Source organism: Flagellimonas algicola (assembly GCF_005937185.1).
Classification (GTDB): domain Bacteria; phylum Bacteroidota; class Bacteroidia; order Flavobacteriales; family Flavobacteriaceae; genus Flagellimonas; species Flagellimonas algicola.
Genome location: NZ_VCNI01000002.1, coordinates 1,095,755 through 1,211,097, shown reverse-complemented (window position 1 = coordinate 1,211,097; position 115,343 = coordinate 1,095,755). Strand labels below are relative to the sequence as shown.

General features: G+C 42.1%; 107 protein-coding genes (1 of these 107 cut by a window edge). 61 read left to right on the top strand and 46 right to left on the bottom strand.

Translation table 11 applies throughout. The annotated features are described in order from the left end of the window. Positions 1 to 49: 49 nt before the first annotated feature. Both FGG15_RS14315 and FGG15_RS14310 read right to left on the bottom strand, forming a co-directional pair. Positions 50 to 814: an exodeoxyribonuclease III gene (locus tag FGG15_RS14315; RefSeq protein ID WP_138837400.1), complete on the bottom strand. Its 765-nt coding sequence runs from the start codon at positions 812 to 814 to the stop codon at positions 50 to 52. Positions 815 to 884: 70 nt separating this feature from the next. After that, on the bottom strand, positions 885 to 2,843 hold the full coding sequence (locus FGG15_RS14310) for a glycoside hydrolase family 3 protein (RefSeq protein ID WP_138837398.1): 1,959 nt from the start codon (positions 2,841 to 2,843) through the stop codon (positions 885 to 887). An 86-nt stretch (positions 2,844 to 2,929) separates the two neighbouring features. Here FGG15_RS14310 and FGG15_RS14305 point away from each other — a divergent pair, with 86 nt between their 5' ends. The 9 genes from FGG15_RS14305 (at position 2,930) to FGG15_RS14270 (ending at position 9,842) form a co-directional block, all read left to right on the top strand. Then, complete coding sequence (locus FGG15_RS14305) at positions 2,930 to 3,724, top strand: NUDIX hydrolase (RefSeq protein WP_138837396.1); 795 nt, start codon at positions 2,930 to 2,932, stop codon at positions 3,722 to 3,724. A gap of 60 nt (positions 3,725 to 3,784) precedes the next feature. After that, entirely contained in the window at positions 3,785 to 4,303 is a 519-nt protein-coding gene (locus tag FGG15_RS14300; RefSeq protein WP_138837394.1) for a DUF3575 domain-containing protein, read from the top strand. A 29-nt stretch (positions 4,304 to 4,332) separates the two neighbouring features. After that, positions 4,333 to 4,884, top strand: a complete 552-nt coding sequence (locus FGG15_RS14295; RefSeq protein WP_138837392.1) for a cysteine hydrolase family protein — start codon at positions 4,333 to 4,335, stop codon at positions 4,882 to 4,884. Between the two features lie 40 nt (positions 4,885 to 4,924). After that, positions 4,925 to 6,031: a Gfo/Idh/MocA family protein gene (locus tag FGG15_RS14290; protein WP_138837390.1), complete on the top strand. Its 1,107-nt coding sequence runs from the start codon at positions 4,925 to 4,927 to the stop codon at positions 6,029 to 6,031. Between the two features lie 33 nt (positions 6,032 to 6,064). After that, positions 6,065 to 8,128, top strand: a complete 2,064-nt coding sequence (locus FGG15_RS14285) for a TonB-dependent receptor family protein (RefSeq protein WP_138837388.1) — start codon at positions 6,065 to 6,067, stop codon at positions 8,126 to 8,128. A gap of 29 nt (positions 8,129 to 8,157) precedes the next feature. Further along, the gene (locus FGG15_RS14280; RefSeq protein ID WP_138837386.1) at positions 8,158 to 8,676 is read left to right on the top strand and encodes a Crp/Fnr family transcriptional regulator; all 519 of its coding nucleotides are present in this window, start codon (positions 8,158 to 8,160) and stop codon (positions 8,674 to 8,676) included. 51 nt (positions 8,677 to 8,727) lie between these two features. Continuing rightward, the gene (locus tag FGG15_RS14275; RefSeq protein WP_138837384.1) at positions 8,728 to 9,138 is read left to right on the top strand and encodes a hypothetical protein; all 411 of its coding nucleotides are present in this window, start codon (positions 8,728 to 8,730) and stop codon (positions 9,136 to 9,138) included. A gap of 69 nt (positions 9,139 to 9,207) precedes the next feature. Further along, a complete protein-coding gene (locus FGG15_RS20390) occupies positions 9,208 to 9,342 on the top strand; it encodes a hypothetical protein (protein WP_262710842.1) in 135 nt (44 codons plus the stop codon). Between the two features lie 80 nt (positions 9,343 to 9,422). Then, positions 9,423 to 9,842: a lipocalin-like domain-containing protein gene (locus FGG15_RS14270; RefSeq protein ID WP_138837382.1), complete on the top strand. Its 420-nt coding sequence runs from the start codon at positions 9,423 to 9,425 to the stop codon at positions 9,840 to 9,842. A 71-nt stretch (positions 9,843 to 9,913) separates the two neighbouring features. Here the strand turns inward: FGG15_RS14270 and FGG15_RS14265 are convergent, their stop codons facing one another. Then, positions 9,914 to 10,660: an NIPSNAP family protein gene (locus FGG15_RS14265; protein ID WP_138837380.1), complete on the bottom strand. Its 747-nt coding sequence runs from the start codon at positions 10,658 to 10,660 to the stop codon at positions 9,914 to 9,916. Between the two features lie 162 nt (positions 10,661 to 10,822). Here FGG15_RS14265 and FGG15_RS14260 point away from each other — a divergent pair, with 162 nt between their 5' ends. Then, on the top strand, positions 10,823 to 12,451 hold the full coding sequence (locus FGG15_RS14260) for a sulfatase-like hydrolase/transferase (RefSeq protein ID WP_138837378.1): 1,629 nt from the start codon (positions 10,823 to 10,825) through the stop codon (positions 12,449 to 12,451). Positions 12,452 to 12,590: 139 nt separating this feature from the next. Next, the gene (locus tag FGG15_RS14255; protein ID WP_138837376.1) at positions 12,591 to 14,027 is read left to right on the top strand and encodes a serine hydrolase domain-containing protein; all 1,437 of its coding nucleotides are present in this window, start codon (positions 12,591 to 12,593) and stop codon (positions 14,025 to 14,027) included. A 54-nt stretch (positions 14,028 to 14,081) separates the two neighbouring features. Here FGG15_RS14255 and FGG15_RS14250 read toward each other — a convergent pair whose 3' ends face one another. Further along, on the bottom strand, positions 14,082 to 14,273 hold the full coding sequence (locus tag FGG15_RS14250) for a hypothetical protein (RefSeq protein WP_138837374.1): 192 nt from the start codon (positions 14,271 to 14,273) through the stop codon (positions 14,082 to 14,084). Between the two features lie 152 nt (positions 14,274 to 14,425). On the opposite strand from FGG15_RS14250, the gene dinD reads away from it, so the two are divergent. The 3 genes from dinD to FGG15_RS14235 all read left to right on the top strand — a co-directional run bounded on the left by dinD (position 14,426) and on the right by FGG15_RS14235 (position 17,582). Continuing rightward, the gene (dinD, locus tag FGG15_RS14245) at positions 14,426 to 15,265 is read left to right on the top strand and encodes a DNA damage-inducible protein D (protein WP_138837372.1); all 840 of its coding nucleotides are present in this window, start codon (positions 14,426 to 14,428) and stop codon (positions 15,263 to 15,265) included. A gap of 43 nt (positions 15,266 to 15,308) precedes the next feature. Continuing rightward, positions 15,309 to 15,833: a DUF4442 domain-containing protein gene (locus tag FGG15_RS14240; RefSeq protein WP_138837370.1), complete on the top strand. Its 525-nt coding sequence runs from the start codon at positions 15,309 to 15,311 to the stop codon at positions 15,831 to 15,833. A gap of 81 nt (positions 15,834 to 15,914) precedes the next feature. Next, complete coding sequence (locus FGG15_RS14235) at positions 15,915 to 17,582, top strand: formate--tetrahydrofolate ligase (RefSeq protein WP_138837368.1); 1,668 nt, start codon at positions 15,915 to 15,917, stop codon at positions 17,580 to 17,582. Between the two features lie 56 nt (positions 17,583 to 17,638). On the opposite strand, the gene FGG15_RS14230 is transcribed toward FGG15_RS14235, so the two are convergent. Together FGG15_RS14230 and FGG15_RS14225 are read right to left on the bottom strand one after the other, a co-directional pair. Continuing rightward, on the bottom strand, positions 17,639 to 19,180 hold the full coding sequence (locus FGG15_RS14230; RefSeq protein ID WP_138837365.1) for a glycine--tRNA ligase: 1,542 nt from the start codon (positions 19,178 to 19,180) through the stop codon (positions 17,639 to 17,641). Between the two features lie 35 nt (positions 19,181 to 19,215). Then, positions 19,216 to 20,112: a coiled-coil domain-containing protein gene (locus tag FGG15_RS14225; RefSeq protein WP_138837362.1), complete on the bottom strand. Its 897-nt coding sequence runs from the start codon at positions 20,110 to 20,112 to the stop codon at positions 19,216 to 19,218. A gap of 48 nt (positions 20,113 to 20,160) precedes the next feature. On the opposite strand from FGG15_RS14225, the gene FGG15_RS14220 reads away from it, so the two are divergent. Further along, positions 20,161 to 20,850 carry a ComF family protein gene (locus FGG15_RS14220; protein ID WP_237561826.1) on the top strand — a complete coding sequence of 230 codons (690 nt, stop codon included), beginning with the start codon at positions 20,161 to 20,163 and terminating at the stop codon, positions 20,848 to 20,850. A 70-nt stretch (positions 20,851 to 20,920) separates the two neighbouring features. Continuing rightward, positions 20,921 to 22,540 (top strand): Ig-like domain-containing protein, encoded by a 1,620-nt coding sequence (locus FGG15_RS14215; protein WP_138837358.1) that lies wholly within the window; start codon positions 20,921 to 20,923, stop codon positions 22,538 to 22,540. On the opposite strand, the gene FGG15_RS14210 is transcribed toward FGG15_RS14215, so the two are convergent. The 4 genes from FGG15_RS14210 to katG all read right to left on the bottom strand — a co-directional run bounded on the left by FGG15_RS14210 (position 22,527) and on the right by katG (position 26,727). Further along, positions 22,527 to 23,300 (bottom strand): amidohydrolase, encoded by a 774-nt coding sequence (locus FGG15_RS14210; RefSeq protein WP_138837356.1) that lies wholly within the window; start codon positions 23,298 to 23,300, stop codon positions 22,527 to 22,529. The two genes, FGG15_RS14215 and FGG15_RS14210, sit on opposite strands and share 14 nt — an antisense overlap. A 5-nt stretch (positions 23,301 to 23,305) precedes the next feature. Next, complete coding sequence (locus tag FGG15_RS14205; protein WP_138837354.1) at positions 23,306 to 23,929, bottom strand: NUDIX hydrolase; 624 nt, start codon at positions 23,927 to 23,929, stop codon at positions 23,306 to 23,308. 9 nt (positions 23,930 to 23,938) lie between these two features. After that, a complete protein-coding gene (locus tag FGG15_RS14200; protein WP_138837352.1) occupies positions 23,939 to 24,418 on the bottom strand; it encodes an ankyrin repeat domain-containing protein in 480 nt (159 codons plus the stop codon). Between the two features lie 92 nt (positions 24,419 to 24,510). Beyond that, a complete protein-coding gene (gene katG / locus FGG15_RS14195) occupies positions 24,511 to 26,727 on the bottom strand; it encodes a catalase/peroxidase HPI (protein WP_138837350.1) in 2,217 nt (738 codons plus the stop codon). A gap of 317 nt (positions 26,728 to 27,044) precedes the next feature. Here katG and FGG15_RS14190 point away from each other — a divergent pair, with 317 nt between their 5' ends. Beyond that, entirely contained in the window at positions 27,045 to 27,659 is a 615-nt protein-coding gene (locus FGG15_RS14190) for a DinB family protein (RefSeq protein WP_138837348.1), read from the top strand. 87 nt (positions 27,660 to 27,746) lie between these two features. Next, entirely contained in the window at positions 27,747 to 28,277 is a 531-nt protein-coding gene (locus FGG15_RS14185) for a lipid-binding SYLF domain-containing protein (RefSeq protein ID WP_138837346.1), read from the top strand. Here FGG15_RS14185 and FGG15_RS14180 read toward each other — a convergent pair. Then, entirely contained in the window at positions 28,274 to 29,641 is a 1,368-nt protein-coding gene (locus FGG15_RS14180; RefSeq protein ID WP_138837344.1) for a DUF5689 domain-containing protein, read from the bottom strand. The genes FGG15_RS14185 and FGG15_RS14180 overlap by 4 nt on opposite strands. 10 nt (positions 29,642 to 29,651) lie before the next feature. After that, the gene (locus FGG15_RS14175) at positions 29,652 to 32,390 is read right to left on the bottom strand and encodes a TonB-dependent receptor (protein ID WP_138837342.1); all 2,739 of its coding nucleotides are present in this window, start codon (positions 32,388 to 32,390) and stop codon (positions 29,652 to 29,654) included. A 107-nt stretch (positions 32,391 to 32,497) separates the two neighbouring features. Here FGG15_RS14175 and FGG15_RS14170 point away from each other — a divergent pair, with 107 nt between their 5' ends. Further along, the gene (locus tag FGG15_RS14170; protein WP_138837340.1) at positions 32,498 to 33,538 is read left to right on the top strand and encodes an endonuclease/exonuclease/phosphatase family protein; all 1,041 of its coding nucleotides are present in this window, start codon (positions 32,498 to 32,500) and stop codon (positions 33,536 to 33,538) included. A 21-nt stretch (positions 33,539 to 33,559) separates the two neighbouring features. Here FGG15_RS14170 and FGG15_RS14165 read toward each other — a convergent pair whose 3' ends face one another. Continuing rightward, positions 33,560 to 34,630, bottom strand: coding sequence for a hypothetical protein (locus tag FGG15_RS14165; protein ID WP_138837338.1), 1,071 nt, complete (start codon positions 34,628 to 34,630; stop codon positions 33,560 to 33,562). A 187-nt stretch (positions 34,631 to 34,817) separates the two neighbouring features. On the opposite strand from FGG15_RS14165, the gene FGG15_RS14160 reads away from it, so the two are divergent. Next, complete coding sequence (locus FGG15_RS14160) at positions 34,818 to 35,102, top strand: Mov34/MPN/PAD-1 family protein (protein WP_138837336.1); 285 nt, start codon at positions 34,818 to 34,820, stop codon at positions 35,100 to 35,102. After that, on the top strand, positions 35,048 to 35,218 hold the full coding sequence (locus FGG15_RS14155; RefSeq protein WP_138838314.1) for a JAB domain-containing protein: 171 nt from the start codon (positions 35,048 to 35,050) through the stop codon (positions 35,216 to 35,218). The genes FGG15_RS14160 and FGG15_RS14155 overlap by 55 nt, the downstream gene beginning before the upstream one ends. Positions 35,219 to 35,292: 74 nt before the next feature. Here FGG15_RS14155 and FGG15_RS14150 read toward each other — a convergent pair whose 3' ends face one another. From FGG15_RS14150 to uvrC, 8 genes are all read right to left on the bottom strand, one after another. Beyond that, entirely contained in the window at positions 35,293 to 35,730 is a 438-nt protein-coding gene (locus FGG15_RS14150) for a hypothetical protein (RefSeq protein WP_138837334.1), read from the bottom strand. Positions 35,731 to 35,816: 86 nt separating this feature from the next. Then, a complete protein-coding gene (locus FGG15_RS14145) occupies positions 35,817 to 38,516 on the bottom strand; it encodes a TonB-dependent receptor (RefSeq protein ID WP_138837332.1) in 2,700 nt (899 codons plus the stop codon). A 170-nt stretch (positions 38,517 to 38,686) separates the two neighbouring features. After that, positions 38,687 to 40,324, bottom strand: a complete 1,638-nt coding sequence (gene pgi / locus FGG15_RS14140) for a glucose-6-phosphate isomerase (protein WP_138837330.1) — start codon at positions 40,322 to 40,324, stop codon at positions 38,687 to 38,689. Between the two features lies 1 nt (position 40,325). After that, the gene (locus tag FGG15_RS14135; RefSeq protein WP_138837328.1) at positions 40,326 to 41,627 is read right to left on the bottom strand and encodes a peptidoglycan DD-metalloendopeptidase family protein; all 1,302 of its coding nucleotides are present in this window, start codon (positions 41,625 to 41,627) and stop codon (positions 40,326 to 40,328) included. Between the two features lie 2 nt (positions 41,628 to 41,629). Continuing rightward, positions 41,630 to 42,595: a tryptophan 2,3-dioxygenase family protein gene (locus FGG15_RS14130; protein ID WP_138837326.1), complete on the bottom strand. Its 966-nt coding sequence runs from the start codon at positions 42,593 to 42,595 to the stop codon at positions 41,630 to 41,632. Positions 42,596 to 42,601: 6 nt separating this feature from the next. Then, the gene (locus tag FGG15_RS14125) at positions 42,602 to 43,381 is read right to left on the bottom strand and encodes a DUF3108 domain-containing protein (RefSeq protein WP_138837324.1); all 780 of its coding nucleotides are present in this window, start codon (positions 43,379 to 43,381) and stop codon (positions 42,602 to 42,604) included. Between the two features lie 334 nt (positions 43,382 to 43,715). Beyond that, the gene (locus FGG15_RS14120) at positions 43,716 to 45,971 is read right to left on the bottom strand and encodes a patatin-like phospholipase family protein (RefSeq protein WP_138837322.1); all 2,256 of its coding nucleotides are present in this window, start codon (positions 45,969 to 45,971) and stop codon (positions 43,716 to 43,718) included. Positions 45,972 to 45,977: 6 nt separating this feature from the next. After that, positions 45,978 to 47,768, bottom strand: coding sequence for an excinuclease ABC subunit UvrC (gene uvrC, locus FGG15_RS14115; RefSeq protein WP_138838312.1), 1,791 nt, complete (start codon positions 47,766 to 47,768; stop codon positions 45,978 to 45,980). 508 nt (positions 47,769 to 48,276) lie between these two features. Here uvrC and FGG15_RS14110 point away from each other — a divergent pair. Then, positions 48,277 to 48,837, top strand: coding sequence for a 5-formyltetrahydrofolate cyclo-ligase (locus FGG15_RS14110; RefSeq protein WP_138837320.1), 561 nt, complete (start codon positions 48,277 to 48,279; stop codon positions 48,835 to 48,837). Here the strand turns inward: FGG15_RS14110 and FGG15_RS14105 are convergent. The 4 genes from FGG15_RS14105 to ileS are packed head-to-tail and all read right to left on the bottom strand — an operon-like array spanning position 48,834 to position 53,941. Further along, positions 48,834 to 49,469: a lipoprotein signal peptidase gene (locus tag FGG15_RS14105; RefSeq protein WP_138837318.1), complete on the bottom strand. Its 636-nt coding sequence runs from the start codon at positions 49,467 to 49,469 to the stop codon at positions 48,834 to 48,836. The two genes, FGG15_RS14110 and FGG15_RS14105, sit on opposite strands and share 4 nt — an antisense overlap. A 34-nt stretch (positions 49,470 to 49,503) precedes the next feature. Beyond that, a complete protein-coding gene (locus FGG15_RS14100; protein ID WP_237561825.1) occupies positions 49,504 to 50,142 on the bottom strand; it encodes a DUF4097 family beta strand repeat-containing protein in 639 nt (212 codons plus the stop codon). Positions 50,143 to 50,153: 11 nt separating this feature from the next. Then, positions 50,154 to 50,537 carry a TraR/DksA family transcriptional regulator gene (locus FGG15_RS14095; RefSeq protein ID WP_138837316.1) on the bottom strand — a complete coding sequence of 128 codons (384 nt, stop codon included), beginning with the start codon at positions 50,535 to 50,537 and terminating at the stop codon, positions 50,154 to 50,156. 2 nt (positions 50,538 to 50,539) lie between these two features. Continuing rightward, positions 50,540 to 53,941, bottom strand: a complete 3,402-nt coding sequence (gene ileS, locus FGG15_RS14090) for an isoleucine--tRNA ligase (protein WP_138837314.1) — start codon at positions 53,939 to 53,941, stop codon at positions 50,540 to 50,542. Between the two features lie 180 nt (positions 53,942 to 54,121). On the opposite strand from ileS, the gene FGG15_RS14085 reads away from it, so the two are divergent. Continuing rightward, positions 54,122 to 54,442, top strand: coding sequence for a hypothetical protein (locus FGG15_RS14085; RefSeq protein ID WP_138837312.1), 321 nt, complete (start codon positions 54,122 to 54,124; stop codon positions 54,440 to 54,442). 48 nt (positions 54,443 to 54,490) lie between these two features. Here FGG15_RS14085 and FGG15_RS14080 read toward each other — a convergent pair whose 3' ends face one another. The 4 genes from FGG15_RS14080 to FGG15_RS14065 all read right to left on the bottom strand — a co-directional run bounded on the left by FGG15_RS14080 (position 54,491) and on the right by FGG15_RS14065 (position 60,341). Next, positions 54,491 to 56,923 carry a TonB-dependent receptor gene (locus tag FGG15_RS14080; protein ID WP_237561824.1) on the bottom strand — a complete coding sequence of 811 codons (2,433 nt, stop codon included), beginning with the start codon at positions 56,921 to 56,923 and terminating at the stop codon, positions 54,491 to 54,493. Beyond that, the gene (recO, locus tag FGG15_RS14075; RefSeq protein WP_138837310.1) at positions 56,907 to 57,626 is read right to left on the bottom strand and encodes a DNA repair protein RecO; all 720 of its coding nucleotides are present in this window, start codon (positions 57,624 to 57,626) and stop codon (positions 56,907 to 56,909) included. Before recO ends, FGG15_RS14080 begins: the two co-directional genes overlap by 17 nt. An 87-nt stretch (positions 57,627 to 57,713) precedes the next feature. Beyond that, positions 57,714 to 59,057: an NADP-specific glutamate dehydrogenase gene (gene gdhA, locus FGG15_RS14070; protein WP_138837308.1), complete on the bottom strand. Its 1,344-nt coding sequence runs from the start codon at positions 59,055 to 59,057 to the stop codon at positions 57,714 to 57,716. Between the two features lie 129 nt (positions 59,058 to 59,186). Continuing rightward, on the bottom strand, positions 59,187 to 60,341 hold the full coding sequence (locus tag FGG15_RS14065) for a cystathionine gamma-synthase (RefSeq protein ID WP_138837306.1): 1,155 nt from the start codon (positions 60,339 to 60,341) through the stop codon (positions 59,187 to 59,189). Between the two features lie 84 nt (positions 60,342 to 60,425). Between FGG15_RS14065 and FGG15_RS14060 the strand changes: the two genes are divergently transcribed. Further along, positions 60,426 to 61,169, top strand: coding sequence for a DUF3298 and DUF4163 domain-containing protein (locus tag FGG15_RS14060; protein WP_138837304.1), 744 nt, complete (start codon positions 60,426 to 60,428; stop codon positions 61,167 to 61,169). A gap of 3 nt (positions 61,170 to 61,172) precedes the next feature. Here the strand turns inward: FGG15_RS14060 and FGG15_RS14055 are convergent, their stop codons facing one another. Next, complete coding sequence (locus tag FGG15_RS14055) at positions 61,173 to 61,634, bottom strand: DinB family protein (RefSeq protein ID WP_138837302.1); 462 nt, start codon at positions 61,632 to 61,634, stop codon at positions 61,173 to 61,175. A gap of 294 nt (positions 61,635 to 61,928) precedes the next feature. Here FGG15_RS14055 and FGG15_RS14050 point away from each other — a divergent pair, with 294 nt between their 5' ends. From FGG15_RS14050 to FGG15_RS14040, 3 genes are all read left to right on the top strand, one after another. Next, the gene (locus FGG15_RS14050) at positions 61,929 to 62,621 is read left to right on the top strand and encodes an aspartate/glutamate racemase family protein (RefSeq protein WP_138837300.1); all 693 of its coding nucleotides are present in this window, start codon (positions 61,929 to 61,931) and stop codon (positions 62,619 to 62,621) included. 76 nt (positions 62,622 to 62,697) lie between these two features. Further along, entirely contained in the window at positions 62,698 to 63,051 is a 354-nt protein-coding gene (locus FGG15_RS14045) for an arsenate reductase family protein (protein ID WP_138837298.1), read from the top strand. Beyond that, positions 63,048 to 63,941 (top strand): DMT family transporter, encoded by an 894-nt coding sequence (locus FGG15_RS14040; RefSeq protein WP_138837296.1) that lies wholly within the window; start codon positions 63,048 to 63,050, stop codon positions 63,939 to 63,941. Before FGG15_RS14045 ends, FGG15_RS14040 begins: the two co-directional genes overlap by 4 nt. Here FGG15_RS14040 and FGG15_RS14035 read toward each other — a convergent pair. Then, entirely contained in the window at positions 63,925 to 64,401 is a 477-nt protein-coding gene (locus tag FGG15_RS14035) for an acyl-CoA thioesterase (RefSeq protein ID WP_138837294.1), read from the bottom strand. The genes FGG15_RS14040 and FGG15_RS14035 overlap by 17 nt on opposite strands. A 114-nt stretch (positions 64,402 to 64,515) precedes the next feature. Here FGG15_RS14035 and FGG15_RS14030 point away from each other — a divergent pair, with 114 nt between their 5' ends. From FGG15_RS14030 to FGG15_RS13995, 8 genes are all read left to right on the top strand, one after another. After that, positions 64,516 to 65,493: an NAD(P)H-dependent flavin oxidoreductase gene (locus FGG15_RS14030; protein WP_138837292.1), complete on the top strand. Its 978-nt coding sequence runs from the start codon at positions 64,516 to 64,518 to the stop codon at positions 65,491 to 65,493. A gap of 53 nt (positions 65,494 to 65,546) precedes the next feature. Beyond that, a complete protein-coding gene (locus FGG15_RS14025; protein ID WP_138837290.1) occupies positions 65,547 to 66,548 on the top strand; it encodes a bestrophin family protein in 1,002 nt (333 codons plus the stop codon). Then, complete coding sequence (locus tag FGG15_RS14020; protein ID WP_138837288.1) at positions 66,548 to 67,507, top strand: YheT family hydrolase; 960 nt, start codon at positions 66,548 to 66,550, stop codon at positions 67,505 to 67,507. Before FGG15_RS14025 ends, FGG15_RS14020 begins: the two co-directional genes overlap by 1 nt. Positions 67,508 to 67,621: 114 nt before the next feature. Further along, on the top strand, positions 67,622 to 68,101 hold the full coding sequence (locus FGG15_RS14015) for a c-type cytochrome (RefSeq protein WP_138837286.1): 480 nt from the start codon (positions 67,622 to 67,624) through the stop codon (positions 68,099 to 68,101). Positions 68,102 to 68,212: 111 nt separating this feature from the next. Beyond that, positions 68,213 to 68,926: a membrane or secreted protein gene (locus tag FGG15_RS14010; RefSeq protein WP_138837284.1), complete on the top strand. Its 714-nt coding sequence runs from the start codon at positions 68,213 to 68,215 to the stop codon at positions 68,924 to 68,926. Continuing rightward, positions 68,923 to 69,330 carry a hypothetical protein gene (locus tag FGG15_RS14005; RefSeq protein ID WP_138837282.1) on the top strand — a complete coding sequence of 136 codons (408 nt, stop codon included), beginning with the start codon at positions 68,923 to 68,925 and terminating at the stop codon, positions 69,328 to 69,330. Before FGG15_RS14010 ends, FGG15_RS14005 begins: the two co-directional genes overlap by 4 nt. A 37-nt stretch (positions 69,331 to 69,367) precedes the next feature. Then, positions 69,368 to 69,856, top strand: coding sequence for a hypothetical protein (locus tag FGG15_RS14000; protein WP_138837280.1), 489 nt, complete (start codon positions 69,368 to 69,370; stop codon positions 69,854 to 69,856). A 144-nt stretch (positions 69,857 to 70,000) separates the two neighbouring features. Continuing rightward, positions 70,001 to 70,540, top strand: a complete 540-nt coding sequence (locus FGG15_RS13995) for a DinB family protein (protein ID WP_237561823.1) — start codon at positions 70,001 to 70,003, stop codon at positions 70,538 to 70,540. Here FGG15_RS13995 and FGG15_RS13990 read toward each other — a convergent pair. The 4 genes from FGG15_RS13990 to FGG15_RS13975 all read right to left on the bottom strand — a co-directional run bounded on the left by FGG15_RS13990 (position 70,537) and on the right by FGG15_RS13975 (position 75,719). Further along, a complete protein-coding gene (locus FGG15_RS13990; protein ID WP_138837276.1) occupies positions 70,537 to 72,114 on the bottom strand; it encodes a SulP family inorganic anion transporter in 1,578 nt (525 codons plus the stop codon). The two genes, FGG15_RS13995 and FGG15_RS13990, sit on opposite strands and share 4 nt — an antisense overlap. Positions 72,115 to 72,242: 128 nt before the next feature. After that, positions 72,243 to 73,037, bottom strand: coding sequence for an SDR family NAD(P)-dependent oxidoreductase (locus FGG15_RS13985; RefSeq protein WP_138837274.1), 795 nt, complete (start codon positions 73,035 to 73,037; stop codon positions 72,243 to 72,245). A gap of 2 nt (positions 73,038 to 73,039) precedes the next feature. After that, positions 73,040 to 74,719, bottom strand: a complete 1,680-nt coding sequence (locus tag FGG15_RS13980; protein ID WP_138837271.1) for a sodium:solute symporter — start codon at positions 74,717 to 74,719, stop codon at positions 73,040 to 73,042. A 28-nt stretch (positions 74,720 to 74,747) separates the two neighbouring features. Further along, positions 74,748 to 75,719: a phytanoyl-CoA dioxygenase family protein gene (locus FGG15_RS13975; protein WP_138837269.1), complete on the bottom strand. Its 972-nt coding sequence runs from the start codon at positions 75,717 to 75,719 to the stop codon at positions 74,748 to 74,750. 143 nt (positions 75,720 to 75,862) lie between these two features. Here FGG15_RS13975 and FGG15_RS13970 point away from each other — a divergent pair, with 143 nt between their 5' ends. Then, positions 75,863 to 76,726 (top strand): AraC family transcriptional regulator, encoded by an 864-nt coding sequence (locus FGG15_RS13970; RefSeq protein ID WP_138837267.1) that lies wholly within the window; start codon positions 75,863 to 75,865, stop codon positions 76,724 to 76,726. A gap of 114 nt (positions 76,727 to 76,840) precedes the next feature. Here FGG15_RS13970 and FGG15_RS13965 read toward each other — a convergent pair whose 3' ends face one another. After that, positions 76,841 to 77,764, bottom strand: coding sequence for a nicotinic acid mononucleotide adenyltransferase (locus FGG15_RS13965; RefSeq protein ID WP_138837266.1), 924 nt, complete (start codon positions 77,762 to 77,764; stop codon positions 76,841 to 76,843). Positions 77,765 to 77,886: 122 nt separating this feature from the next. Between FGG15_RS13965 and FGG15_RS13960 the strand changes: the two genes are divergently transcribed. After that, complete coding sequence (locus FGG15_RS13960; protein WP_138837264.1) at positions 77,887 to 78,888, top strand: NAD(P)H-dependent glycerol-3-phosphate dehydrogenase; 1,002 nt, start codon at positions 77,887 to 77,889, stop codon at positions 78,886 to 78,888. On the opposite strand, the gene FGG15_RS13955 is transcribed toward FGG15_RS13960, so the two are convergent. Further along, positions 78,885 to 79,637, bottom strand: coding sequence for a LytR/AlgR family response regulator transcription factor (locus FGG15_RS13955; protein WP_138837262.1), 753 nt, complete (start codon positions 79,635 to 79,637; stop codon positions 78,885 to 78,887). The two genes, FGG15_RS13960 and FGG15_RS13955, sit on opposite strands and share 4 nt — an antisense overlap. A gap of 123 nt (positions 79,638 to 79,760) precedes the next feature. Between FGG15_RS13955 and FGG15_RS13950 the strand changes: the two genes are divergently transcribed. Beyond that, the gene (locus tag FGG15_RS13950) at positions 79,761 to 81,092 is read left to right on the top strand and encodes an alpha/beta fold hydrolase (protein ID WP_138837260.1); all 1,332 of its coding nucleotides are present in this window, start codon (positions 79,761 to 79,763) and stop codon (positions 81,090 to 81,092) included. Positions 81,093 to 81,094: 2 nt separating this feature from the next. On the opposite strand, the gene FGG15_RS13945 is transcribed toward FGG15_RS13950, so the two are convergent. From FGG15_RS13945 to FGG15_RS13930, 4 genes are all read right to left on the bottom strand, one after another. Then, positions 81,095 to 82,654, bottom strand: a complete 1,560-nt coding sequence (locus FGG15_RS13945) for an alanine/glycine:cation symporter family protein (RefSeq protein ID WP_138837258.1) — start codon at positions 82,652 to 82,654, stop codon at positions 81,095 to 81,097. Between the two features lie 122 nt (positions 82,655 to 82,776). Then, positions 82,777 to 83,862: a hypothetical protein gene (locus FGG15_RS13940; protein ID WP_138837256.1), complete on the bottom strand. Its 1,086-nt coding sequence runs from the start codon at positions 83,860 to 83,862 to the stop codon at positions 82,777 to 82,779. A gap of 75 nt (positions 83,863 to 83,937) precedes the next feature. Beyond that, the gene (locus tag FGG15_RS13935; protein ID WP_138837254.1) at positions 83,938 to 85,605 is read right to left on the bottom strand and encodes a glycerol-3-phosphate dehydrogenase/oxidase; all 1,668 of its coding nucleotides are present in this window, start codon (positions 85,603 to 85,605) and stop codon (positions 83,938 to 83,940) included. A gap of 15 nt (positions 85,606 to 85,620) precedes the next feature. Continuing rightward, positions 85,621 to 85,977, bottom strand: coding sequence for a hypothetical protein (locus FGG15_RS13930; RefSeq protein WP_138837252.1), 357 nt, complete (start codon positions 85,975 to 85,977; stop codon positions 85,621 to 85,623). 64 nt (positions 85,978 to 86,041) lie between these two features. Between FGG15_RS13930 and FGG15_RS13925 the strand changes: the two genes are divergently transcribed. The 7 genes from FGG15_RS13925 (at position 86,042) to FGG15_RS13895 (ending at position 91,423) form a co-directional block, all read left to right on the top strand. Beyond that, a complete protein-coding gene (locus FGG15_RS13925; protein ID WP_138837250.1) occupies positions 86,042 to 86,584 on the top strand; it encodes a CvpA family protein in 543 nt (180 codons plus the stop codon). Between the two features lie 187 nt (positions 86,585 to 86,771). After that, the gene (locus FGG15_RS13920) at positions 86,772 to 87,290 is read left to right on the top strand and encodes a CAP domain-containing protein (protein ID WP_161991973.1); all 519 of its coding nucleotides are present in this window, start codon (positions 86,772 to 86,774) and stop codon (positions 87,288 to 87,290) included. Positions 87,291 to 87,399: 109 nt separating this feature from the next. Beyond that, positions 87,400 to 87,939, top strand: coding sequence for a 3-hydroxyanthranilate 3,4-dioxygenase (locus FGG15_RS13915; RefSeq protein WP_138837246.1), 540 nt, complete (start codon positions 87,400 to 87,402; stop codon positions 87,937 to 87,939). A gap of 2 nt (positions 87,940 to 87,941) precedes the next feature. Then, positions 87,942 to 88,313 (top strand): DUF1304 domain-containing protein, encoded by a 372-nt coding sequence (locus tag FGG15_RS13910; protein WP_138837244.1) that lies wholly within the window; start codon positions 87,942 to 87,944, stop codon positions 88,311 to 88,313. Between the two features lie 74 nt (positions 88,314 to 88,387). Continuing rightward, positions 88,388 to 89,941, top strand: a complete 1,554-nt coding sequence (gene amaB / locus FGG15_RS13905; protein WP_138837242.1) for an L-piperidine-6-carboxylate dehydrogenase — start codon at positions 88,388 to 88,390, stop codon at positions 89,939 to 89,941. Positions 89,942 to 90,294: 353 nt separating this feature from the next. After that, on the top strand, positions 90,295 to 90,846 hold the full coding sequence (locus FGG15_RS13900; protein ID WP_138837240.1) for an OmpA family protein: 552 nt from the start codon (positions 90,295 to 90,297) through the stop codon (positions 90,844 to 90,846). 10 nt (positions 90,847 to 90,856) lie between these two features. Next, positions 90,857 to 91,423, top strand: coding sequence for a hypothetical protein (locus tag FGG15_RS13895; RefSeq protein ID WP_138837238.1), 567 nt, complete (start codon positions 90,857 to 90,859; stop codon positions 91,421 to 91,423). 1 nt (position 91,424) lies between these two features. Here FGG15_RS13895 and FGG15_RS13890 read toward each other — a convergent pair whose 3' ends face one another. Continuing rightward, positions 91,425 to 92,150, bottom strand: a complete 726-nt coding sequence (locus FGG15_RS13890) for a metallophosphoesterase (protein WP_138837236.1) — start codon at positions 92,148 to 92,150, stop codon at positions 91,425 to 91,427. Positions 92,151 to 92,356: 206 nt separating this feature from the next. On the opposite strand from FGG15_RS13890, the gene FGG15_RS13885 reads away from it, so the two are divergent. From FGG15_RS13885 to FGG15_RS13870, 4 genes are all read left to right on the top strand, one after another. Next, on the top strand, positions 92,357 to 96,031 hold the full coding sequence (locus FGG15_RS13885) for a T9SS type A sorting domain-containing protein (RefSeq protein ID WP_138837234.1): 3,675 nt from the start codon (positions 92,357 to 92,359) through the stop codon (positions 96,029 to 96,031). Between the two features lie 94 nt (positions 96,032 to 96,125). Continuing rightward, on the top strand, positions 96,126 to 96,572 hold the full coding sequence (locus FGG15_RS13880; protein ID WP_138837231.1) for a hypothetical protein: 447 nt from the start codon (positions 96,126 to 96,128) through the stop codon (positions 96,570 to 96,572). Positions 96,573 to 96,616: 44 nt separating this feature from the next. Then, a complete protein-coding gene (locus FGG15_RS13875; protein ID WP_138837229.1) occupies positions 96,617 to 97,561 on the top strand; it encodes a carbohydrate kinase family protein in 945 nt (314 codons plus the stop codon). Then, complete coding sequence (locus tag FGG15_RS13870; RefSeq protein WP_138837227.1) at positions 97,561 to 99,489, top strand: alpha-amylase family protein; 1,929 nt, start codon at positions 97,561 to 97,563, stop codon at positions 99,487 to 99,489. Before FGG15_RS13875 ends, FGG15_RS13870 begins: the two co-directional genes overlap by 1 nt. Here the strand turns inward: FGG15_RS13870 and FGG15_RS13865 are convergent. Genes FGG15_RS13865 through FGG15_RS13850 form a run of 4 tightly spaced genes read right to left on the bottom strand, consistent with a single transcriptional unit; the run spans position 99,486 to position 102,740 of the window. Next, a complete protein-coding gene (locus FGG15_RS13865) occupies positions 99,486 to 100,622 on the bottom strand; it encodes an ATP-binding protein (RefSeq protein WP_138837225.1) in 1,137 nt (378 codons plus the stop codon). The genes FGG15_RS13870 and FGG15_RS13865 overlap by 4 nt on opposite strands. 45 nt (positions 100,623 to 100,667) lie before the next feature. After that, on the bottom strand, positions 100,668 to 101,048 hold the full coding sequence (locus FGG15_RS13860; RefSeq protein WP_138837223.1) for a four helix bundle protein: 381 nt from the start codon (positions 101,046 to 101,048) through the stop codon (positions 100,668 to 100,670). Positions 101,049 to 101,099: 51 nt separating this feature from the next. After that, the gene (locus tag FGG15_RS13855) at positions 101,100 to 101,858 is read right to left on the bottom strand and encodes an SDR family NAD(P)-dependent oxidoreductase (protein ID WP_138837220.1); all 759 of its coding nucleotides are present in this window, start codon (positions 101,856 to 101,858) and stop codon (positions 101,100 to 101,102) included. 9 nt (positions 101,859 to 101,867) lie between these two features. Continuing rightward, a complete protein-coding gene (locus FGG15_RS13850) occupies positions 101,868 to 102,740 on the bottom strand; it encodes an aldo/keto reductase (protein ID WP_138837219.1) in 873 nt (290 codons plus the stop codon). A gap of 157 nt (positions 102,741 to 102,897) precedes the next feature. Here FGG15_RS13850 and FGG15_RS13845 point away from each other — a divergent pair, with 157 nt between their 5' ends. The 12 genes from FGG15_RS13845 to FGG15_RS13790 form a co-directional block, all read left to right on the top strand. Then, the gene (locus FGG15_RS13845) at positions 102,898 to 103,899 is read left to right on the top strand and encodes an AAA family ATPase (RefSeq protein WP_138837217.1); all 1,002 of its coding nucleotides are present in this window, start codon (positions 102,898 to 102,900) and stop codon (positions 103,897 to 103,899) included. Positions 103,900 to 103,982: 83 nt separating this feature from the next. Beyond that, positions 103,983 to 104,849: a DUF58 domain-containing protein gene (locus tag FGG15_RS13840; RefSeq protein ID WP_138837215.1), complete on the top strand. Its 867-nt coding sequence runs from the start codon at positions 103,983 to 103,985 to the stop codon at positions 104,847 to 104,849. Between the two features lie 59 nt (positions 104,850 to 104,908). Further along, on the top strand, positions 104,909 to 106,510 hold the full coding sequence (locus tag FGG15_RS13835; RefSeq protein WP_138838306.1) for a BatD family protein: 1,602 nt from the start codon (positions 104,909 to 104,911) through the stop codon (positions 106,508 to 106,510). After that, entirely contained in the window at positions 106,511 to 107,509 is a 999-nt protein-coding gene (locus FGG15_RS13830) for a vWA domain-containing protein (protein WP_138837212.1), read from the top strand. It abuts the gene before it with no gap. A gap of 4 nt (positions 107,510 to 107,513) precedes the next feature. Next, positions 107,514 to 108,560, top strand: a complete 1,047-nt coding sequence (locus FGG15_RS13825) for a VWA domain-containing protein (protein WP_138837210.1) — start codon at positions 107,514 to 107,516, stop codon at positions 108,558 to 108,560. Next, the gene (locus tag FGG15_RS13820) at positions 108,553 to 109,431 is read left to right on the top strand and encodes a tetratricopeptide repeat protein (RefSeq protein ID WP_138838304.1); all 879 of its coding nucleotides are present in this window, start codon (positions 108,553 to 108,555) and stop codon (positions 109,429 to 109,431) included. Before FGG15_RS13825 ends, FGG15_RS13820 begins: the two co-directional genes overlap by 8 nt. Beyond that, on the top strand, positions 109,431 to 111,221 hold the full coding sequence (locus FGG15_RS13815) for a BatD family protein (RefSeq protein ID WP_138837208.1): 1,791 nt from the start codon (positions 109,431 to 109,433) through the stop codon (positions 111,219 to 111,221). Before FGG15_RS13820 ends, FGG15_RS13815 begins: the two co-directional genes overlap by 1 nt. Next, positions 111,218 to 111,979, top strand: coding sequence for an SH3 domain-containing protein (locus FGG15_RS13810; protein ID WP_138837206.1), 762 nt, complete (start codon positions 111,218 to 111,220; stop codon positions 111,977 to 111,979). Before FGG15_RS13815 ends, FGG15_RS13810 begins: the two co-directional genes overlap by 4 nt. A gap of 56 nt (positions 111,980 to 112,035) precedes the next feature. Then, positions 112,036 to 112,344, top strand: a complete 309-nt coding sequence (locus FGG15_RS13805) for a hypothetical protein (RefSeq protein WP_138837204.1) — start codon at positions 112,036 to 112,038, stop codon at positions 112,342 to 112,344. 72 nt (positions 112,345 to 112,416) lie between these two features. Then, a complete protein-coding gene (locus tag FGG15_RS13800; RefSeq protein ID WP_138837202.1) occupies positions 112,417 to 114,009 on the top strand; it encodes a SulP family inorganic anion transporter in 1,593 nt (530 codons plus the stop codon). Between the two features lie 6 nt (positions 114,010 to 114,015). Next, entirely contained in the window at positions 114,016 to 114,831 is an 816-nt protein-coding gene (locus tag FGG15_RS13795; RefSeq protein ID WP_138837201.1) for a universal stress protein, read from the top strand. A gap of 17 nt (positions 114,832 to 114,848) precedes the next feature. Further along, positions 114,849 to 115,343, top strand: the 5' portion of a protein-coding gene (locus FGG15_RS13790; RefSeq protein WP_138837199.1) for a carbonic anhydrase family protein. It continues 132 nt past the right edge of the window; 495 of the gene's 627 nt are visible here — the first part of the coding sequence; the start codon lies at positions 114,849 to 114,851; its stop codon lies off the right edge, out of view.

Sequence of the window (115,343 nt, the reverse complement as noted above, 5' to 3'; positions counted from 1 at the left end):
ACGATTGGCAAAAATAAGCAATAGGAATTTTGGCTTTTTAACCGAAATGTTATTTTTCCACTTCAAGAAGAATAGGACAATGGTCGCTATGCTTGGCGTCAGAAAGAATCACGGAACGCTTAAGCCTGTCCTTTAAGGATTCATTGACCATGCCATAATCCAATCGCCAACCTTTGTTGTTGGCCCGGGCATTAGCTCGGTAGCTCCACCACGTGTAGTTATGTGGTTCTTTATTGAAATGCCTGAAGCTATCTATAAAACCACTTTTCATAAAATCCCCAATCCATTCCCGTTCAACAGGTAAGAAACCGGAAACATTTTTATTTCTGACCGGGTCGTGGATGTCTATCGCCTCATGGCAAATATTATAATCTCCACAAACAATCAAATTGGGTCGCTCTTTTCGAAGTTGGTCCGCATATTTTTGGAAATCGGCCATATAGGTCAACTTGAACTCCAAACGGTCCATGTTGGTGCCAGATGGCAGGTACATGCTCATTACTGAAATATCACCGAAGTCTGCCCTTAAGTTCCGACCTTCAAAATCCATATAATCAATTCCGGTGCCGTACTCCACATGGTCCGGTTCTTCCTTGCAAAGCAATGCAACCCCACTGTATCCTTTTTTTTGGGCACTGAACCAGTAGTTGTGATGGTATCCAGCAGCCTCGAACAGGGAAACATCCACCTGTTCTTTCATGGCCTTGGTCTCCTGAAGGCAAATCACATCCGGATCCACCGCCTGTAACCAATCAATAAATCCTTTGTTTAAAGCGGCTCTAATACCGTTGACATTATAGGAAGCAATCTTCATGGAAAAAAATTTTCCTAAAAATAACCAATGTCATCCGTTGGAAAAAAGAATGTTTCCAATTCCTTTGGCCTTAGTAGGACAAACCGAATCCGAATGGGTACAAAGGATTTTCGGAGTCATAGGGAACATCCTCCAACTGCTTTTCAACGGCTTCTTGGGATGAAGGTAACTCAAAAGGCAATTTTGCCCTCGGATTTACCTCGCCCGAGAGGAGGCCTACCAATGCTTCATCGCTGGTGCCAAAATCAACGAGCAAAGCATTGGCTTCTGCACTGACCTCAGTTAATATTGCAGGTCGTTCAAGTGTAGCTACAACTACAGAAGGTTTATCCTGGATCAGATCCAAGATTTCTTTTTTCTCCTCCTCCGTATAATACAATCTTCCTTGATGGAAAAAAGACTCCAAGAAATAATCGGTACGCTCATCATAAGGAGTTTGAATTCGAGCTATGACCACATCCGCTTTATCAGGACTACTGACCAATTCGCCCAAACTTGCATAGGCCTCTTTATGCTCAGCACCATAAACATATAACTTCACATCTTTTTTCAAGGGTAATAGGCCTTCATTTTTGAGTAGCACAGTGGACTTTTGTTGGGCCAATTTTCCCCTTTTTCTAAAATCACTATTTCCAGCTATAATTTTAGATGCCTCCACATCCACATAAGGATTATCGAAAAGACCCAACTTGAACTTATCCCGTAAGACGCGTCGAACCGAGATATCAATACGATCTTCTGTAAGCTGACCCTCATTTACCAATTCGGTAATTACTTCAGGAATACTTTCCCCTCCTAATTGATCACAGCCGGCATCCAATACCTTCTTAACGCGCTCTTTTATGGTCAAATGTTCTACACCCCAAGCTCGGCCTTCTCCCATTTTGGTATCCGTAATAATATTCCAATCTGTGCAGACCACACCCTTGAAATTGAGGGAATCACGCAAGAGTCCGGTAATAATATCCTTATTGAACCCAAAGGCAACATCCTCACTCGTTTGACCAACAGGAATGCCATAATAAGGCATAATTTGGGCAGTATTGGCTTCAAAAGCCCCCTCGATGAAAGGTTTAACATGATAATCAAAATTATCTCCCGGATAAGCTTGCTCTTTTCCGTATGGAAAATGGGGGTCTTCGCCATCTTTCTGCGGGCCTCCTCCTGAAAAATGTTTGGTCATACAGGCCACGCTATTGGTGTCCAAAGAATCCCCTTGAAATCCTAGTACATAGGCTTTCGTCATCATTGCTGACAGGTCTGCGTCCTCTCCAAAGGTCCCGTTGGTCCTGCCCCATCTAGGTTCCGTGGCCAAATCGGCCATGGGGTGCAAGGCCAACCGAATACCCACTGCCAAATACTCTTGGCGGGCAACATCCGCAAACTCCCGGACCATGAGGGTGTCTCTAGAGGCTGCCAACCCCAAAGAACTGGGCCACTGCGAAAAAGCCGGGGTATACAACGAGGCTCCAGGATTGTTGGAAGTACCGTGACGGGGATCCGTTGCTATGGTAATGGGTATTCCCAGTCGGGTCCGCTCTGCCATTTTCTGAATGGTATTGTTGTATTCGGCCATAAGATTGGCATCCAAGGAAGTCAGAATGTTAAAGCTGTTCAATTTCTTCTTCGCAATGAGCTCAGAGTTGGAGGGAAGCACAAACGACATGATAATATTTATAGGGTCCAAGGATAAGACCGGGGTTTCTAGAGGTTTCCCACTTGGGGTGGAACCAATCATGGTCACAAACAGCGTTCCTGTCTTTTCATCCAAGGTCATTTGATCAACCAAGTCGGTTACCCGGTCTTCAATGGGAGCATTTTTGTTTTCGTAAACGTCCAGCTTACCATTTTTGTTCAGGTCCCGGTATGTTATACCATGGGCAACCAGGGTTGGAGCCTCTTCACCCAGCAAATCCATATTATCATTCGATTTTTTCTTTTTCGAAAAGTACAATACGGTCCATCCCACAACGACCAAGGCTATTATGATGAGCAATACATATTTGAGAATTTTCAGGAACTTTTTCATATCTATTATATCATTTCGACACAATATTACAATTTATTTTTAATGTATCAAACTGACACATTATATTTTTTGTATTTTTGACATCAATGGCAGATATCGAATCTCAAATCAAGATCCTAAAAGACCTTATTCCTAAATTCCTTCCCGGACATTCCGTGGATTGTGTCATCTTCGGTTATGAGGATAAGGAACTCAAAGTTCTTTTGTTGAATTGGAAGCAAATGGACATTTGGGCACTACCTGGAGGATTTATTTTCAAGGACGAAAGTATGGACGATGCTGCCCAACGTGTTTTGGAAGAACGGACAGGTCTCTCCTCCATTTTTCTAAAGCAATTTCACACCTTCGGAAAAATTCAACGATCGGATCACAGTCAGCAGGAACACCATAAAAAAATTATGGCACTGATGAAGCCTAGTAAGCAAGATCGGAAGATAGTCATCGATTGGTTTGATCACCGTTTCATCACCACTGGATATTTTGCGCTAACCGATATTAGAAAAGCTACACCAAGACCCGATTTTTTGAGTGAAAAATGCGAATGGAAGAGTGTTTCGGAACTTCCTGAGCTTATTATTGATCATGCGGAGATCATTCAACAAGCTATGCACCAGCTTAAAATCCAATTGAATTACCTTCCCATTGGTATTTCCCTGCTTCCAGAAAAGTTCACCATGATCGATTTACAAAAATTGTATGAGGCTATTTTGGGAAGACCTTTGGAACGTAGCAATTTTCAGCGCAAAATCTTAAAGCTGGGTTTCCTGGACCGTCACGAAAAGCTAATGTCAGGCGCGGCTAATAAAGCCCCCTACCTCTATTCCTTCAACTCCACCAAATATGAAGAACTTCTGGAAGAAGGCATTGGTTTCAGATATTGAACCCCTGTCTCATTTTTGGAACACTAATTGATTATTCATGATGGAATCAAATTTTTAATCATGAAAAAGCTCTTGATTTTGAGCGTTTTGCTCACCGGATTGGCAATGAACGGACAGGCGTATCCACGATATGACAACAACCACGAATTGAAGTTCAATGCCGGCCTATTTTTGGCCACCGGGTCGGTGGAAGGTTCTTATGAATATTACTTCACCGAAGACACCAGCTTTGGGGGAACCGTCTATTTTAATAATGATGCTACGGACTATAATGGTGATTTTGGCATCGGTCCCAATCTTAGGGCCTATTTTGGGTATCAACCCAGAACTGGCATCTTTGTGGAAGCTTTTGGACTCTATTACACTTGGGACGAAGAGAATCTTGAGGAAAACATACGGTTAAGAAACGACAACTTCAGTACCATTGCGCTTGGGTTGGGATTAGGTAATAAATGGGTTACTCCCAGCGATAATTTCACTTTGGAAATCTACGGCGGAGTTGGTAGAAATGTAAATCCGGAAGTATTCCAGGACACCTTTATGTTTCGAGGGGCCCTATCTGTTGGGTTTAGGTTTTAAGCCGTAATTTTAAGGCTTAATCCTATCCAATGAAAGCCTTACTTCTGATAGACATACAACAAGGTCTCCAAGAACTCGATTTTTATGGTGGGGAACGCAACAATCCCGAAGCGGAAACCAATTGCGGCAAAATTTTGGAGGCTTTTAGAGCAAAAGGGTTTCCCATTTTCCATGTACAGCATTGCTCTATCAATCCTGAATCTCCGCTGCACCCGGATAAACCCGGCAACGATTTTCATCCCTTGGTCCAACCAAGACAAGGTGAACCCATTTTCCAAAAAACGGTAAACAGTGCCTTTATTGACACGGACTTGGAGTCCAAGCTCAAAGCCCAGAACATTTCGGATTTGGTCATTGTTGGACTTACCACGGAATACTGCATATCCACCTCAACAAGAATGGCTGCCAACTTGGGATTCAACACCACCTTGATTTCCGATGCCACCGCTGCTTTCAATAAAATTGGCATTGATGGGGAAAAGTATAGTGCCGATTTGGCCCATAAAATTGCTTTGGCCAACCTCAAAGACGAGTTCGCCAGCATACAGGATACCCAAAGTTTGTTACAGGAACTTGGCTAATTCCTTCTTATTTTTATAAGATCAAAGTCCAATACAACCCATGCTCCGTACTACACTTGTTTTTATCTTTTCCATTTTATTGTCTTTTTCCTCCTCGTTTGCCCAAGAACAACCTTTAAGGGTTGGGGTAGCCGGCCTTACCCATACCCATGTGCACTGGATTTTGGGAAGGGAAGACAAAGGTGATATCCAATTGGTGGGCATGGTAGAACCCAACAAAGAATTAGCCCAGCGTTATGCCGACCAATATGGCTATTCAATGGACTTGGTTTATGATACGCTTGAGGAGATGATCAGTGCTACCCAACCAGAAGCCGTTACGGCCTTCGGAACCATTTATAGTCATTTGGAAGTAGTTCAGACCTGCGCGCCCAAAGGCATACATGTTATGGTTGAAAAACCCATGGCGGTAAGTTTGGATCATGCTAAAAAAATGGCGGCTTTGGCCCAAAAGCACAACATCCAACTGCTCACCAATTATGAAACTACTTGGTACCCTACCAACCACAAGGCCAAGGAGCTGCTGGAACAGGGAAAGGTTGGAGATTTGCGAAAAGTCATTGTTCGCGATGGCCACCGGGGACCTGCCAAATTGGGTATCAACCAAGAATTTCTGGATTGGTTGTTTGATCCCGTGGAAAATGGCGGTGGTGCCATCATGGATTTTGGTTGTTACGGGGCCAACTTAATGACTTGGCTTCGCAACGGGGAACGGCCCAATACGGTTACTGCCGTAACCCAACAACTACAGCCTGAAAACAATCCCAAAGTGGATGACGACGCCACAATCATTCTTACCTATGACGATGCCCAAGCCATTTTGGAGCCTTCCTGGAATTGGCCCATAGGGCGTAAGGATATGGAAGTTTACGGACTAACAGGAGCCATCTATGCTGACAATCGCAACACACTTCGCATCCGAATGGCGGAAGGCTATGACCGATATACTGAGGAAACCATGGTTTTGGAAGAACGTCCCGCTCCCTATAACGACCCGTTTGCATTACTTGAAGCCGTTGTGCGAAATAAAATCAAATTACCGCCCCATAATCTATATTCCATAGAAAACAACCTGGTAGTCATGGAAATCTTGGATGCGGCCCGAAAAAGTGCCAAAAAAGGAAAGACCATCACCCTAAAAAAATAAAATCATCAATCGCTACTTCAACTCAACCCATTCATGAAAAAAATTCCTTCGCTCCTCCTCGGTCTTACGGCAATTGCCGCTAGTGCTCAACAGGCCCAACAAGATTCCATTACCCAATTGGATGAAATCATATTACTGGAGGATGTGGTTCCCAAGAGAGCCGTAGGTATAACTGCATCATCCACCTTGGGGCCTTCCACTTTTGAGAAATTCAATCCTATCGATATTGCTTCCGCGATAAACCAAGTATCTGGTGTTTACATCCTATCTGGAGCATTGAATACCAATCGAATTACTATTCGTGGTGTGGGTGCTCGAACCTTATTTGGGACAGATAAGCTTCGCTTATACTTTAATGGGATTCCCGTGACCAATGGTACAGGTTCTTCTACCATTGAGGCATTCGATTTTGAGAATTTAGGTTCCATGGAGGTCATCAAAGGACCGAAAGGCACCTCCTTCGGAGCCAATATGGGTGGAGCCATTTTGTTGGATACCAGACCGGCTTTTGAAAATGAGACCCGATTGACCAATAGTTTCACCGTTGGATCGTATAGCATGGTCAAGGACAATTTAACTTTACAACACTCGGACGAAAAGTTGGACCTAAGCTTTAGTTATAATCATTTTAAAACAGATGGGTATCGGCAAAACAACAACTTTGAGCGGGATGGTTTTTTGTTGGCTTCGGAAGTAAACCTCGGCACCAAAAGTAGTCTGGGCATCTTGGTCAATTATATCAACTATTCAGCCCAGATTCCAAGTTCCATCAACCAAAGTGATTTTGATGAAGACCCTACCCGAGCTGCTGGAAACTGGTTGGCCGCACAAGGTTTTGAGGCCAACAAATATTCTTTGATAGGTCTTTCGTATACCCAAGAGTTTACCGAAAACTTTAAGAACACTACCAGCATTTTTTACACCTATTTAGATCATTACGAGCCACGACCCTTCAACATTCTGGACGAATTTACCAATGGTTTTGGATTGCGCAGCCAGTTTCAGGGAGGAAATCTCTCCACGGGTGAATATAGTTTTGGCGTTGAGCTGTACAAGGACGAATACCATTGGGGTACTTTTCAAAACTTGTTTGGGGATAACAACGGCAATGGGAGTTTGCAAGGAGCCCGTTTGAGTCGTAACAGGGAATTCCGAGATCAATTAAATCTTTTTGGCACCTTTACGCTTCCTCTGTCCAATGATCTTTATGCCCAAGCAGGCCTCAATTTGAACAGCACCCACTTCGATTTCAGAGATCTATTCAATACCGGGGACACCAACACTTCTGCCGAAAGGGATTTTGATGCCATTTTGTTGCCCAGTTTGGGTTTGAAATACCAACTAAAAAACGGTTGGTTGTATACCAATGTCAGTCGAGGGTTTTCGAACCCAAGCTTGGAAGAGACCTTAACTCCAGATGGGGTAATCAATCCTGACATTGCCCAGGAAACGGGAATGAACTATGAGGTTGGAGGCAAGCTTACTTTTTTAAAGCCTAAACTCTATTTCAATTTTGCGCTCTACCGAATGAACATAAACGATTTGTTGGTGGCCCAACGAACTGGGGAAGATCAGTTTATTGGCAGAAACGCGGGTGAAACCCGACATCAGGGTTTGGAACTTGATGCGAAGTATGTGATATCCCTTTGCAATCAATTGCAGCTTTCTCCTTATTTGAGTTATACCTTGAGCGACCATAGTTTTGTGGATTTTGTGGATGAAGACAACGACTATTCGGGAAATCCTTTGACCGGGGTGCCCAAACATCGCATAAGCTCCGGATTTGATCTTCAGCATTCCAATGGTTTGCAACTAAATTTGACCCATCAATTTGTAGATGAGATTCCATTACGGGACAACAACTCACTCAATAGCGAATCTTTCAACGTATTGCATGCAAAACTCGCATATCAGACCAGTCTGTCTAACCATGTTTCCTTGGGATTGAATGCGGGCATCAACAATCTTTTTGACACCAACTATGCCCAAAGTGTGTTGATCAATGCCTCCAGCTTCGGGGGTGCTCCGCCCCGTTATTTTTATCCGGGTAACGGCCGCAATGTATATGGAGGTGTTCGATTGGGGTATCTTTTCTAATTTTATGAACCGATAATGCCGGTTCAAAGATGACTTTAAGCGATTCCTTACATAGCACCGAATTCCTGAAAAAAGAAGCCTATTTTCTGGAGCACGGTAAATTGTGCGTGAAAATTGGCAAGATGGAAAGGGGTGTGCTACGAGGACTTGTATACGATAACGACGGTAACGAGCTTACCACTCACTTTTACCAAGAAGGTGAAATGGTGGTGGGCAGTTTTATGCCCAACACGAAAATGACCATGTCCATTCAGGCCATGGAGGACTGCCAAATATCCATTGCCAATTATGCAGAAGTGATGTCCTACGTGAATAAGGACAAGCAAATTACCGAAATCATTACTCGTGAGTTTCAGAAACTGAACCATCAGTTGCAATCTCGTTTGGTATCGCTTCTAAATTTGACCTCCCTGGAAAAATACAAACGCTTCTTAAAAGATTATCCTGGATTGCTCAATCGAATTCCACATTACTACATTGCCAACTATCTCGGCATCACCCCTACCCAATTAAGTAGGGCCAGAAAACAGTTTTCTCAACAAATGTAAATGGGAAAGAGCGGCTTTGTCCCTTGCTTTGTATTCTATTTAAAAAATGTAATGATGAATACTTGGTTATCAGACAATGCATTCGAAATAGCCTTTGAAAATTGTAAAGTACCTCCATCCCAATTCAATCACGAAGCGCATCTGAGGTTGGCATGGATCCATATTCAAAAATACGCCCTCGAAACTGCCATTGGAAATGTTTGCACTCAACTTAGAACCTATGTGGAGCATCTTGGTGCAACGGATAAATACAATACCACGCTAACCGTAGCTTCCATAAAGATGGTCAACCATTTCATGGGCAAATCCAATTCGAATAATTTTCCTGATTTTATGATAGAGTTTCCTCAGCTGAAAACCCGTTTTAAAGAATTGATCGGAGCACATTACGCTGTAGACATTTTTAACTCCGAACAAGCCAAGAAAAAGTACATGGAACCTGACCTATTACCTTTCGACTAAAAAAGGAGCTAATCCTATTTGCGCATGATGGGATATACTATATTTACCCACTGTAACCAACCTTCAACCATGAATAGAGCACTAAAATTTCTCTTCGTCCTTCTGCTTATTGCTATAGCTTCTTGTTCCAAGGAAGAAGATTGCGTGGAAACCATCTGTCCCGATGGATTTAACAATTGCATAGACCGTCCGTGCGGACTTTAAGTTGGAATAACCCCAGCTTTTAGCACAATATCAAAATTGCGTTTGCGTTTTTAAATGCATCAACCTATAATCCCAAACTTATGAAACCCATCCTAGGTGGATTGTTGGCCTTTTGCCTACTTTTTATGTCCTGTTCCACAGATGCCGAAAACCAAGAAGACCCTAATGAAAATACTTCCCTTATTGGGACCTGGTATTTTATTGCCTACATAGACGACGAGGGCCAACAAGATCCAAATGGCTGTGACAACAATGATTTTATCCGGTTTAATGAGGACGACACTTTTGATTTTGCCTATTATTATATTGAAGGTGAAGAGTGTATTACCCGCGGAGATCAGACCGGGCAGTGGTCTTATGCTTCCGATGGGATTTTGGAATTGGTCTATAATGAACAGGAAACTCGTGAAGTAGGTTATGTAATTGAAGAAAACGAACTCACCTTGACCATTGATGAAGGCTTAGGGGAGTATCAAGAAAGATATGAGAAGGAGGAGTAAACCGGCTTCGCCTTGAACGCAAAAAAGCCCCGATCTCGGGGCTTTTTATTTTTGACTACAGCTTCACTGTGTTACAATTGCGAATACGGCAGTGGCTTTAGAAATACTCGGAGGATATTGTTCATAGAATTGGCATATTCCTCTACTTTTATGATTCGTTGCCATTCGGGGTGTGCCAAAAACTTGGACCAGCCCTCAGCATGGGCTTCCTTATCCTTTAAGGCCAACATATAGGTCAAACAAGGTATTTGTCCCCCGGCCATATTTACCCCAAAAAACACCATGGGCAGACCCGCATCCGCAAAAATGGGAAACTCAGCATCATTGAACATCTTTACCTTGCGGCGCAGGTCGTCCTCATTGGCGCTGGTGTAAATCCGCAACTCAAAAAGGTTGGATTCGTCATCGGGTTTTACCAAATTGGGAAAGCCTGTGGAGGATCGAATTAAACTGGTCGAGATTCGTTTGTAGGGTACGGCATCTCCGGCTACCAAATAATCATGGGCATCTTTCTTGTATTGTTCATCTTGGACCAAGGCATCCTGACTATCCTGAAACGCCTGGATGTTGGCATAAGCAATTAGCAGATACATCTTTTTGGGCAAAGCATCCCCAGCTTCTTCAAAAGCACCAACATTGTTGATTCCTTGTCGGTTGAGGGCTGGGATGAGCGCATCTTTTAAATAGTTGTTCAGCACATCCGCAGATTTAAAAAATTCCAACTCATAGGTTCGGAATTCGTATACCTCTGCTTGGGCATTGCTAAATTGAAACTGAATCAGTAGAAAAACAAGGGAGCAAAATAATTTGGCTTTCATGATTGTTGGGTTTGATGGGTTTGAAAGTGGTATTGACCTCCAACAAGATACTAAAATGTTCTTGGCAAAGCGTTCCCATGTTGGCTTTCCACACCACAGCGCATAAAATCTTACATTGTTGCTTCTAAAAGTTATATTTGAATACATAATTCCCGTTGCATCATGATGTTAAGATTAAAAAGTTCGCTGACCCTGTTTATTTTGATCTTGATATGGGCCTGCAATACCAAACCCAAGGACAACACCGAAGTAACCACACCTCCGCCCAACATTTTGTGGTTGGTGGTAGAGGATATGGGACCTTATATCCCGCCTTTTGGAGACTCTACCGTGGTAACCCCCAACCTCAGCAAATTGGCTTCCGAAGGGATTCGCTATACCCATCTCTTTTCACCATCCGGGGTTTGTGCACCCAGCCGAGCTGCCATAGCCACAGGCATGTACCCCACAAGCATTGGGGCCAGCCATATGCGCACCCATTCCTATACCGAAGTAACTGGATTACCCCCTTACGAGACCATTCCTCCTGCGGAGGTAAAGATGTTGAGCGAACAATTGCGAAAGGTGGGCTACTTCTGTACCAACAATGCCAAAAACGATTATCAGTTTAAAGCACCCGTGACTGCATGGGATCAAAATGGCAAGGATGGCCATTGGAGAAACCGAGCTCCAGGACAGCCTTTTTATTCCATTTTTAATTTTGGGGTCACCCATGAATCTGGGCTTTTTGAACCTTACGAAAGGGAAGAAGTCATCTCCAAAGACACTCCATTTCCCATTCCACCTTATTTGCCGGACACCGAAGTGGTGCGACGCGACCTTTGGAAAATGTACAACAATATTGCCCTGATGGATCGTCAGGTTGGCGAAATTCTGACCCAACTGGAGGAAGATGGGCTTATGGACAACACAATCATCTTTTTCTATGCCGATCATGGCGGGCCATTGCCACGACAAAAGAGATTGGTGTACGATTCCGGACTGAACGTACCCATGATCGTTCGTTTCCCAGACAAAAAGAAGACCGGAACCATAGATGACCAGCTCATTAGCTTTATTGATTTTGTACCAACGGTACTCACCTTGGCAGGACAAACTCCACCCGATTATTTACAAGGCCAAACATTTTTGGGAGATAAGGATCAACGACAATACATCCACGGGGCTGCCGACCGATTTGATGGTGTAACCGATGCCATCCGGGCGGTGCGGGACAACCGCTATAAATATGTTCGAAACTATAGACCGGAACAGGGCAACTATTTGCCCAACCAATACCGCGAGCGTATCCCCACCATGCAGGAACTCTTGCGTATGCGGGACAAGGGAACACTCAACGAAGTCCAGTCTATCTGGTTTAAGGAAAGTAAGTCCAAAGAAGAGCTGTACGATTGCGTAAACGACCCACACGAAATTAACAACTTGGCAGGCCAACCCCAATATGCCGAAAAACTACAAGAGCTAAGTACAGAAATGGACCGTTGGCTCACCGAAATTGGCGACCAACCCAACCTACCAGAACGCGAACTGATTACCCAGCTCTGGCAAGGTGCAGACGAAAACCCGGTGACGCAAAAACCTGTGGTACTCCAAGTGGACAGCGAAATTACCCTAGAATGTCCCACCCTAGGGGCCAGTATTGGCTACCGAACCCTTCAAGATAGTATCCCTTCTCCTTGGCAAGTGTATAACGGCCCTTTTACTTTAAAAAATGGCGCCCAACTGGAAGTTGTGGCGCACAGGATTGGGTTTAAGGCGAGTGATGTAGTGCAGTTTCAGGTGTCTTTTTAGCTAAAGGTGCGGGCTTAAGTTTGTAAACAAATTCTGTTTACGTTTTATTACGTTTGTACGCTATATTTGGGTGTATATGGATATATTTTATAGCTAAATAAACAAGTTGTACTTAATTATTTTCAATTGACATTACATCATGGAAATCAATTCATTAAAGACAATTTTTATTTTTTCATTGATTATAGTAGCGATTGGTTGTGAGGATAAAAACAAAGCATTTAATACTAACAATATAGATGACTTAGAATACAGGCTAGACTCTGTTGCAAATAGCTTTCTCAAATCTAATAAAGTACTTGGATTTTCTATAGCAGTCCAAAAATCAAAGGAATCGATATATAAGAAAAGTTTTGGTTTTATTGATAGTTCAAAAACCAAACCTGTTACCAATGATATTGGGTTTCCAATTGCCTCGGCCACCAAGCCAATTATGGCCATAGTTGCTGTTAAAATGATGGAAGAAAATTTACTTGATCTCGATGATAAAGTCATAAAATACCTTCCCAATTTCCCTAAACGTAAATTTTCCAATCAAATTACTATAAGACATCTACTAAATCATACCTCTGGGATACCAGATTATACAACCTATATTGACAGTCTATCACTTTCTGGAAAAAACCAAATCACTCTAAACGACTATTTTGACGCAATAGAAAACCAAAATCACCTTTTTGAACCTGGATCAAAGTTTTCATATTCCAATTCTGGATTTGTAATTGTTACGGAAATAATGAAAAAAGTCTCTGGTTTAAGTTTCGCGGAACTTATAGAAAAATATATAAAAAATGACCTCTCCTTTCCAACTATCGATGCGTATTACAACGATTTGAAAAAATCAAAAACTACGCAGATATTTGAGTTATCTGAAAGTATTTACTTAAAAAGTTTTTTGAATGAGATGACCTATATTGAAGGTGACGGAGGTATAAGCTCTTCGGCTAGTGATCTTGCGAAATTTATCTATAGCGCAAATAGTGGACTTATAATTCCTAAAGAAAAGTTGAATGAAATGATTAAGCCGTCCCATCTAAGTTCAGGCATTTTCTTTGATTATGGCTTAGGATTTAGAACTGGTTATCTAGAAGGGCATAAGGTCTATGGTCATACAGGTGGCCATAAAACACGTTGGTGTGTTATGAGCCATTTTCCTGATGATGACCTTAGTATTGCGGTTGTTGTAAATACGTATTCTACACCTTCAAATGCACTTAACATATTTGGAGCCATTGCCGGTGAATGTCTTGATATAAAACTCAAAGAATTATATGACCAGAATAGACCAATAGAAAATATTGAATCTTTTATTGGTGATTATATCCGCCCAACGGATACCAAAACGAGATTTATGAAAATAGTTAAATATACTGATGACAAACATCTTTATAGGAAAAGAAGTGATAGCGATTCACGTGGAGAAAGACTTTATCATATTGAGAAAAACGCATTTGCTCCTGAATCGGCACCTATGGATCGTTTGATTTTTGAAACTGATAAAAATGGTAATGTTTTGTATTTCAAAGAATACTATAATGGCCTCTTCATTGGTATTAGAGATAAAAAACTTAATTAAGTACTACAACCTTTATAAGCCATGGTTATCGGCCACGGCTCATATACAATACCGTTAACTCAAAACCTCCCCCAACGCCCTTAGCAAATCTGCGGAACTCTGAATTTCTCTTTGGGTAAAAACCTCCTCTTCTAGATAGTGCAGCATAAAAATCACTTCGCTTAAACGCTGCGCCATCCGCTCCGGTGAGCCGTAGCCATCTTCTATTAAAGCATTCAATTGTTCAATTTGGGACTCTTTTAGCATGAGGCTAATGTACTAATGTGAGAATTAATTAATTACTACTAATTAGTAGCTTTTTGAAATTTTGTTGAAGGTTCTGACTATTGGAGACTTCTTTTGCTATCTTGTATGGGCCCGTAGCATCCCCAAATCTATGAACCTAATCAAATGGCAACATGAAAACAGAAGTAATCAAATCACTATCCAACAATTTTGAGGGTCATTCCCAAACCACGGAGAATGGCATTGAGTTTTGGTTTGCAAGGGACTTGCAGCACCTTTTGGGATACACCAAATGGGACAACTTTAACAAGGTAATCAACAAGGCAAAAACGTCCTGCGAAGCGGCAGGAAACGACATCCTAGACCATTTTGCTGACGTCGGGAAAATGGTGCAACTAGGTTCGGGCAGCGAGCGGGAAATTGATGATATTATGCTCACCCGTTATGCCTGTTACCTCATTGCCCAAAACGGGGATTCCCGTAAAGAACAAATTGCATTCGCTCAGAACTACTTTGCCATCCAGACCAGAAAACTGGAGGTCATTGAGCAGCGCATCAAGGATTGGGAGCGTTTGCAGGCTAGACAAAAGCTAAGTCTATCAGAAAAAGAACTGTCCGAGCTTATCTATGAACAAACCGGGGACAACAAAAACTTTGGCATCATCCGCAGTAAGGGAGATCAAGCGTTATTTGGGAAGAGCACGAGACAGATGAAGGACAAGCTTGGTGTTCCAAAAAACAGAGCATTGGCCGATTTCCTGCCTACAATAACCATTAAGGCCAAGGATTTTGCCACAGAAATAACAGTGTTCAACACCAAAGACAAAAACCTTGAAAGTGAAAGACAGATTTCGGCCGAGCACATTACCAACAACAGATCTGTTCGTAAAATAATGCTACAAAGAGGTATTAAACCCGAAGAACTCCCAGCAGAAGAAGATGTAAAAAAACTGGAACGCAGAGTGGGTTCGGAAACCAAAAAGTTGGACGATAATCCAGATACGTTAAAATAGTTTGGAAGAATTTTTTAGCGAGGGTTTTAAGTAACTTGCCAGCATGTCTTTGTATCAAAACTTAATGGGAGTTGGAGAGCGGTTCTTTAAAAAACACCAGCTCCTTAAACACGGCTTTAACTTCTCGCCCATGTACCGGAGTAGTACGGGCAGGATCACGCATATTTCGGAAGATCTGTTGAAGATACACATGAGGCTACGCCTCACCTACAAAAACCGCAACTACGTTAACTCCATTTTTGGGGGCAGCATGTTCTCTGCGGTAGATCCTATTCCCATGGTGCAGTTGATCAACTTGCTGGGTCCGGACTATGTGGTCTGGGACAAATCGGCCGAAATCCGTTTTAAACGTCCTGCCAAGGAACATTTGTATGCAGAATTTCAATATTCCCTTGAAGAATTGGAGGATATCAAAATTAAAGTATCCGAGCAAAATGAGCTGGAAATTGTAAAGACCACTGAGCTTACCAACAAAGACAAGACCAAGGTATTCTGCCAAGTGCACAAGACCATTTACATAGCGGACAAGACCTATTTTAAACAAAAAAGGGCCAGCAAGCGCAGCTAAAATATCCCTTGATTATAGTATCTTGTTAGGCGCAAACAGGAACGCCCTTCCGTTTGCCTGACTAATGAAAAACAGCCACCTATGACCGATTTGGAAATCGCCAAAGGCGTTACCCTACAACCTATTTCCAGCATTGCCGAAAAATTTGGAGTGAATCCAGACTCCATAGAAATGTATGGGAAATACAAGGCCAAACTTCCTTTACAAGCCATTGATAAAGAAAAAGCGGAACAGAGCAACCTCATCTTGGTCTCAGCCATTTCCCCAACTCCTGCCGGAGAAGGGAAGACCACCATGTCCATTGGCCTTACTGAAGGGCTGAATCGCTTGGGCAAAAAAACCACCGTGGTGTTGAGGGAACCTTCCCTAGGTCCTGTTTTTGGGATAAAGGGAGGTGCCACAGGCGGTGGCTATTCCCAGGTGCTGCCCATGGAGGACATCAACCTGCATTTTACAGGGGATTTTGCAGCTATTGAAAAGGCACATAACCTTTTGGCGGCTGTCATTGATAATAACATTCAGAGCAAAACAAGATCATTGCGAATAGATCCACGGACTATTGGTTGGAAACGGGTGATGGACATGAACGATCGTGCGCTACGGGATATCATTGTTGGGCTGGGAGGAACCACTTCTGGAGTACCTCGAGAAACTGGTTTTGATATCACGGCCGCGTCGGAAATTATGGCCATTCTATGTTTGGCGGAAAACCTCAGTGACCTCAAAGAGCGATTAGGGAACATTTTTGTTGGCTACACTTTTGATAAAGAGCCCATTTATGCCAAGGATTTGAAGGCCGAAGGTGCTATGACAGCCTTGCTCAAAGATGCCATTAAACCCAATCTGGTACAGACCATGGAAGGGAATCCGGCCATTATCCATGGCGGGCCGTTTGCCAATATTGCCCAGGGAACCAATTCAGTAATTGCCACGCGAATGGGCATGTCGCATTCAGAATATACCGTTACCGAAGCTGGTTTTGGTTTTGACTTGGGCGCGGAAAAGTTCTTTGACATCAAATGCCAAAGTGCAGGATTGAAACCCAAAGCTGTGGTACTTACCGCGACCATTCGAGCTTTAAAATATCATGGTGGAGCCGACTTAAAGTCCTTAACGGAGCCCAATGTGGAAGCCCTGAAAAAAGGACTTCCAAATTTGGAAAAGCATCTGGAAAACATTGCCAAGTTTAATGTGGTTCCGATGATTGCCATCAACAAATTTGTAACGGATACTGACGAAGAGATTGCTGTGATCAAAGCGTTGGCAGATTCCAAAGGAATACGGGTGGCTTTGGTCGAGGTTTGGGCCAAAGGTGGGGAAGGTGCCGAGGATTTGGCACAACATGTTATTGATGTGGTGGAATCCAAAGCATCCAACTTTAAACCCCTTTACGATTGGAATTCCCCGGTCATGGACAAAATTGAGACCATTGCCACTGAAATTTACGGAGCGGAGCATGTGGATTATACCTCCAGAGCCAAAGCGCATCTCAGGAAAATTACCAATCTGGGCTTGGATCATCTGCCCGTGTGTATTGCCAAAACACAAAAATCCTTATCCGACAATCCTAAGTTGTTGGGTAGACCGAAAGACTTTATCATCACGGTTAGGGAAATTGAAATTGCGGTTGGAGCCGGATTTTTGGTTCCCATAACCGGAGACATTATGCGTATGCCCGGATTACCTGCAACACCATCTTCTGAGGGAATTGACGTAAATGATGATGGGGAGATTACCGGTTTATTCTAATGAAAATAAAGTGTCCCTTCGAGCCTGCCTTCTCAATTTGAGATACGATTTTCAATTTAGATTTTCTGCAACCAGTAGCGCATGTCCACTTCCTTGGAGATGATCTCCTTGACTTCGGATAACTTTACCCGTTGCTGCTCCATGGTATCCCGATGTCTTATGGTCACCGTATCGTCTTCCAAAGTTTGGTGGTCTACGGTAACGCAGAAAGGAGTTCCCGCAGCATCTTGCCTTCTGTAACGACGGCCTACGGCATCCTTTTCATCATAGATCACGTTGAAATCCCACTTAAGCTCATCAATCAACTTTTGGGCGACCTCTGGCAATCCATCCCGCTTTAATAGTGGTAACACTGCAGCTTTGGTTGGAGCCAAGACTGCTGGGATTTTCAAAACAGTTCTGGTGGTGCCATTTTCAAGCTCCTCTTCTTTTAATGAATTGGAGAAAACCGCCAAGAACATACGATCTAGTCCAATGGAAGTTTCCAGAACATAGGGTACATAGCTCTTGTTTTCCTCTGGGTCGAAGTATTGTAATTTTTTACCTGAGTATTCTTCGTGCTGGCTTAAATCAAAATCGGTGCGGGAATGGATTCCTTCCAATTCCTTGAAACCAAATGGGAATTTGAATTCTATATCAGCCGCGGCATCGGCGTAGTGCGCCAACTTTTCATGATCATGGAAACGATAGTTGTCTTCTCCCATACCCAAGGATAAGTGCCACTTCAAACGTTTTTCCTTCCATTTTTCATACCACTCCTGTTGGGTTCCTGGCTTAATGAAATATTGCATTTCCATCTGTTCAAACTCTCGCATTCGGAATATAAACTGACGGGCCACAATCTCATTTCTAAACGCTTTTCCTGTTTGGGCAATCCCAAAAGGAATCTTCATCCGTCCAGTTTTTTGCACGTTAAGGAAGTTCACAAAAATACCCTGGGCGGTCTCGGGTCTTAGGTACAGATCCATAGCCGAATCTGCAGAAGCTCCCAACTTTGTTCCGAACATGAGGTTGAACTGCTTTACATCCGTCCAGTTTTTGGAACCGGACAAGGGGCAAGCAATCCCCAACTCCTCTATCAATGCTTTTACATCGGCTAAATCTTCATTTTCGAGAGATTTACCCATACGCTTTAGAATGCCGTCCGCCTTGGCCTGATAATCCAACACGCGCTGGTTGGTCTCTAAAAACTGTTTTTTGTCAAAGCTGTCCCCAAAGCGTTTGGCCGCCTTGGTTACTTCCTTATCTATTTTGGCCTCAATTTTTGCGACATGGTCTTCAATCAAAACATCGGCACGGTATCTTTTTTTGGAATCTTTGTTGTCAATCAATGGGTCATTAAAGGCATCCACATGACCAGAAGCCTTCCAGGTAGTGGGATGCATAAATATGGCAGCATCGATACCCACAATGTTATCATTGAGCTGCACCATGGCTTGCCACCAGTACTCCCTAATGTTCTTTTTTAGCTCAACCCCATTTTGTGCATAGTCGTAAACCGCACTCAGGCCATCATAAATCTCACTGGATTGGAACACATACCCATACTCCTTGGCATGGGAGATTACCTTCTTAAAAACGTCTTCTTGTTTTGCCATGCGGCAAAAATAGAACTTTACCTAAAAAACAAGGGTTATTTGAGCTGAAATTCGGCAGAGGCAAGAAGTCTTTCGTCCTCAAAAACATTAATGGTGTAAATTCCTTCGGAAAGTGAGCCTTCAGGCACGGTAATCGCATCACAAATACTGATCTCTTTTCCGGTATACGGAATCTCCACTTTTTTGCTGTAGGTGTTGCCACTCACCGAAATAGTATTGGCATTGTCCTCAATAATGGACATGTTGGGATCAAGGAATTGCAAATACAATACCCGTACGTTCCCAGTTTCATTGGGATCTGCAGTTACGGTAACGCATCCTCGTAACTTTTCAATGGTAGAAGCCTTATTGGTTTTCAATGGTCTTCCAGCTCTAAGACGGAAACCACTTCCTTCGGCATCCTGAAGTTTTAAGTAGCTCTTGATCTTAAGTTCCCGTGCAAGCTCGCGATTGGTTTCCCGAAGCAGGGATTCTGCTTGTTCCATAGTACTGGCCCTACCGCGAAGTTCGTCCAACTGTCTTTGGGTCTCTTCGTATCGATTAGCCAATAGACTATTGTTATAGCGAAGGAAATTGTTCTTGAGTTTTAAGCTATCAAACTTGATTTCCAACATGCGTAGTTCCTTTCGGGTTTCTTTCAGCTTCATAATGCTAAAATTCAACCGACCTACGGAATCCAATAATTGTTGAACTCGAAAACGGGAAGTCTGCAGTTCAATTTCGCTTACCTCATTCAATCCAGATAGACGGTCTACCTCCGCTTTCATCAAAGTAAGATCTTTGACCAAAAGTGACTTTTCCTGTTCCAAAAAGTTCATCTGGTTCTTGGATTGGGCATAACTGTAGTAAAAAGCTATGAGAATACCCACAATTACTGCAAGTAGTGCAGCAAAGATAATCTTGTAGTTGAAATTGTTATCTTGGGCATCCATGAGGTTAATTGGCTACTATAACGCGTATAAGATTTGATCCCTAAAAGGTTGGCTAAGATACTAAACGAGATTCACAACATACTATTGCCATTGGTATGTTTTGGATGTAATGCGCATTTATCCAGAGGAGAAAGCGTATTGTGTACCGTTTGTCGACATGAGGTGCCACTCACCGATTACAACTTTGACGATGAAAACCCCGTAGACCGCATTTTTTATGGACGAATCCCCATAAATAAGGCAGCTTCCTTTATGTTTTTCCAGAAAAATGGTGTTGTCAAGAACATCTTGCATCACTTAAAGTACAAAAATCAAGAGCAAATTGGTGGTTTTTTAGGCCAGTGGTATGGCTCTCTCGTTCAACATGAATCTTCTTTAAAGGATGTTGATGCTGTCATACCTGTTCCCCTTCATATTAAAAAGCAAAAGAAAAGAGGATATAACCAGGTAGCGCTCTTTGCACAAAAAATAGCAAATTCCATCAATGCGAAATACAGGGATGATATTTTGATCAGAGGCATCAACACCAAAACCCAAACAAAAAAGGACAGGCAGCTCCGCTGGGAGAACACCAAGGATGTTTTTCAGTTGACGACCAACAACAATGTTTCCATAAAACATGTGCTTCTGGTTGATGATGTGATCACAACCGGAGCTACTCTGGAAGCCTGTGCCCAAACCCTATCCAAAATGGGTCCGATTAAAATATCAGTGCTGAGCATGGCCGTGGTTCCCTAGAGGTTAAATTTTATTAAGGCGTGTTTTCCTTTTTCAAATTAGTTGTTTCTTTGTCCCACACTAGTTTTACATGCAGTACTTAAAAAAACTATTGAGCCTTTCTTTTTTATTGCTGATGGTTTTCGCCCTTTGGCAATGTGCAAAACGAGGTAATCCATCTGGGGGACCCAAAGATTTGACCCCTCCCCAATTGATACGCACCGAACCGGAAAATTTTACAACGGAATTCAAGGCTGAGAAAATCCGTCTGTACTTTGATGAGCTGATCAAATTGGAAGATGTTCAAAATCAATTGATCGTATCCCCGCCTCTTAAGTACCCCCCTGAAATTAGACCTCTGGGAGGAGCAAACAAGTATATAGAGGTGATTATAAAGGATACACTTCAGGAAAATACCACCTATACGTTGAACTTTGGTCAAAGTATAGTAGACAATAATGAAGGAAATCCGAACAGCTTTCTTTCCTATGTATTCTCTACCGGCACCTATATTGATTCCCTTTCTCTTTCTGGCGCCGTAAAGGACGCCTTTAATCGCAGGGCAGATCAGTTTGTAAGCGTTATGTTGTACGAAATTGATACTGCATATACCGATTCCACCATTTATAAAACAGTGCCGAATTACATCACCAATACTTTGGATAGTCTCCCCTTTTTTGAACTGCAAAATCTAAAGGCCGGGAAATATGCACTTGTGGCCATCAAAGATGCGAACAAGAACAATATGTTTAATCAACGGCAAGATAAAATTGGTTTTTTATACGACACCATTACCGTGCCCACGGATTCTGTTTATTTATTGAACATGTTTTTGGAAGAACCGGATTATAGTGCTTCCGTGCCTAGTTATGTTGCCAAAAACCATATCCTATTTGGTTATCAAGGGGATCACAGGGATATTAAAATTGAAAGTTTGACAGAATTTGCCGATTCCGTCCAAACGCTGATCCTTAAAGATCGTGAAAAAGACACCTTGGATTTTTGGATCACTCCCACGGATTTGGATTCCATCATATTTACCGTAAGCAATGAAAAGATGCAAAAGGTGGATACTTTTACCGTGAAAACCAGAAAATTGCCTTTGGATTCACTTAAACTGAGTACTTCCATCGGCCGGCAATTCAATTTTGAGGATACCTTTAGTATATTGGCCAGTACACCCATAGTTGCATTGGATTCCAATCAAATTGCCCTTTTCATTAGCGATTCCATCAGTTCGCCCTTTACCTATTCCTTGGACTCCATAAAGAACAAGGTGGATTTTGATTTTGCTTTGGAACCCAACCAAAGCTATTCCTTTGAAATTATGCCTGGTGCCATCACAGATTTTTTTGGGATTCAGAACGATACTTTAAATTACCGTTTTTCAACGGGCAGCTATGCTGATTTTGGAAACCTGCGGTTGAATGTTGGTGGAGCCGTCCGTTACCCAATGATTGCCCAATTGACGAATGACCGTGGTGAGATTTTTCGGGAACTTTTTGCTGAGCAGCCCAAAACTTTCGAATTCAAAAACTTGGACCCGGGGGAGTACAATATTAGGGTGATTTTTGATGACAACGGAAATGGAAAATGGGATACCGGTAGCTATCTGAAGAAAATTCAACCTGAAAAAGTCAGCTACTATCCAGATGCCATTGACGTACGGGCCAATTGGGAACTGGAACAGACCTTTATTATTTCAAACTAAATTCATCTCGGTCATTCAAGAATTTTAGTTTATTTCTATAGGTTGTAATGTGTTCCCTCTCCAACTCCACATAAAGAATCTCTTCCTTTTCGGAAAACGCCAGAGTATCTCCAAGCACATCATAAACAGCAGAATGTCCAGAATATTCGTAACCTAGGTCATCCACTCCTATCCGATTAACCCCAACACAATAGGACATATTCTCTATGGCGCGTGCCTTTAACAAAGCATCCCAAGCCATAATTCTTGGTTTGGGCCAATTGGCCACGTAGATCAAAACGTCATAGGTTTCTGTATTTCGTGCCCAAACTGGAAAACGAAGATCGTAACATATTAAAGGGCAAATACGAAATCCCTTGAAGTCTATCATCAACCGCTCAGTTCCAGCCGTATACACTTTGTCCTCCCCTGCCAAGGTAAAGGTGTGTTTTTTATCGTATTGATCCACCTGCCCATCGGGGTGCGCAAAAATCAACCGATTGTAGTTTTGATCGTTTTCATGGATAACGAGACTACCCACAACTGCAGCCTTGGTTATTTTGGCCCATTGCTGCATCCAACTTATCGTTTTGGTTCCTTCAGAAGAGTCAATGTTTTGTGGAGTCATGGTAAAGCCTGTCGTAAACATCTCTGGTAGCACAATGAGGTCCAACTTATCTTGGATTGTTTCCATTTTGTGACCGAGCATTGTCCTGTTGGCTTCAGGGTTTTCCCAATGCAACGGCGTCTGGACCAGGGCTACTTTTAGCTTTTCAGACATAGGTGTCAATCAAAATAAACATCGGTTCGAGAGGATTTTGCCAGTTGAAAAAGATGTTTTAACTGGCTTTCCAAAATGCGTTCTTGCGAAAGCTCTGGAAGTTGGTCCAAAGGGAAAAAACCGGCATCAAGCATATCAAATCCCGCTTTTAACTCTCCTCCAGTGATTCTGCAAAGGAACATTAACTTATAGATATAATAAGGTTCAGGAGGGTGCGGATGCACCTGTTTGTCATAAACGCCCAAAAAGCGGACAACCTCTGTCTTTAACCCAGTCTCTTCCTCAATCTCTTTAACGGCAATTTCGGATGGGGTAATACCAATATCGGCCCAACCTCCTGGAATGGTCCATTTGCCATCCACACTTTCCTTGGCCATCAAAATTTCGTCCTTTTCATTCAAGACAAAACCTCTTACATCCACCTTGGGTGTAGGATAATCCTGTTGGGGCATAAAAAAGTCCTGTATCACCTCCATGGGTTCATCGGCAACAAACGCCATCAACTTTAAGCTGATGTTCTTAAGTTCCTCATAACGCTCCTTGTCGTAGTCATCTTGGGTAAAAACCAACCCGGCTTCGGCCAAGGCCTTTATTCGTTTGATGAGGTTAAGCTGTTCCTTTGAGTCCATATGGTTTGGCTACGTTTTTGATTCCAATAATTTTACCAAATCTTCATTTTCCTGCATTTTGGCTTGGTCCAATGCAGTATTTCCCCTACCATCCTTAACGTTAATATCAGCTCCATATTGGATGAGCAATTGTGCCATGTCCAATCTATTGAATGTAACCGCATAAATAAGACCTGTGGCTCCCATGCTATTTACATGGTCCACGTTGGCTCCGGATTTGATCAGCAGTTCAGCTAAATCCGTATATCCTTTAAAACAAACGCCCAATAAGGCGGTATTGCCCGATCCATCCGTAGCATCTATACTGGCGCCATGGGCCAAGAGTAATTCCGTAATTTCCTTTTGATTGTAGTATGTGGCCAAAATTAATGGGGTAGATCCCCTTTCATCTTTGGCTTCCAAAAGGGTCAGGTCATTTTCCAGTAATGTGGAAACGGCAACCTTATCACCATTTCTTACCGCATTGAAAAGCTTTTCTATCTTGCTCATTTGATGAATTAAAATTATAAAAAAACTGCCACAACCTTGGTTGGCGTGACAGTCTTTTGGGTTTAATTTTCCTTTTCTATTAAAGGCCTTTCTTACGCAAGGTCAAATCGGTCTAAATTCATGACTTTGTTCCAAGCTGAAACAAAATCGCCCACAAATTTCCCTTGGGCATCGCTACTTCCATAAACTTCGGCAATAGCTCTCAGTTCTGTGTTAGATCCAAAAATAAGATCCGCCCTAGTCCCAGTCCACTTCAAATTTCCAGTCTTGCGATCATGTCCTTCAAACACCTCATCGTCATCTGAAGTTGCAGACCATGAAGTATTCAAATCCAAAAGATTAACAAAGAAATCGTTGGTCAGGGTTTCTGTACGATTGGTGAACACCCCATGATGGGATTTATCAGCATTGGTATCCAAGACCCGCATTCCACCGACCAGCACTGTCATTTCAGGAACGGTTAGGGTAAGCAATTGGGCTTTATCCACCAATAGCTCTTCTGATTTCACAGAATACTTTCCTTTTATATAGTTTCTAAATCCGTCGGCCACTGGCTCAAGGACCTCAAAGGACTCTGCATCTGTCTGCTCGGCTGAAGCGTCGGTTCTACCAGGGGTAAAAGGCACAGTAATGTCATGGCCCGCATTTTTTGCCGCTTTTTCCACAGCTGCGCAACCTCCAAGAACAATCAAGTCAGCCAAGGAAACTATTTTTCCAAAGTTATTCTTGATACTTTCCAAGGTTTCCAAAACTTTGGCCAACTGGGATGGGCTATTAACCGCCCAATCCTTTTGTGGAGCTAAACGGATTCGTGCTCCATTGGCTCCTCCCCGGTAATCTGAACCTCTAAAAGTGGACGCGGATGCCCATGCAGTGGATACCAGTTGTGAAATAGACAACCCAGAGTCAAGAATCTTGGATTTCAATTCCGTGATTTCTCCATCATTGATCAAATCGTGATCAACGGCAGGAACGGGATCTTGCCAAATCAATTCCTCGCTGGGTACATCTGAACCCAAATAACGACTTACAGGCCCCATATCGCGGTGCGTCAGTTTAAACCATGCACGCGCATAAGCATCGGCAAATTCCTCTGGATTTTCCAAAAAGTGCTTGGAGATCTTCCCATATTCTGGATCCATACGCAATGATAAATCCGTGGTCAGCATAAAAGGTGCATGTTTTTTCTCTGGATCATGTGCATCTGGAATGGTTCCGGCTCCTGCTCCATCTTTAGGTTTCCATTGATGGGCTCCAGCTGGACTTTTGGTCAATTCCCATTCGTAGGCATAAAGATTTTCCAAAAATTTATGGCTCCATTGGGCAGGCGTATCTGTCCAGGCTCCTTCTATACCACTGGTGATGGTATCGCTTCCTTTTCCAGAACCAAAATTGTTCTTCCAGCCCATGCTTTGCATTTCAATAGAGGCCCCGGCAGGTTCAGCTTCCACATATTCTGCATCGCTGGCCGCTCCGTGTGTCTTTCCAAAAGTATGTCCTCCGGCAATCAAAGCCACGGTTTCATAGTCGTTCATTGCCATTCTACCAAAGGTTTCCCTTATATCATGTGCGGCGGCAATGGGGTCGGGATTTCCATTGGGCCCTTCCGGATTTACATAGATCAATCCCATATGAGCAGCACCCAATTGCTTTTCCAAGTTTCCTTCCTCATTATATCGTGCTTTGTTTCCCAACCATTCGGCTTCAGAGCCCCAATAAATATCTTCTTCAGGTTGCCAGATATCTTCTCGGCCTCCCGCAAACCCAAACATTTTCAATCCCATGGATTCATGGGCAATATTTCCGGCCAAGATCAAAAGATCGGCCCATGAAATTTTCTTGCCGTATTTCTGCTTAACAGGCCACAATAGCAATCTGGCTTTATCCAAATTGGCATTGTCCGGCCAGCTGTTCAATGGAGCAAATCGCTGTGATCCCGTTCCACCACCACCACGGCCATCTGCAATACGGTAGGTCCCAGCTGCGTGCCAAGCCATACGAATAAAGAAGGGGCCATAGTGACCGTAATCTGCCGGCCACCAGTCTTGGCTATCTGTCATTAGGTTGGTAAGGTCTTTTTTCACGGCTTCCAAATCCAAAGATTTGAACTCAGTAGCATAATCAAAATCCTCATCCATAGGGTCTGCCAGATTGGAGTGCTGGCGAAGGATGTTCAAATTAAGTTGGTTGGGCCACCAATCGCGGTTGGATGTACCGCCTCCGGCTCCTTGTTTCAGCGTTCCGTTGAGAAATGGACACATGCCCTCATCCATGCCATTTCCTGCTGAATTTGCTAATTCTTTGCTCATGATTATATGTTGTTTAATGTGATTTTTAAAGCCTTATAAAGATAGGAAAACTGCCCTCCAAAGAATAGGCAATTCATATTAAAATACTATCAAAACATAAGTTTTATCTATTCATGGCTGTCGTTTAGATTTCTTCATAATTGCCTAATTTCAACCATGTTTTGGCAGATTTGACCCCTAATGTGGCAGGAATTTGCATTATTTTTGAGTTGAACCTATGGGCTCTACATTACATATGTTCCAAAAGATGTCCAATTGAACTATCTTTAAACGTCTATATAACAAGGTACCTACAGTAATCTAAAAATCCATCACACATGAAAAAAATGATTTTGCCATTAGTTGCACTGCTATTATTTAGCTTCAGCGCAGATACCAATAAACTTTCCAACGATGATCGGAAGAAGGTGGTTAAACATCTAAAGGAAACCCGGGACCAGATGTCCAAAGTTTTGAAAGGGTTGAGCCAAGCTCAATTGACCTTTAAACCCGAGGAAAGCTCTTGGTCCATAGCAGATTGCGTGGAGCATTTGACCATTTCAGAAAATGCTTTTGGGGGACTTATCCAAAAAACAGTGGCTGCCGGACCCAACCCAGCTCTGAAAGATTCTGTAAAAATGAATGACGAACAACTTATGGGCATCATCCTGGACCGTTCCAACAAGGTGAAAACCGCCGAACCTTTTGAGCCTTCCGGGAAATTTGGATCCCCTGATGAAACTTTAAAGGCCTTCTTGGACAAAAGGGAAGAGCACATTTCTTATATGCAAAGCACCGAGGATGACCTAAGAAATCTTTACAGCAATGATTTACCTTTTGGAACGATAGATGGAGTCCAGTTGGTTCTATTCATGTCTGGCCATACGGAACGACATGTTAGCCAAATGAAGGAGGTGATGAATCACAAGCTTTTTCCATCCAACGTGGATTGATCCATTGTTTAACAATTATTGGCAAACCCCTTCCTCTTTGGACGGTGTTTATTTTTTAATTTTGATGGGATAAAAAAGAACATGAACATGAAACTAATTAAATCCTTTGCCTTGGTGGCCCTTATGCTCTTCGCATTTACCGCCACAGCCCAAAATAAAAAAGACCGTAAGATCATCAACGATGCCAAGCGGGCCAAAAAATCCCTTTTGAAAGCAGACAGGGGTCTACAGCGATTCTTTGACAATTCTGCCGGCTACGTGCTTTTTCCCAATGTGGGCAAAGGTGGATTTATTATTGGAGGGGCTTCTGGTAATGGGGCCGTTTATGAAAATGGGGAAGTTGTTGGAATGGCCAACCTTAAAAAATTGAACGTAGGGTTCCAGGCGGGTGGACAGGCCATTATTGAGATTATCTTTTTTGAAACCGCAGTTGATCTGGAGCGCTTTAAAGAAGGAAAGTTTCAATTTGCTGCGGAAACCAGCGCGGTTGCCTTGAAATCAGGGATTGCCTTTAACGCCAAATACAAGGACGGTGTAGCCGTATTTGCCCTACCCAAAGCCGGCCTTATGGCCGATGCCTCCGTGGGGGGACAAAAGTTTGGGTATAAGCCGTTTTAGTTAAACTGGCCTGGAGTATAATCTTCCGGGGCATTTTGGAGCTGGTGGGTTGTCCCGGCATCTCCTGAATCGTTGTAAATGAACCATTCCCCAAAAGTATAAGTTGGGTTTCCTTGGGTTACCTCCAGGTTCCGGAGCGCACGACCATCTTCAAACTCATGGTTGGTTCCAGAGCCATCTTCGCCCACCACGCCAAAAACGTCTATTATGGTTCCAAATGGATCCACAAGCTCAAGATTGTCATCGCCATTTGAGTCTGCAGGACTGTTGGTGGAAACATGTATATCAGGAGGGAAACCATAAACCAGTTCAAACTCCTCTGAATTGGGTGAAATTACAAGAGTGCCTTTTGCAGCAATGCTAAAACCCGATAAATCTACTGACGAGCTTACCTCTGTTTTTTCATTGGTATATCTGCGTAAAGTCCACAGATTTAAGTCTAGAGGTTGGTTGGATGAATTGTACAATTCCACAAAACGGGCACCCGTATTGTTGTCTGGATCTGCCAATTCCGAAATGAAAACATCCTTGGATGTAAACTCAGTAATAATCTCTGGACACCGCTCGTTGGCAAAATCCAAATCTGTAACATCCCTTATAACTAATTGATACTTTTCACCATCCCTTTTTAAAATCCCCATGATACTACCATTGCCTTCCGGAAGCAACTCGGCCTGAAAATCGGAATAACCACTGGTCAATAACTCAATTCTATTTTCCTCACAATCTTGGAGGACACGAATGGTCTCCTCTTGGGGTTCTGCATAGTTTAGGCCAAGTTCTTCTTCACCAAATTCCACATCATTCAATTGGATCAAGGTATTTAACCCCACCTGATCCATCTGTGTTATAGTTGTTAGAGTAGGTGTCACCAATCCCCCTTCCTCACATACAGATACAAGATGGTCCTGTACTTTTATTGCAGGTAAGCGTCCTACGGAAAGATTGCCAAAGGAAGTAAACGAGCTGCCAAGCCTCAAGGTTTCACCACTTATTCCCAAAAACAATCCTTTTAGCTTGATAAGTACCTTGTTACCAAGAGGGTAACGCAGGTGCGCCGGACTTAGTTCAGCTTCCAAAAGAAGTCCCTTTGTGGGTTCCTTGGTCTTATCTTGCAAATAAATTTCATTGTAGAAGTTGCCTTCTTCATCCGAAGAGATGACATAACCCTCAATTATCAAATCTTCTTGTATCTGAAAAGTTTCACCAGAATACATCCCTTCCAATTCTTGAAAAGTTGTATTGGCAGATAAAACATTATCACAGTATGGTTTTGGTACGTCGAAATTGGTATTCGGAACGCAGGCTGAAATTATTGCTGACAGGATCCATCCTTTTAAAACAACATTGACTTTTATTTTCATATGCTCATCCTTAAAAGTTTATGGCAAGATTTAAAAAGTAGGTCCTCCCGTAACTGCGCCAATATTTGGTACCAAAAGATGGAGTTCCGCTTAAATTATCTTGCAGCATTTGCTGATAGTTCCCATTTCTGCTTTGTTCATATCCCCCAGTCTTGAATACCGAGTCGAATACATTGTTCACGCTCAAAAAAGCACTTATGTATTTCTTGTTCACCAACCAGGACTTTCCGCCTACCAGATTTAATAGATAGATTTCCTCGAGCTTTTGTTGTTTTAATAATCTGTCAACATTAGCTGTGCTAACACCCAGAAGTGGTTCCTGTGTATCAGGGTCCAACAAGAAACTCTGGGTACGCTTTATGGTACTGAGGTTTGCATAGCTTTGATCCATGTAATTTGCCGTTGTCCCCAGCCACCAATATTTTGGACTTCTGTATTCTACTCCAAATGATAGTGCTGTTTGTGGTCCTTGGGCCAATTTTAATCCTTTGATTTTGGCTGTTCCCAATGGCACATTCCCTTCTTTATTAATTAAATCTTCCTCGTTTCCGGAAGTGTCAAAATAAATCTGAATGTTAGGGTCGCTAGCATATACATAGCTGCCTAAATTTCCGGCCAAGGAAAGTTTAAGCTCGTTGGAGGCCTTGAACTCCAAACCCAATTCCAAGCCTTTGTGCAATTTGTCCAAACCTGTAATCACTTCCTGAACAAAATCCGAGCCTAGGCCTGAATCCACAAAAAAGAAATTGACATCTGTTGTGTGCTGAAATCTAGTATAGAAAGCACTGATGCGCCCTTTTAAATCTGGTAACCGGACATGGTAACCTAAATCAATTGTGGATATAGTTTCGTTTTGTACTTCAGGAACAATTACGTTATTCTCCCTTGGGTTCACAAACAGGTTTTGAAGTGCCGGAGCACGATTGATTTTTGCGCCATTGATCATAATCCAGTGCCTCCCATTTAAAAAATAGGTCATTCCTGATTTCGCGCTTAGACCTGCCAAGGTAATTTTGTCTCCTTTTCCCAAGGAGTACTCAGGGTATCGTTCATTTTGAAACAATCCATTTCGTTGGGCGTTCCCTTGGGACAGTGCTCCTGAAACAAATGCATTCCACTTTTTCCTTTTGATTTGCAATTGCGTAAACCCCCCAAGTCTTTTGGAATTCATTTCAAAGTTGTAGCCTGTCCTATCTCCCACGGTTTTTGTTGGATTCCCAAAAACATCATTTCGTGTTAACGAGAAGGAATCACTATCCTCTAGAAATTCGGCTCCAAGTAAATCCTTGATCCTACTAAAATTCTGGATGCCTGAAACTTCCATATTTGCTCCTAGACCCAGTTCTAAACTTTCACCAAGGTTCAGTTGCATATTGCTCGCAACCATGAACCGTTCTTCGTATTGTACATCCTCAGAAAGTGCATAGGAGGCAGAATCATCTGGGGAATTTCTGTTCACGGCATACATTTGTCCCCAATCCAATTGTGGATGGTCCAGTAACGCTTCCTTTGCCAAATTCGCATTAACAAAATCGGCACCAAAAGAACCATTAATATGAAAGCTGGGGACATATTTATAATAGGTAGGGTCGGGGTTCTGTGTGTTAAAGTAAGCCAGTCTATCCTTAGCGGTACTTCCGCTTTGATACATAATTCCAGTAGTCCAATTCATTTTGTTGGATTGTAGAAAGTGATTAACCATAAACAAGGGTTCAAAAATCCTGCGTTCCCTTGAGTTTCGAATCTCACCATTCTGAATCCCCCAATACGGATTGTATCGGTTTCCCATCAATACAAAAACTTCATCAGTTAATGCCGCCGACCTACCCCTTCTATTATTTGCCATAATTGTACTTATGACCAAACTGTTTTGTTTGTTCCATTTATATTCCAGAGTACCAAAAAGGGATTGGGCATCATACAAAGTGCCATCCACATAGCCTGAATTAGCCCATCTTCTAGAAGCAGAAAGGGAGTAAGCCCATCCACTTGCCAGTAAACCTGAATTGTAGGTAGCCATCAGCCTACTCCTGTAGGTTCTGTTGGACATGGAAGAGGAAACTCGAAGACCAGATCTAAATCCAGAAGGTCTAGTATCTATATTGGTGTTTCCCAAAATTCCACCGAAAGTATTTGGGTTCATTTCCAAAGCTTGGGTATAGGTCTGATTTCGGATTACATCGTTGAGTCCACCCCAATTGTTCCATTGAGGTCTTCCATCCCAGATTTTGTTTAAAGGGATTCCGTTGATCAACACCTCGCCGTGCTGAGAGTCATAACCGCGAATCTTAAAAAATGCCTGTCCAAAATCAAAAGCTGCGCGAGTAAGAAAAATATCCCTAGTGGATTGCAACATTCCCATGGATCCTGAAAACAAACCTTCATCATCTGAAAGTTCGTTATCAGTCAAGGTTATGAGATTATCATTTTTTTCAAGGGTGATGTCCTTTTCTAGAAAAATATCTCCCAAACTAACAGGTTGGCCTTCAAGAAAAAGCTCGAATGTTTTGGGCAAGTAGTCGGGGGCCGATATATGAATTATGAAGTCCCCCTCAAAATCCAGGGCAATGGTAAAACTACCATCAACTGCAGTATGATATTCTTTTTGAAATCCTTCTACTTTTAAAGAACCTCTCGCAACAGGAACCTGATTGGACCCATCTTTTATGGTTCCTGAAATTTCTGTACTGTGCTGGCCACTTAAAAGGTTGGTATAGCATAGCAGCACAAAGAACATGGCTGTTCTCATATGTTCGCCTTTGTAGGTTAATCAGAATAAAATTTGGGGTTATTACTAGCTGTTTTGTAAGAAAAACGAACAATCTTAGTAATTTTAGTACAGAAAACAAAACCCAAATGAAAATTTTAACCTACTCTGTCATGCTAGTGTCCTTCTGTTTGTATGGACAAAATCAAGCAAGCTACAAAATCAGAACCATTGCCTTTTACAATGTTGAAAATCTATTCGATACCACCAACGACACCTTAATTTTTGATGACGACCGTACTCCGGAAGGTGCCTATCATTGGACCCAAAATCGTTATGATGCAAAAATTAAGAACATATCGCAGGTCATAGCAAAATTAGGTAAGGAAAAAACTGGAACCTCACCTGACATTCTGGGACTTTGTGAAGTGGAGAATAAAGGGGTACTGGAAGATTTGGTGAATCATCCCAATTTACAGGCAAAGGATTACGGCATTGTTCACTTTGACTCTCCTGATGCCCGGGGCATTGATGTTGCCTTACTTTATAAAAAATCGGCTTTTATTCCTACCTCCTTTAAAAGCCATAGGCTACTCTTGTTTGATGAAATGGGAGAACGGGATTATACCCGGGACCAGCTTGTTGTTGGGGGTATGATGGATCAGGAAGAGCTTCATTTTATTGTGAACCACTGGCCTTCCCGACGCGGAGGTGTCACCAAAAGTCAACCCAAACGGGTTCGGGCTGCTTTACTTAACAAAAGAATAATGGACTCCATTAGGGAATTGAATCCCGCAGCTAAAATCATAGCCATGGGCGATTTAAATGATGATCCAAGGGACCATAGTTTAAAAAGGATATTAAAAACCAAGGGGAATTCCTCACAGTTGGATAGCATTTCCCTTTTTAACCCTATGGAAAAAATGTACAAAAGAGGGTTGGGTACCTTGGCTTACCGAGACCAATGGAACCTTTTTGACCAATTTTTTATGACCCCTAACCTAGTCCACGAAAATGAAGCAGGGTTTTTCCTTTGGCAAGCCCAGATTTTTGCCCCAGCCTTTCTTAAAACACAAAATGGGAAATACAAGGGGTATCCCAAACGCACTTATTCCGGAAAAAACTACACCGGAGGGTACAGTGACCATTTTCCGGTGTATTTGTTTCTGGTACAAGAAACTCCAGAGTAATTTTTAAGATCAAATGATTCCCTATTCGTCGAAATCACATAAGACCGTACGCTGCTTTCCTACTCCATAAAAATAAAGACGTCCATATTCCTCCTTTTTAGGATCTCCCACAAGGTCTTGCCGTGTATTAAAAAACTGTGCGGTACACCTTCCTTCTGGCCATTCCGCTACTGCTGAGATAACTACATTTCGGGCAACAATCTCTCCGGAAAATTTACTTCTTTTAACATTTAGGCTTGTTATAACAACCCTTTTAAAAGTTTCTCTCCAGCCTTGGCTTCGGGCATGCTTGCGCATTAGCATAAGTGCTTCTTTTTCTAGAGCTTTATCCCTAACATAGGGTTCTGGAACACTATATTTTGGAATCTTACCAATCCATTTTTTCATTCCCTCAAAGACATTGGTTAACAATATTTGCCCTGAAGCTAATTCCTTGGTTGGTTTCTTGACATTTTTCCCTGGGGAAGTTCCATCCACGACCGATACCTTTAGCCCTAGCAGTAAAGTGCCATCTTTCTTGGACTCGACGTATTTTTGGTTTTTGAACAACATCTCAATAATAGTTTCTTGGGTAAGGCTCATTTCCTCTTCAATTTCCGCCACCCCGGGAATAACATCGGGTTCCAGCATTGGATACCTAGAGGACTCCCAAGTAACTGATTCCCCTGGTTTTTCATTAAATCTAATCTTTGCGGGAATACTGTCCAAAAAGTATTCGTGCTTTATGAGGATTCTTTTCTTGTTTTTTGGGTTTTTGGCAAAGGTTTCAAAGACCTTATCCGACCCAGCATTTTGTTCCCCGAACCATCTGCAATACAGTCCTTTTTTATCCATTTGGGACATATCGTAAACTGCAAGGAACCCATCTTCATCTTCCCATTCCCTTGGTATGGTCTCATGGGCAAAAACGAACTTCCCTAAATTGTTCTCGTGAACGGGGCTAAAAAATTCCTGATTCAGGAGTTTGGTTTTATCAACCTCTTTTGGCTTCCAATAAAAAGGGGATTGGGAAATGTCCTTTTTTGCTCCTCCGGAACATGCAACAAATAAAACAGCGACAATAAAGCCGCATAAATAGGTTAAGATTCTCATGGTTTTATATTTAATTAATAGATACGTTACCGTGAGGTTGAATAGAGGCTGGACATAGGAATATCATTCCCATTAAAACACAAAAACCCCATGCGCTGTGCGCAAGGGGTTATGCTATAAATTCAAGATAAAGTTAAGGAAAAACAGCTTGCTAACCAACGGTACCATTTTTTTCTATCTTTAACCCATGACCGTAAGATTACCTAAAGACGAGGATAAACATGTTTCTGGGACAGACGATATTGCCCGTATCATGCTCAAGATATTATGGCGTCAAAATAATATTCATCGTAAAAAGGAGTATTTCTGGACCGTTGGGTTAAACACTGCCAACGATATAGATTATATTGAATTGGTCACCATTGGAATCAGTAACAGAAATATTGCTGAACCAGTAGATATTCTAAGCCTACCTGTATCAAAAAATGTAAAAAGATTATTCTTTGCCACAACCACCCTTCTGGAAGGTTAGAGCCAAGTGAACAAGACATTATGTTCACCGAGCGTATCACCAAAGCAGCCACAATCTTGGGAATAGAAGTTTTGGATCACCTGATAATATCAGAGAACAATTACATCACCATTTAAGCCAAAAGTGAAAGATTCCCGCTATGCGCCACCGCTAAAGCTTTTGGCTGTATGCGGGCACTGGAATGACAGTTTTAACTAAACCACTGTCCCCAAGGAATCATGTAAAGTAATAGTGCAAGGGCTATCCCATAGAATATTGCAATATTTTTGAATTTACCTTTGCTTGTATCTTTCTTCTTATGTCGAGACCACCCAATTGTAATAAGTACGACAGCCAAGATATTAGTAAAGGGATGTTCCACGGCCAATAAACGGGCAGCAGAGTTAAGGCCGCCCATGCCCAAGGTCTGTATGGCTTGTAGTCCGTTAGCCGATACAAAGTAGAGGATAAGACCTATCAATAATTGAATATGGGTCAAAATTAACGCAAAAAGACTTATTCTTAAATCTTTGTGCATGGCAAACTCTCTTTTGCCCAAAAGGCCCATAAGGGCGTTGACAAAGGCCAAAATCAATACGGCTAAAACAATATAAGCGAAATAGGAATGCAGGTTTTTTAGAATTTCCATGAGTTTAGTTTGTGAATCCTAAAAATACGGATTTTAGGCATAAAAAAAACCCGCCAATGGCGGGGTTTTTTTTATTTGCAAAGGATTTAGAAATTAAATCTTGTGCTTATGTTCCAGGTTCTTCCGAAACCAAAGAATACTTTATTATCTGTATCAATACCATTATAGACCGTACTACCCTGACCTGGGAAGATGTTGGTCAAAGATTCAGCGATATACTCCTCATCAAATATATTGTTCACATTGGCTGCGATGCTAATGGAGCTGTTACCTCCAACCTTGAACTTGTAGTAAGCCCCTAAATCGATGGTCTGATAACTAGGTAATCTCAAAGAACCTTGATGGCCTTCGACGGAGAAATCATCCGCAGAAATTTGGGCGAACAACCTAGAAGCAGAGTACAGGTTGGCACTCAATTTCAATCCTTTGGCTGGTCTTACTATCATTTCCAAATTGGTTGTAAACTGAGCTGCATCACCCACCTTTACATTATCCAAGAACAAAGTGACTTCTGGATCAATAATGTTTCTGTCATCATCCAAAGCAGCACCTGTTGGATTTCCTGCATACTCCCAGTTTCCTAAGGATAACATCCCTCTAAACTGCACTACATCAGAAGCACGGTAATCGGCTTCCAACTCAAATCCAGTGTGGATTTGCTCCACGCCATTGATATTCGCTGTACCTTCATCACCGGCAGGTGTTTCAACACTCAAATCCTCAAACCTGTCTTTCCAAGAAGTTCTGTAGATATTGATTTTAGCTCTAAAATCTCCCAAATTGATGCCATAACCTGCTTCAAGACCCAATATCTTTTCATTCGTTAAATCAGGGTTCAACTCATTTCTAAAGTTAAGGTAAACAGCATCAAACAATGGCTGCTTAGAATAGTACCCGGCATTGAAGAATACGTTGTGTGATTCGTTTAAGTTAAAGTTGGCCCCGCCTTTAATATTTCCTCCAAGTCTATTTTCAAAATCCGTTTCTTGCTGTGGATCAGAATCCAGATAGGTAAAATAGTCAATTCGCTTAAATCCCTGTTGGGAAACACCTCCTTGCAAGAAAGCTGAAACGATTCCGTTGCTGTATTCCAATTGACCAAATGCACCCAGCCATCTTACAATACCATCGTTGTAGTAGTCAATTTTTTCCTCGTCATCAATATTCTTGAAGATGTTGACAATTGATCCAAAATCTGAATCTATTGCACCAGCCTGACGTACGGTATGATTAGGATTGTTGATGTCATCATCGTCAAAATAACCATCTGCGCCCAATAGGTTATCCACCCTTCTGTAGTGGATTCCCTTATATGACCTGGCATCAACTCCAACATCGTAACTCCAATCTTCATTGATCTCTGTGTGCAAATTGGCAATCAACCCAAACCAGTTATGGGAATTCATGGAAGCTCTTCGGATTAATCCATCCCCAAAACTTGTGATAATCTGCTCACCGTTTGTTGGATCAATTTGATATTGGTTTCCATCGTAGAAAGTAACTTCTTCACCGGAATTGAATCTTGAAATCAAGTCATAATCCACCAACCCGGTGCTAGGAATTCTATATCTACTGGAGCTGGCAAACCCAAACCCAGGACCTACACCAATATCACCGGTACCACCACCTCGACCAACAGATGCGTAAACAGAAGTGGAAAGGGTAGTTTTATCGTTAAACTTGTGATCCCAGTTTAAAGATGCAATTGGTTTGTGGTAAAAATTCCTTCTCCATCCGAACTCCTCTCCATTCAAGAACCCATGGTTAAAGTTATATAAAGTCCCATATTCCAGATGATCCTCCAGGGTTGCCACATTAAAGAAGCTAGAAGTTCTCTGATTGTGTACCTGAGGTGCACCTGTTAGAACAAACTGAAAACTATTTCGGTCATTAGGCTCATACCCTAAGCCAATAAAGTAATTGTATCCTTCAAATTTGGTTCCATCTACATAACCATCTCCTGAGGTTCTACCCAAAAGAATAGACGCGGCAAAACCTTTTTCAGAAACTCCCGTATTGTAAGAAGCGGTCATTTTCATGTAACCATCATTTCCTCCACCAAATCTAACAGAACCGCCTTCTTCCTTATCGGTTGACTTTGTAATGATATTTATAGTTCCTCCAACGGAACTTATTGCCAACTTGGATGATCCCAAACCTCTTTGAACCTGCATTGCTGTTGTAACATCGCTAAGACCTGCCCAGTTACTCCAGAAAACACGTCCATTCTCCATATCGTTCACTGGAATACCGTTAATCATAATTGCAGTATTCTGGGAATCAAAACCACGAACATTGATTCTACCATCACCAAAACCACCACCAGTTTTGGTTGCGTAGATGGAAGGTGTTGACTTTAAAACTTCAGGAAGCTCTTGAGATCCAATTTTTTCTTGAATTTCCGCAGCTCTAATTGTGGAAACTGCAACCGGTGTTTCACGATCTTTGGCGATATCCAGGATACCAGTTACGATTACTCCCTCAAGCTCCTCAGCGTCTGGAAGCAATGAAATGGTTCCTACGCTCCCTGCTGAACTAAAAGAAATAGTTTTGGTAACAAAACCAATGTAAGAAACAACCAAAGTTCCTGAGTTCTCAGAAACTTCCAAAGTAAAATTTCCATCAAAATCTGTCGATACACCCGTTTCGGTGCCTTGAAGTAGTACGCTAGTTCCAGGAAGCGGAACTCCCAGTTCTCCATCAACCACCTTACCGGTAATTGTTGTTTGTGAAAATGCCATAGTTGATGTAAGCATAGCCACAAATGCCAAGTAAATTGTTTTCATTTTCTAGTGTTTAAATAGTTTAAATAGCCCTGCAAAAGTGCTGTATTTCTGAGTTATCCCGATTAAGGGAAAGTTAAGAAAAAGCTAAAATATTAATATAAAATTAACATTTAAAATGAGCTGACAAAGAAGTATTTAGCTTTTTTCCCGAAGAATGCTAACCCACTAATTTACTTCTTAAAATGTTGCAGAAGATGAAGCGTTGAGCTGTCGTGTTTGCCAATTCCTGAATTCTCAATATCAGCCAAAATATTCTTGGCCAATTGCTTGCCCAACTCCACACCCCATTGGTCGTAGCTGAAGATGTTCCAAACAATGCCCTGAACGAAGATTTTGTGCTCATAAAGAGCAATCAAAGCCCCTAAACTTTTTGGGGTAAGCTTATCAATTAAAATGGTATTGGTGGGTTTGTTGCCTTCAAAAACCTTAAATGGAAGCAAGACTTCCAATTCTTCTTGGGACAATCCCTGCCCTTGCAATTCGGATTTGACTTCTTCTCTCGTTTTCCCGTTCATCAAAGCTTCCGTCTGGGCAAAGAAATTTGCCATCAATTTATTGTGATGGTCCACATCCCCATGTAGGGATTCCTTGAATCCAATAAAATCTGTTGGAATCAATTTAGTGCCTTGGTGAATGAGTTGGAAAAAGGCATGTTGTGAATTTGTTCCCGGCTCGCCCCAAATAATGGTTCCCGTCTCATAATTGGTCCTTTTGCCGGCTCGATCCACACTCTTGCCATTACTCTCCATGATTCCCTGCTGTAAATAGGCGGAGAATCGATTTAGATATTGGGTATATGGAATAATTGCCTCTGTTTCGGCGCCATAGAAATTGTTGTACCAAACGCTCAACATGGCCAAAACAACCGGAACGTTTTCTGCAAACGGCGCTTGCCTAAAATGGGTGTCCATTTGATTGGCCCCTGAAAGCAGCCCGTCAAAATTATCGTAACCCACGGCCAATGCTATGGAGAGTCCAACCGCGCTCCAAAGTGAGAAACGGCCTCCTACCCAATCCCACATGGGGAAAACATTTTCTTGGGCTATTCCAAATTCATCAATTTTTTCTTGATTGGTGGAAACCGCTGCAAAATGCTTGGCAATATCCCCTTCGGAAGCGTGCTCCAAGAACCATTTTTTTATGGTTAGCGCATTGCTCAACGTTTCTTGAGTGGTAAAGGTTTTGGATACCACAACAAAAAGGGTGGTTTCCGGATCTAAGGTTTTTAGAACCTCGTGGACATGGTCGCCATCCACATTGCTAACAAAGTGGGTGTTGAGATGGTTTTTATAAAATTTCAGAGCTTCGGTGACCATCACCGGGCCTAAATCCGATCCCCCAATGCCAATATTGACCACATCGGTAAATGCCTTACCGGTAAATCCCTTTTTAGCTCCTGAAATTACAGCATGGGAAAAGCTCTTAATCTTCTCCTTTACCTCAAAAACCTCAGGAACCACATTTTGCCCATCTACCAAAACTTCATCTTCTTTTTGAGCCCTTAGTGCGGTATGCAAAACAGCTCTTCCCTCTGTTTGGTTAATCAAATCCCCTTTGAAGTAACTGTCAATGGAGCTTTTCAAGCCTACTTCCTCGGCCAATTCCAAAAGCAAATCAACCGTCTCTTGGGTTATTCTATTCTTAGAAAAATCAACCAGAAAATCCTCCCACTGCATGCTAAATTTTGTGCCACGCTGAGTGTCTTTGGCAAAAAGTTCCCTTAAATGGGTTTTTTGGGTTTGAGTAAAATGATTTTGAAGTTTTTTCCAGGCTTGGGTAGTAGTAGGGTTTACTTTGGGTAATGCCATTTTATGGGTTAAGGGTTAGTTGGTTTTCTTCAAGCTCAGGATCAAGCAAATCTTCGGTTTCTTTTGGCAAGAGGATATATTCAATGCAGTCCAACTGGAATTTTAAAGGATCAATGTGAGCCAGATAATCTGTTCGCAAAGAGTCAGCAATAGGTTCTGCCGCGGGCAATTTTTCCCGAAGCGGATCTACTTGTCTTCCATTTCTCCAAAACCTATAACAGACATGGGGACCTCCCGTATTTCCAGTCATCCCAACCCATCCAATTACGTCGCCTTGACGGACAAATTCTCCACGTTTCACCTTCTGCTTTTTCATATGTAGATATTGGGTGCTATAGGTGCCATTGTGCCGAATCTTCACATATTTACCATTGCCTCCTCTTCTTGTGGATTCCGTAACGGTACCATCTGCAGTGGCAATGATCGGCGTTCCGATTGGTGCGGCATAATCCGTTCCTTTATGTGGTCTTACTTTGTATCCGTAATAAGCAATTCTGCGCTTTAGGTTATACCGGGAAGACAAACGATATCCAAATTTGATAGGAGCACGCAGGAAGGTGCTGCGTAGGTTGTTGGCATCCTGATCATAGTAGTCCAAAATATTTTTGAGCGAATCCGTTACATAGGGAAAGGCATAAATGGGCGTTCCCTTATGCTCAAACAGCGCTGCTTTTATGGGTCCACGACCCGCATATATGGAATCATTGATAAAATGTTCGTCATAAATGACCTTGAACTTGTCTCCTTTTTCCAGCCTAAAGAAATCTATGGTCCACGCATAAATTTCGGATAGATCAATGGTTACATTGTAATCAACACCAAGATTATCCAAAGTTTCAGAGAGGTTGTTCTCAATTACTCCGCCAACCTCCCGTTCAACGGAATTCACCTTTCTTCTTCCCTTATAGGCGTTGGCTGTGCTGTCCCGAAAATCAAAAACCGTGTAGTTGATCTTGTCATTTTGATAAATGAAGACTTGAGCCGATTCAGAAGTATCCTTGGATTTTAAAAGCACGTAGGGTTTTCTGTCTATCCTTCTAATATCAAAGGTATCCTTATACTCTTCCGCAATATGAATGATCTTGGGGTAATCCACCTTGTTCTTAAGCATAAGTTCGCCAAAAGTCTCCCCTTTTTGAATGGTGTCGTAAACCACATTGAACTCCTCTAAATTGAAGCCAAAGCGCTTTACAATTGGCTTTTGTACCGGTTCTGCCGGTTCAAGTTGCTGCACTAATTCCTGTTTCTCCTTACAGGAAACCAATATGATCAATGCCAGAATTGCCCCAAAATATTTCTGCATTACTATCTTTTTTTTGCTGGATTAAAAATGTGGTCAACCCACTGTTTCCCCCATGTATCAAGCTCATTTTCCGAGTACAAAGTTGGGAAAAATATTATTTTCTGAAAACTTGGTGGTAAAAAGTCTTTCCAATTGGTTCCTCCGGTAGCATCAACCTCCTTGTTTTCCTTGGCCAAATACCGATAAGCGGAACCCATATGCATCAAGGGCCAATTTACATTGGCATTGACATCCATCTCTTTAAGCGATTTGATCAATTGCTCATTTTTTCTATGCTCTTCAGGTAGCTGTAGGTACTTGTGATAGATGGTGCTCTTCTTCACCTGATTGGATATTCGTAACAGGCGCGGGGTATATCGAAACTCAAACTGTTTAAGGGTAAGTGTTTTTTCTCCAGTGGTTAAATCAGTGGCTCCCTTTTTCCAATAAATCTGCTCAAAAAGCTCTTCAATACTGTTCTTGTCCGAAAAAGATTCGCGTTCAGTATGGTGTACAAGATTCTCCAATGGTGTAGCATAAATCTCAATCATCCTGTATTGGGCAGATTGAAACCCGCTGGCCGGAAGTAACGCCATTCGGTATCGGAGAAACTGTTCACGCTCCATCCCCTTGATCATAATTCCGAAAGAGGATATAAGTGCCTTGAAATAGCTGTTTATCCTATTGACCTTTTCAATGAAATATTGCAAATCTTGGGACCTATCCTCTACAATTTGCTTTTGCTCGTGCAAAATGAGCTTGAAATAAAGCTCTGTAATCTGGTGATACATGATGAATATCTCCTCATCCGGAAAATGGGTGCGGGGCACCTGAATACTCAACAAGGTGTCTAAATGGATATAATCCCAGTAGGTAAGATATTTTTGGTAAAGGAGCCCATCTAGGTAGGAACTTAGGTCTTGTCCAGAGTTTTTGTACTTCTCTTCAAGCTTATTGATTTGGGACTCAATTCGCTCATCATTCCTCATTAACTACTATCTCATTATTATTTTAAACTGGTTTCGCAATCCGTTGTAACCGTCCAAATCCGCTTTTAGGGAGCCAACAGCCAAATCGGCCTTGATACGTACCGGAATTTTGTTGAGATCATTGGAAACCCAAAGGGTAAGGCTCTCTTTTTCCTTAAATACACGACCCGATTGTACAACGGGCCTAAATTTAAGACATTCTACCTTGCCAAACTTGGTGCGAATCACTTCTTTTCCCAAATATTTTAGTTTGAACTTGTAAATTCCCTCATCGTCAAACAACATATCCAGGTCAATGGACTTGCCCTCTTCAAAATCATCAACTTCATATCGGTTTCTCAAATAATAAGAGGCCGATAACAAATCCTGCACGTCTGTGTGTACCGGAATGTCCATGACCTTCCCATTTTTGTTGTCCGTTAAAATGGCTTTGTCCTGGTCATATTTAAAGTCGATTTCCACATCTCGCGTATATCCGCCTTCACTGATCTTGCGGATGAATCGGTATGGCTTACCGTCATTTTTTCCAAAGTAACTCTCATATCTATCGTCGACCTTAAAAAAGAGGCTGGCAAAACCGGTGGTTTTTCCTAAGCCCACCACATGGTATACCGGGACTTTTTCTATAGTATCGGAAGTTAGATGCAAAGTGGCGTAGCTCGCATTGAGAATACCGTAGTGAATTCTAAATTTTAACCATTCCCCACTCTTATATGCAGGAGATTGACTAAATACTGAAGTAGAGGTTAAAAGCAGTAAACTAATAAGGGCAAAAAACTTTTTCATAACTGTTTTGTCGTCATAAAATTAGTAAAATCACATGTTTAGCAGGTTAACTTACTATTACATAAACAAAACTTGTTCCAAAATAGTATGTATAAAAAAAGCCCAGTGTAAAAACTGGGCTTTTCCTAAATAACCAACCAAACTTTAAATTATGAAAAACCAATACTTAAAGTTATAAGGGAACCACCCCTTATGCCAACAAAGATAAGCCAAGGTTTTGTAGGAAAATAAGTTTTAAGGCGACTTTAACTATCTTTTATCAAATTTGATATGGAAGGGGGGAAAAATTGACAGTTTTTTAAGAGGTTTTGCCAATATATAAGGGATTCCCAAACTAAAACCAGTAGCCCACACTAAAGAAAAAGTTGCTTTCCGAAACTTCCGGACTCCAGGAATAGAAGATTTGGACCGGCCCCAAAAAAGATTCCAGACCGTAACCCAAACCATAACCCGAATAGGTGGGTTCCGAAAACCAGTCCCCTGTCCTAAAAAGATCATCGGCCACGTTGGCAAAGTTGGCCGTGAACAAGATGTGGTTCTTGGGAGCCACTTCATAGTCCAAACGGCCATAGGCTTTCACATAACTATTGCCGGGAAGGCTAAGAAAATCATAGCCCATGAAGGAGGTAAAATTATTTACAAAATCGTTGCCATAGCCTCCAAGCACAAAATCGAAGGAGGTTACACCGGAAGTTCCCAATTTTACGCCCCCTTCGGTTTCCAAATTAAGACTCAAATTAGGAAATGGTGTAAACGCTGTTCCCAATCTTGCCTTTCCTACAGAAAATTCCCTAAAATTATCATTGAAATCGGAGGAAAGGAGATACAAATGGAAATCACTATCGAAGAAAAGTCCTTTGGAAGGGAAGTATTTGTCATCATAGGTGTCCAAGGTTATTTTGCCATAGGCGCTAAAATAACTTGAGTCATCAAAAAAGGTGCGTTCGGAAGGTTCCGGCAAAAAGGCTTCCGCTGTTTCATCGGCAAATTGATTCAAGGTTCTTGTACTATAGCGGAGCAACTTGTGTTCCAAGCCCAGCGTAAATGCAAACTCTTCCCGTAACACGGTCTGCAGGTATATTTGGTTGGTCAAATCCGTAACATCCAAATTGATCTCACGAATGTTGGGGTCGTTGGGAGCATCAAAGTTAGTTCTGATCAGATTATAGTCGATCTCCTCATTAAAATTTGTGAATTTCGAGTTTATCCCAAAACTCCAATAATACCCTTTATCCAGATAATACTGCATATTGTAACGGATGTTGTCCCCTACTATAAAATCAAAAGAAGCCACATCATCCTTGAGTAAAAAGTTCTTTTTGGTCAGATTGATCAAAGCGGAGCTTTTATAGAGATCGTCATAATGCGCAGACATTTTAATAAACATCTTTGTGGGATTCTCTTTGAGTTTGAGAATCAGATCTGTACCCAAACCATTGGATACCAATTCATATCTTATAGCCTTAAAATTTCCTGTTGCGGATAAGTTGTTAATTCCCTGTTTCAACTTTTCGAAGGCTACTTTTTCAGCCAGATTGAGCCGCAACTTTCCCTTAATGTAACCCCGGGTGTAACGGTCGTTCCCTTCCAAAATTAGACGGTTGATCACCAGGCTATCTTTTACGGCAATCCTCTTTTTGGGAGTTGGGGTTATTTGCTGCTTGGCTGCAATGTCCTTCAACGCCTTCAATTGGGTGTAAGCCGCTATCTCACCGCTTTCCACAATTTCCAAACTTCGATCAAAATCGATTACGGAAAAGTCATCGATATCAGGTCTTATATAAATGTCGGTCTGTTGGGCCTTTTTTTTCATGTCCCTTACCGTTCTGTAATTGTTGATCTGCAATAAAATCTCTGTGGCCGATTCCAAGGATTCCCTAGTGGCCAAACCATGTTGCACATCCACGCCTATGATGATATCTGCTCCCAAGGCCTTGATTTCATCTATGGGGTAATTATTGACCACCCCACCATCAATCAGCACCTCTCCTTCAATTTCCGAAGGCTCAAACAGCGAGGGAAAGGTTCCGCTTGCCATAATGGCTTCTGGTAAATAGCCTCTATCCAACAGGACTTCTTCACCGGTTTCCACATTGGTGGCCACACATAAAAATGGGATGGGCAGACTGCCAAAATCCTGAATATCCTTTACATGAAATAACAATCGAACCAACTCATTATAGATGTTCTGGCCTCCTGAGATGGCCTGCGGAAATGAAACATTGAAATTGGTAAAAGGCAGTCCCAATGCGTATCGTTCAGAATCCTCTTTCTCATAAAAAGTCTTGGCTCCCCTAGGGACGTTATCCTGAATAAGCTCAGTAAAATTGGTCACCCTAAAAATGGAATCCAATTCTTTGGCAGAATAGCCCGAGGCATACAGCGCACCCACAATCGCTCCCATACTGGTTCCGCCTATATAATCAATTTTAATTCCGGCCTCATCAATTACCTTCAACGCCCCAATGTGGGCCATGCCCTTGGCGCCACCTCCACTAAGCACCAATCCCACCTTGGGAGACTCCTCTTGGGATCTTCCCAATACTCCCATCAAAACAAAAATCAATAGCAAAACGTTCTTCAATCTCATGTGTTTTTAATGGAAGGATTTATAAATTTTTTTAGCCTTGGCCATACCTACAGATTCCGCAAGACTCTCAATGGTTGCTTCTTTCACCCGTTTTACCGATTTAAATTGCTTCAACAATTGCTCTGCCGTTTTCTTCCCAATGCCCTCTATGTTTTCCAATTCTGAATCGATGGCTTCCTTACTTCTTCGGTTTCTATGGTGGGTAATCCCAAATCTGTGGGCTTCGTTTCTCAGTTGCTGTATGATCTTAAGACTTTCCGATTTTTTGTCCAGATAAAGCGGAATGGGGTCGTCCGGAAAATAGATCTCCTCCAAACGTTTGGCAATACCAATTATGGCTATTTTGCCTCTTAATCCCAAAATTTCCAAGCTTTTTAAGGCGGAAGACAATTGGCCCTTTCCGCCGTCAATCACTATAAGTTGCGGTAGGGCTTCATCTTCGCCCAATAATCGCTTGTATCTGCGAAAAACCACTTCCTCCATGCTTGCAAAATCATCAGGCCCTTCAACGGTTTTAATGTTGAAATGCCTGTACTCCTTTTTGGAAGGCTTGCCATTTCTAAAGACCACGCAGGCTGCCACAGGATTGCTCCCCTGGATGTTGGAATTATCGAAACATTCAATATGAGTGGGCTCATCACTAAGCCGGAGATCGGCTTTCATCTGGGCCATAATCCGTTTTACATGACGATCGGGATCAGTTATCTTAATTTGTTTGAAGCGATCCTGTCTGAAGAAACGGGCATTCCGTTCGGATAGCTCCAAAATTCTCCGCTTTTCGCCCAATTTGGGAAGGGTAATCTTGATATTGTCCTCCACTAGGACAGGAAAAGGCAAATAAATTTCCCTGGATTGGGATTGGAATCGATGTCTAATCTCGGTTATGGCCAATTGAAGCAGTTCCTCATCAGTCTCATCCAATTTCTTTTTAATTTCCAAGGTATGCGAACGAACAATAGAGCCGTGGGACAGTTGCAAAAAGTTAACATAGCCATGGGTCTCGTCGGATATTATGGAGAATACATCCACATTGTTGATCTTGGGATTGACCACAGTAGATCGGGCCTGATAATTCTCCAAGATTTCAATTTTATCCTTGATGAACTGGGCTTTTTCAAACTCCATTTGCTCTGCCAAGGTTTTCATCTGCTGCTTAAAATGCTGGATGGATCCCTTGAAATTCCCCTTGATTATTTGCCGGATGTTTTCAATTTGTCCATGGTAATCTGCTTCGGATTGCAGTCCTGCACATGGCCCTAGGCAATTTCCTAGATGGTATTCCAGGCAAACTTTGTATTTTCCTGCGGCGATTTTTTCCTCCGACAAGTCGTAATTGCAAGTCCTAAGGGGATACAGACTTCTGACCAAATCCAACAAGGTTCGTACGGTTTTCATACTGGTATATGGCCCAAAATATTCAGAACCGTCCTTGATAAGTTTTCGCGTGGAGAACACCCTTGGAAAACGCTCTTTTTTGATGCAAATCCAGGGATAGGACTTATCATCCTTGAGCAGCACATTATAGCGGGGCAGTAGTTTCTTGATCAGGTTGTTCTCCAGCAGGAGCGCATCGGATTCGGAGGATACCACTATGTGCTTAACCGAATGAATTTTCTTTACCAAGACCCTAGTTTTTCCGTACTCCTGCTTCTTGTTAAAGTAGGAGGATACCCTTTTCTTCAGGTTTTTGGCCTTGCCCACATACAGAATTTTCCCCTCCGAATCGTAAAATTGGTATACGCCCGGATTGCTGGGCAAAACACTTATTTGAACACTAATAGAAGGTAAGTCGGACATAAACTTCTCAAAAATCCACGCTCTAACAAAAGTAGGTTTTAATACTACTGGTTTTTTGTTAAAATTGATCAAACCCCTTTCGGAATTGATGGTTGGCAGTATGGAATCCACGGATGCAATATTGGACACCGCCCATTGCTCCCAATTTAGCGTTTTCATATTGGAAGACGTACGCTAAATTTCTGAGAATGAAATTGAAAGCTGAAGCCCAAAACTTTTTCCTAACAATATGTTTAAACTTTGTGGGAAAAGGTATTCAAAACAGGGACTACATGTTAAACTGTTGCTAAAAATGATGCTGTTCATCGATAAAAAGTGCATTTCATGGTGATTTTTTCAATTCTTTTACCTACATTTAACCATATAAATACAATTCAATGGAGAACTATGTTATCGTTTTGGGAATGTATTTGATTTTGATGCTTTTTTTCAAAATCTTTTTCTCGGTTTCAACTAGAGAATAGACCAAATCCCCCAGAACCCCCAACCCCAAAATTTTCAACATTCGATGTTGAAACATGAACTAAGAAAAAAGTATAAAAACCTGAGATTGGGCATGAGTCCAGAAGAAATCTCAGCGTCGAGTATCATTCTAGCAAATCATGTACTAGAAATCCCAATTTGGGATTTTTTTTATTTCCATACTTTCCTAAGTATCCAGACCAATCAAGAAGTGGACACCCTTCCGCTAATCACACTACTTCAAGGCCGTGACAAGAACGTTGTTGTTCCCAAAGTAGTTTCCAACAATTCCATGGAAAATTTTCTGCTCACCGACAGTACCAGGCTTAAACTTAGCAAATGGAGCATTCCAGAACCTGAAGACGGGATACCCATCCCAGAAAGCAAAATAGATGTGGTGTTTGTGCCATTATTGGCCTTTGACCTCAAAGGAAACAGGGTGGGCTACGGTAAAGGGTACTATGATAACTTCCTCCGAAAGTGTGACGATAGCACCGTTAAAATTGGCATGTCTTTATTTGCGGCCGAAAATTCAATCCAGGGTGTCCACGAAAATGATGTGGCTTTGGATTACTGCATCACGCCAAAGAAAATCTATGAATTCTAATCTGAAGTTTCGTCCTTCTGCTTTTTAGGGAAAGCTCTTTTGTTGAAAACAATCAGGACACCTACACCCGTGCTTATAGCGGTATCTGCAATGTTGAAAACGGGCTCAAAAAAACGGAATCGGTTACCGCCAACCCATGGAACCCAATCGGGCCAAGTACTATCAATCAAAGGAAAATATAACATGTCCACAACCTTTCCATGAAATATCTTGCCATAAGGATCATCCGCAAAAAGGGTGGCTACTTGGCCATGGCTGTCGTTGAATATAACACCATAAAAAACCGAATCTATAATATTCCCTACCGCTCCAGCAAAAATCAGCGACACTGCCAAAATCAAGGTTTTGGGCGATTGCTTTCTTATAATATCCCAAAGCCAATATCCAATTCCTGATATGGCAAAAAGTCTAAAAATTGTCAAAATCAATTTTCCAGTAGATTCCGATATTGGAAGAAAATCACTTAGTTTGGTTCCCCAAGCCGCGCCCGAGTTTTCTATGAAATAAATCTTGAACCACGAAAAAATCTCGTGCGATTGTTCATACAGGAAATTGGTCTTGATATATATTTTACTGATTTGATCTATCACCAAGACCAACACAATGATTATTAGGGACTTTTTTAGATTCATACCTTCAAAAAGAGATTGCGCAAAAGTAGGGATATTATTTCGTTTTCTTAAGTTGTATGGTTCCTTCCACTGAGCTTAAAATGTACTGGTTGCTCCCTATGGGAATTTCCTCTTTTACAACTTGTCCATAGGTGGATTCTGCCTGAAAGTTTCCTTGGGATGCCCATACCATAATATCTCCTTTTTGGGTTTTGACATCCACAAATTGCGTCACATTGTCCAACGTACATGTTCCATTCGCCAATTTCACTTCCAATTTTTCGTAGTCCCCCAGAACATCAACATTGCTGCTGGTACCGTACAGGGACACATTCCTATGGGCTGGGACAACAATCTCCAGAGCAATAGAAATCACCTTATGGGCGCTCAATTTATCATTGGGATTGGTAAAGTTGGGATGAAATCCGGTGCCGATTAGCATGGTAGCCCCTTTTTCTTCCAAGGTTAGCAGTAAATCCTTGGCATATTCACCTTCCATCTGGGCAGCAACATATACTTCATCCGTTTTGGCTGTTTGAAGGGTAATCTGATAACAGAAATCAGCGTTGATCTGGATAAATTCAATATCCGAATCCAATAGTGCTTTCTTGATTTCCTTTTGCCCATGGAGATTGGACAATCCTAAAAAGCCCAACAAAATGAACGGGAATCTCATAAGCAAAAAACGCCTCAAGGCGTTTTTTTTTATTTCTGCATGTTCTTGGCCTCTATGCTCAGGGTAGCGTGGGGAACGAGCTTTAGCCGTTCCTTATTGATCAATTTCCCGGTTACCCGGCAAATTCCATAGGTTTTATTTTCTATACGCAGCAAAGCGTTTTTTAAATCGCGGATAAATTTCTCTTGACGAATGGCCAACTGGGTATTGGCTTCCTTGCTCATGGTCTCGGAGCCTTCTTCAAAGGCTTTGAAAGTGGGGGAAGTGTCATCCGTACCATTATTGCCATCATTCATATAAGAGCTTTTCAGCAACTCCAAATGCTTTTTTGCCTTTTCAATTTTTTCTTCGATCAACGCTCTGAACTCCTCAAGGTCTTTATCGGAATATCTAACTTTTAAATCTTGCGCCATTTCTAGTGTTTTTGGATAAACAATTTTGTATTCACTTCGTCAAAGGCAATTGCTATGCCTTCCTCTAAATTCTCTTCAAAATTAAGTTGGGCGGTCAGCGTTTCTGTCTTGATGTATTCCTCATTACTGGAAACCGCTTGTTCCACCAACCCGTCTTTTAATATTTTGATGTCAATCTTATCGGTCACTTCAAACCCAGATTCTTTTCTGAGATTTTGGATTCTATTGACCAATTCCCTCGCAATACCTTCTTTTTTAAGGTTTTCGTCTATGGTAACGTCCAAGGCAACTGTTAAAGCACCTGAGCTTGCCACCAACCAACCTTCAATATCTTGCGAACTGATCTCTACATCGGTTAACTGTAAAATAATATTTTTATTTTCCAATGCAAGCATTAATTCGCCTTCTCGCTCAATTTTTTGGATTTCTTCTTGCCCCAATTGGTTTACAGCAACCGCAATTGCCTTCATATCCTTACCAAATCGAGGGCCCAAAACCTTAAAATTAGGCTTTATTTGCTTTACCAATATGCCTGAAGCATCGTCCAACAATTCAATCTCCTTCACATTCACTTCGGACTTGATCAATTCAGAAACCGCTTCTATACTCTCTTTTTGGTCGGCATCCAAAACGGGTATCATCACCTTTTGCAAGGGTTGACGTACCTTAATTTTCTCTTTCTGACGTATGGACAGCACCAAGGAAGAAATCTTTTGCGCCAATTGCATCTTCCGCTCCAGTTTTTTGTTGACCATATTAGGATCAAAAACAGGAAAATCTGCCAAATGCACACTTTCAACCCCTTCTTTTTGAGTACTGCTGTCCAAGTCCTTGTATAATCGTTCCATATAAAATGGTGCCACAGGAGCGGAAAGTTTTGCTACAGTGGTCAAACAGGTATATAGGGTCTGATAAGCAGATATTTTATCCTGTTGGTAATCCCCTTTCCAGAAACGTCTTCTACTCAAGCGTACGTACCAGTTACTCAGGTTTTCCTGTACAAAGTCTGAAATCATTCGGGAAGCCTTTGTGGCCTCATAATCTGCATAAGCTTCGTCCACTTTTTCAATCAACGAATGCAGCTCTGACAGGATCCATTGATCAATCTCTGGTCGCTCTTCCAAGGGAATGTCCGCTTCTGAATACGTAAACCCATCTATATTGGCATACAGCGCCATAAAGGAATAGGTATTATATAGTGTTCCGAAGAATTTTCGTTTCACCTCAACAATTCCCTCCATATCAAATTTAAGGTTGTCCCAAGGGTTGGCATTGGAAATCATATACCAACGTGTAGCATCTGCTCCATGCTTGGGCAACACCTCAAAGGGATCCACTGCATTACCCAACCGTTTGGACATTTTCTTTCCTTCCTTGTCCAAAACAAGCCCGTTGGACACCACATTTTTATAGGAAACGGTATCAAAAACCATGGTTGCAATGGCATGCAAAGTATAGAACCATCCTCGAGTCTGATCTACTCCTTCCGCAATAAAATTGGCAGGAAAAGCAACTCCATCATCTACCAATTCTTTGTTCTCGAAAGGATAGTGCCATTGTGCGTAAGGCATGGAACCACTATCGAACCACACGTCAATCAAATCAGATTCCCGTTTCATGGGTTTCCCTGAAGGAGACACCAAGGTAATCTGATCTACAATGTTTTTGTGCAAGTCTATCTTGTCGTAGTTGGCCTCGCTCATATCGCCTACTACAAAATCCTCAAAAAGGTCTTTCTCCAAAACTCCGGCTTCCATGGCCTTGGCCATTTCTTGCTTTAGCTCTTCAACAGAGCCAATAATCAATTCTTCTTTACCATCGTCGGTTCGCCATATGGGCAGCGGAATCCCCCAATATCGGGATCGGGAGAGGTTCCAATCGTTGGCATTGGCCAACCAGTTCCCAAAACGACCCTCCCCTGTTGCCTTGGGTTTCCAATTAATGGATTGGTTCAGTTCGAACATGCGATCCTTGATATCCGTAACCTTCACAAACCACGAGTCCAAAGGATAATAGAGCACCGGTTTATCCGTTCTCCAGCAATTGGGATAACTGTGCAGGTATTTTTCAACCTTAAAGGCCTTGTTCTCTTCCTTTAGTTTGATGGCAATCTCAACATCCACAGATTTATCTGGTGCCTCGCCATCGTCATAGTATTCGTTCTTGACATATTTACCTGCCAATTCCTTCATCTCGGGTCTAAACCTTCCTTGTAAGTCTACCAATGGGACTGGGTTGCTATTCTCATCCAAAACCAACATTGGTGGCACAGGCGGCGTAGCCTGTTTGGCCACCAGGGCATCGTCTGCACCAAAGGTGGGAGCCGTATGTACAATTCCGGTACCATCTTCCGTAGTCACAAAATCCCCGCTGATCACCCTAAAGGCATTTTCAGGGTTTTCATAAGGGAGGGTATAATCCAACAATTGCTCATATTGAATTCCTACCAAATCCTTCCCCTTAAAACTCTGGCGTACTTGATACGGTATCTTCTTATCAACTGGGCGGTAATTGACAAATTCATCTTCGCCTTCAGCTGCAAAAAACTTTCCTGTAAACTGTTTCCCGACCAAGGCTTTTGCAAGCACCACGTTGATCGGTTCAAAAGTGTATTGGTTAAAACTCTTTACCAAAACATACTCAATCTTTGGCCCAACCGTCAAAGCGGTATTGGATGGCAGGGTCCATGGGGTAGTGGTCCAAGCCAAGAAATGGATATCTCCCCCCACATTTTTCATGAAATCTGGAAGCGACTCTTTTTTGGCCTTGAACTGTGCAGTAACCGTAGTGTCCGTAACATCTTGATAGGTCCCTGGTTGATTAAGCTCATGGGAGCTAAGTCCGGTTCCTGCCTTAGGCGAATAGGGCTGAATGGTGTATCCTTTATACAGAAGACCCTTGTCATATATCTGCTTCAACAACCACCAAACCGATTCCATATACTTGGACTTATAGGTGATATAAGGGTCATCCATATCTACCCAATAGCCTACCTTCTCGGTCATTTCATTCCAGACATCGGTATAACGCATAACCGCTTTCTTGCAAGCGGCATTGTACTCCTCAACAGAAATTTTCTTACCTATATCCTCTTTGGTAATGCCCAGTTCTTTTTCCACACCAATCTCAATGGGCAGTCCATGGGTGTCCCAACCGGCTTTTCGCTTCACTTGGTAGCCTTTCATGGTCTTGTACCTTGGAAAAATGTCCTTTATGGTCCTGGCCATTACGTGGTGTATTCCCGGCATACCGTTGGCAGAAGGTGGGCCTTCATAAAAAACGTAGCTCTCCTTGCCTTCCCGTGTGGAAACACTTTTCTCAAATATTTCATTGGCTTTCCAAAAATCCAAAACCTCTTCAGATACCTTTGGTAAATCCAATCCCTTATATTCTGCAAACTTCATATGTACTGCTACTTCTTCTAGAATTCCAAGTTTGCAAAATTAAAAATTTCGATGGAATAACTACTGCTTAAATGAGGGTTTTAAATGCTTTAAGTTGCTAAACCTAAATATGATATGTTCCTCTAATTCAGTTCCTTTAAAATTTATATCTTGACAGCTTTAACACTAAACCATTATAATATGAAAAAAGTAGTAATTGGGGTCATGGCTTTGACCCTTTCCATGTCCGTTTTGGTTTCATGTAAAGAGGCCGCTGATAAGGCCAAGGACGCAGCCGAGGAAACGGAGCAAAGCTTGGAAGAAGCTGGTGATAACTTAAAAGATGCAGCCAATGACGCCATGGATGCCGTAAAAGAGGCTGGGGAAGATGTGAAGGAAGCTGGCGAGCAAGCTTTGGACAGTATCAAAAAAGCTGGTGAGGAAACCATGGACAAGGCCAAAGAAATGGGGGATGACCTTAAAAAGGCTGCGGAAGATACCAAGGAAGCTTTGGATCATTAAAAATTCAATTCCAACCAAATAGTTAGCCCCGATTTATCGGGGCTTTTTTTAGAAGTTATATCCCAGCCCCATAATCAAGTTCGTGCCTGGAGCAACAATTCCCGAGGAATAGGTTCGGTAGCGTTGGTTGGTCATATTTTCCAAACTCAGGGTAGCTTTTAAGGCATTGGTTATTTGATATTGCGACCTAAAGTTGAGGGTGTACCAGGATGGACTATAAGGGTTTCCATTTTCATCCACAGCATAGATATAGGATTTACTCCGTTCGGATAAGGCTAAATCATTATACCCAATTTCGCCATTATAGTTGAGGAAAAAATCGGCTTTCAACTTCTGGTTTTGCCAAATCAAATGGACATCGCCAAAGGTGGGAGCGGCATGCCGAGCGGCACTTTCCTCCCCAGTATCATCTTCCTCTGTCCCCTCGGTAATGGTCAAATTGCTGGCTATAGCCCAGTTCTCATTTAAAAATGCCTCAAGTCCCACTTCCACACCATATACATACGCTTTAGCTGCATTTTGAATGGCCTGGACGGTACTCAATTCCCCATTATAGATGATTTCGCTTTCTCCGTTGAAGGTAAAATCCCGTCTTACCAAGGCATCAACCAAATAGGTATAAAAGGCCGCCCCTTTGAACACTATTTTATCTTGGACATTTTTCCGAATCCCCAATTCCACATTGTAGGCATACTCGGGTTCCAATTCTGGGTTGGGAACCACCACAGCTCCCGGTTCGGAATCAAAGATTTTTCCAATATCATCAATGTTGGGCGCTCTAAATCCGGTAGAACCGTTCAAGGTAATCTGTAAATCGGCCTTGGGAAACCAGCTAAATCCTACGCTGCCCGTAAATGCGCCGGTAATCAAATCAGCCTCATCAAATGGAAAGGGATAAAAGGTTTTATCAAACTGGGCATCCACCCATACTTGGCTATACCGTGCTCCGGAAAGTAGGGTTAAATTAGGCATCAACTTATACTCCCCGTTAATATAACCTGCGAATGTCTGCCAAGTGGCCCCATCCGGATATCTGGAGGCCGCAGCCGAAACCACATCGGTTGTAATATTGGTCTGTCTTCCTTCGGAATGTACTTTATTGAAAATATATTCTGCTCCGTAATACAATCTGAGGTCTCCAATTTTTTTGTTTTCAAAGTCCAGGCTAACGGTAAGCGCATCCACCTTTTCTGTTGTGGTAAATCGGTCTACAGCTTGAAAATTCCGATTGACCCTGCTTTCTTCAAAAAATTGGTAAGCTGTAGTGAGCTTTACTCCATCATAGAATTTGTTCTTCCCTTGCTTGGTGATTTGAAAATTGCCCATAAACCACTTTTGTGGACCATAGAACCATTCCGCTGAACGCAGGCCGTCACCTTCGTCATTGGGTCTGATCAATCTGTCATATCTGGAAAACTCCGAGGTTTCAGAGTAATGAAGTCCCAAATCGTAGTTCCAAGTGGCATTGGGTTTATAGGTGAATTTTTGCAGTAAATTGATTTGATCATATCCTGATGTCAGCTGTTTTCTTGGGTCATTATTTTCCCGAAGCACATCCATTCCGTTTTCCCGAACCACAAATTGGTTCCTTAAATAGGAATCTGGTCCGCTTTCTCCCATAACCAAGTCATCAAAATTGTTGTATGTGATACTGGTGAAAGATGCCCAATGTTGTTGCCCAAGATTCAAATCCACGTGTGCTGTGTTCTCATTGTTTGCCGAGGCAAAGCGATACGTGGCGTTGCCAGACACCGTAAGACTGTCCGTAAACGAAAATCTGGGGTTTCTGGTAAAAAAGTTCATGACCCCTCCCATGGCATCACTTCCATAAATAACCGATCCAGGACCAAAAATCACCTCGGTATTTCTAATGGTAAAAGGATCTACAGAAATAACATTCTGTATGTTTCCCCCTCGAAAAATGGCATTGTTCATCCGTACGCCATCCACAGAAAGCAATAATCTGTTGGTGGCAAACCCCCTGATCATAGGGCTCCCTCCGCCCAATTGACTTTTCTGCACAAAAACTTTCCCGCTGTTATGTAGCAAATCTGCAGAGGTTTGTGGATTGGTAAAGGCAATTGTTCTGGCATCAATGGATTCAATCTTTTGGGGAATATCCTTTTTTTGTTGCTCCCATTTGGATACGGACATAACAACTTCCTGCAATTCTTCGGGTTTCAATCCCAGATACACCCGGTTTCCCTTTTTCCCAATTTTAGCACGGGTGGTCACCAGCTCCTCATAGCTAATATGTCTAAAGGTAATGCGTTCCTTACCATCGAAAACATCTAGATTGGCCTTCCCATTTAAATTGGAAACCGAGGTTTTGGATTTATCCTTGTTGAAAATGGCAATATTGGCCACAGGACTTCCCGTATCTGCGTCCAAAACTGTAATTTCTTGTGAAAAACCAGAGAGGGAGGCCATAAGGAAAAGGAGGACAAAACCAATGTTGCGCATACTACTCAAAAACTGCATTTAAAACGGCCAGAGACTTCGGTTTTCTAAATCCGTGCAAATGTAATTCAAAATACAGAATAACTTTTTTCAGCAATTCCTGTCTTTGGGGCCGGTTCATTTGTATCGCTTGAAGTGCATCAAAATTTATGCCCAAGAGCGTTTTGAAATGGACAATTTCATCTCCCTGAATCATGGGGTTAAGGGAAGGAGCCGTCACAAAACCTCCTTCCAACAAATCAAAGTAAGGAGCTTTTACAAAAGAAGTATCGGGATAGAACCCTAAAAACTTAGTGAGGTTCAACAAAAACAAAAGATGAAAACTGGGCGGGGGAGCATTTTCATCCAACCAATGCAAGGCGTACTCCAAGTAGTTGAAAAGCGCCTGGTCCTCTTCTTGTTCTTGAATGCTATTTCCCAGCATTTCCGCCAAAAACAGCACCAAACTGTTTTTCACAATATCAGTATGCAAGGACTTATAGGGCACAGCCACTTTAGCCTCTCTAATACTTTCCAGGGTGTCCTTGTTTTTATGGTTGGCCACAATCTCCAACTGCATCAAGGGCAAAAAATAGGCGGCTTTTAGTTTCCCTCTTTTAGAACTTAACACCCCTTTAAGCAAGTAGGACTTTAAACCATCGGACACGGTAAAGGCCTTAACGATAAGACTGGTATCGCCATATTTTATGGAAGAAAGTACAATGGCCTTGGTGGTTACCTGCATCTGAAAAACGGGATTGGTCCAATATAAAAAAAGTGGGCGATTGACCAACAACCGCCCACTCTGATTTTACAAAATCGGAATCTGTGTTTAGATAACCCCCTGGGCCAACATGGCATCGGCTACCTTCACAAATCCAGCAATATTGGCTCCTTTTACATAGTTGCAGTAGCCATCTCCTTCTTTACCAAATTCGATACAGGAATCGTGGATATCTCCCATAATTCCTTTCAAGCGTTCGTCAACCTCTTCCCTTGTCCAGCTAATACGCAAGGAGTTCTGTGACATTTCCAATCCTGAAGTGGCAACACCCCCAGCGTTGGAAGCTTTTCCAGGTGCAAACAATATTTTGGCATCGTGGAAGGCGTGTATGGCTTCAGGAGTAGAAGGCATGTTTGCCCCCTCGGCAACAGCCATACAACCGTTTTTGATCAACACAGCGGCATCATCTCCATTAAGTTCGTTTTGCGTTGCACAGGGCAAGGCTACATCACAGGCTACTTCCCAAGGCGTTTTACCCTTGTGGTATTCTGCTGATGGGTACTGATCTACATATTCAGAGATACGGCCTCTTCGGTTGTTCTTTAAATCCATGACAAAAGCGAGTTTGTCCATGTCTATGCCATCCTTATCGAAGATATATCCTCCAGAATCTGAAAGTGTCAATACCGTTCCGCCCAAGTGCATTACTTTTTCAGCGGCGAACTGTGCTACATTTCCAGAACCGGAAATCACAACCTTTTTCCCTTCAAAGGAATGGCCTTGGGTCTTAAGCATACTATCAGCAAAGTATACGGTTCCATATCCAGTTGCTTCCGGTCTTATTAGGGATCCTCCCCAAGAACGACCTTTCCCGGTCAATACTCCGGTAAACTCGTTTCGTATCTTTTTGTACATCCCAAATAGGAATCCAATTTCACGGGCGCCAACGCCAATATCCCCTGCTGGAACATCCGTGTTGGGGCCGATATGTCTGTTCAATTCCAGCATAAAGGCATGGCAAAAACGCATGACCTCATCATCCGATTTACCTTTTGGATCAAAATCCGACCCTCCCTTACCACCTCCCATGGGAAGCGTGGTCAAACTGTTCTTGAATACTTGTTCAAAAGCAAGGAACTTAAGGACACTGGCATTCACCGTTGGGTGGAAACGAAGCCCTCCCTTATACGGGCCAATGGCCGAATTCATTTGAATTCGGTATCCCCGGTTTACGTGAATTTCTCCACTATCGTCCACCCAGGCTACTCGAAAGGATATCAAACGCTCGGGTTCCACCATTCGCAAAAGGATATTTTTGCCATGGTAAATATCGTGTTTGACAATGTAAGGGATAACCGTTTCGGCCACCTCTTGTACCGCTTGGATAAACTCAGGTTCGTGACCATTCCGGGCAATCACCTCATCCATAAATGCTTTGATTTTTGCTTCCATATAACGGATTTCAAGTTTAATTTCCCCGATTTCGATTCCGGGGAATTTTAACAAATTAGGAATTAGAGGGCAAAATTATACTATTTACATAATTCAAATAGCCTTTTTCTGAAAATTTTTCAAAATTAGCTATCCTATCGCCTGTTCCAGATCCGCTATAAGATCGTTCACATCCTCAATGCCCACGCTCAGTCTGATCAAGGCATCCACCACCCCACTTTTTTCGCGTTCTTCTTTGGGAATACTGGCATGGGTCATGCTTGCCGGATGGCCCGCCAAACTCTCAACCCCGCCTAAAGATTCAGCCAAGGTGAACACCTCCAATTTTTCCACAATTTTAATGGCATCCTCATAACTGCTTCCTTTGGTGATAAAGGATATCATGCCACCAAAACCATCCATTTGCGATTTGGCAATGGCATGATTGGGATGGTTCTCAAAACCTGGCCAGTACACCTTCTCAATTTTTGGATGATTGACCAGGAATTCCGCAATGGCCTGCCCGTTTTCACAATGGCGTTGCATACGTACATGAAGGGTCTTTATCCCACGAAGGGTCAAAAAACTGTCCATGGGTCCACATACCGCACCGCTGGCATTCTGAATAAAATAAAGCTGATCCGCCAACGCTTTGTCCTTAACCACCAAGGCACCGACGACCACATCGCTATGCCCGCCCAAATATTTGGTGGCCGAGTGCATTACAATGTCCGCACCCAAATCCAGAGGTCTTTGCAAATAGGGGGTGGCAAAAGTGTTGTCCACCGCCAAAAGCAAGTTGTGTTTTTTAGCCAACTTGGAAACTGCTTTGATGTCTATGATGTTCATCATGGGGTTGGTAGGGGTCTCCACCCAAATCAACTTGGTCTTTTCATTGATTTTGGCCTCAATGGCCGCTGGGTCTTGCATTCCAATAAAATGGAAAGTGATTCCATATTTCTCAAACACCTGCTTGAACAATCTATAGCTTCCGCCATACAAATCATTGGTGGACACCACTTCGTCACCTGGGTTGAGTAATTTGATCACTGCATCCATTGCCGAAAGTCCGCTGGCAAATGCCAATCCATAGTTGCCATTTTCAATACTTGCCAGGGCATTTTCCAAGGCCGTTCTTGTAGGGTTCGCACTTCTGGAATATTCATACCCCATGTGCCCACCAGGAGTGGATTGGGCATAGGTTGACGTTTGGTAAATAGGGGGCATTACAGCGCCATAGGCCTTATCAGGTTGCTGTCCCCCGTGAATCGTTTTGCTATTGAAATTAAGTTCTCTTTTGCTCATTGTATATTAGTCTGCTGCAAATGTATTGTTATCTTTTGGAGTAATCAATGAAGTCTTATTTTTGAAGTCCATAAACCCCTTATAATGAACAAGTCAATTTATCTACTCCTGCTTTTATTGCTTTCCCTTGGTTGCGAAAATGACCATAAACTTACTTTTGAGACCCGGCAGCTGGAAGGCGAATCATGTGGGGATTGTCCACAAGTACAAATTTCCTTGCCAGAGGCTTTGGATGAAACTAATTTGGCAGGGGCCATAAATAATGCCTTAGAGGAAGAAGTTATAGCCATACTCGCCTGGGATGAGAATAAAGAAGTAGCAAGTATGGAAGATGCCATCCATTCTTTTTCCAGCAGTTTCAAGGAGCTTAAGAACAAATTTCCTGATGAAACTGTAGGATGGGAAGCCAAAATAGATTGCGATGTAGCTTTTGAGGACAAGGCCATGTTGACCTTGGTAATGAATGCATACACCTTTACCGGAGGTGCACACGGATACAGCGCCGTTACCTTCCTTAATTTTGATAAAATCAAGGGACAGGAAACGGAACAGTGGGAACTTTTTGAGGATGAAGAAGGTTTTGTGAACTATGCCGAAACCAAATTTCGAATCCAGGAAGGCGTCCCGCAAGACGCAAACATTAATGGCACAGGCTTTATGTTTGAGGGCGACCATTTTCATCTGTCCGAAAATCTGGGCTATACCCAGGATGGCATACAGTTAATATACAATCAGTACGAGATTGCCTCTTATGCGGATGGGCCAAAAATCCTGACCATCCCTTTCGCGGAAGCCAACAAGTACCTGAAACGACCCATAAAAAACTAGAGCTTATACCCTTAAAGCCTTTTGAATGGCCAAGATGGCCCCTAGATGTATCCCATCGTGAAAAGTCAAAAAAGCAATGGCATCCTCCACGGTATCAAGGCCAACTTTTGGAGTGGTCATATAGGATTCAAAATTGGTAAACAAATCTTCCGAGTAGTCTTTCTGCAATTGCTCCACGGTACTAACAAGGTACTCCGAGACTTTCCTGAATTCGGATTCGGATGGTTCTACCTGAGGTACTGTTCCCTTTCTATACTTTTCTATCAGTTCTTCTTCAATACCAAAACCCACCCGGCTGAGCTTGTAAATCAATAATTGTTGTGTGACCATGGTATGGGCAATGTTCCACCAGATATTGTTCTTAAAACCATTTGGAATTCGAAACAAATCTTCTTTTGGGGTTTGGTCCAAAAAGCGTTTGAAGATGATTCGGTTCTTTAGGAGGATGTCAAATTGTTTTTCCATTATTAATGAAATGTTTTATTTTTAACATATCTATAAATCTAAATATGTAAATGTTTTATAACTTTGTTATACACTTGCAAAAGCAAGGTATTATTTTTTGTTTATAAATCGATATTTATGAATATCTAAATATGAAAACCATGGAAAACTGTTTAAGCTGTACTTGCATAGAGCAACCCATCAAGATATCGTTCCGACACGTATTAAAAGAACGAATCACAAAATTTCTTGCTTCCTTTACGCTGGAAGGTGCCGAAAGCATGTCAAAAATCAAATAAAAACAAAAATCAGGTTATGAAGACAATTGGATTAATTGGGGGTATGAGTTGGGAATCTTCCAAGATTTACTACGAGCATATCAACACTATGGTAAAAGAAAAGTTGGGCGGTTCCCATTCGGCCAAAAGTGTGCTTACCTCTGTTGACTTTGATGAAATAAAGCGGAATTCATTCTCAGGTGACTGGGACAAGATCGGCGATCTAATGGCGGTACAGGCCGGTAAATTGGAAAAGGCAGGGGCTGACTTCATTATTCTGTGCACCAATCTTATTCATCTGGTAAGTGATTCCATAGTAAATGCGGTTTCTATACCATTCCTTCATATTGGCAGGGCCACCGGAGAGGCTATACAATCAAAAGGACTCAAAAAAGTAGCGCTTCTGGGTACCCAATTTACCATGGAAAAGGACTTCTACACCAAAATTTTGGAAGAAGAATTTGGCTTGGAAGTCCTGATTCCCGAGTTAAAAGATCGCGAAACACTTCAGTCCATGATATACGATGAATTGGTCCAAGGTGTTTTTACGCAAGAAGCCAAAGAAAAATGCTTGGACATCATTAAAAAAATGGAGGCGCAGGGTGCAGAAGGTATAATTTTGGGCTGTACAGAATTACCTATCTTAATCCCTTCGGATGAAGTGGATGTGCCCACTTTTGACACCACTAAAATACATGCCCAGAAAGCAGTGGATTTTGCACTGTCTTAATTTCAAATGAACGACCTTTGATTCGGTAATTAGATAATATGGATTCCCTTGTTCTTGGGAATCATAACTCTGGAAAATGAAAAAAATATACCACCTCGGAAGCTGCTCTACCTGTCAACGCATCCTCAAAGATTTGGAACCATTGGATGGTGTGGTGTTGCAAGAGATAAAATCGGAACCCATGACCGCTGAGCAAGTGGAACAGATGGCGCAGTTGGCCGGAAGCTACGAAGCGCTCTTCAGCAGACGGGCCATGTTGTTTAGACAAAGAGGTCTTCATGAACAAAAACTCACGGAAGAAGATTATAAAAATCTGATTTTGGAACATTACACCTTTTTAAAAAGACCAGTGTTGCTCTTGGAAGAGCAAATTTTTGTGGGGAATTCCAAAAAGGTGGTTGAAGCTGCTAAAGCCGCACTACATTCATGAACAAACGTACTCTAGCTTTGTTGGCCGCCTTAGCGGCTACCACAATCTATGGTCTTAACCACACCATAGCCAAGGGAGTTATGCCCAACCATATACGTCCTTTTGGGTTTATCATGTTGCGATTGGGAGGTGCTTCTATCCTTTTTTGGGCCATTTCATTTTTAGGGCCAAAACAGCGTATTGAAAAAAAGGATTGGCTGCGCATTCTGGCTTGCTCCCTTTTGGGGATGGCCATAAATATGCTGGCCTTTTTCAAAGGACTACAATTGTCTACTCCCATAAATAGTGCTGTGTTGATTACGATTACCCCAATTTTTGTGGTTGCATTGTCCGCCTTTTTCCTTAAAGAGCGTATCACCCTGAACAAAGGACTTGGTATTTTATTGGGATTTATAGGAGCTGTTGCATTGATCTTATTTGGAGCCGAGTTACGGCAGGATGCACCCAATATTCCCTTAGGTAACATACTTTTTTTGCTGAATTGCATTACCTATGGTGCATACCTAATCTTGGTTAAAAAACTAATAGAAAAGTACCATCCCTTTACCCTAATGAAATGGCTTTTTACCATAGGCTTTATAATAGCCTTTCCAGTAACCTACCCTGAATATTCCCAAATTGAATGGGCCACTTTACCCCTGTGGGTATATGGGGTTATAGCCTTTGTGGTTATCGGAACCACCTTTACAACCTACCTATTTAATGTGTTTGCCCTTACCCAATTAAGAGCATCAACCGTAGGTGCCTTTATATATCTGCAACCACTTATCGGTATACTTTTTGCCCTTACTACGGGCAAAGATCAATTAACAACGATTAAAATTCTGGCCACGGTCTTAGTACTTATGGGGGTATACTTGGCAAGCAGAAAACCTAAGGCAAGTCCTTAGGCACTTTGGCATACTTTCGGGTATCCTCCTTGGTCAACACCCTAAAATCCGTTGCTTTTTCCTGATTTGCAAACACTTCCAAAACCTCTTCAGGGAGCGAAGTGAGCTTTCGGGTTTCCATATTGATCCAAGAAAAAAGCATTTCGCAATGCGTGAGGTGTTTCCCATTGCTGTCATAAAAATTGTGATGGAATTCCACAAACATTCCGTCTTCGCTCATTCCTTTAAGCTCCAATGACACCTTAATGGGCTTTCCGGGAAAGACTTCCTTAAAATAGTAGATATGCTCATAAAAAACTACAGGGCCAATACTATACTTTACAAACTCCTTGTGCCCAAAGCCAATTTTGGTCATATAAGACATTCGGGTGTGACTCATAAAATTGATATAAGCCGAATTGGCCAAATGACGATTGGCGTCCAAATCGTTCCATCGTACCTCGAACTCCTTAAAAAACATAGGCTGAATATTTGTTATGCATGCATAATATTTGTAAAATTACCATACTTTTCAGAAATGGGTCCCATCTGAAGGCACAATTAACCTTAAATTTAAAACTCCAAGAAAGTTATCATGAGTCAGAAAGCTGAATTTATCCAAGATTTAAGTTTGCCTGCCATTGCGGCGCCCATGTTTTTAATTTCTGGGCCTCGCTTGGTAATTGAATGCTGTAAAAATGGGATTGTGGGGACCTTCCCTGCCCTTAACCAAAGAACCAGTGAAGGTTTCGAGGAATGGCTCATTGAAATTAAATCGGAACTCAAAAAATTTGAAGAAGAAACGGGCAAAAAGCCCGCTCCTTTCGGGGTTAACCTAATCGTGCATCCCACCAACCCCAGATTGGAGGCCGATGTGAAACTCTGCATTAAACATAAAGTTCCCCTGGTCATTACTTCTCTTGGTGCAGTAAGCATGGTAGTCAATGCCATTCACAGCTACGGTGGACTTGTTTTTCACGATATCATCAAAAAACGGCATGCCGAAAAAGCGGCTGAAGCTGGCGTGGATGGCCTTATTTTGGTTTCTGCAGGAGCAGGAGGACATGCCGGAAACATCAACCCTATCAGTCTGGTGGCAGAAGTGAAAAAGATGTTTGATAAAACCATCATCCTTTCCGGATGTATTAGCACCGGTAGGGATATTGCCACAGCCATGCAAATGGGGGCCGATTTAGCTTATATGGGTACCCGTTTTATCAACACTGAAGAAAGCAAGGCTCCGGAAGAATACCGCAAGATGATTATTGAAGCCGGGGCAAGCGATGTGGTTTACACTGCGGCTATATCTGGCGTGCACGCCAACTTTTTGGCTGCCAGTTTAAAAGCCGCTGGTATTTCTGAGGAAGATTTGAAAAAAGATCACAAAATTGATTTTGGGAAAGAACTGGACACCGAAGCCAAAGCCTGGAAAACTATTTGGTCTGCAGGTCAGGGTGTTACCACGATTGATAATGTGTTGCCTGTGGCCCAACTTATTGCCGATTTAAAGGCTGAATTTATTGCAGCTATCAAGGATCAGTCCAGCTTGCTTGAGCGCTTTCCAAACGACTAGTTGCGCTCTGCTTTTATTTGTATTTTGGCATGGATTAATCAACTTTCGTTACCATGTACATCAAAAGAAATATTAGCTGGTCGCTTATCCTACGTTTTGCTTGGAAAAACCTCATCTTCTTTGCTCTTTATGCCGCAACGGTTTTTTACCTCTATCACATTTGGGGTTGGACACATATCGATATTCCTTTTGAACCCCTTTCGGTAATTGGTATTGCGGTAGCGTTCTATATCGGTTTTAAGAACAGTCAAAGCTATGATCGTTTCTGGGAGGCCCGAAAAATATGGGGCGGAATTGTCAATTACTCCCGTACCTGGGCCAACAATGTATTAAGTTTAGTAGAAGATGATCGTAGTGCCCAAATTACATTGATCTACCGTCATATTGCTTGGATCAATGCCTTACGGATACAATTGCGCCAACCTAATAGTTTTTCCATTCGGGAAAACAGAGCCATTGAACGTTTATTTGATAAGCATGGAGAGCGAAACCCGGTATGCAATGGGATGGATGATTTATTGGGGCCCAAGGAGGTTGAGGCTTTGGAAAACAGAAAGAACGTTGCCACACATCTCGTTAAAAAACAAGGGCAACACCTAAAGCAATTGCTGGCTGAAGGAAAGATCACAGAATTTGACAAACAGATTTTCCACAACAACTTGGAGGAAATGTACAATCTGCAAGGTAAATGTGAACGTATCAAGAACACCCCTTTCCCAAGACAATATGCCTATTTCAGTACGGTTTTTACATGGGTGTTTTTGTTGCTTCTGCCTTTTGGGTTGTTAAATGTTTTTGAAACCCAACTTAAAGAATTGGAAGTGGGGCACAATTGGTGGTATATCGTCCTTATGATTTTCTTTTCTATCCTCATTTCTTGGATTTTTTCTACGATGGAAAAAGTAGGCAGCAATAGCGAGGATCCTTTTGAAGGAAGAATCAATGATGTGCCAATGACGGCTTTATGCAGGACCATAGAAATTGATTTGAGAGATATGCTCGACGAGGAGAACCTTCCCAAAAAAATAAAGCCCCAGCACAACATATTGTATTAATGCCTATAGTTTCCTCTTCTTATAAGCCATCACTTTTTTTTAGGAATGGGCATTTGGCCACTATCTACAATGGCCTCTTTAGAAAAGTGAGCGGGATAGATCAGGTTCGTGAACGCATCAACCTTTCGGATGGAGATCTTTTGGATTTGGATTGGAGCCATGCCCAAAATGCCACCCAAAACTTGGTCATTTTGCTACACGGTTTGGAGGGCGATGCGCAACGTCCCTATATCACCGGGAGCGCCAAGTTGTTCAACGCCAATGGATTTGATGCCTGCTCAGTTAATTATCGGGGATGCAGTGGGGAACCCAATTCAAAATATCGTTCTTACCACAGTGGGGCCACCGAAGATTTAAAGGAAGTTCTTGATCATATAATAACAACAAAGAACTATGGGAATATTTATTTAAAGGGATTTAGCCTAGGTGGCAACTTGGCCCTTAAATACTTGGGTGAGGGAAATCTGATTCCAAAGGAAGTCAAAGCTGCGGTAGCCATATCTGTACCCTGTAGTTTGCAAAGTTCATGCGAAAAGCTGTTAACGTTTGAAAATATTCTATATGCCAAAAGATTCAAAAGACATTTGATTGCCAAGCTCAGACAAAAACAAAAAATGTTTCCCCAATTAATTTCCAATACGGACATAAAGGCCATAAAGACCCTAAAGGATTTTGATGACATCTATACCAGCAGGGCCCATGGTTTTAAAGATGCGCTTGACTATTATACCCAGTGCAGTTGCTTGCAGTTTTTACCCTCCATCCAAGTTCCTAGCCTGATTATCAATGCTACCGATGACTCCTTCTTGGGCTCGAAATGTTATCCTTATGCAGCAGCCGAGGAGAACCACAATATTCATTTGGAAATTCCAAGATATGGGGGGCATGTGGGCTTTTGGGGTCAGAATGGAACCACCTATACCGAAGCCAGAGCCGTGGAGTTTTTTAATGCTCACTGACTTCAACCACCTCGCAAGTTGTTAGAGACATCAAAATAAAGGAGTAAAAAGTTCTCTGCTATTTATATATCTTAGTAGCTGCAAATTCAACTAACTACAACACAATCTACTGAAATGAAGAAAATACTCCTGTTTTTATGCTTAGCTGCCTTTGTAGCCAGCTGTGGTGGAAAGAAAGAAGAAAAGAAGGACGGTTTTGAAGTAAGTCGTTCCAAAACTGAAGACAAAAAAGCGGATGCCAAGGAAGGTGTGCCAGTTGATTTGGACAACAAAGGTGTTGGACCTATCAAGGAACTTGTCTTTCCTGAGGAGATTGATCAGGAAATGGTGGCCCGTGGTGAAGCAAGTTTTAACTCCATCTGCGTAGCCTGCCATATGGTGGACCAGCGTATGATCGGCCCAGCCATGAAAGGTGTTTACGAACGCAGAAGTCCTGAGTGGGTCATGAACATGATGCTCAACCCTGATGTTATGCTGCGAGAAGATCCCATTGCAAAGGCTTTGTTGAAAGAATATAACAATGCCATCATGCTCAACCAAAACCTGACCGAGGAACAAGCTCGGGATTTAGCGGAATATCTGCGCACGCTTTAAACGCGGAATTAGGACATATACAGCCGTTCCCAATAACAGAGGATTCGGTTTGGGATTTCTAAACTTTCGTTAGGAAAGGATTTGGGTGGTTCACTTAAAATATTCTAGCATATGAAAACCATTCTATTTGCATTTGTCAGCTGTCTCTTTTTCAATGCCCTCCAAAGTCAAAGTTTACTGGGCGCTTGGGAGAATGTATCTACCAATGAAGAAGGACTGGCAATAAAAAATGTAGTCATCTTTTCGGAAGGATTCCAGGTAGCCACTTGGTACGATGCCAATACCGGGGCCTTTATCAGCACCAATGGTGGTAGTTGGGAGTTAGACAGCACCATGTTGATCGAAACGGTAGAGTTTGACACTAAAAATCCGGATAGGGTTGGAACCCAAGTCAGTTTCGAAATTATGTTGACCCAAGATCTTCTTAAGGTAAAAGATGGTGAGCAGACATGGAAACGATTGGACAATGGTACTCCGGGAGCATTAGCAGGGGCTTGGCTCATGTCTGGGAGAAAAACAGATGGAACATTACGGCAACGTGATACCAACAGGCCAAGAAAAACCATGAAAATTTTATCCGGATCCCGTTTCCAATGGATTGCCTATAATACCGAAACCAAACAATTTATGGGCACCGGGGGCGGAACTTATACTACCGTTGACGGCAAGTACACAGAAAATATCAAATTTTTCTCCAGGGATAACACTCGGGTTGGGGCAAGCCTTGAGTTTGACTTTGACCTAAAAAATGGTGACTGGCACCATTCAGGATTCAGTAGCAAGGGTGCACCCCTTTATGAGATTTGGAGTTTACGAAAGCAATGAAAACCAATCCTAGCATAAACGTAATTGATGTCATTAAAACGCCCAAGACATTAATACTTTGGTTGTTTTTATGGGTTCTGCCATTCCAATCCTTTTCGCAAAGCGAAGAAAAAACAGCGTCCTATTTTGTGGCCCTATACACTCTAGGTGAAAGCTGGGATACGGAAAAACAGCCTCACGAACAAGCATATTTTAAGGAACATTCCTCCTTTCTGGCCCAACTGCGCAAGGAAAAGAAAATCTCTGTTGGAGCACGCTATAGTGATACCGGCATGTTGATCATTTTAGGAAAGGATCTACAGGAGGTGACAAATATGCTTCACGAGGATTTGGCCATTCAACACAAGCTCTTTAAGCTAGAAATTCACCCCTTTGCTCCCTTCTACAAAGGATGTATTGAATAGCGGTAACGGGAACGGCCATCTAGCCTGATTTAGTCATATGAAAATTCAGTTCAAAAAAAGAAAGAGCAAAGCCAGTATACTCAACTGTATTAGGGAAGATGGCAGTGTTACTTGGTCCCAAATACATCCAAATTTTGAAGTCCATGACCTTGCCCATTATGCCGTGGAAACCGTTTTGGGCTTTAAAAAGGCCTTTTACGGATTGCTGTCCGATGGTTTCAATATTGAGGATTTTGAATTGCAGCGGGATAAAAGGCCAGAAGCGTTGGTTCCAGCAAACTTGCCTCCTGAATCCTTGCAAACCGAGCACCTGGTCAACCTGTTGTTGACCGACCTTCAGTCTGGCGGGGAGCATTTGAATCTTATCCCAACCCTAAAAGAAATTTTAACTCGGGAAGGATTACCTTATCCCAATGGTCTTAACACGGATTCCTTAGCTGAAATTCAACAATCGCTTAATGACTTGTTGGCACAATGGGAAGCATTGGGCGAGGATGAAACATTGGAATTATTCTTCGTCAGGTAATCTTATATGCTAAATGTTTGTCAAAACGCTGGGCGATAACATCCAAAACGGTTAATTTGATTCCTTATTTATATAAATATGATAACCAAGAAACCTCTCGTCAGTACTTTAGTGCTGTTCCTTTCCCTTTTTTTATGTAACCCAATGAGCGCACAGGAAGAATTACCATACCACCAAATTCCGGATTATCCGGAGGACTATAGTCCCGGAAATGTTGCCGCCCGAATGATAGATGGACTTGGCTTTCGATACTATTGGGCAACAAAAGGTCTTACCCAAAAAGACCTGGAATACAAACCATCAGAAGATGGTAGGGCCAGTATTGAGACCTTGCGACATATTCATGGCATGTCCAAAATGATCTTGAATGCAGCGGATGCTACTCCCAACGTTCGTGTGGAGAATCGGCCAGAGCTTTCCTTTGAAGAACTCCGGAAGGAAACCTTGTTGAACTTAAAAGCGGCCAGCACCAAAATGCTCGGGAAACAGACCAAAGATTTTGAAGCAACGGGCGTAGTTTTTCAACGCGGGGACCAAGAGTCCAAGTATCCTTATTGGAATCTAATCAATGGCATGCTGTCGGATTGCATTTACCATGCTGGTCAAATCACCTTGATGCGTAGGGCATCTGGCAATCCCATTCACCCCAAAGTGAGTATGTTCAATGGAAAATTGAGGGATTAAATCCTATCTGCAACTACCTTATAGGTTGGGTCTTCCAGTACATTTACCTCGATGATATCCTCTGCATTTTTCAGCAAGCGGATACAATCCCTGCTCAAATGTCTTAAGTGCACTTTTTTGCCCGCCTTGGCATAACGCTCCGTGATTTTGTTCAATGCTTCAATTCCGGACATGTCCGCCACCCGGCTTTCCTGAAAATCAATAATCACCTCAGACGGATCGTTTTGCACATCAAACTTTTCAGCGAACAAAGTGGTGGAACCAAAGAAAAGAGGGCCATAGATTTCATAATGCTTAACCCCATCCTCATCCACATGCTTTCTGGCTCGAATGCGTTTGGCATTTTCCCAGGAATATGCCAAAGCTGAGATAACAACCCCCAGTAAAACTGCAATAGCCAAATTATGGGTAATGGCTGTAATCAAGGTTACCAATACCATGACAATCACATCAGAATTGGGCATTTTACGGAAGGTTTTAAAACTAGCCCATTCAAAAGTTCCAATGGCAACCATAAACATCAGCCCTACCAAGGCCGCCATGGGCAATCGCTCAATAAGGCTGCTACCAAACATGATAAACACCAAGAGCATTACTGCCGCGGTAATCCCTGAAAGCCTTGCTCTAGCACCCGAAGAAGTATTGATCAAACTTTGACCGATCATAGCACAGCCACCCATTCCAGATAGGAAGCCAGAAAGAATATTTGCCGTTCCTTGTGCTACACATTCCTTGTTTCCGCTACCCCGGGTTTCCGTAATTTCATCAATAATGTTCAGGGTCAGCAAGCTTTCAATTAAGCCTACCCCAGCAACAATGCCAGCATAGGGAATAATGATCATGAAGGTATCCAAAGTCAGCGGTATTTTGGGAATGGACAAGGGTGGGAATCCCCCTTTGATACTCTCCCCTTCCTGCATGGTGTCAGCAACGGTTAGGGTATCAATTCCAAAGCCAATTACAACGGCAGAAACCACAATGATAGCCAACAAGGAGGACGGAACCGCCTTGGTCAATTTTGGGAATCCCCAAATAATGAGCATCGTGAGCAAAGTCAAGCCCAACATGGTATAGAGTGCTGTTCCAGACAAGAGATCACTAGTTCCCTTCACATAGAAATTTGGGAATTGGGCCATAAATATGATAATGGCTAAGCCGTTTACAAACCCGAACATAACCGGATGTGGCACCAAGCGAATAAACTTTCCCAATCGTAACAGTCCTGCCAAAATCTGTATCCCCCCTGCAATGATCACTGTGGCAAAAACATAGTTTAGAATTGTGGTGGGTTCAATACCGGGAAAAGTATTTTTTAGTTCCAGAATCAAGCCAACAAAAATAACAGCTACCGCACCCGTTGCGCCTGAAATCATTCCCGGACGTCCACCCAAAATGGAAGTTACCAAGGCCAAAACGAATGCAGCATACAATCCGGTCAAGGGAGAAAAGCCAGGAATCAAGGCAAAGGCAATGGCTTCCGGTACCAAAGCCAAAGCAACGGTCAATCCTGAAAGCACTTCGGTTCGGTAGTTTACCTTTTGAGAAAAGTCGAAAAGATTAAGATACTTTTTCATGTCTTGTTGCTTGAAGCCGGCAAAAATAGCACTATTCGGCTTATGACACGAATCCGAATGAGGGAATTCACGAATTCCTGATCCCAACCTCTGGAAAATCACTAATTCGGAAGATAATGTGCTGATTTCTAAAAAATTCCGCTTGTACTACCGCCGTCAATCTTAATGGCCGCTCCATTGGTGGCTGCGGCAAGGGGACTTGACAAATACGTTATCGTATGGGCTACTTCATCCACGGTTGCAAAGCGCTGTAAAAGTGAAGACGTTCGTGCATCCTTAAAAAAATCCTCTTCTACCTCTGCTTTGGTTTTTCCCTGCTTTTCTGCCTCGGTTTCCAAAAATCGCTCTGCGCCTTCGGAGAGGGTGGATCCCGGCAAAACCGAGTTTACAGTGACTCCTGTACCCTTTGTCAATTGGGCCAGTCCTTTGGAAATGGCCAACATAGCCGTTTTTGTGGTACTATAGGCCAGCATGTCCGGAGGCACCAAGGAGGCACATTCACTAGAGACGAATAGTATCCGGCCCCAATTGCGTTCCAACATTTTGGGAAGAAGCGACCTGGACAAACGTACCCCACTCATCACATTGACCTCAAACTGCCGATACCAATCCTCGTCCTGCATTTGGAAAAAGGATTCTGCCTTATAAATTCCAATATTGTTAATTAGGATGTCTATCTGGGGTAGTTGATTTAGGAGGTGCTTAATATCCTCCCGATTTTCAAAATCCGCTGCTATGCCATTCATTTTGCCATGAGGAAATTCTTTTTGTAAATCTTCCAAGGCCCTATCCACCGACATTGAAGAACGCCCATTGATGGTTACCTCGACCCCTTCTGCCAGCAAGCTTTTGGCCAAGGCAAAACCAATACCAGCAGTTGATCCTGAAATAAATGCTTTTTTCCCTTTTAACTGTAAATCCATAACTAACCTGCTAATCCCAATGGACTAAAGACAGCCCATAAAATCAAGACCAAAACAATCAACACTAGGGTCAATACCATATCTCTTGAGCGTTCCTTGGAAGGGAGTTGGTCCTTTTTCTGAAAGGTAACCAACCTCAATGCTTCCTCCGTTTTGGGTAAACCTGTTTTGCTGACCAGGGCCAATACCAAGGCGCAAAACACAAACAGGAAAAGAGCAAAATGTAGAAAGTTGATATCCAGAAAGAAAGCCAGAATCGTGCCTTCACCCACAATCAAGATTCCCTCCTTGGCCATAAATTCCGTAACCAAACGAAGTATCCCCAAAAAGAAGCCAGACCAAAGTGCCACGATAGCGCCCTTGGCATTGATCCATTTGTAAAAGAGTCCGAATAAAAACACTGCTGCTATTGGAGGTGAAATATAGGCCTGCACACTTTGCAGATAATGAAATATTCCCCCTCCCATCAGGGTTTTCATGAAGGGAATCCACCCAAGGCTTACAATAACCAAAACCACCGTTGCCAACTGACCAAATCTGACCAAATTTTTATCCGAAGCTTGTGGCCTATACTGTTTATAAAAATCCATGGTCAACAGTGTGGAACTTGAATTAAACGCTGAAGACAAGGAACTCATCAAAGCGGCCAAAAGACCTGCTATGGCCAAGCCTTTTAATCCAAGTGGCAAAAAATTGGTGATCATGGCCGGAAGTGCTTGATCCGCATTTTCCAAAGCAAAATTGATCTCCCCTTTTTGCATCAATGCATAAGCGATTACCCCGGGAATAAAGAAGATAAATACTGGCAACAGCTTTAAATATCCTGCAAACAAAGCTCCCTTTCTGGCATTGGATACATCTTTGGCGGATAGGGTGCGCTGCACAATATATTGGTCCGTACACCAATACCAAATACCAAGTATAGGTGCTCCAAAGAGCATTCCTGTCCAAGGGTATTCGGTGTCCGTCATGGGCCGCCATAAATTAAAAAAACGTTCTGTTGGAGGATTGCCTTCGGTGTTTGCCGCCATATCCAAAGTGCTAATAAGGCCATCCCATCCGCCCAATTGATGAATGCCGAATAAGGTAACCGCAATGGTGCCCAGTAATAGAATCACCGCCTGCACCATATCGGTATATATTACCGCCTTCAATCCACCTAAAACGGTATAAAATCCTGTAGCCAATACGGTAACGATAGCCCCTGTCCAAAAGGGTACTCCTATAGTTTCAAAGACCAGCGCACCAGCAAATATGATCAGGGAAATTTTGGTGATCACATAGGCCAAAATAGAGACGATGGAGAGGTAATTACGACAGGCTTTGGAGTATCTTTTCTCCAAAAATTCGGGCATGGTATATACTCCTGTTCTAAGATAAAAAGGAACAAAGACCCAGCCTAGAAGGATAAGTACCAGGGCAGCCAAAATTTCAAAATTGGCCATGGGCATGTTCGCTCTTGCCCCAGCTCCAGAGACTCCCAAAATAATCTCGGAACCAATATTGGATGCAAAAAGAGATGCTCCCACCACAAGCCATCCTTGGTCACGTCCTGCCAAAAAATAATCCGCCGCGGCCCCAGAGCCACCTTTGCCTTTAGATGCCCATTTTGCAATCCATAAAATAATTCCAAAATAAACAAGGATAATAAGTATATCCCAACTACTAATATTGGTTAACATAAAGGTTTGGTTTGGTCAATGTTTAAAGTTACCAGTTTTTTAAGCCTAATAACTTTTGTCCCAGATCGGTAAGCTCTGCAGTTCCGTATTTATCCCTTTCCCAATGCCGAGGATCGCCGGGAAAGGCATATCCTTCAGGCGCCACTCGATTCTTCCACGAATTGATGCGCCATTGTCTTAATTCGTCATTTTCCTCTTCCGCCGGCATCATTGAAATGTATTGGGCAATCCTAACCTTGTTTTTGGATTTATTGGGCCTGATACCATGGGGTTCTGTACTATTGAATATCAATAAATCCCCAGCCTCCATCTTTACCTTAACAATTTTATCTTCCAGTCCCTCCAGGTCCGGTTGAAAGTGATCCCGATCTTTAGGCTGGGTCAATTTCCATGTATCATAATTTCTATAGAGCCATGGTATACATTGGAAACCTCCCATATTCTCGTCCGTCTGGTCTGCCAGGGCCAAAACCCCTTGAACATTTTGTGGACGTGTTTCCGGATCATAGTCCCAATGGATAAATCCTTTTTTCTCCACTCCAGGTGGTAGGGGAAAATTCAAATTGGCCCGGTCAATGGTCACCCAAAGTTTTTCAGTACCCCAAACATCCACAAAGGCATCATAAACCTTGGGCATTTGCCTGTTGTTCCATAAATGCTGATGGTTATACACCTCCACCATTCCTGTTCCGGTGAGTTCCTTCATTTTCATTTCTGCCCTCGCGGGTGCGTACCAAGTGTTGGAATCGTTAGGGTCTTTTTCATCAAACTCCCATATAAAATCGGCAGTTGCCTTTGCTTGTTCCTTTGGAATAGCATTTTTTATTACGATGTAGCCATTATGAATCCAAAAGTCCCAATCTTCTTCTGTAAGCACCCGAAGTGACTTTCCATTAGATCGGTCATTTAGTTTGATCTTACTGCTGGTTGCTGTGGATGGATTTCCTGGAATTTCCTCGTGGGCCTTGTTGGCCATCTCCATTTTTGCTTCTTCTTCCATGTTTTCTATTTTTCCGTTTCTAAATTCTATGGGATAAAACTAGATAGCACCTTAAGGTTTCTCAACCTTCATATTGATATAAATTTGAACTATATTGATAATTTCCGGTAAAATCTATATTTTAACAGACATAAAAGTGAAAATTGAAGATCCAATTAGAGACCATAGCGCCCAACACCAAAAGTCCATTCCGGCTTTTGCACCTTCCGCGTTTGAACCATTTGTTCTATTGGCATTTTCATCCGGAGTACGAGTTGGTCTATATTGAAGGTGCCAGCGCCACCAGACACGTAGGGGACAGTATTTCCAATTTTGAGGACAGCGACTTAGTCTTTATTGGCTCCAATATTCCTCACTTGAATTTTGATTACGGGGTACAAACGGAATACATTAAGGAAGTGCTTCATATTAAACCGAGTTTCAAAGAACAGTTGTTGACCAACATTCCAGAGTTGGAACCCATCAATGCCCTTTTTGAAAAATCCAAATATGGACTAGTGTTCACTGGGGATACCAAAAAACGTATTGGGGAACGGTTGAAAAAACTGCACCTGCTTTCCCCTTTTGAGTTATTTATGGAATCCATTCATATTTTAAAGGAGCTTGCCAGTAGTAGTGACTTTTTTTTATTGCATGATTATCCATTTGTGAATCGCTATCGAAAAAAAGAACAGGCACGATTAAGGGATCTACATGCTTTTGTGGATAAGAACTATCAGCGAAAAATTGAGATTGCGGAAGTGGCGGCCCTATGCAATTTGGGCAAAGAGGCCTTTTGCAGATATTTCAAAAAGTCCACCGGAAATACCTTTACCAATTTTTTAAACCAGTATCGTATCAGTCAAGCCAAAAGGTTACTGCTTATAGGGAAGAATGTGAGTGAAACTTGTTACGAATGTGGATTTGAAAGTCTTTCGTACTTCAATCGGACTTTTAAAAAAATAAGTGGGGAAAATCCATCCGATTTCAAAAAGCAATATTTGGTCAATCTTAAAAGGAAGGATTAAGACTTTAGTATAGGTATAAAAGAAGAACCGCCCCAAGCTGAGAACTTGAGGCGATTCTTAACTAAATAACCAACCAAAAAACTTGTCTAAATAGTCGAACACTATATTTTCTCCTTACATTTTTCTTTGTCTAGTAACGTTCATTAAGGAAGTTTTAACTTTTGAACGCTTTTTTCCCACTTTGTCTCCAGACTTCAAAAACTCGATATATCCTCTACCTTGAAACTCATAAACCGTTTCGCTGTCCACATGGTACAACTCTATGGTACTATCATCTATAACGTATAGCTCAAAATAGTCATTGCCCAAGAAGTCATAATCCAGTGTTAAAGTTTTGAGAGTGGGATCGTTTGCCACATCAAATATTTCATAATCCCCTTCAAAATCCCATTGCAAATTTGGTATGGCGGTTCCCGAACCATCCACAGAGGATCTAAAAAAGTCTCCATCTGTTCCAGATAAAAACTGAAGGAAATTCTCGTCATCAAATTCATTAATGGCTCCAACTTCACTCGTATAAGTCTTTTCCCAGGCATTATATTCCTGTAAAAAGTAATGAAGGTTGTCATAGAATATTTGATCATAATCAAAACTGTTCCGCTGATACCCTCTAATGATGTATGAAGTATCCGAACGGGAATCGTACAATTCCAAGGTGTTGTTATTGACGGCAAAAACATCCAACACCCAAATTCCATCTATATCATGGTCAATTTCAACAGCACCAAACAAGGTTCCGTAATTACCAACGTCAATTCCCAATCCATTTCCAGTTTTTCCTATACCTACTAGGTTGTTGTTGGCCCTAATCGTTCCATAATCAAAGGATATGGTAAAGGCCCTTTGTAAAAACGGAACTTCCCCGCTTCCTTTGGTTGCATTTATATCCACATACCATAAATCATAGGATTCCAGAACCAAGGCGGTATTGACTGGTGATTCCTCGATAAAGTCATCTTCAAAGACAACATCGGTATAACAAGAGCTGGCCAAAAGACCTATAATTAAGCTTCCTAAAAGTAGTTTTCCCATTTTCATAATCTGGACGTTTTGATTCAATTGGTATAAACCAAGCACCATGCCAAAACCATAAACTTTTGATAATCAGGTATTAATAGGTGGTTGAATATATTTTTTAGCTTTGCTTCCAAATTAGATGGATGGACAAAAAACTTCGTTTTGGAGTCATTGGAGGTGGTAGTTGGGGAACTGCCATAGTAAAAATGTTGATAGAAACCCAAGATCAGGTGGCTTGGTATATGCGCAGTGAATCAGCTATTGATCATATTCTAAATGAAAAGCATAATCCCAACTATCTGAGTTCTGTGGAGTTTGATGTTTCCAAGCTTCAACTAAGCAACAATATGAACACTGTGGTTAACGGCTCCGATGTGCTCATTTTTGCCATCCCGTCTGCATTTTTAGAAGGTGAACTCAAAAAACTGTTTGCTTCTTTGGAAGGCAAAATCATTTTTTCCGCAATAAAAGGTATCGTACCTGAAAGCGGATTGATCGTTGGAGAGCATTTTCATGATGTCTATCAAATTCCATTCAAAAATATTGGGGTAATCACCGGGCCATGCCATGCTGAGGAAGTTGCGCTAGAACGTCTTTCTTACCTTACCATTGCCTGTGCGGATGAGCAAAAAGCCCACTGGGTGGCCAATGCCCTTCAAAGCCATTACATCCGCACCAAAATTTCAGATGATATCATTGGCACCGAGTACGCCGCCATGCTGAAGAATATTTATGCCATTGCTGCCGGAATTGCCCACGGACTTGGCTATGGCGATAACTTTCAAAGCGTTCTGATGAGCAATGCCATCAGGGAGATGAAACGGTTTATAGACAAAGTCTATAAAATGAAACGGAACATCAACAATTCGGCCTACCTGGGCGACTTGCTGGTCACAGGATATTCCACCTTTAGCCGAAACAGAATGTTTGGGAACATGATCGGGAAGGGATATACCGTAAAAAGTGCTATGATGGAGATGAACATGGTAGCAGAAGGTTACTATGCCACCAAGAGTGCACACCTTATGAATCAAAACAGGATCAAAAAAACCAAAACCCCAATCATCAATGCAGTTTTCCAAGTGCTGTATGAAAAGAAAAATCCGAAAAAAGTCTTCAAAAAATTGACGGATAAGCTAAACTAGTTCGACAAAACATCGTCGGCAATACTTTTGCCTCTGGGTATGGAGTTATCCTGAATATCGATGGTCAAGGCATCATAGGATTTAATATGTTCCTTGTTTACAATAAAGGACTTGTGCACCCGCCTAAAATTTGCGGGGAGTTGTTCCAATGTTCTTTTAATACTGCCATAGCTTGTTATCTTGGATTTGTCCTCCAGATGATACGTGACATAGTTTCCCAATCCCTCCACAAAGAGAATACTATCCACGGGAACCCGATGTGTTTTTCTATTGGAACGTATTTCCAAAATCTCACTTTCCAAACTTTTGTTCTTTTCCTGCTCCAACGCCCACAGTTGAAACAGTTTTGCGCCAAGTACAAATAGTACGGTAGTATTGATCAATACAATGGCGCGTACCAACATCATTACGCTAAAAAGTCCAGCAGAGGAATCGTTCAACAACAGTTCCTCGTAAAAAAGATGGATAAATACCCTTTGCAACACCCCTCCCAGCAGCAGCGTCAAACCATAGCCAAGAAAAAACTCCCTGTATCTTCTTTGGAGCAAAAATTGAGGCAATAAATAATACAGGGTTACATAAACTGCCAAAATTCGGATGGGCAACAACACAAACTCCAAATAAAAGGAGGCTAAATAGCCTTCTTCACTCACCCATATCAATCCAAACAACAAATAGTACAGCACCCAAAATACACAATGAGTGGCAATCCTTGATCCAAATAGATAAAAGTTGGTATTCGGTTTCATGAACAAGCTTTTCCTATGTCATTACCCAAGTGGCTTACGTATAAAAAACAAGGCCGTAGGCATAAATTGTCCCTTGTCTAAAATTAGGCAATCTACTTTTAAGGAAATCATAAAACATCAGTCATGAAATACTGTTCCTTATTTATCGCTTTACTATTGTTATCCATATCCAGTTCCATCCAAGCACAGCAACTGGGCAGAAGAAGCTCTTGGGAAGCTAAAATTCAAGCCCCACAAGCGGGTCAGCCAGGAGCTAAAATCCTAGAAATTGAAGACAACAGCCCGTTGGCCAAAGCGGGATTCTCGGTCAATGATATTATTATTGAAGTCAATGGAATTGCTTCCAACTCCGACGAAAAGTGGACAGAGATATCCTATGATCTTAGAGCCAACACGCCAACACAGATTAAGGCGGTTAGAAATCAGAAATTGATTGAAAAAGAGGTGACTTTCAATCCCTTGGAACAGGAAATCCATAAAAATTTAGACACCTATTATGAAGAGGTGACCAGTAACCACGGTATCACCCAACGCATCATTATCACCAAGCCTAAAAAATCAGGAAAACAACCTGCCGTAGTGCTTATTGGGGGTCTAAGTTGCTCCAGTATTGAAACCTATCCGGGACGCAAGGGTAATTGGGTGCAGACTATTAAAGATTTGGTAGAAAAATCGGGAATGGTGGTCATGCGCATTGAAAAGCCTGGGGTGGGAGATAGCGAAGGAGATTGTAGTGAATCCGATTTTGAAACCGATCTAGCCGGATACCGGGCTGCCATAGAGAATTTCAAGACTAAGCCTTATGTTGACTCGTCCAAAATTGTGGTATATGGCTCCAGCATGGGTAGTGCGTTAGCTCCGCTATTGGCCAATGAGTTTGATTTGGCAGGCGTAATTTCTGATGGAACTTTTTTTAGAACCTGGTTTGAACATATGCTGGCCATTGAACGCCGTATTCTTCAATTTAAGGGGAATTCCGAATCCGAAATCGTTGAAAAAATGAACAAATACTATTTCCCGCTCTATTATGGTATGCTGATTCAAAAGAAGACCTATCAGGAAGTGGTGGATGAGCAACCTGCACTTGCCAATTACAACTACCATTCAGCCGCCCATATGTATGGCCGTCCCGTTTCCTATTACCAACAGCTACAAGATTTTAATCTCGCTGGACAATGGGAAAAAGTCAAAGTTCCGGTTAGGATTTTACGCGGTACTAACGACTGGATCATGTCTTCATTTGACAACCAAATGATCATCAATGTCCTAAAACGGAATGGACATAAAGACCATATTTTACATGAGTATCCCGGATTGGATCATTGGAACACCATTCACGAGAACCCCAAAAACTCTTTTGAAGGAAAGCATGGGAAATGGGACGAGGGAACCATCAACCTTATTGTTAATTGGGCTCGAGAAATAGTGGGTCTAGCTCCTACGGTATCTCCATAACTCTAAGATTTTGAAGTCCCAACTTTAATGGCATGTAAGTACTTCCCGAGTTCCTTTTTGGCCTTTGGGAATAAAAAGAGTAATCCGATCATATTTGGGAAAACCATGGCAAGAATCATAGCATCCGAGAATTTAATAACTGCGTCCAAGGTGATGGCCGCCCCAAGAATAGTGAACATTAGGAATAAAACCTTGTAGCTTAGATCTGTCCATTTGCTTCTTCCAAATAGGTATTTCCATGCCTGAAGGCCATAGTAAGACCAGGAAAGAATGGTAGAAAATGCAAAAAGAATCACCGCTATAACCAACACAAATGAAGATCCCTGAATGGCATGTTCAAAAGCTTGGGAGGTAAGATTGATACCCCCAATCCTAGATCCGTCCAGCATCAGAGCTTTGCCGTTGACCACGTCACCATACACAAACATGCCATCCATATTAAAGAGGATGATCACTATCGCCGTCATAGTGCAAATCAAGACCGTATCAATAAAAGGTTCCAGCAGTCCAACCAAACCTTCCGATGCAGCAAAAGGAGTGTTCACAGCAGAATGTGCTATGGCAGATGATCCAGCTCCTGCCTCATTGGAAAAGGCTGCCCTTCGAAAACCCTGAATCATTACCCCAATAAAACCACCTGTTACGGTAGCTTGGGGGGTAAATGCTTCACTAACGATCAAGGATAGTGCATCATCCACTAATGATAGGTTTGAACAAATGATAAACAGTGCTGCCAACACATACAGCAACGCCATAAAAGGGACTACTTTCCCAGTCACATTGGCGATGCGTTTAATACCTCCAATAATCACAATCCCCACAAAAATGGCAAACACTAAACCGATGATGCTCCCTGAAGCCTCGTGTTCAATCTGAAATTGACTAATTATTTGTGCAGCTGCCTGATTGGTTTGAAAGGCATTACCCCCACCCAAGGAGGCTCCCACACACAAAATTGCAAAAATGCCCGCCAAAAGTTTCCCAAATGTTTTGAATCCCTGACCCTTTAGTCCTCTTGACAAATAATACATGGGACCGCCAAACACTTTCCCCTTTTCATTAATATCCCGATATGCTACTCCCAAAGTACATTCCACAAACTTGGTGGACATCCCCAGAAGTCCGGCCAAAATCATCCAAAAAGTAGCACCTGGGCCACCAATGGATATGGCTACGGCCACCATGGAGATATTTCCCAATCCAACAGTACCTGAGACAGCTGTTGCCAAAGCTTGAAAATGATTGACCTCTCCCTGCTCTCCCTCTGATGCTTCCGTTTCGACTTTATCATATTTACCCCGAACCACATTGATAGCCATTGGAAAAAGTCGCACGTTGACCCCCTTAAAGTAGATGGTAAAGAAGAGCGCGCCCACAATGAGGAGAATTAGAACTATTGGGATATTGGCACCGCCGATTGGCACTGTTCCCAGTATAAAACCCTCCCACCATATGGCAAAGGGCATGAAGGAATCATTGATTTGCTGATCCAAGCCTTGGGCAGATGAAAGCTGAGGTAAGAAAGTAAGTAAGTGCAACAAAAAGAAGTGCTTGAATTTCATAGATCCTATTTTCAAATTTTCGGGAAATTGAAAAAAGACGCTTTGAATCGACGTCATTGTCGGAAAAGCTTATGCCGTGTCGGTAAGTCCGTTAACTGACAGTTGTTTTGTAAGTTGTTGATTTACAAGAATATGTTTTCTGATGGAAGGATCATCCGAATCTTTCGGTTCCTGCTTTCCGACATTTCAAACAAGGTGTTTTTTAGGGGGATCAAATGCTGTTCCCGGCTCCAATTCCCCTTGCCAAAAAGTCCATCCAATAGGGCATTCAGCAATCGCTTTATTTGATTGTAATCCCCAATGTCATAGTTTTTTTCTCCTGCAGCGAAGTTTTTTGGTTTAATCTCGAGCCAGGGTTTCTCGCCACTTTTGCATCGCTGGGCAAACTCCAAAAGCAACCAATGCAATTTGGGACTTAGAACAATTTTCCGCTCCTTGGTTCCGGGGAACCCGTTCAGCACCACAGTAGACATCCATTTTCCTGATATGTCCTTCTCCCTGGAAAAAACCAAGCTCAAATGAGCCGATTTGGGAATAATGTTTTCTGCAAGCTCCTTGACCCAACTTAGTGCCAAAGCAAAAAACAGCATAATCAAGCTCGTTTTAAAAATGGCCGAAAAAAGTAACAATATATGCTCAGATTCGGATAGCTTAAAAAATTGGGCCACTAGAATAATCAGAATGCATAGCAGTGAAAGCCAGGACAGCACTTTCAACCGTCTTTTTGCGAAGGATTCCCAAAGTACGCCTCCCAAAAATATCAGGGTGAAAACGGCATAATACACATCAAGTTCTTGGATATAGCCATAATCCCTTCCTACCACCAGTTTGTGAACGGTAAACGCCAAACAAAATAAGAAGGGAACCCCAACAATGTATCTCCAAAAACCTCCCTTGATAACAGGTGCAAGCGGCTTGGGTAGATATCTAAACCACGGTAAGGCCAATAAGATGAACAGACTGTTGAATAAGGAAAAAATGCTTCGTCCACTTTCTAGATATAAGGTATTGTCCAGTGACTTTGCAGTAAAGTAAACTTCCAACAAACCTGAAAAAGCCCAAGCAAGTATCGACAAAGCCAGCCAGACCTGTCCGAAATCATTTTGCTTTTTTCCAATCTGCCACCAAATTGCGATCAACGCAAAAAATGCAAAAAGACAGACGGCAAACTGCCACCAGCCATAGAAAAAATAAAGGTTGGTGTCCATTGGAAATGCAGAAATTTAGTTTAACCAAATATAGGGAATTCCAATAGCTGCTATGTTTGACGTGAAGGACGGGGTCTAAACCCTATCCAAAGAAAAATTGGAATGGGAATCAAGCTCGTGCATCAAAGACTCCTTAAAGGATTGGATTTCCTCTTTGGTATACCCAAACGCCTGTTGGAATTCATCTAAAACAGGTTCCATGAACAATTTAACGCTCTCAATGTCGAAATAAAGTCTGCCTGTTCTTCGGATAAAGAAATCCATGGGGTTCAACACCATTTCATGGGCAATGGAAAACTTGGCTTCGGCACGAATCAATCGTTCATAAACATCTTGCTGTGTGAGGTTGGCATAATGCTCCAAAATCAACTCCGTTTGCTTACCATATGTGGTGACGAGATACCAAGCGTCGTACTCGGACAAACCATCCGCTTGGATACGCTCGTATACTTCTGCAATGTATTTTTTAACCTGCTTGAATTTCTTAAAATCGCTTCCGCAAAGTGGAATGTTCTCCGTTTGGCTGGAGGGAAGTTCCAGCTCATAATCTTCCTGCATTTTTTGGGCAATCCGGTTTACGGTTCGCTCCGCCATCTTGCGATATCCAGTCAATTTACCTCCAGCGATGCTGATCAGTCCGGTATCTGAAGTAAAAATCTCATCCTTTCTGGACAGCTCTGAAGCCGATTTCCCTTCTTCATGGATTAATGGCCTTAGTCCAGCCCATGAAGAAATAATGTCCTCCATTTCCAAATGGATATCTGGGAACATATTATTCACCGCGGAGATAAGATATATGGCGTCTGCCAAATCTGTATGTACATGATCCTTGTCCAAGTTGAAATTGGTATCGGTAGTCCCAACATAAGTCACTTTGCCCCGTGGAATTGCGAACATCATCCGCCCATCCGGCACATCAAAATATACGGATTGTTTTACGGGTAATTTTTCTCTCGGGAATACCAAATGGACTCCCTTGGTCAAATGCAAACGTTTACCCTTTTTGGAATTATTGATGGTACGTAACTCATCTACCCAAGGACCTGCGGCACTCACTACATATTTCGCATTGATTTGATGTTCCAATCCGGATACCTCATCCCTTACTTTGACACCGGACACCTTCTCTTCATCGTAAACAAACCCGGTCACCCTTATGTAGTTTAATGCGTCCGCCCCATACTGAAGACTAGTCTTGATGTTTTCCAAGGTCAAACGAGCATCGTCCGTTCGGTACTCCGCGTAATATCCAGCTCCGTTCAATATTTTTTTAGGTAAAAGAGGCTCCAGTTTCAAGGCCTGCTTTTTCTCCAGCATTTGCCGTTTATCATCTCCGGTAACTTGGGCAAGAATATCATATACCTTAAGTCCAATAGAGGTTAACCATTTCCCGTAAGACCCTCCCTCTATTAGGGGAAGAAGCATCTTTTCCGGCAATACCAAGTGCGGAGCCAACTTGTGCACAATGGCCCTTTCTGAACCCACTTCTTTTACCAACCAAAAATCGAATTGTTTGAGGTATCGGAGACCCCCATGAATCAGCTTGGTGGATTTACTACTGGTTCCGGAAGCGAAATCCCCTTTTTCCAACAAGAGCACTTTTAGCCCTCTGGAAGCTGCGTCCAAAGCAATGCCTCCACCGGTTATTCCACCTCCAATGACCACTAGGTCAAAGTCCGTTTTGGTAGCCTTGTCAATCTTATTTTTCCTTTCAAGGTTGGTAAAGCGTAAGGATGTTGCCATTATTTGGATTTCTAATTATTTAATGTACTCTTTTTCCAGGAAATAGTTTACCAAAGCCTCCTTCATCAAAACGGATTGCTCTCCTGGTTTTAGGGGAGGTAGTTGTTCTTTGACCGTGTAATGGGGCCAACCATCATCATCGTAAAAATCAAAGTCGTAATACCCATAAGGTTCCAACAATCTGCAAATGGCTATATGCATTAAATTGACCTTTTCATCCTTCTTAAAGCTTCTATGGTAGTTTCCCAATTCTTGTACCCCTACCAAATAAACCATTCCGTCTATGTCCAATGGGTCACCATCCGAAAATTGTTCGGACAGCTTTACAACCAATTGATCCCATCGTTCTTTAAGTTCCTCGTCCCTTGCCATATCCCTTTGTTTGACGGTCACCAAAGGTAGTAATCAATATCCTATATTTGTTAAAATCGAAGCAATGAACTTTCTGGATATTGTTATAGGTGTTCTTTTGATATGGGGGCTTTATAAGGGTCTTAAAAATGGGCTTTTTGTAGAAATTGCTTCCCTTGTGGCCCTTATAGCAGGAATTTATGGCGCCATTCATTTTTCGTATCTCACCGCAGACCACTTGTCCGAAAACATGGGTTGGAATGGGCAGTATTTAAAAATCACAGCCTTTCTTATCACTTTTTTTGGCATTGTTCTGTTGATTCACTTTGCTGGTAAGTTCCTGACCAAAATTGCCGATTTTGCTATGCTTGGACTTTTAAACAAGGTAGCTGGCGGTATTTTTGGGATGCTCAAAGTGGCCATAATTATTGGAGCATTGCTCATCTTTTTTGAACGGCTTACGGGTTCTTTCAACTTTATTAATGAGGACACAAAAAAGGAATCCCTCTTTTATCATCCGGTGAAAGAAATAGGTGCTTTGGTATTTTCTTGGGTTTTGGAAGCGGAGCAGCCTCACCCAAATCTTGAGGAAGATCCAACATCTTCAGACCAAAACATCATCATTTAAACGGTAATTTTTATCGACGAAAGGAACTGGAATTCATGCAATTCTGATTGAAAATGGGGCTTTTTGACCTCTTGACGGATAATTTCGTATTCCCATGGAAAATTTATGGCTGAGGGCAGCTTCTCAGCTAGTTTAGCTCTTAGAACATATGGGGTGCCAGAACCACCCCCGAAGCATAGCCCTGAAAATGAAAAGAGTATTTTACACCCTGTGGCTGACCGTAGCCGTTGTAGGCTTGACCATGTGTAGCAAGTCATCCACAATTGAAGAAGAAAAAGCTATTGCTGAATCCTTTCTTCAAAATGAAAAAATGACCGTGGATCCAGAGGAGATGGAATCTGAATTGGTGAATCTGGTGAACGAGCACAGATCATCCATTGGAGCAACAACACTACAAAATAGTCCCTCCTCCTATGTGCATGCCAAAGACCATAACAACTACATGATCTCCAAAAACAAGCTGAGTCACGATAATTTTGACGCCCGAGCCTCCAAGATTGCATCAGAAATAGATGCGGTCAAGGTGAGTGAAAATGTGGCCCGCTATTATTCCACAGCTGAAAAGACATTGGAAGGTTGGTTAAATAGTAGTACCCATAAAACCACTTTAGAAGGAGATTTTACCCATACCACTTTAAGTGTGCAAGTAGATAAAGATGGTAGGCCTTATTTTACCCAAATATTTATGAAGGTAGAGGCGCAATAAAACTTATTTAATCCATAACATATTGTTCGGACCCATGCTATGCATGGGTCTTTTTGTTAAAGCTTATGCTGGCAAAAAGGTTTTTTATACCTTTCAAAAAATCTTGGACATGGCAGCACAAGCTCCTTTCAATTTAAACAAGTGGATAGCAGAAAACAGGGACACTCTTAAACCTCCTGTGGGCAATAGGAATCTGTATAAAGATGCTGGTGACTATATTGTAATGATCGTGGCGGGACCCAATGCCCGTAAAGACTATCATTATAATGAAACGGAAGAATTGTTTTACCAACTGGAAGGCAATATTGAGGTGCACATTCAAGAGGAAGGACAGAAGAAAACAATGAAGTTGGGACCGGGGGATATGTACCTCCATCCGGCCAAAGTACCCCATTCACCTGTGCGGCATGAGGGCTCTATAGGTTTGGTGGTGGAACGCAAACGAAGCCACATGAATGTTGATGATGGCCTTTTGTGGTTCTGCGACAACTGCAACCACAAACTTTACGAGGCTTATTTTACCCTGCATGATATTGAGAAGGATTTTTTATCCCATTTTGAGCACTTTTATGGCTCCGAAGGGCTAAGAACTTGCGATAATTGTGGCACTGTGATGCCTGTTGATGAACGTTTTACTGCAAAAGATTGATCATGCTAATAGTCGCCAAATTACTAATCGTTTTAGTTGCCATATTGCACCTGTATTTTTTGTGGTTGGAAATGTTTGCCTGGACCACCAAGGCCAAAAAGGTGTTCCGTAAATTTCCGGAGGAATTGTTTGAACCCACCAAGACCCTAGCGGCCAATCAGGGGCTATATAATGGCTTTTTGGCGGCAGGACTGATATGGTCCTTACTCATTGAAAATCTGGAATGGCAAGTTTATGTTGCCATGTTCTTTTTGGGCTGCGTTTCGGTTGCAGGAATCTATGGCGCGCTCACCGCTTCCAAAAAGATTTTTACCGTTCAAGCCCTTCCTGCTTTGATTGGATTAGGATTATTGGTAATCCATTTTTTCCTTTAGGAAATCTTCGCTATGTTCATCCGGAATATTCGTAATTTTGCGAAATATAACAATACACCTATAAAAAGTTATAAATGTCAGAAACTGCAGTATCATTTGGAATAGATGAAGCTCTAAAAAAATTGGGCTTAAACCAAATAAACGAAGGTACTTCCACCGGTTCAAACAACTTCGGTTCAGGAGATGCCATTGCTTCTTATTCCCCTGTGGATGGAGCGTTGATCGGAAAGGTAAAGAGCACCACATCCGAAGATTACGAAAAAGTAATGCAAGCCGCCACATCGGCTTTCACGGAATGGAGATCGGTACCTGCTCCCCAAAGAGGTGAGATGGTTCGTCAATTTGGCGAAAAACTTCGCGAGCTTAAAGAACCTCTAGGAAAATTGGTTTCCTATGAAATGGGAAAATCCTACCAAGAAGGTTTGGGGGAAGTTCAGGAAATGATAGATATCTGTGATTTTGCTGTTGGCCTTTCCCGTCAATTGCATGGATTGACGATGCACTCGGAACGACCAGGGCATCGCATGTATGAGCAGTACCACCCACTGGGTGTTGTTGGAATCATTTCGGCCTTTAACTTTCCCGTGGCCGTTTGGGCATGGAACACAGCTTTAGCTTGGGTTTGTGGAGATGTTTGTGTTTGGAAACCTTCCGAGAAAACACCTATGTGCGGGGTGGCTTGTCAAAACATAATTGCCGAAGTTTTAAAAGAAAATAATCTTCCCGAAGGTATTTCTTGTCTCATCAATGGCGATTATAAGGTAGGGGAAATGATGACTACGGATACAAGAGTTCCTCTTGTATCCGCTACAGGTTCCATCCGTATGGGCAAAATAGTGGCACAGGCGGTAGCTGCCAGATTGGGCAAATCCTTATTGGAGCTTGGTGGAAACAACGCTATCATTGTTACACCGGATGCCGATATTAAAATGACGGTGATTGGTGCCGTCTTTGGAGCTGTGGGAACTGCTGGGCAACGCTGTACCTCAACCCGTAGATTGATCATCCACGAATCTATTTACGATCAAGTAAAAGAGGCGGTCACCGATGCCTACAAACAACTTCGTATTGGAAATCCGCTTGATGAAAACAATCATGTAGGACCGCTGATTGATACGGACGCTGTGAATATGTATCAAAAAGCCTTGGAAGAAGCAGAAAAGGAAGGTGGTTCCATTTTGGTTGAGGGTGGTGTTCTAACTGGTGATGGGTATGAGAGCGGCTGCTATGTTAAACCTGCTATTGTGGAAGCTAAAAACAGTTTCCAGATTGTGCAGGAAGAGACTTTTGCCCCTATTCTTTATCTTTTAAAATACTCTGGTAACGTTGAGGATGCCATTGCACAACAAAACGGCGTTGTTCAAGGTTTGTCATCTGCAATTATGACCAACAATCTACGAGAGGCAGAACGATTCTTATCTGCTTCCGGAAGCGATTGCGGAATTGCCAATGTAAACATAGGTACATCCGGAGCTGAGATTGGTGGAGCATTTGGTGGCGAGAAAGAAACTGGAGGTGGTCGTGAAAGTGGTTCTGATGCGTGGAAAGTTTATATGCGTAGGCAAACCAATACCATCAACTACACAACAGAACTTCCGTTGGCGCAGGGTATCAAATTTGATCTTTAAAAATAAAGAAGCCGTTGCTGTACATATGCAGCATCGGCTTTCTTTAAACCAACTTAACTAACTCAAACTTAAATTAAACCCTATTTCAATGCCGGAACTTGGTCGGGAGAAATAGGGTTCCTTACCTAATATATATAATGCAAATTTCCCATTATTCCGCATGAGGTCTCAACGGAATGTTACCGTTGGTCATAAAAATTGTATGATTGGCATTTTTTGATACTTCTTTAGTTGAAATGATCTGTTGCCAATAACCAACAATTATCATAAGTCCCTCGAATTCTAGCGGTTAAACCCTGATTCTTTAGCATTTTTTTAATATTTTGTAGGAACGAACGCTAACTTTTGTTCCGATGTCCAACAAGAATTTATACCTGCTAGGGATAGTGGCCGTTATTGCTATCGGAACTTGGATGTATCTCAATCTCTGCAGCGGGTGTCTCAACGAAGCAAGTCAAGAACCGCAGCAGTTGGAAGATTCGGCAGTTCTGAAACAGGAAAGTAAGGACCCAGCCTACCCTTTTGCCTTAAGTGACGGGAACTTTACACTCAACATCAATGACAATTTTGACTTCCATCCTTCCAGCCCCTCTTTTTTAATGCCCATTTCGAAAGATTTGAAAGATGGAGTTGAGACCTTACGAAATTATCTGATTGCAAACGACTCTTCCGTTGTCAATATAATTGGACATTTCTCGCTTAAAGAAGAAAACAATACTTCGTATCCTAATCTAGGCTTGGCCAGGGCACAATCCGTTAAAAACCATTTTATCATTTCCGGAATCCCTTCTGATCAGATTAAAGTATTGGGACAACAGGATGAAGAAATGGAAAAGCAAGGCAATGTTTATCTTGGAGCTGTGTCCTATGCATTGATTCAGAAAAAGGAACAAGAAAAACCTTAAACCACTAATTATGAGTGCTGAAAATATTAATATTTGGTGTTGGATTATTCCAGCTTTAGTAGGGCTAATTGCCGGCATCTTGGGTTATTTAATTGGAAAAGGAAAAGATGCCACAGTTGTTGATTCTTCAGCAGAAATAAAAGCCCTGCAATCGGAAAATGCCCGATTGAAATCTGAGTTGGAAGCATGCAATAAAAAGCTGGTTGATGAGGCTGCAACGGAAAAAACAGAAACCGACTCCAATTCCCTTGCTTCTCCTTCAACAGATAAATCCAAAGGTTTTGACGCCAATGCAGCCAAAGCTGCTATGAAAAAGCGAGTAAAGGAAAATGACTTAAAAATAGTGGAAGGAATAGGGCCAAAAATAGAAGGGCTATTCCATAATTTTGGCATTAAGACCTGGAAAGATCTCTCGGAAATATCCACTGTAAAATGTCAAGAAGTACTTAATTCCGGCGGTGACCGCTACCGCATTCATGATCCAGCTTCATGGCCCATGCAAGCCAAAATGGCCTATAAAGGACAATGGGCTGAATTGGCCAAATGGCAAATCAAGCATAAATCGGGTAAGTTTTAAGCTAGTTCCTCCCCCTTTCTCCCGGATAAAAGGTGTGAACCGGGTCGCTTTGCCAATACTCCTTCGTCTCCACATCCATCATAGTCAGCGCTCCCTTAAAAGCGGCTCCTGTATCCACATTCCAAACATTGGCTCCTTTTTGGGGCACGGCTTCCCCTATTTTGGAGAGCGGAGTATGACCGATAAATACCTCTTGGTAATGGGTTAACCTTTTGGGGAAATTTGGATGATCGGAGGACATGTTGGGATCCAAGGCGTTGGCCAGTTCCCAAAGGGTTCGGTCCCAATAAAATAGCTGGTCAAAATACTCGTATTCCACACCCTTTAGATTGGTATATCCGGCATGTAGGTACAGTCTATTGTCCTTATCTAAATAGTAGTTTTGCAGCTGGGCATAAAATTCCAAGTGCTTTTCCCATTTTTCCTTGCTTGCAGCCAAATAAGAGTCCCTTGTTGCCACGCCTCCATGAGCCAACCACTGTGGGTTTTCTTTTTGCGTAAGCAACCACTCCCTACAAAGCTCGTCATGGTTACCCCTTATAAAGGTGCACTGGTACTTCTTGTCCAGTTCTATCAAAAAATCAACGGTTTCAACAGCGGTACTCCAAGCATCCACATAATCCCCTAAAAAAATAAGATGATCATCTGTGGTCACTTTCGCCCGCCTTAGCAATTGTTCTAGCGCTTTAAAACCTGAATGAACGTCACCAATCACCAAAGTTCTCATGGACCAAATTTTGGGCAATGATACACAACAAAAGCAAATTTGAACCAAAATCAAGGTAAACTTTCAGTGAAAACATAAACCACAAATGGGAATTTCTCAATTTAACTTTGTAAGCTGATTCCTGTTAATCGATTTTTTTTAGATTTTTTTAACAGTGCTGCTTCTTTTTGTTATATTGAAAGGCTAATTCATTTAATCTCGACTATATGAAAAGAACACTACCCATTCAACTTCTTCTTTCTTTTTTACTCTGTATTTCCCTTTCCTTCCCGGGTTTACAGGCACAGAACCTAAAAAAGACACATGACGACGCTCCACAGAAAGGGCATAGTCTGTACAAGCAAACCAAAATTTACGATAGCAAACAAGGGCCTGTTGGTGTTGCGCCTAAACCTATTGGAGATCGAGCCTTAGACCGAATGGCCTATGAGCATAGACAGGTTCAAGATCCGTTTACAAAAAAAATTCCGGAGCACATCAAAGAACGTGAAGCGGAATTTGTTGGTAAAATTGATTCCACGGATATCCAATCCCAAATGTCCAAATCCTATGGGAGTGAAGCTTCAAAAAAGAAGTATTTCTACTTTAAAAACAGAGGCCCGTTTAACGTTGGGGGAAGGACTAGGGCACTTGCCTTGGACATGAAAAATGAAGACATAATTTTTGCTGGGGGGGTCTCCGGCGGACTTTGGAGATCCACCAATGCCGGGGATACGTGGCGTCGGATTACCCGCAGAAGGCAATCTCCCAGTATAACGGCTATCGTGCAAGACCCCAGAAAAAACAAACAGCATATTTGGTACTACGCCTCTGGAGAGCGTTTTGGTAACTCAGCCGGAGCGCCCGGTGCTTTTTACCAAGGTTCTGGTATTTTTAAATCCAACAATAATGGTAGAAGCTGGTTTCCGTTGCGCAACACTTCGGATAATGACGTAACCTCATTCTCATCCTTTGATTTGATCAATAGCTTGGTCGTGCATCCACATACCGGTCATGTCTATGCGGCAACTTTTGATGGATTGTTTCGCTCCAAGAATGGAGGGCGGTCTTTTGATGAAGTACTCCCAAGCGGATTCGACAGTCAAACCGAAGTCATTGTAACCCCAGGCGGTACACTTTACGGAACTGTGGACATTTTTGGAGGTGAAAATGCAGGCTTTTTTACTTCCGAAGATGGGGTGACTTGGACCAACATTACTCCTGCTGGATTATTTCCTTCCTTTGGAAGAACTGTTATGGCATATGACCCGTCTGATGAGAATAGAATTTACTTCTTCTCTTATGATTTAAGCAATGCTGGAGAAGCCTTTTTATGGAGATACCAAGCCGATGCCACCACACCTGAGGAACAGTGGGTAAATCTAACGGCCAATTTACCCATAGGAATTGGGGGTATAGCCAGTGATCTAAACCTGCAAGGGGGCTATAATATGGTTGTGAAAGTACATCCTACCCACCCTGACATTGTCTTTTTGGGCGGCACCAATTTGTATCGTTCAAATTCTGGGTTCACTACCCCAGCTGGATTTGAAAGCTGGATTGGGGGCTACACCATCTTTAGCGACACCTTTGGATTATACCCCAATCATCATCCCGATCAGCACAATTTGGTATTTCTTCCATCCAATCCCAATAAGGCAATTTCTGCCAATGATGGCGGTGTTCAGGTGACCGAGGATATCACCATTTCCAGCGAACCTGTAAGTTGGACATCCTTAAATAACGGCTATATTACCACACAACCCTACGCCATTGCCATAGACCCAGAGGGGAAGAGCCAAGATGTAGTGGCCGGATTCCAGGATAATGGTACATGGTTCACTAGCTCTACCAACGGGAAAGATCCATGGGAAGAGGATTTTGGAGGCGATGGTTCCTTTAATGCCATAGCTGATGGAGGACTGACCCGATATGTCTCCGCCCAGTTTGGAGTGGTGTTCCGATTTAATTTTAACGAAGCAGGTGAGTTTATCTCATTTACAAGGGTACAGCCTTCCGGAGCTAGCGGATTTGATTTTGTGGCTCCCTTTATTCTAGATTCGAACAACGACAACATCATGTATATGCCAGCAGGTGACCGCATGTGGAGAAATAATAACTTGGATGAAATTCCATTGTTCTCCAATGCCCCGACCACGGTAAACTGGGTTAGACAGGACCAAACAGCCACTCCTGATGGCTCCTTGATTACCGGATTGGATGTGTCCAAATACCCTGTCGCCAACAGATTGTACTACGGAACCTCAACGGGTATGATTTTCAAAATGGAAAATGCCAACATTGATGACCAACCACCTGTGGATATTTCAACCGGTAAAGGTCTACCAGCTGGAAACATCAACCAAATTTATGTGGACCCCAACAATTCGGATAAAGTATTTGCTGTGTTTTCCAATTACAATATCAAAAGTATATTCATGAGTAGGAATGCTGGTGAGACTTGGGAAAGCATCAGCGGAAATTTAGAACAAAACAGCGACGGGACTGGCAATGGCCCTTCTGCGCGATGGTTGTCCATAGGGGGAAACAACAATATATATTATGTGGGTACCAGTACCGGCCTTTATGCAACATACTATCTTAATGGGGATAGGACACGTTGGTATCGGGAGCCTTGCATAGTCGGAAATGTTGTTGTACCCCAAGTGAGAACAAGAACCGATGGATTTGTTGCAGTAGCCGCACACGGCAATGGGGTTTACAATGCAAAATTCTATGCCTCTAAATCTCCGACATCCAAGCTTAGCGTAGCCTATTTGCTGCCAGATCTTGTATTGCCCATAAGCAGTCCGGATAAGGAAGTGATTGTGAAGGACTTATTTGTGCATTCAAGAGGAAGGGATATTTCCATTGAGATGACCAATTCCAATCCTGAACTCGTTACTGCCGAAATGGATGGAGATATCATCAAATTGTCCTTTGCTCCTGATATGGAAGGAAGCGCTGCCATTGGATTAATTGCCACATCTGGGAAAGAGCAAGTGGCAGAAGGGTTTACGGTTACATTAACAGAACTGCCTATTTACGAGCAAAACGAAGCAGCAATAGGGAGTAGACCTTCCCAATTGTTCCCTGATTTTGGCGGGGCCTTGTCCCAATCTGCTGATGATTTCATCATTCCTGCGGACAGTCAGTGGACCGTGAACAGTGTTGTTGCCTTCGGAGGTGCCAATAATAGCCCCTTACTAACAAGCGCCAATGTGGTAATTTACGCCGACAATGGTGGACAGCCTGGAGCCGTTATTTATGATAGCGGTGCAGTAGTCCCCTCCTCAGAACCAACAGATAGCAACATTAGCATTGAGCTACCAGAACCGTTGGTTTTGGAGGCAGGCACGTATTGGATATCGGTCTATGCCAATCTCAATTTCTCACCAGATGCCACGCAATGGTTCTGGTTGACACAGGCAGGCTTAATTGGCAACGAAGCGGTATTTAAGGATGCCGTGGATCTCTTTGGAACAGGCGCAGTAGATTGGACAGCCCAGTCAGCGGCTTTCGGTGATGCGATTACCGATCAAGTTTTCCAAATATATGGAACAGTAGACAGCGGATCTACGGAGGATATTGCCATGCAGATTCCTCCCTCTGGCCAAGCTGACCAAGTTCAGCAAAACCTGGCGACCTTAGATACCGAAGTCATCACTGCGGTGTGGCCCAACCCGTCTACAAACCAGTTCTATTTTGCAGTTAAAAATAATAGGGACAGCAGGGTTAGTGCCCAAATTTTCAACATTCTTGGTCAAAAAGTCTTTGATCAGCAAAACGTTGATGGTTCTCAACCATTTATTTGGAATGCTTCCAATAGTCCCGATGGGATTTACTTTGTAAAAATTTCTGGTTTGACCACGAATGAAAATTTTAAAATCATAAAAAAATAATATCTGAAGAGTTTGGAAAAGGCGTGATAGTAATCGCGCCTTTTTAACATCCAATCCAATGGCTTGCACCGTATATCATTAAAACGTAATCCATATGAAACCCCTAATCTTCATACTAGTTTTTATCTTAGGACAATCTTGTTCGAAATCGCAAGAAGGTTCGTTGACGGAAAACTCTCAAATACAGGAACAATCCACAGATCAAAGCCAAGATGTCAACGATGCAAACACTGACCAAGAGCTGTTGGGGCCAAATGAAATTGTTTTTAAAATAAAAGTGCTTTCAGCTGTTCAAGACAACAAGGAAATTTGCGGAGTTGCCAAGGATCATCTGTATAAGATTGAGGTTTTGGAAATCATGGAATCTGGAGGGAGCCTCCAACAAAAGGTTTCCGAAAATCAACAAATTTCTGTGGCATTTCTTTTTGAACCTGGACAACTACAAGCCAATTCAACACTTGAGGCCAAAGCACGGGAATCCCTTTGCCAAGATACTTCCACAACATATTTTACGGTCATAGCCCACAAAATTTTGGAATAGCCGCTTTTTTCTCCTTACATTGAGTGTTCTATTTAGATGGATGGATGAAAAAAGTATTCTGCGTAGGTGAGCTACTAATTGATTTTGTTGCTGAAAAGCAGGGCAGTGACCTTACCCAAGCCACCATCTTTACCAAAAAAGCAGGTGGCGCTCCAGCCAATGTGGCCTGTGCCATTTCCAAACTGGGAGGTAAAGGTGTATTTATTGGTGCGGTTGGCGACGATCCCTTCGGGAAATTCTTGCTGGATGTCATAAAAAAAGAAGGGGTCGATGTATCCCTTGCTCAAATTTCAAAAACTTTTACCACCCTTGCCTTTGTCTCACTTGCTGAAGATGGGGAGCGTGACTTTGTTTTCAGCAGGGGCGCTGATCGGGAATTGACCTATGATCCATCGCTAAGAAAGGATTTTCACGGAAATATAATGCATTTGGGAGCCGCTACCGCATTGCTTGGCGGTGAGCTTGAAAAGGCGTATGGCAAATACCTTTTTGATGCACTTACCAAAGAAATGTTTATCAGCTTTGACCCAAATTTCAGGGGAGATCTTTGGAAGGAGAACGAACAACGGTTCATTAAAAAATGTATGCCTCTAATTGAAAAGTCCCATTTATGCAAATTCAGTTTGGAGGAAGCCCAATTACTATCTGGAAAGGACGACTTATACCAGGCATGCGATTTTCTCCATCACGTTGGGACAAAAATTATTGCAGTGACCCTGGGCAAGGAAGGGACTTTATTAAGCATGGACAAAAACAAACAAGTTGTCCCTAGCATCAAGGTTAAGCCCGTTGATACTACAGGTGCCGGAGATGCTTTTATTGGTTGTCTGCTGAAACAAATTGCAGATATGGACAGCTTTGAACATCTCGTCGAAGACTTTGATTCGCTTCTTGCCATGGTGGCCATGGCCAATAAAGCCGGAGCCATCACTACCACTAACTACGGAGCCATCCCCTCGCTGCCTTCTAGATCACAATTGGAAGCCTGATGAACCAAGCTGCTTTACATAAGCTCGTTTCAAATCGGCTGAATGTCAAAACCCCAGAGGCACTTTTTGATCTAAGACTAAGTACCAATCTTAGTTTGATCCAACAGCTCTTCTTTTCGCTATATCCCGTAGATAAGCATGGTAAGGATTTTGATAACCTTCTAAAACTTTTACCCAAGTTATATGCCCTCCGGCCAGACGAACTTCAGCGTCAGGATCTTGAGCGCCTGGAAGCCGAATCTTGGTACCAAAGCGAGAACATTGTGGGGATGCAATTGTATGTGGAAAACTTCAACAAAGATTTGAAGGGATTACATAAAAAGATATCCTATTTGAAGGATCTAGGAGTTAATTTTATCCATGTAATGCCCATTACCACACGCCCTAAGGGAGAAAGTGATGGCGGATATGCGGTTAACAGTTATCTAAAAGTCGATAAAAAGTATGGCTCCCAAGAAGATCTGCTAAAATTAACCACTGCCTTTAGGAAACACGGTATTTTATTGATGTTGGATTTTGTAGTGAACCACACCTCAGATGAGTATCCTTGGGCAAAAAAGGCCAAAAAAGGAGAGCAAAAATACCTGGATTACTACTACACCTTTGAAGACAGGGTAATACCAGATGCCTTTGAGAAGGTGCTTCCGGAAGTATTCCCAGAAACGTCTCCAGGCAATTTTACATATGTCCCCGAAATGGATCGCTGGGTGATGACCGTTTTCAACGGCTATCAGTGGGATCTTAACTATACCAACCCAGAAGTTTTTATGGAGATGCTGACCAATTTGGTCAAAATGGTGAATTTGGGTGTTGATGTGGTTCGGTTTGACGCCTTGGCATTCTTATGGAAGAAAATAGGGACCATCTCCCAAAATTTGCCCGAAGCCCACAACTTGGTGTCCTTGTTCCGCATGTGTCTCCAGGTGGTTGCTCCTGGTACTATTTTTTTGGCGGAAGCCATTGTAGCTCCCAAGGATATCATCAAATATTTTGGTGAAGGGCCAAAACTGGGCAATGAGTGCGAAGTAGCCTACAACGCATCGCTAATGGCTCTTTTATGGAACTCCATAGCCACCAAAAAAACAGGGCTGCTGTATAAAAGCCTTACCGAAGTTCACCCAAAACCAAAAGAATGCACCTGGATCAATTACATCCGTTGCCATGATGACATAGGTTTAGGATACGATGATTCTTTTATCCATGAGATGGGATGGAATCCACAACAGCACCGGAAATTCTTATTGGATTATTATTGTCAAAAACTGGATTGGTCTCCCGCCAAAGGATTGCTATTCATGTACAATCCCAAAACGGGTGACGGAAGAATCACGGGCAGCGCCGCCTCTTTATTGGGCTTGGAATCAGCTTTGGAAAATGGGGACAAAGACCTAATTGAAAAAGCTATTTCCAAAATCAATTTGCTACACGGAATTATCCTCTCTTTTGGCGGAATTCCCATGATTTATGCAGGGGATGAAATTGCCACTTTAAACGATTACTCCTATACCAAAGATTCCAGCAAAAATGGGGATAGCAGATGGGTGAATCGTCCCCAGCAAGATTGGACCATGGTTAAAAAACTTGGAAATGAGGATTTACCCCAGAGCCAAGTTTATTATACCCTTAAGCATCTTATCGCTGTCCGTAAGGCCAACCCCGCTTTGGCCGATTCCAACAATCTAGTTCTGCATCAGACCGGTAATAATCATATGTTGATTTTTGAAAGAACCCACGGCGCCAAGGAGGGGATTATGGTAATCTGCAATTTTGATGAAAATCCACAAGTAATTGATTCAGGTTGGTTAATGAAGTTGGGCTATTTCACCAAAGGAAATCCAAAAGATCTGGTAGTTGATAAAAAAATTGATGTAAAAAGTGGGTTGTTGGAACTCCAGCCCTATCAAATGATCTGGCTTAAAAAATCTTAATTGTATCTTACCTTCCGGAGTATTCGCAACGATTCTTTCAGCGATTGATAGATATTGGCATCCTGGCGTTTTAGGAGTGCCCGGGCTTGTTCCATTTGCTCCTTGGCCTCTTCAAATCCATTGAGATAGCAGATGAGGTAGGTGGCGGGCAAATGCATCAAATCTGCAGTCTCAACTTTGTTGAGCTCCATGTTCTTTTCCAATTTTTGCAAAAGGGTATTGTTGGTGTTCAATACATGATGCAATGTTTTCTTGTCGTATTGGGGTGGTTCAAATACCAGTTTGCTGTTGATGGTGTATTTCCCGTTTTCAGAAAAAGTAATTACCATTTCTTCCAAGGGGTAGTATTTTTGTTCGGCTCCCAATCCCAATTGCACAAACTCCAACATGGTAAAGGAATCTTCGGTATAGTCTATCGTGATTTCATCCAAGGCGGAATAAAATAATTTGACCTGCTCGTTGATCAGTTCAATATCCACCCTGGAAAAGTAGGTCTTGTTATTAACGCTTTTTTTATTTCCCGCCCAACAAACCACAAACTGTTCCTTAAATACTTTGTAATCGCTTGTCAGGTCGGCATGTCTGTTATTTATGAAATTGATGACGGCATCCAAGGTCAATTCAATATTATTGCGTGCATGCTGCTCTATCGTGGCCACTGCATCTGAATTGATGTCCTTGAGCTCAATATCAAAAGCTTTGGGAAGACTTATACTTCCCTCCCTGAAAAAAACAGCTCCGCCATAGTATTTCCAGATATTTTTCCGAAGTGCACATACCTTGCCATTGGAACGAATGGTTACCAGACCCACTACTTTGCCTTCTGGAAGATGCGGAAAGGGAATGTTCTCATATGAAATTATGGGCGGATTATCCAAATAGGCGTTGACCAGATTTTGGATTTTGCTGTCGTCAAAAAAATCAACCCCAACAATTTTATTGTCTTCATCCTCCACCCCAACAACAATAAAAGAATTGTTTTTAGGGTTGCTGTTGGCAAGGGCACAAACGTGTTTTAAAAATTTCGCCTTCCCTTCCTTTTCCCCAATGGCAATGAATCGTTTTTTATCGTAAAAACTATTTTCATCATTATGGGCAAGCAGGTTTTTAACCAGAAGGCGTTTGTTGATCATTTTCTTTAGTTTCGGGAGGTGCGTTACAAGTTTCGCGTTACTTGGTCAATCATATTTAGAACCCTTTCTTTCAGATTTCTTTAAATAAGACATAAAAGCGCCTAATTTCTTACCCAAGGTCAATGTCATATTATAAATAACGTCAAATTGTTTTTGCGAAATATGTCTTCTGTCCAAACACCTGTACAATTGCGAACGAAGCTCTCCACAAGATGCTTTGGATATGCTTAAAAACTGAATAAACTCTCGATTGCCATTTCTTTCATATCCTTCTGCAATATTGTCCATAACCGAACCTGAAGCCGAATTCATTTGATTTTTTAATTCAAAATCTTTTGCCAGGGTTGTATGCAGCATAATTTGCCAAACTTCATTGCACAATTCTCGGGACATGTTCCAAACTTCCAATTCCTCAAAACCCTTCATTTCTCAACTATTTAACTTCTGCACCCAACTTTCAACCCGTATCCCGAAACACTACACTGTTTTGTTCACGATTGTACTGCTTGCTTGCGCGGTTGGCAACACCAACAAGTCGGCAATATTTACATGATATGGTCTTGAAATTACAAAGTGAATGATGTCCGCTATATCTTCCGCCTTTAGTGCTTGATACCCTTGATAAACGGTTTTGGCCCGATCAGTATCACCTTTAAACCGAACATCACTGAATTCCGTTTCCACTAGACCTGGATTTACCGCTCCCACTCGAATACCATGCTCGTTAAGATCAATTCGCATCCCTTGATTTATGGCATCAACTGCAAATTTACTTGCACAATATACATTTCCCTTTGGGTATACTTCCTTGCCGGCCAAAGATCCAATATTGATTATATGCCCTGCCTTTCTTTCCACCATCTGTGGCATGATGGCCTTGGAAACATGAAGCAACCCCTTTACATTAATATCCAACATGGCATCCCAATCGTCCATATTTCCAGAATCAATAAGATCCATCCCATGGGCATTACCAGCATTATTGATCAACACATCTATCTGGGAAAAGTTTTGGGGCAAACTTTCCAAAGCCTTAATAACTTCCTCTCGATTTCTAACATCAAAAGTTAGGGTGTGAACACCTGTTTGTGCGCCCAATGTATTCCGAAGTTGGTCTAAACGATCTGTGCGTCGGCCGCACAACACTAAATTAAATCCGTTCTTTGCCAAAAGCTCGGCGGTTGCTTTGCCAATTCCACTGGTGGCTCCCGTTATCAATGCAGTCTTCAATTCCATAAATAAAGTTTAAGGTACTTCGTGCCCTTGGCTTGCTTCCAGTAGGGCAAACCAATCTTGTAATTCCAAATCCAATTGTGCGGCTTTGGCCGATGAATTTATTCTTTCCTTGGTGGTGGTTCCAATAACAGGCCTGGGAACGGCAGGATGTCTTAACATCCAAGCCAAAAGAACTTGACTTTCGTCAACTCCATATTTATCAACAAGCTGGGACAGCGTTTTATTTATTCGCACTGTTTGCGCGTTTTCCTCTCGGAATACTTGTCCCAAAGGACTCCATGCCATGGTCAACCTTTTATTGGCCAAGCAGTCATCAAAAGTTCCATCGTACATTGGCGCCGTATGCGTCAAAGAAAATTCAACCTGATTGGCCTTAACTTCAACCACACTTTCCAACAAGGCAATCTGTGATGGTGTAAAATTGGACACCCCAAATTGTCTGATTTTTCCGCTCTCCAATAAGTGGTCAATAGCCTCTCCAATTTCCGAAGGATGCATTAACGGACTGGGGCGGTGCAACAGGAACAAATCCAAATATTCCGTATTTAATTTACGCAAAGACTCCTCGGCAGACCAAATAATGTAGTCCTTTCCATATTCATAATGCTTCAGGTGGTTGTCCCTGCCGGATGTCATCTGGATACCGCACTTGGATACCAGCTGAATTTGCGTCCGATCTATTCCGCTTTCGGCAAAGGCTTTGCCAAATTCAGCCTCGGTGGTGTAGTCCCCATAAATATCCGCATGATCAAAAGTGGTAAGTCCGTTTTCCAGACAATGTTCCATTAGTCCGATCATCCCTTGTTTGGAAAGTTGTTTCCCCCAACTCCCCCACGTCATGGTTCCAACAAAAACTTTGGAAAATTTCTCTGTACTTTGCATGAAAGGTGAAAGTATAAAATTAAACCCTTAAAACCTTCACAAAACTGGGCCTCCGCGGATTTTTTTAACCATTAATTAACAGATGGATTTTAAATTAATTTTCATTTTGCACATCTAGAAAAAAATTGACAGAAATACCTAAAGAATAAAAGGTTATATGGAAGAAAACACTACTATAGATATTAGTGCTGTGAATGAGAAAATTGCCCAGGAAAGTGCTTTTATTGACCTGCTCACACAGGAAATGAACAAGGCCATCATTGGGCAAAAACATATGGTGGAACGACTGCTTATTGGGCTATTGGGCCAAGGGCATATCCTTTTGGAAGGTGTTCCTGGACTGGCCAAAACTTTGGCTATCAATACCCTTTCCAAAGCGGTTAAAGGCGTTTTCAGTAGAATTCAATTTACGCCTGACCTATTACCGGCCGATGTGGTGGGTACCTTGATCTATAATATGAAGGAAAATGATTTTTCCATAAAGAAAGGGCCCATTTTTGCCAACTTTGTCCTAGCGGATGAAATTAACAGGGCGCCTGCCAAAGTGCAATCGGCCCTTTTGGAAGCCATGCAGGAAAAACAGGTAACCATTGGGGATGAGACTTTTAAACTGGATGCTCCCTTTTTGGTAATGGCCACACAAAACCCGGTGGAACAAGAGGGAACTTACCCGCTGCCTGAAGCACAGGTAGACCGTTTTATGCTGAAAACCGTAATTGATTATCCCAAACTTAACGAGGAGCAGCTCATTATTAGGCAAAACCTTAAAGGTGAAACAGAAGCTGTGAAGCCTGTAGTGTCCCTAAAACAAATATTGAGTGCACAACAAACGGTAAGGGAGGTCTACATGGATGAAAAAATTGAAAAATATATCCTGGATTTGGTGTTTGCAACCCGTTATCCTGAAAAATACAATCTAGAAAATTTAAAACCCCTAATCAGTTTTGGTGCCTCTCCGCGGGGAAGTATCAATTTGGCCAACGCCTCTAAATGCTATGCATTTATTAAACGAAGAGGATATGTTATCCCAGAAGATGTAAGGGCTGTTGTGCATGACGTACTAAGGCACCGTATTGGGATCACCTACGAAGCCGAAGCTGAGAACATCACTTCCGAAGAGATCATCAACAAGATTGTCAATGAGGTAGAAGTTCCTTAGCAGGAACTTTGGCCTTACAGGTGATCTCGCAACAACAACCTACCATCACCTAAAACTGAAACCTAAATACGGTTTGCTTACTGATGGATACGAAAGAGTTACTTAAAAAAGTCCGTAAAATTGAAATAAAGACCCGGCGTCTTTCCGACCATATCTTTGGTGGGGAATACCATTCTACCTTTAAAGGTAGGGGTATGACCTTCAGCGAAGTAAGGCAATATCAATTTGGGGATGATGTAAGAACCATAGATTGGAATGTAACTGCTAGATATAATGAACCCTATGTAAAGGTTTTTGAGGAAGAGCGGGAACTTACCATGATGCTGATGGTTGATGTAAGTGGCTCCGAGCTGTTTGGAACCACCAACCAATTCAAGAAAGAGGTGATTACTGAAATTTCAGCCACGCTGGCTTTCTCGGCCCTTCAAAATAATGACAAAGTCGGTTTAATCCTATTTTCGGATGAGGTTGAACTGTTTATCCCGCCCAAAAAAGGGAAAAGCCATGTACTTCGAATTATTCGGGAACTGTTGGAGTTTACCCCCAATAGCAGTGAAACCAATATTGCAGAAGCTCTCAAATTCTTGAGCAATGTGATGAAGAAAAAAGCGATTGTTTTTGTACTATCCGACTTCATTACCGATGACTATGACAACACTCTACGTATTGTTGGCAATAAACACGATGTTACCGGGATTAGGGTCTATGATGCCAAGGAAGAATCCATTCCTAATTTGGGTATGGTACAAATGCTTGATGCTGAAACTGGAACACTCCAACTGGTGAACACACGGTCCAAAAAAGTACGGAACGCCTATGGCACCTTCCATAAGGATAAAGTGGAGTACTTCATGGATTCCTTTACCAAATCCGGTTGTGGTGTAATCAATTGCCGCGTGGATGAAAGTTATGTGAAAAAATTGTTGGGCTACTTTAAACGAAGAGGATAATGTTGCAGATAGGTTCCCCCATATTGGAAGTTCAAAGAAAATCCTTACTGCTTTACAGTATGATTTTACTATGCCTCTTATTACTTCCTTCCCATGGGTTTTCACAAGCTTCCAAGGTCACTGCAGTAATTGATACTACGGGTATCAAAATAGGGGAGCAAATAGAGTATACCATAACTGTTGAAACCGATTCCCTAAACGTAGTCCACTTCCCAGAAGGACAAACCTTTTCCCCTTTGGAGTCCGTGGAGGCCATAATGCAGGATACAGTCAAAATCAACAATAGGGTAATCCTACAGCAGATATATGCATTAACGCAATTTGATAGTGGGTCGTATACCATTCCGCCCCAACGTATTGCCATTAATGAACAACCCTTTTTCACAGATTCCTTTAACATTAAAGTTGCCGATGTTGTGGTGGATACCACCAAACAAAAAATGTACGACATCAAACCGCTGATCGAAGTGGATAAAAGCTACGCCAAAATATGGATGATATTGCTTTGGGTGTTTTTGGCTCTGTTAATTGTTGGCGGATTGGTCTATTGGTTCTTTTTAAGAAAAAAGCCATTGACCGAGGAAGAAAAAGAAGCGTTGCTACCTCCTTATGACCGAGCGTTGTTGGAGCTAAAAAAGCTAGAGAATTCGAGATATTTAATTCAGGACGAATACAAAAAGTACTATTCTGAACTAACGGACATTGTACGTTCCTATTTGGAAGAAGATGTTCATGTTACCGCACTGGAAAGTACTACCGCTCAGCTTATTTCCAAATTGGAAATGCTCAAGGATGCAGGTCAATTGGACTTGGAGCACGAGACCATTGTTCAATTCCAAAAAATTCTCCAAACCGCTGACTTGGTCAAATTTGCCAAGTCAAGGCCATCCACTTCTGTGGCAGAGGAAGATCGGAAAATGGTGGAGCAGATTGTGGTCAAGACACATGATGCCTTACCGGAACCCACGGAAGAGGAACTCATGCTTACTGAGGAATATCAGCTGGAATTAGCCAAGAAAAAACAACGGTACCGTATTATCCTGGCAGCAGCCATTTTTGCTGGACTCGTTGTGATTGGCGGAGTATCTTCCGTGCTCTATTTTGGATTCAAAGAAGTAAAGGATACGGTTTTTGGTCATCCTACCAAAGACTTGCTGGAAGGCGAATGGGTTGCCAGCTCCTATGGTTATCCGCCAATAGAAATTGAAACTCCCCAGGTGTTGATTCGACAAGAAGTGGAATTGCCCAAGGAGGCGGCTGAAGTGATCAAATCCCACCAAACTTTTATGAATGGAAAAGTGGACGGTCTATTTTCTGTTTCGACCAACTCTACCACTTATAAGGAAGCTGTAGACCCCAATTTTGAAGCAGTGGTCGAGGCCAATCTGGCCCAATTTGAAAGTATGGGGGTAAGAAATATGTTGACCAAGACTGATGAGTTCAATACAAAATCTGGAGTGGCCGGTTTAAAAACCTATGGGTCGGGTTCGTTCGAAAATCCGGTGACCAAGAAATCTGCCAAAATTGAATATATGATTTTGTGCTTTGGAGGTAAAGGATTTGTACAGCAGGTAATCATCTATCATGAAAGGGGCGATGCCTATGCAGAACAAATAGTGAAGCGTATGTTGGAAACACTTGACGTAAAAACACAGGTATAAATGTTTGATAATATCGAATTTGCAAACCCACAATTTTTTTGGCTGTTCCTTCTGCTGCCAATGGCTTTGCTATGGTATCTTTTCAAGCATAGGGAAGAAGTGGCTTCCTTAAAAATCTCAAGTATCAAAGGTTTTACCGTTAGTAGTTTGGCCTCAAAACTAAGACCAGTGCTTTTTGCTCTACGACTACTGGCCTTGTCCTCCATAATTACCGCTTTGGCTCGTCCGCAGGTTGAAGATATTTCCACTAGAACCAAAACGACCAAAGGAATTGATATTGTAATGGCCATTGATGTATCCTCCAGTATGTTGGCACGTGATTTAAAGCCCAATAGACTTACGGCTCTAAGGAATGTGGCCGGGGAGTTCATCAAAAAACGCCCAAATGACCGAATTGGTTTGGTGGGATATGCAGGGGAAAGTTATACCAAAACACCCATTACCAGCGACAAGTCCATTGTGCTCAATGCGCTTCGGGAAATCTCATATGGCGATCTGGAGGATGGTACCGCAATTGGAATGGGATTGGCAACCTCTGTCAATAGATTAAAGGAAAGCAAAGCCATCAGCAAGGTTATCATTTTGTTGACGGACGGAGTCAATAATTCTGGTTTTATTGAACCTAAGACGGCAGCAGATTTGGCGGTGGAATTTGGAATAAAAACCTATACCATTGGCTTGGGCACTAACGGAAACGCCTTATCTCCCGTAGCTTACAATAGAGACGGTACCTTTAGATATGGCATGCGACAGGTGGAAATAGACGAGGCCTTGCTAAAAGACATTGCCAAGGTAACGGGTGGAAAATATTTCAGGGCAACCGACAACGAAAAGTTGGAGGAGATTTATGATGAAATCAACAAACTTGAAAAAACCGAGATAGAGGAATTTAAATATTACAAATACGACGAAAAGTACCGCCCCCTGATTTTCCTTGCGGGAATTTTATTGTTGTTGGAGTGGGCTTTGCGCAACTCTGTGTTTAAAAGTTTTATATAATACAATGATTCAGCTTGACGAAAAAGCATATTTCTATCTTTTGGCCATTATCCCCGTAATGGTGGTGGCTTTCTTTTTCCTGCAAGTTTGGAAAAAAAGAACGCAGCGGCAGTTTGCAGAGGTTGGGCTTTTGCGTAAGTTGGCGCCCAATCGTTCAAGTTTTAAGTCCGCACTGAAACTCATATTTCTTTTACTGGGCCTAAGCTTTTTGATTTTGGGCTTGGTCAACCCTAAAATTGGAACCAAGTTGGAGACGGTTAAACGGGAAGGGGTTGATATTGTCTTTGCGGTAGATGTTTCCAAAAGTATGCTGGCTGAGGATATTGCTCCCAACCGACTGGAGAAATCCAAACGTCTGGTTTCTGAGATCATCAATCAATTGGCCAGTGACCGAATTGGAATTATTGCCTATGCCGGGCAGGCCTATCCACAACTGCCCATAACCACGGATTATGGCGCGGCCAAGATGTTCCTTCAAAGCATGAACACCAACATGTTGTCCTCCCAAGGAACAGCCATAAATGCGGCCATAGATTTGGCAAGTACGTATTACAACGATGCAGAACAGACGAATAGGGTTTTGTTCATTGTGTCGGATGGTGAGGATCATTCAGAACGCTCTACCATTGAAGCAGTGGACAATGCCATTCAAAATGGCATTCGCATTTTTACCATTGGGGTTGGAAAACCTAAAGGAGCTCCCATTCCACTCAAAAGAAATGGAATTGTTGAAGGCTTAAAGAAGGACAATCAAGGGGAAGTCGTCATCACAAAACTAAATGAGGCTGTGCTTTCTGAAATTGCCCAAGAAGGCAATGGGGAATATATTGATGGTTCCAATACGGAAAATGCTGTGGAATATATCAAGGAGCAATTGAATCAAATGGACAAAAAAGAATTCGAGGCCAAGCAATTTGCCGAATATAAAGACCAGTTTCAGTGGTTCTTGGGCATAGGTCTTTTATTTTTATTTTTGGACGTTTTCTTGCTGGATAGAAAAACCAAGTGGTTGAAAAAACTAAATCTTTTTAACGAACACGATGATGCATAAGCTAAGATTGATTTTGGGTCTCTTGTGCTGTACCGTTTGGGCTTATGGACAAGAAGGGGAAGCAGTCAAAGAAGCGGAGAAGGCACTCCAAGCGTCTACTAATCTAACCTGGGATGCTAACAAAGAACTGACCACAAATGACTTTATCGCCGCCGAAGGCGAATACAGAAAAGCCATTTCCAAGAGTTCGGACAATACCGTTGCGCCCTTCAATCTGGGAACTGCCTATTATAATCGAGAAAGTTTTGAGGAGGCCTTTGGCCGATTCAAACAGGCCGGGGAAAAATCCAAGGAAAAGCCAGGTAAGCATAAAGCTTTCCACAACATGGGCAATGTGTTCATGAAGAACAAGGAATACCAAAAAGCGGTTGAAGCTTATAAGGAGGCCTTGCGCAACAATCCAACGGATGAAGAGACCCGATACAATCTTGCTTTAGCCAAAAAATTGTTGGAAAATCAGCAAGACGAGCAAAACAACGATCAAAACGACGACAACAAAGATCAGCAGGACCAACAAGATCAAAAAGACAAGAATCAAGATCAAAACAACGACGGAGAAAACGACAAAGACCAGGAAGGCGAGCAAGATCAGGATGAGAACAAAGATCAAGGCGATGATGGGGAAAATGGGGAAAACAAACCTGAAGAAAATACGGAGGGAGATGGTGATGAAAAGAAGGAGCAAGAGCAAAAACCCAGCGAAGGTGATCAATCCGAAGAGAAGCAACAACAACCCCGTCCAAATCAACTTTCCAAACAGCAGATACAAAATTTGCTAGAAGCCATGCAGAACGAGGAGAAAAAAGTACAGGAGAAAATGGAGGCGAAAAAGGTGAAAGGCAAAAAAATCAAAAACGAGAAGGATTGGTAATGAAAATCAAATGGTCCATTTTATGGGTATTGATTTGTACCCCAATCTTTTTGGGCAACCCTTTGTATGCCCAAGAAAAACAGGAAGAGGAAGTTTCCTTTGAAATGAACCTCAGCAAGGAAAAACTGGGCATCAACGAGCGATTAAGGGTAGAGTTTACCATGAACAAGGATGGAGACAATTTCAATCCTCCTTCCTTTGACGGATTCAAAGTGGTCATGGGGCCTTCCCAATCCATTAGTTCTTCATGGGTCAATGGAAAGCGAAGCTTTTCCAAAACCTACTCCTATATTTTGGTGCCTACGGCCAGAGGGAGGTTCAGCATTAAACAAGCTACCATAGAAATTAGCGGTGAAACCTACAAAACTTTACCAAAAACGGTAGAAGTCACGGCTGCCGTTGACAAACCCAATGACCAGAAAACGGTGGACGATGTTGCGGATGAAAGCCTTCATTTGGTAGCAGAAGTATCCGATGGAAGCCCTTATTTGAATGAAGCCGTAACCGTTACCTACAAACTTTATGTAGGCCATTCCATTCGGGTGACCAATTACCGCTCCCTAGACAATCCTACCTATAATAACTTTTGGAGTCAGGAAATTGACGTTTCCAAACCCAAACCCAAAAACACAACTTATAACGGCAAGCCTTATCTGTCCGTTGTGCTGAAAAAAGTAGTGTTGTATCCGCAGAAATCTGGAAAATTGGATATTGAGCCACTTGCCTTGGAAATTTATGTGGATGTGCCCACGAATAGGAGGGATTTCTTTGGAGGTAGAATTTATACCCAAACCACAAAAACGGTCTCCGCAGGAAGAAGAACCTTGAGTGTAAAGGCCTTGCCGGAAGCTGGTAAGCCAGCCAACTTTGGAGGCGCCGTTGGAGATTTTGATTTTAAGGTAACCACGAGCAAACAAACACTCAATGCTTCAGAATCCCTACAGGCAAAAGTGGAGGTTTCAGGCAAGGGCAACTTAAAGCTTTTCCAACTTCCCGAACCTGAACTGCCCAGCGCTTTGGAGGTATATGAGCCTGAATTTGACGAAAAGGTACGCACCATTAGCACCGGAATGGAAGGCAGGGTGGCCAACAATTACACCATTGTTCCCTCATACAGGGGTAAATATCCTATTCCAAGCATCTCATTTAGTTATTTCAATCCCAAAACCTCAAAATATGTTACCGTCAATTCTGAGGAAATCAATATTGAGGTATTGGAAGGTCCTTTAAGTTCTTCTGGCACTGAAAGTGCAGTAACGACCAATAAGCAATTCGTTGTTCCTACAGGTAAACAGTTCCATTTTATAAAGTTGAATGCCAATTTAACCAAGATTGGCACCAATTATTTCTTTGGCTCCAATACCTTCTATCTCCTGTTGTTTGCACCACTTATCCTAATTCCCATTGCAGTATTTTCCTTTAAGAAAAGAGAAGCAATTGCAAGCGACGTGGTCGGCAATAGGATTAAGCAAGCCAATAGGTTGGCGAGAAAATATCTCTCCACCGCCAAAAAAGAGCTTGGGAACAAAGAGGCGTTCTATGTGGCCCTGGAAAAAGGATTGCACAATTATCTTAAGGCCAAATTGAAGATTGAGACCTCGGAATTCAGCAAGGAAAAAATCATGCAGATTTTATCCGATAAAAATGTAGATGGTACCGACATAGAAGGTTTTATAAGCCTCTTGCAAAATTGTGAGATGGCCAGATACAGCCCTTTCTCTGATGTGCAAATGCAAAATGATTATGCAAAGGCAAGTGAAGTAATCTCTAAACTGGACAAACAATTATGAGACAATTCCTCTTGACCTTGACCCTTTGTTTGTCGGTTGTTCTAGGAACTGCCCAAAACAGTGCATTATTTAAACAGGCTACAGAATTCTACAATAAAGGAGAATATACCAAGGCTATTGAAAACTATGGGAAAATCTTGGAAAATGGGGAGCATTCTGCAGAACTCTACTTCAATCTAGGTAATTGCCACTATAAATTAAATGCTATTGCACCCAGTATTCTATATTATGAAAAAGCCCTGTTGTTAAAACCAAACGACAAGGAAATTCTAAATAATTTGGGTTATGCCCAGAACATGAGGTTGGATGCCGTAGAGGAAATGCCCAAGACAGAAATTGCGCAATTCTACTACGCATTGGTCAACTTTTTCTCATTTGATCAATGGGCATACTTAGCTGTAGCCCTCATCCTTTTGTTTGTTTTGGCTTATTTGGCCTATTTCTTTTTGCGTCCAGCCACACAAAAACGGATTGCTTTTATTTCTAGCGTGTTTGCCCTGATCCTCGGTGTGCTGTGTGTGCTGTTGGCCTATTTGCAATATCAGGAATTTAAAAATGATAATCCTGCGATAATATTTAGTCAAGAAGTAAAAATCAGTTCAGAGCCCAATTCCAATAGTGAAGTTGTATTTACCCTTCACGAAGGAACCAAGGTCAAGGTATTGGATCAGTTGGACGAATGGAAAAAAATCCAATTGGCTGATGGGCAAACGGGTTGGTTACCAAAAGAAAGCATACGATTGTTGAAAGATTTTTAAAATTTATTTAACAGTAATAAACACTCATAAGTTTATTTTTGTCTAAAATTTCCCAAATGCTGAAGGCCATAGCGCATCCTTTTATTTGTTTTATGCTGATATTCTCCATATTGGCACCATCAATAGCACCTTTGGTGGACAGGGATTGCTCTATTGCAATACACATGGATTCCGGCGATGAAGAGAAAAAATCGGAAAAGGAATCTGAGAAAAAATTTGGCGAAAAGGATTTATTTCTAAGTCCATTCTCTTCTGACAATAACTTTTTTGACCAATACGCAAAGGTTGAAAATACAGAAGATCCATCTCTTCTGTCAGATGTAACGACAGAGATTTTACTCCCCCCTCCGGAAAAATTGGTATAACCCAAGACTTTTTATCAATTTTTAACCGCCTCCAACCTAAAAACTATTGAGGAGGCAATAACTTTTTATTTCATGTTCAAGCATATTAAAAGCGACTTGCCTGCAAGTATCGTAGTATTTTTTGTTGCATTACCGCTATGTTTAGGTATTGCACTTGCCAGTGGAGCACCCTTATTTTCAGGTCTTATTGCTGGTATCATTGGGGGAATCGTAGTGGGTTCACTAAGTGGCTCCCAAATTGGAGTAAGTGGTCCCGCTGCTGGTTTAGCGGCCATTGTGCTAACCGCTATTGGAACCCTGGGTGGTTTTGAGAACTTTTTGGTTGCCGTTGTTTTGGGTGGCCTAATTCAAATTCTGTTCAGCATCCTAAAAGCGGGGGTAATAGCCTATTATTTTCCATCTTCCGTAATTAAGGGAATGCTTACCGGAATTGGTATCATTATCATTCTAAAGCAGATTCCACATTTCTTTGGGTATAGCGAAAACACCGAGGGAAATTTTGCCTTTTTTCAGGTAGATGGGGAAAACACCTTCACGGAAATCATAAACTCTTTAAACTATATCAGTCCGGGAGCTACCATTGTTGCCGTAGTTGCGCTGGCAATTCTATTGCTTTGGGATAAGATACTTAGCAAAAAGTCCAAGATTTTCCAATTGGTGCAGGGCCCGTTGGTTGCGGTGGTTGTAGGGATTTTGTTTTATGTTTTCACAAAAGATGATTCCACCTTTGCCATTTCAGATAAACTTTTGGTAAGTGTGCCGATTCCAGAAAGCATTGATACCCTGGGAACCTTGCTTAGCTTTCCCAACTTTAGCGTAATAGGTAATTCGGAAATTTGGATTACGGCTTTCACCATTGCCCTTGTTGCTAGTCTAGAGACCCTTTTATGTGTTGAAGCAACTGATAAGCTAGATCCCCTTAAAAGAACTACCCCTACCAACAAGGAACTTTTTGCCCAAGGGGTTGGGAACAGTATTTCTGGACTATTGGGAGGCTTACCGGTAACACAGGTTATTGTACGAAGTTCTGCCAACATCCAATCTGGAGGTAGAACCAAGGCTTCCGCAATTATCCATGGATTTTTCCTGTTGATATCCATTATTTTGATTCCAAGACTATTGAATATGATTCCGTTGTCCGTGTTGGCAGCCATATTGTTTATCGTGGGATACAAATTGGCGAAGCCGGCATTGTTCAAAAAAATGTACGAACTGGGCTGGAAACAATTTGTACCCTTTGTGGTTACCGTGTTCGGTATTGTTTTTACAGATTTACTCATTGGAATCGGATTGGGTCTAATGGTAGGGATCGTGGTCATTTTGTTGAAGAGCTACCAAAACTCACACTTCCTACATATTGAGGATAAAAGCAATGGCAAGCACAAAATTAAAATGACGCTTGCAGAGGAAGTGACATTTTTTAATAAGGGAGCCATCCTAAAAGAGTTGGATAGTCTTCCCAATGACACCTATTTGGAACTCAGCCTTTTGAATACCAGATACCTTGACAACGATATCATCGAAATTCTTGAAGATTTTGCATTTAAGGCGAAAGAAAGGAATATCGATATAAAATTGGTGTCAAAGCGCGGGATTGAAGAAAATCCGGCCAGTTTTATCGAGTTCTTTAGAACTCGTCCAAAATCAAGTTTAAGCTTAAATTAATTTATTATGAAAAATAAGAATTATAAAATATTGATCCTTGCGGATCTAAAGAAAAAGACCGATACCATTTTAAAAAACACCGCCGGACTGGCGAAAATGATTGGGGGTGAAATTGCACTTCTACATGTAAAGCAGCCTCTGGGTGTTGTAAAGCAAGACAATCAGTTGTCTGCGGTACGATCAATCAATGATACCTATACAAGCACTAAAAAACACATTAAACAGTTGGTTAAGCCCATTGAAGAAGATTTTGGGTTAAACATTGACACTGCGTTTAAAGTAGGTAATGTTAAGGAAGAAATAAACAGACAAATTCAGGAAATGCGCCCGGACATTATTATTTTGGGCCAACGAAAATCCATTCCAATTAAATTTTTGGGAGATGGAATCACCAAACATATCATGTCAAATTTTGATGGCTTGGTAATGATTGCCTCTCATGAACAGGTTATCTCCAACAACAAAGAACTCTCTTTGGGTGTAGTGAATGGTAAAAAAGACTTTGGGAACATGGATTTGATGGAGAAGTTGATGGCACAAAGTTCCCGACCTTTAAAATCATTTAAAATTGCGAATCGGGAGGACCAAAACGTTCAAGATCAGGAGGGTCCAAAAATGGTAGAATATGTTTTTGAACCACAGGACAATGCCATAAACAATATGGCAACCTACCTCTCTAGAACAAATGTTGACCTGCTGTACTTGGATTTGGAAGATGCCAACAATGCCAATATCAATGTTAAAAATGTAATTGGTAAATTTAATGTGCCTTTCCTTTTGGCTGGAAAGCGCAACACAAAATTTGCTAACGCTTTAAATTAAAGATAACCGGAAAAATTATGATAACACAAACAAAAGAAACCCAGGCTGCCCTATCACCTCAGGCCGCATGGGACCTATTGAAAGAAGGCAATGGTCGTTTTGTAGAAACGAACCAGGCTGATCGTGATCTATTGGCCCAAGTAGCCCAAACATCATCGGGGCAATATCCCTTTGCCACTATTCTTAGCTGCATCGATTCAAGGGTATCAGCAGAATTGATTTTTGACCAAGGTGTTGGCGACATCTTTAGCGCTAGGGTAGCCGGTAACATCGTAAACGAAGATATCTTGGGAAGCATGGAGTTTGCTTGCAAGCTGGCCGGCACCAAGATTATTGTAGTCCTGGGCCATACTGCTTGTGGAGCTGTTAAAGGTGCCTGTGACGATGCTAAAATGGGAAATCTTACAGAATTACTTAGTAAAATTAAGCCCGCTGTCAATGCCGTAGGAGAACCTGCGGACGCTTCGGAAAGAACCTCCAAGAATTTGGAGTTTGTAAATACCGTGGCAGAA

Excerpts from the sequence above, each read along its gene's own strand:
- FGG15_RS14315 (WP_138837400.1), bottom strand. The coding sequence starts at position 814 with ATGAAGATTGCTTCCTATAATGTCAACGGTATTAGAGCCGCTTTAAAC.
- FGG15_RS14310 (WP_138837398.1), bottom strand. The coding sequence starts at position 2,843 with ATGAAAAAGTTCCTGAAAATTCTCAAATATGTATTGCTCATCATAATA.
- FGG15_RS14305 (WP_138837396.1), top strand. The coding sequence starts at position 2,930 with ATGGCAGATATCGAATCTCAAATCAAGATCCTAAAAGACCTTATTCCT.
- FGG15_RS14300 (WP_138837394.1), top strand. The coding sequence starts at position 3,785 with ATGAAAAAGCTCTTGATTTTGAGCGTTTTGCTCACCGGATTGGCAATG.
- FGG15_RS14295 (WP_138837392.1), top strand. The coding sequence starts at position 4,333 with ATGAAAGCCTTACTTCTGATAGACATACAACAAGGTCTCCAAGAACTC.
- FGG15_RS14290 (WP_138837390.1), top strand. The coding sequence starts at position 4,925 with ATGCTCCGTACTACACTTGTTTTTATCTTTTCCATTTTATTGTCTTTT.
- FGG15_RS14285 (WP_138837388.1), top strand. The coding sequence starts at position 6,065 with ATGAAAAAAATTCCTTCGCTCCTCCTCGGTCTTACGGCAATTGCCGCT.
- FGG15_RS14280 (WP_138837386.1), top strand. The coding sequence starts at position 8,158 with ATGACTTTAAGCGATTCCTTACATAGCACCGAATTCCTGAAAAAAGAA.
- FGG15_RS14275 (WP_138837384.1), top strand. The coding sequence starts at position 8,728 with ATGATGAATACTTGGTTATCAGACAATGCATTCGAAATAGCCTTTGAA.
- FGG15_RS20390 (WP_262710842.1), top strand. The coding sequence starts at position 9,208 with ATGAATAGAGCACTAAAATTTCTCTTCGTCCTTCTGCTTATTGCTATA.
- FGG15_RS14270 (WP_138837382.1), top strand. The coding sequence starts at position 9,423 with ATGAAACCCATCCTAGGTGGATTGTTGGCCTTTTGCCTACTTTTTATG.
- FGG15_RS14265 (WP_138837380.1), bottom strand. The coding sequence starts at position 10,660 with ATGAAAGCCAAATTATTTTGCTCCCTTGTTTTTCTACTGATTCAGTTT.
- FGG15_RS14260 (WP_138837378.1), top strand. The coding sequence starts at position 10,823 with ATGATGTTAAGATTAAAAAGTTCGCTGACCCTGTTTATTTTGATCTTG.
- FGG15_RS14255 (WP_138837376.1), top strand. The coding sequence starts at position 12,591 with ATGGAAATCAATTCATTAAAGACAATTTTTATTTTTTCATTGATTATA.
- FGG15_RS14250 (WP_138837374.1), bottom strand. The coding sequence starts at position 14,273 with ATGCTAAAAGAGTCCCAAATTGAACAATTGAATGCTTTAATAGAAGAT.
- dinD (WP_138837372.1), top strand. The coding sequence starts at position 14,426 with ATGAAAACAGAAGTAATCAAATCACTATCCAACAATTTTGAGGGTCAT.
- FGG15_RS14240 (WP_138837370.1), top strand. The coding sequence starts at position 15,309 with ATGTCTTTGTATCAAAACTTAATGGGAGTTGGAGAGCGGTTCTTTAAA.
- FGG15_RS14235 (WP_138837368.1), top strand. The coding sequence starts at position 15,915 with ATGACCGATTTGGAAATCGCCAAAGGCGTTACCCTACAACCTATTTCC.
- FGG15_RS14230 (WP_138837365.1), bottom strand. The coding sequence starts at position 19,180 with ATGGCAAAACAAGAAGACGTTTTTAAGAAGGTAATCTCCCATGCCAAG.
- FGG15_RS14225 (WP_138837362.1), bottom strand. The coding sequence starts at position 20,112 with ATGGATGCCCAAGATAACAATTTCAACTACAAGATTATCTTTGCTGCA.
- FGG15_RS14215 (WP_138837358.1), top strand. The coding sequence starts at position 20,921 with ATGCAGTACTTAAAAAAACTATTGAGCCTTTCTTTTTTATTGCTGATG.
- FGG15_RS14210 (WP_138837356.1), bottom strand. The coding sequence starts at position 23,300 with ATGTCTGAAAAGCTAAAAGTAGCCCTGGTCCAGACGCCGTTGCATTGG.
- FGG15_RS14205 (WP_138837354.1), bottom strand. The coding sequence starts at position 23,929 with ATGGACTCAAAGGAACAGCTTAACCTCATCAAACGAATAAAGGCCTTG.
- FGG15_RS14200 (WP_138837352.1), bottom strand. The coding sequence starts at position 24,418 with ATGAGCAAGATAGAAAAGCTTTTCAATGCGGTAAGAAATGGTGATAAG.
- katG (WP_138837350.1), bottom strand. The coding sequence starts at position 26,727 with ATGAGCAAAGAATTAGCAAATTCAGCAGGAAATGGCATGGATGAGGGC.
- FGG15_RS14190 (WP_138837348.1), top strand. The coding sequence starts at position 27,045 with ATGAAAAAAATGATTTTGCCATTAGTTGCACTGCTATTATTTAGCTTC.
- FGG15_RS14185 (WP_138837346.1), top strand. The coding sequence starts at position 27,747 with ATGAAACTAATTAAATCCTTTGCCTTGGTGGCCCTTATGCTCTTCGCA.
- FGG15_RS14180 (WP_138837344.1), bottom strand. The coding sequence starts at position 29,641 with ATGAAAATAAAAGTCAATGTTGTTTTAAAAGGATGGATCCTGTCAGCA.
- FGG15_RS14175 (WP_138837342.1), bottom strand. The coding sequence starts at position 32,390 with ATGAGAACAGCCATGTTCTTTGTGCTGCTATGCTATACCAACCTTTTA.
- FGG15_RS14170 (WP_138837340.1), top strand. The coding sequence starts at position 32,498 with ATGAAAATTTTAACCTACTCTGTCATGCTAGTGTCCTTCTGTTTGTAT.
- FGG15_RS14165 (WP_138837338.1), bottom strand. The coding sequence starts at position 34,630 with ATGAGAATCTTAACCTATTTATGCGGCTTTATTGTCGCTGTTTTATTT.
- FGG15_RS14160 (WP_138837336.1), top strand. The coding sequence starts at position 34,818 with ATGACCGTAAGATTACCTAAAGACGAGGATAAACATGTTTCTGGGACA.
- FGG15_RS14150 (WP_138837334.1), bottom strand. The coding sequence starts at position 35,730 with ATGGAAATTCTAAAAAACCTGCATTCCTATTTCGCTTATATTGTTTTA.
- FGG15_RS14145 (WP_138837332.1), bottom strand. The coding sequence starts at position 38,516 with ATGAAAACAATTTACTTGGCATTTGTGGCTATGCTTACATCAACTATG.
- pgi (WP_138837330.1), bottom strand. The coding sequence starts at position 40,324 with ATGGCATTACCCAAAGTAAACCCTACTACTACCCAAGCCTGGAAAAAA.
- FGG15_RS14135 (WP_138837328.1), bottom strand. The coding sequence starts at position 41,627 with ATGCAGAAATATTTTGGGGCAATTCTGGCATTGATCATATTGGTTTCC.
- FGG15_RS14130 (WP_138837326.1), bottom strand. The coding sequence starts at position 42,595 with ATGAGGAATGATGAGCGAATTGAGTCCCAAATCAATAAGCTTGAAGAG.
- FGG15_RS14125 (WP_138837324.1), bottom strand. The coding sequence starts at position 43,381 with ATGAAAAAGTTTTTTGCCCTTATTAGTTTACTGCTTTTAACCTCTACT.
- FGG15_RS14120 (WP_138837322.1), bottom strand. The coding sequence starts at position 45,971 with ATGAGATTGAAGAACGTTTTGCTATTGATTTTTGTTTTGATGGGAGTA.
- uvrC (WP_138838312.1), bottom strand. The coding sequence starts at position 47,768 with ATGTCCGACTTACCTTCTATTAGTGTTCAAATAAGTGTTTTGCCCAGC.
- FGG15_RS14110 (WP_138837320.1), top strand. The coding sequence starts at position 48,277 with ATGTTGAAACATGAACTAAGAAAAAAGTATAAAAACCTGAGATTGGGC.
- FGG15_RS14105 (WP_138837318.1), bottom strand. The coding sequence starts at position 49,469 with ATGAATCTAAAAAAGTCCCTAATAATCATTGTGTTGGTCTTGGTGATA.
- FGG15_RS14095 (WP_138837316.1), bottom strand. The coding sequence starts at position 50,537 with ATGGCGCAAGATTTAAAAGTTAGATATTCCGATAAAGACCTTGAGGAG.
- ileS (WP_138837314.1), bottom strand. The coding sequence starts at position 53,941 with ATGAAGTTTGCAGAATATAAGGGATTGGATTTACCAAAGGTATCTGAA.
- FGG15_RS14085 (WP_138837312.1), top strand. The coding sequence starts at position 54,122 with ATGAAAAAAGTAGTAATTGGGGTCATGGCTTTGACCCTTTCCATGTCC.
- FGG15_RS14080 (WP_237561824.1), bottom strand. The coding sequence starts at position 56,923 with ATGCAGTTTTTGAGTAGTATGCGCAACATTGGTTTTGTCCTCCTTTTC.
- recO (WP_138837310.1), bottom strand. The coding sequence starts at position 57,626 with ATGCAGGTAACCACCAAGGCCATTGTACTTTCTTCCATAAAATATGGC.
- gdhA (WP_138837308.1), bottom strand. The coding sequence starts at position 59,057 with ATGGAAGCAAAAATCAAAGCATTTATGGATGAGGTGATTGCCCGGAAT.
- FGG15_RS14065 (WP_138837306.1), bottom strand. The coding sequence starts at position 60,341 with ATGAGCAAAAGAGAACTTAATTTCAATAGCAAAACGATTCACGGGGGA.
- FGG15_RS14060 (WP_138837304.1), top strand. The coding sequence starts at position 60,426 with ATGAACAAGTCAATTTATCTACTCCTGCTTTTATTGCTTTCCCTTGGT.
- FGG15_RS14055 (WP_138837302.1), bottom strand. The coding sequence starts at position 61,634 with ATGGAAAAACAATTTGACATCCTCCTAAAGAACCGAATCATCTTCAAA.
- FGG15_RS14050 (WP_138837300.1), top strand. The coding sequence starts at position 61,929 with ATGAAGACAATTGGATTAATTGGGGGTATGAGTTGGGAATCTTCCAAG.
- FGG15_RS14045 (WP_138837298.1), top strand. The coding sequence starts at position 62,698 with ATGAAAAAAATATACCACCTCGGAAGCTGCTCTACCTGTCAACGCATC.
- FGG15_RS14040 (WP_138837296.1), top strand. The coding sequence starts at position 63,048 with ATGAACAAACGTACTCTAGCTTTGTTGGCCGCCTTAGCGGCTACCACA.
- FGG15_RS14035 (WP_138837294.1), bottom strand. The coding sequence starts at position 64,401 with ATGTTTTTTAAGGAGTTCGAGGTACGATGGAACGATTTGGACGCCAAT.
- FGG15_RS14030 (WP_138837292.1), top strand. The coding sequence starts at position 64,516 with ATGAGTCAGAAAGCTGAATTTATCCAAGATTTAAGTTTGCCTGCCATT.
- FGG15_RS14025 (WP_138837290.1), top strand. The coding sequence starts at position 65,547 with ATGTACATCAAAAGAAATATTAGCTGGTCGCTTATCCTACGTTTTGCT.
- FGG15_RS14020 (WP_138837288.1), top strand. The coding sequence starts at position 66,548 with ATGCCTATAGTTTCCTCTTCTTATAAGCCATCACTTTTTTTTAGGAAT.
- FGG15_RS14015 (WP_138837286.1), top strand. The coding sequence starts at position 67,622 with ATGAAGAAAATACTCCTGTTTTTATGCTTAGCTGCCTTTGTAGCCAGC.
- FGG15_RS14010 (WP_138837284.1), top strand. The coding sequence starts at position 68,213 with ATGAAAACCATTCTATTTGCATTTGTCAGCTGTCTCTTTTTCAATGCC.
- FGG15_RS14005 (WP_138837282.1), top strand. The coding sequence starts at position 68,923 with ATGAAAACCAATCCTAGCATAAACGTAATTGATGTCATTAAAACGCCC.
- FGG15_RS14000 (WP_138837280.1), top strand. The coding sequence starts at position 69,368 with ATGAAAATTCAGTTCAAAAAAAGAAAGAGCAAAGCCAGTATACTCAAC.
- FGG15_RS13995 (WP_237561823.1), top strand. The coding sequence starts at position 70,001 with ATGAGCGCACAGGAAGAATTACCATACCACCAAATTCCGGATTATCCG.
- FGG15_RS13990 (WP_138837276.1), bottom strand. The coding sequence starts at position 72,114 with ATGAAAAAGTATCTTAATCTTTTCGACTTTTCTCAAAAGGTAAACTAC.
- FGG15_RS13985 (WP_138837274.1), bottom strand. The coding sequence starts at position 73,037 with ATGGATTTACAGTTAAAAGGGAAAAAAGCATTTATTTCAGGATCAACT.
- FGG15_RS13980 (WP_138837271.1), bottom strand. The coding sequence starts at position 74,719 with ATGTTAACCAATATTAGTAGTTGGGATATACTTATTATCCTTGTTTAT.
- FGG15_RS13975 (WP_138837269.1), bottom strand. The coding sequence starts at position 75,719 with ATGGAAGAAGAAGCAAAAATGGAGATGGCCAACAAGGCCCACGAGGAA.
- FGG15_RS13965 (WP_138837266.1), bottom strand. The coding sequence starts at position 77,764 with ATGAAAATGGGAAAACTACTTTTAGGAAGCTTAATTATAGGTCTTTTG.
- FGG15_RS13960 (WP_138837264.1), top strand. The coding sequence starts at position 77,887 with ATGGACAAAAAACTTCGTTTTGGAGTCATTGGAGGTGGTAGTTGGGGA.
- FGG15_RS13955 (WP_138837262.1), bottom strand. The coding sequence starts at position 79,637 with ATGAAACCGAATACCAACTTTTATCTATTTGGATCAAGGATTGCCACT.
- FGG15_RS13950 (WP_138837260.1), top strand. The coding sequence starts at position 79,761 with ATGAAATACTGTTCCTTATTTATCGCTTTACTATTGTTATCCATATCC.
- FGG15_RS13945 (WP_138837258.1), bottom strand. The coding sequence starts at position 82,654 with ATGAAATTCAAGCACTTCTTTTTGTTGCACTTACTTACTTTCTTACCT.
- FGG15_RS13940 (WP_138837256.1), bottom strand. The coding sequence starts at position 83,862 with ATGGACACCAACCTTTATTTTTTCTATGGCTGGTGGCAGTTTGCCGTC.
- FGG15_RS13935 (WP_138837254.1), bottom strand. The coding sequence starts at position 85,605 with ATGGCAACATCCTTACGCTTTACCAACCTTGAAAGGAAAAATAAGATT.
- FGG15_RS13930 (WP_138837252.1), bottom strand. The coding sequence starts at position 85,977 with ATGGCAAGGGACGAGGAACTTAAAGAACGATGGGATCAATTGGTTGTA.
- FGG15_RS13925 (WP_138837250.1), top strand. The coding sequence starts at position 86,042 with ATGAACTTTCTGGATATTGTTATAGGTGTTCTTTTGATATGGGGGCTT.
- FGG15_RS13920 (WP_161991973.1), top strand. The coding sequence starts at position 86,772 with ATGAAAAGAGTATTTTACACCCTGTGGCTGACCGTAGCCGTTGTAGGC.
- FGG15_RS13915 (WP_138837246.1), top strand. The coding sequence starts at position 87,400 with ATGGCAGCACAAGCTCCTTTCAATTTAAACAAGTGGATAGCAGAAAAC.
- FGG15_RS13910 (WP_138837244.1), top strand. The coding sequence starts at position 87,942 with ATGCTAATAGTCGCCAAATTACTAATCGTTTTAGTTGCCATATTGCAC.
- amaB (WP_138837242.1), top strand. The coding sequence starts at position 88,388 with ATGTCAGAAACTGCAGTATCATTTGGAATAGATGAAGCTCTAAAAAAA.
- FGG15_RS13900 (WP_138837240.1), top strand. The coding sequence starts at position 90,295 with ATGTCCAACAAGAATTTATACCTGCTAGGGATAGTGGCCGTTATTGCT.
- FGG15_RS13895 (WP_138837238.1), top strand. The coding sequence starts at position 90,857 with ATGAGTGCTGAAAATATTAATATTTGGTGTTGGATTATTCCAGCTTTA.
- FGG15_RS13890 (WP_138837236.1), bottom strand. The coding sequence starts at position 92,150 with ATGAGAACTTTGGTGATTGGTGACGTTCATTCAGGTTTTAAAGCGCTA.
- FGG15_RS13885 (WP_138837234.1), top strand. The coding sequence starts at position 92,357 with ATGAAAAGAACACTACCCATTCAACTTCTTCTTTCTTTTTTACTCTGT.
- FGG15_RS13880 (WP_138837231.1), top strand. The coding sequence starts at position 96,126 with ATGAAACCCCTAATCTTCATACTAGTTTTTATCTTAGGACAATCTTGT.
- FGG15_RS13875 (WP_138837229.1), top strand. The coding sequence starts at position 96,617 with ATGAAAAAAGTATTCTGCGTAGGTGAGCTACTAATTGATTTTGTTGCT.
- FGG15_RS13870 (WP_138837227.1), top strand. The coding sequence starts at position 97,561 with ATGAACCAAGCTGCTTTACATAAGCTCGTTTCAAATCGGCTGAATGTC.
- FGG15_RS13865 (WP_138837225.1), bottom strand. The coding sequence starts at position 100,622 with ATGATCAACAAACGCCTTCTGGTTAAAAACCTGCTTGCCCATAATGAT.
- FGG15_RS13860 (WP_138837223.1), bottom strand. The coding sequence starts at position 101,048 with ATGAAGGGTTTTGAGGAATTGGAAGTTTGGAACATGTCCCGAGAATTG.
- FGG15_RS13855 (WP_138837220.1), bottom strand. The coding sequence starts at position 101,858 with ATGGAATTGAAGACTGCATTGATAACGGGAGCCACCAGTGGAATTGGC.
- FGG15_RS13850 (WP_138837219.1), bottom strand. The coding sequence starts at position 102,740 with ATGCAAAGTACAGAGAAATTTTCCAAAGTTTTTGTTGGAACCATGACG.
- FGG15_RS13845 (WP_138837217.1), top strand. The coding sequence starts at position 102,898 with ATGGAAGAAAACACTACTATAGATATTAGTGCTGTGAATGAGAAAATT.
- FGG15_RS13840 (WP_138837215.1), top strand. The coding sequence starts at position 103,983 with ATGGATACGAAAGAGTTACTTAAAAAAGTCCGTAAAATTGAAATAAAG.
- FGG15_RS13835 (WP_138838306.1), top strand. The coding sequence starts at position 104,909 with ATGATTTTACTATGCCTCTTATTACTTCCTTCCCATGGGTTTTCACAA.
- FGG15_RS13830 (WP_138837212.1), top strand. The coding sequence starts at position 106,511 with ATGTTTGATAATATCGAATTTGCAAACCCACAATTTTTTTGGCTGTTC.
- FGG15_RS13825 (WP_138837210.1), top strand. The coding sequence starts at position 107,514 with ATGATTCAGCTTGACGAAAAAGCATATTTCTATCTTTTGGCCATTATC.
- FGG15_RS13820 (WP_138838304.1), top strand. The coding sequence starts at position 108,553 with ATGCATAAGCTAAGATTGATTTTGGGTCTCTTGTGCTGTACCGTTTGG.
- FGG15_RS13815 (WP_138837208.1), top strand. The coding sequence starts at position 109,431 with ATGAAAATCAAATGGTCCATTTTATGGGTATTGATTTGTACCCCAATC.
- FGG15_RS13810 (WP_138837206.1), top strand. The coding sequence starts at position 111,218 with ATGAGACAATTCCTCTTGACCTTGACCCTTTGTTTGTCGGTTGTTCTA.
- FGG15_RS13805 (WP_138837204.1), top strand. The coding sequence starts at position 112,036 with ATGCTGAAGGCCATAGCGCATCCTTTTATTTGTTTTATGCTGATATTC.
- FGG15_RS13800 (WP_138837202.1), top strand. The coding sequence starts at position 112,417 with ATGTTCAAGCATATTAAAAGCGACTTGCCTGCAAGTATCGTAGTATTT.
- FGG15_RS13795 (WP_138837201.1), top strand. The coding sequence starts at position 114,016 with ATGAAAAATAAGAATTATAAAATATTGATCCTTGCGGATCTAAAGAAA.